The organism is Flavobacterium flabelliforme, assembly GCF_017948675.1.
GTDB classification, from domain to species: domain Bacteria; phylum Bacteroidota; class Bacteroidia; order Flavobacteriales; family Flavobacteriaceae; genus Flavobacterium; species Flavobacterium pygoscelis.
Window position 1 is genome coordinate 807400 of sequence record NZ_JAGFBU010000001.1, and the last position, 115343, is coordinate 922742.

General features: G+C 32.7%; 105 protein-coding genes, 2 tRNA genes and 1 pseudogene (2 of these 108 only partly in view). 51 read left to right on the forward strand and 57 right to left on the reverse strand.

What is annotated here, in order from left to right; translation table 11 throughout:
- Together J3S90_RS03550 and leuS are read right to left on the reverse strand one after the other, a co-directional pair.
- Positions 1–237, reverse strand: the start of a protein-coding gene (locus tag J3S90_RS03550) for a zinc metallopeptidase (protein ID WP_210644776.1). 453 nt of this gene lie to the left of the window's left edge; the window shows 237 of its 690 coding nt (coding positions 1–237); the start codon lies at positions 235–237; its stop codon lies beyond the left edge, outside the window.
- A gap of 385 nt (positions 238–622) precedes the next feature.
- Positions 623–3484, reverse strand: a complete 2862-nt coding sequence (leuS, locus tag J3S90_RS03555; protein WP_210644778.1) for a leucine--tRNA ligase — start codon at positions 3482–3484, stop codon at positions 623–625.
- 169 nt (positions 3485–3653) lie between these two features.
- Here leuS and J3S90_RS03560 point away from each other — a divergent pair, with 169 nt between their 5' ends.
- The 4 genes from J3S90_RS03560 to truB all read left to right on the forward strand — a co-directional run bounded on the left by J3S90_RS03560 (position 3654) and on the right by truB (position 6353).
- Entirely contained in the window at positions 3654–4529 is an 876-nt protein-coding gene (locus J3S90_RS03560; RefSeq protein ID WP_188048997.1) for a cell division protein FtsX, read from the forward strand.
- Positions 4530–4592: 63 nt separating this feature from the next.
- Positions 4593–4835, forward strand: a complete 243-nt coding sequence (locus J3S90_RS03565; RefSeq protein WP_210644780.1) for a DUF3098 domain-containing protein — start codon at positions 4593–4595, stop codon at positions 4833–4835.
- A complete protein-coding gene (locus tag J3S90_RS03570) occupies positions 4836–5645 on the forward strand; it encodes an undecaprenyl-diphosphate phosphatase (protein ID WP_210644782.1) in 810 nt (269 codons plus the stop codon).
- A 6-nt stretch (positions 5646–5651) separates the two neighbouring features.
- Positions 5652–6353, forward strand: coding sequence for a tRNA pseudouridine(55) synthase TruB (gene truB, locus J3S90_RS03575; RefSeq protein WP_210644784.1), 702 nt, complete (start codon positions 5652–5654; stop codon positions 6351–6353).
- Positions 6354–6860: 507 nt separating this feature from the next.
- Here the strand turns inward: truB and J3S90_RS03580 are convergent.
- Positions 6861–7466 (reverse strand): thioredoxin family protein, encoded by a 606-nt coding sequence (locus J3S90_RS03580; protein ID WP_188049001.1) that lies wholly within the window; start codon positions 7464–7466, stop codon positions 6861–6863.
- Positions 7467–7571: 105 nt separating this feature from the next.
- On the opposite strand from J3S90_RS03580, the gene J3S90_RS03585 reads away from it, so the two are divergent.
- The 3 genes from J3S90_RS03585 (at position 7572) to frr (ending at position 9738) form a co-directional block, all read left to right on the forward strand.
- Positions 7572–8351, forward strand: coding sequence for a patatin-like phospholipase family protein (locus J3S90_RS03585; protein ID WP_188049002.1), 780 nt, complete (start codon positions 7572–7574; stop codon positions 8349–8351).
- Positions 8352–8418: 67 nt separating this feature from the next.
- Positions 8419–9126: a UMP kinase gene (pyrH, locus tag J3S90_RS03590; protein WP_188049003.1), complete on the forward strand. Its 708-nt coding sequence runs from the start codon at positions 8419–8421 to the stop codon at positions 9124–9126.
- A 48-nt stretch (positions 9127–9174) separates the two neighbouring features.
- Positions 9175–9738, forward strand: coding sequence for a ribosome recycling factor (gene frr, locus J3S90_RS03595; protein ID WP_188049004.1), 564 nt, complete (start codon positions 9175–9177; stop codon positions 9736–9738).
- Between the two features lie 86 nt (positions 9739–9824).
- On the opposite strand, the gene J3S90_RS03600 is transcribed toward frr, so the two are convergent.
- Together J3S90_RS03600 and J3S90_RS03605 are read right to left on the reverse strand one after the other, a co-directional pair.
- Positions 9825–10154: a DMT family transporter gene (locus J3S90_RS03600; RefSeq protein ID WP_188049005.1), complete on the reverse strand. Its 330-nt coding sequence runs from the start codon at positions 10152–10154 to the stop codon at positions 9825–9827.
- A 1-nt stretch (position 10155) separates the two neighbouring features.
- Positions 10156–12426, reverse strand: a complete 2271-nt coding sequence (locus tag J3S90_RS03605) for a cation:proton antiporter domain-containing protein (RefSeq protein WP_210644785.1) — start codon at positions 12424–12426, stop codon at positions 10156–10158.
- A gap of 196 nt (positions 12427–12622) precedes the next feature.
- Between J3S90_RS03605 and J3S90_RS03610 the strand changes: the two genes are divergently transcribed.
- The 10 genes from J3S90_RS03610 to rpoN all read left to right on the forward strand — a co-directional run bounded on the left by J3S90_RS03610 (position 12623) and on the right by rpoN (position 23197).
- The gene (locus tag J3S90_RS03610; protein ID WP_210644787.1) at positions 12623–15028 is read left to right on the forward strand and encodes an efflux RND transporter permease subunit; all 2406 of its coding nucleotides are present in this window, start codon (positions 12623–12625) and stop codon (positions 15026–15028) included.
- A 393-nt stretch (positions 15029–15421) separates the two neighbouring features.
- Positions 15422–15919 carry a heme-binding protein gene (locus tag J3S90_RS03615; RefSeq protein WP_210644789.1) on the forward strand — a complete coding sequence of 166 codons (498 nt, stop codon included), beginning with the start codon at positions 15422–15424 and terminating at the stop codon, positions 15917–15919.
- Positions 15920–15937: 18 nt separating this feature from the next.
- Entirely contained in the window at positions 15938–16348 is a 411-nt protein-coding gene (gene uraH / locus J3S90_RS03620; protein WP_188049009.1) for a hydroxyisourate hydrolase, read from the forward strand.
- Positions 16349–16570: 222 nt separating this feature from the next.
- Positions 16571–17266 (forward strand): SMUG2 DNA glycosylase family protein, encoded by a 696-nt coding sequence (locus tag J3S90_RS03625; protein ID WP_210644791.1) that lies wholly within the window; start codon positions 16571–16573, stop codon positions 17264–17266.
- The gene (locus J3S90_RS03630; protein ID WP_210644793.1) at positions 17263–17799 is read left to right on the forward strand and encodes a DUF488 domain-containing protein; all 537 of its coding nucleotides are present in this window, start codon (positions 17263–17265) and stop codon (positions 17797–17799) included. The genes J3S90_RS03625 and J3S90_RS03630 overlap by 4 nt, the downstream gene beginning before the upstream one ends.
- A 46-nt stretch (positions 17800–17845) precedes the next feature.
- A complete protein-coding gene (locus tag J3S90_RS03635) occupies positions 17846–18058 on the forward strand; it encodes a hypervirulence associated TUDOR domain-containing protein (protein ID WP_210644795.1) in 213 nt (70 codons plus the stop codon).
- Between the two features lie 545 nt (positions 18059–18603).
- Positions 18604–18978: a GreA/GreB family elongation factor gene (locus tag J3S90_RS03640; protein ID WP_188049015.1), complete on the forward strand. Its 375-nt coding sequence runs from the start codon at positions 18604–18606 to the stop codon at positions 18976–18978.
- Positions 18979–19398: 420 nt separating this feature from the next.
- A complete protein-coding gene (gene asnS / locus J3S90_RS03645) occupies positions 19399–20835 on the forward strand; it encodes an asparagine--tRNA ligase (RefSeq protein WP_188049016.1) in 1437 nt (478 codons plus the stop codon).
- 203 nt (positions 20836–21038) lie between these two features.
- A complete protein-coding gene (locus tag J3S90_RS03650; protein WP_210644796.1) occupies positions 21039–21434 on the forward strand; it encodes a GxxExxY protein in 396 nt (131 codons plus the stop codon).
- A 296-nt stretch (positions 21435–21730) separates the two neighbouring features.
- Complete coding sequence (gene rpoN, locus J3S90_RS03655; protein WP_210644799.1) at positions 21731–23197, forward strand: RNA polymerase factor sigma-54; 1467 nt, start codon at positions 21731–21733, stop codon at positions 23195–23197.
- Positions 23198–23402: 205 nt separating this feature from the next.
- Here rpoN and J3S90_RS03660 read toward each other — a convergent pair whose 3' ends face one another.
- The gene (locus J3S90_RS03660) at positions 23403–23993 is read right to left on the reverse strand and encodes a thymidine kinase (protein ID WP_188049018.1); all 591 of its coding nucleotides are present in this window, start codon (positions 23991–23993) and stop codon (positions 23403–23405) included.
- A 197-nt stretch (positions 23994–24190) separates the two neighbouring features.
- Between J3S90_RS03660 and J3S90_RS03665 the strand changes: the two genes are divergently transcribed.
- From J3S90_RS03665 to J3S90_RS03695, 7 genes are all read left to right on the forward strand, one after another.
- The gene (locus tag J3S90_RS03665) at positions 24191–25270 is read left to right on the forward strand and encodes a hypothetical protein (protein WP_210644801.1); all 1080 of its coding nucleotides are present in this window, start codon (positions 24191–24193) and stop codon (positions 25268–25270) included.
- A gap of 74 nt (positions 25271–25344) precedes the next feature.
- Positions 25345–26064 (forward strand): 16S rRNA (cytidine(1402)-2'-O)-methyltransferase, encoded by a 720-nt coding sequence (gene rsmI / locus J3S90_RS03670; RefSeq protein WP_210644803.1) that lies wholly within the window; start codon positions 25345–25347, stop codon positions 26062–26064.
- Entirely contained in the window at positions 26061–27113 is a 1053-nt protein-coding gene (locus J3S90_RS03675) for a flavin monoamine oxidase family protein (RefSeq protein ID WP_210644805.1), read from the forward strand. The genes rsmI and J3S90_RS03675 overlap by 4 nt, the downstream gene beginning before the upstream one ends.
- Positions 27114–27124: 11 nt before the next feature.
- Positions 27125–27469, forward strand: coding sequence for a HopJ type III effector protein (locus J3S90_RS03680; protein WP_210644807.1), 345 nt, complete (start codon positions 27125–27127; stop codon positions 27467–27469).
- 72 nt (positions 27470–27541) lie between these two features.
- On the forward strand, positions 27542–29230 hold the full coding sequence (gene recJ / locus J3S90_RS03685; RefSeq protein WP_210644809.1) for a single-stranded-DNA-specific exonuclease RecJ: 1689 nt from the start codon (positions 27542–27544) through the stop codon (positions 29228–29230).
- A complete protein-coding gene (locus tag J3S90_RS03690) occupies positions 29230–30510 on the forward strand; it encodes an MFS transporter (protein ID WP_210644811.1) in 1281 nt (426 codons plus the stop codon). Before recJ ends, J3S90_RS03690 begins: the two co-directional genes overlap by 1 nt.
- Before the next feature lie 63 nt (positions 30511–30573).
- Positions 30574–30930: a hypothetical protein gene (locus J3S90_RS03695; protein WP_210644813.1), complete on the forward strand. Its 357-nt coding sequence runs from the start codon at positions 30574–30576 to the stop codon at positions 30928–30930.
- On the opposite strand, the gene J3S90_RS03700 is transcribed toward J3S90_RS03695, so the two are convergent.
- The 5 genes from J3S90_RS03700 to J3S90_RS03720 form a co-directional block, all read right to left on the reverse strand.
- Positions 30927–31685, reverse strand: a complete 759-nt coding sequence (locus tag J3S90_RS03700) for a UDP-2,3-diacylglucosamine diphosphatase (RefSeq protein ID WP_210644815.1) — start codon at positions 31683–31685, stop codon at positions 30927–30929. The genes J3S90_RS03695 and J3S90_RS03700 overlap by 4 nt on opposite strands.
- A gap of 4 nt (positions 31686–31689) precedes the next feature.
- Positions 31690–32154 (reverse strand): 6-pyruvoyl trahydropterin synthase family protein, encoded by a 465-nt coding sequence (locus J3S90_RS03705; protein WP_210644817.1) that lies wholly within the window; start codon positions 32152–32154, stop codon positions 31690–31692.
- Positions 32155–32188: 34 nt separating this feature from the next.
- Positions 32189–32365, reverse strand: a complete 177-nt coding sequence (locus J3S90_RS03710; protein ID WP_188049028.1) for a hypothetical protein — start codon at positions 32363–32365, stop codon at positions 32189–32191.
- Between the two features lie 3 nt (positions 32366–32368).
- Positions 32369–33136: an enoyl-CoA hydratase/isomerase family protein gene (locus J3S90_RS03715; RefSeq protein WP_210644819.1), complete on the reverse strand. Its 768-nt coding sequence runs from the start codon at positions 33134–33136 to the stop codon at positions 32369–32371.
- Between the two features lie 143 nt (positions 33137–33279).
- Positions 33280–33356, reverse strand: a tRNA-Ala gene (locus J3S90_RS03720).
- Positions 33357–33678: 322 nt separating this feature from the next.
- Here J3S90_RS03720 and J3S90_RS03725 point away from each other — a divergent pair.
- Entirely contained in the window at positions 33679–34854 is a 1176-nt protein-coding gene (locus J3S90_RS03725; protein WP_210644821.1) for a dicarboxylate/amino acid:cation symporter, read from the forward strand.
- Between the two features lie 191 nt (positions 34855–35045).
- Here the strand turns inward: J3S90_RS03725 and mtgA are convergent, their stop codons facing one another.
- Together mtgA and J3S90_RS03735 are read right to left on the reverse strand one after the other, a co-directional pair.
- On the reverse strand, positions 35046–35789 hold the full coding sequence (gene mtgA, locus J3S90_RS03730) for a monofunctional biosynthetic peptidoglycan transglycosylase (protein WP_210644823.1): 744 nt from the start codon (positions 35787–35789) through the stop codon (positions 35046–35048).
- Positions 35789–36901 (reverse strand): NAD(P)/FAD-dependent oxidoreductase, encoded by a 1113-nt coding sequence (locus J3S90_RS03735; protein WP_210644825.1) that lies wholly within the window; start codon positions 36899–36901, stop codon positions 35789–35791. Before J3S90_RS03735 ends, mtgA begins: the two co-directional genes overlap by 1 nt.
- Positions 36902–37090: 189 nt before the next feature.
- On the opposite strand from J3S90_RS03735, the gene J3S90_RS03740 reads away from it, so the two are divergent.
- Positions 37091–38992, forward strand: a complete 1902-nt coding sequence (locus J3S90_RS03740) for a S9 family peptidase (protein WP_210644827.1) — start codon at positions 37091–37093, stop codon at positions 38990–38992.
- 112 nt (positions 38993–39104) lie between these two features.
- Positions 39105–41537, forward strand: a complete 2433-nt coding sequence (locus tag J3S90_RS03745; protein WP_210644830.1) for a hybrid sensor histidine kinase/response regulator — start codon at positions 39105–39107, stop codon at positions 41535–41537.
- Here J3S90_RS03745 and J3S90_RS03750 read toward each other — a convergent pair.
- The 10 genes from J3S90_RS03750 to pdxA all read right to left on the reverse strand — a co-directional run bounded on the left by J3S90_RS03750 (position 41530) and on the right by pdxA (position 49179).
- A complete protein-coding gene (locus tag J3S90_RS03750) occupies positions 41530–42873 on the reverse strand; it encodes a sigma-54-dependent transcriptional regulator (RefSeq protein ID WP_210644832.1) in 1344 nt (447 codons plus the stop codon). The two genes, J3S90_RS03745 and J3S90_RS03750, sit on opposite strands and share 8 nt — an antisense overlap.
- A 114-nt stretch (positions 42874–42987) precedes the next feature.
- Entirely contained in the window at positions 42988–43278 is a 291-nt protein-coding gene (locus tag J3S90_RS03755) for a hypothetical protein (RefSeq protein ID WP_188049036.1), read from the reverse strand.
- Positions 43279–43310: 32 nt separating this feature from the next.
- Complete coding sequence (locus tag J3S90_RS03760; protein WP_210644834.1) at positions 43311–43607, reverse strand: hypothetical protein; 297 nt, start codon at positions 43605–43607, stop codon at positions 43311–43313.
- 30 nt (positions 43608–43637) lie between these two features.
- On the reverse strand, positions 43638–43934 hold the full coding sequence (locus J3S90_RS03765) for a hypothetical protein (RefSeq protein WP_188049038.1): 297 nt from the start codon (positions 43932–43934) through the stop codon (positions 43638–43640).
- Positions 43935–44197: 263 nt separating this feature from the next.
- Entirely contained in the window at positions 44198–45544 is a 1347-nt protein-coding gene (gene accC, locus J3S90_RS03770; protein WP_188049039.1) for an acetyl-CoA carboxylase biotin carboxylase subunit, read from the reverse strand.
- A 77-nt stretch (positions 45545–45621) separates the two neighbouring features.
- Positions 45622–46098 (reverse strand): acetyl-CoA carboxylase biotin carboxyl carrier protein, encoded by a 477-nt coding sequence (gene accB, locus J3S90_RS03775; protein ID WP_210644837.1) that lies wholly within the window; start codon positions 46096–46098, stop codon positions 45622–45624.
- Positions 46099–46121: 23 nt separating this feature from the next.
- Positions 46122–47120, reverse strand: a complete 999-nt coding sequence (locus tag J3S90_RS03780) for a beta-ketoacyl-ACP synthase III (RefSeq protein WP_210644838.1) — start codon at positions 47118–47120, stop codon at positions 46122–46124.
- Between the two features lie 171 nt (positions 47121–47291).
- Positions 47292–47486, reverse strand: coding sequence for a 50S ribosomal protein L32 (gene rpmF, locus J3S90_RS03785; RefSeq protein WP_007137315.1), 195 nt, complete (start codon positions 47484–47486; stop codon positions 47292–47294).
- A gap of 9 nt (positions 47487–47495) precedes the next feature.
- Positions 47496–48044: a YceD family protein gene (locus J3S90_RS03790; RefSeq protein ID WP_210644840.1), complete on the reverse strand. Its 549-nt coding sequence runs from the start codon at positions 48042–48044 to the stop codon at positions 47496–47498.
- A gap of 91 nt (positions 48045–48135) precedes the next feature.
- On the reverse strand, positions 48136–49179 hold the full coding sequence (pdxA, locus tag J3S90_RS03795; protein ID WP_188049043.1) for a 4-hydroxythreonine-4-phosphate dehydrogenase PdxA: 1044 nt from the start codon (positions 49177–49179) through the stop codon (positions 48136–48138).
- Between the two features lie 58 nt (positions 49180–49237).
- On the opposite strand from pdxA, the gene J3S90_RS03800 reads away from it, so the two are divergent.
- Positions 49238–49825, forward strand: a complete 588-nt coding sequence (locus J3S90_RS03800) for a riboflavin synthase (protein WP_210644843.1) — start codon at positions 49238–49240, stop codon at positions 49823–49825.
- A gap of 458 nt (positions 49826–50283) precedes the next feature.
- Here the strand turns inward: J3S90_RS03800 and J3S90_RS03805 are convergent.
- Both J3S90_RS03805 and mce read right to left on the reverse strand, forming a co-directional pair.
- Positions 50284–50357 (reverse strand) — tRNA-Ile (locus J3S90_RS03805).
- A 143-nt stretch (positions 50358–50500) separates the two neighbouring features.
- Complete coding sequence (gene mce / locus J3S90_RS03810) at positions 50501–50902, reverse strand: methylmalonyl-CoA epimerase (RefSeq protein WP_210644845.1); 402 nt, start codon at positions 50900–50902, stop codon at positions 50501–50503.
- 209 nt (positions 50903–51111) lie between these two features.
- Between mce and J3S90_RS03815 the strand changes: the two genes are divergently transcribed.
- A complete protein-coding gene (locus J3S90_RS03815; protein ID WP_210644847.1) occupies positions 51112–52767 on the forward strand; it encodes an Ig-like domain-containing protein in 1656 nt (551 codons plus the stop codon).
- Between the two features lie 5 nt (positions 52768–52772).
- Here J3S90_RS03815 and J3S90_RS03820 read toward each other — a convergent pair whose 3' ends face one another.
- On the reverse strand, positions 52773–53540 hold the full coding sequence (locus tag J3S90_RS03820; RefSeq protein WP_210644849.1) for an amidohydrolase: 768 nt from the start codon (positions 53538–53540) through the stop codon (positions 52773–52775).
- Positions 53541–53610: 70 nt separating this feature from the next.
- On the opposite strand from J3S90_RS03820, the gene J3S90_RS03825 reads away from it, so the two are divergent.
- Entirely contained in the window at positions 53611–54174 is a 564-nt protein-coding gene (locus J3S90_RS03825) for a hypothetical protein (protein ID WP_210644851.1), read from the forward strand.
- Between the two features lie 115 nt (positions 54175–54289).
- Here J3S90_RS03825 and J3S90_RS03830 read toward each other — a convergent pair whose 3' ends face one another.
- The 4 genes from J3S90_RS03830 to J3S90_RS03845 form a co-directional block, all read right to left on the reverse strand.
- Positions 54290–55036 (reverse strand): succinate dehydrogenase/fumarate reductase iron-sulfur subunit, encoded by a 747-nt coding sequence (locus J3S90_RS03830; RefSeq protein WP_188049050.1) that lies wholly within the window; start codon positions 55034–55036, stop codon positions 54290–54292.
- 84 nt (positions 55037–55120) lie between these two features.
- Positions 55121–57121, reverse strand: a complete 2001-nt coding sequence (locus J3S90_RS03835; protein ID WP_210644853.1) for a fumarate reductase/succinate dehydrogenase flavoprotein subunit — start codon at positions 57119–57121, stop codon at positions 55121–55123.
- 12 nt (positions 57122–57133) lie between these two features.
- A complete protein-coding gene (locus tag J3S90_RS03840) occupies positions 57134–57799 on the reverse strand; it encodes a succinate dehydrogenase cytochrome b subunit (protein ID WP_188049052.1) in 666 nt (221 codons plus the stop codon).
- 550 nt (positions 57800–58349) lie between these two features.
- Complete coding sequence (locus tag J3S90_RS03845; RefSeq protein WP_210644855.1) at positions 58350–59831, reverse strand: helix-turn-helix domain-containing protein; 1482 nt, start codon at positions 59829–59831, stop codon at positions 58350–58352.
- 161 nt (positions 59832–59992) lie between these two features.
- Here J3S90_RS03845 and aceB point away from each other — a divergent pair, with 161 nt between their 5' ends.
- From aceB to J3S90_RS03865, 4 genes are all read left to right on the forward strand, one after another.
- On the forward strand, positions 59993–61594 hold the full coding sequence (gene aceB, locus J3S90_RS03850; RefSeq protein WP_210644857.1) for a malate synthase A: 1602 nt from the start codon (positions 59993–59995) through the stop codon (positions 61592–61594).
- Between the two features lie 43 nt (positions 61595–61637).
- Positions 61638–62918, forward strand: a complete 1281-nt coding sequence (gene aceA / locus J3S90_RS03855; protein ID WP_188049055.1) for an isocitrate lyase — start codon at positions 61638–61640, stop codon at positions 62916–62918.
- A gap of 180 nt (positions 62919–63098) precedes the next feature.
- Entirely contained in the window at positions 63099–64391 is a 1293-nt protein-coding gene (locus J3S90_RS03860; protein ID WP_188049056.1) for an aminopeptidase P family protein, read from the forward strand.
- Positions 64392–64861: 470 nt separating this feature from the next.
- The gene (locus tag J3S90_RS03865; protein WP_210644859.1) at positions 64862–65662 is read left to right on the forward strand and encodes a TIGR00266 family protein; all 801 of its coding nucleotides are present in this window, start codon (positions 64862–64864) and stop codon (positions 65660–65662) included.
- A gap of 33 nt (positions 65663–65695) precedes the next feature.
- Here the strand turns inward: J3S90_RS03865 and J3S90_RS03870 are convergent, their stop codons facing one another.
- Positions 65696–66931 (reverse strand): AbiH family protein, encoded by a 1236-nt coding sequence (locus J3S90_RS03870; protein ID WP_210644861.1) that lies wholly within the window; start codon positions 66929–66931, stop codon positions 65696–65698.
- Positions 66932–67043: 112 nt separating this feature from the next.
- On the opposite strand from J3S90_RS03870, the gene J3S90_RS03875 reads away from it, so the two are divergent.
- Positions 67044–67826 carry an alpha/beta fold hydrolase gene (locus J3S90_RS03875; RefSeq protein WP_210644863.1) on the forward strand — a complete coding sequence of 261 codons (783 nt, stop codon included), beginning with the start codon at positions 67044–67046 and terminating at the stop codon, positions 67824–67826.
- Here J3S90_RS03875 and J3S90_RS03880 read toward each other — a convergent pair.
- The 5 genes from J3S90_RS03880 to J3S90_RS03900 all read right to left on the reverse strand — a co-directional run bounded on the left by J3S90_RS03880 (position 67823) and on the right by J3S90_RS03900 (position 78082).
- Positions 67823–68494 carry an ATP-binding cassette domain-containing protein gene (locus tag J3S90_RS03880; RefSeq protein ID WP_210644866.1) on the reverse strand — a complete coding sequence of 224 codons (672 nt, stop codon included), beginning with the start codon at positions 68492–68494 and terminating at the stop codon, positions 67823–67825. The genes J3S90_RS03875 and J3S90_RS03880 overlap by 4 nt on opposite strands.
- 301 nt (positions 68495–68795) lie before the next feature.
- Positions 68796–71570 (reverse strand): PD-(D/E)XK nuclease family protein, encoded by a 2775-nt coding sequence (locus J3S90_RS03885; RefSeq protein WP_210644869.1) that lies wholly within the window; start codon positions 71568–71570, stop codon positions 68796–68798.
- A gap of 64 nt (positions 71571–71634) precedes the next feature.
- Positions 71635–73068 carry an OmpA family protein gene (locus tag J3S90_RS03890; protein WP_188049061.1) on the reverse strand — a complete coding sequence of 478 codons (1434 nt, stop codon included), beginning with the start codon at positions 73066–73068 and terminating at the stop codon, positions 71635–71637.
- Between the two features lie 133 nt (positions 73069–73201).
- On the reverse strand, positions 73202–74395 hold the full coding sequence (kbl, locus tag J3S90_RS03895; protein ID WP_188049062.1) for a glycine C-acetyltransferase: 1194 nt from the start codon (positions 74393–74395) through the stop codon (positions 73202–73204).
- Between the two features lie 45 nt (positions 74396–74440).
- Positions 74441–78082 carry a UvrD-helicase domain-containing protein gene (locus tag J3S90_RS03900; RefSeq protein WP_210645506.1) on the reverse strand — a complete coding sequence of 1214 codons (3642 nt, stop codon included), beginning with the start codon at positions 78080–78082 and terminating at the stop codon, positions 74441–74443.
- A 276-nt stretch (positions 78083–78358) separates the two neighbouring features.
- Between J3S90_RS03900 and rbfA the strand changes: the two genes are divergently transcribed.
- On the forward strand, positions 78359–78751 hold the full coding sequence (rbfA, locus tag J3S90_RS03905; protein WP_188049063.1) for a 30S ribosome-binding factor RbfA: 393 nt from the start codon (positions 78359–78361) through the stop codon (positions 78749–78751).
- A 3-nt stretch (positions 78752–78754) separates the two neighbouring features.
- Complete coding sequence (locus J3S90_RS03910; protein ID WP_210644871.1) at positions 78755–79954, forward strand: ABC transporter permease; 1200 nt, start codon at positions 78755–78757, stop codon at positions 79952–79954.
- Positions 79955–80137: 183 nt separating this feature from the next.
- On the opposite strand, the gene dusB is transcribed toward J3S90_RS03910, so the two are convergent.
- From dusB to J3S90_RS03925, 3 genes are read right to left on the reverse strand one after another with little or no spacing between them, the layout of a single operon-like run.
- Positions 80138–81130, reverse strand: a complete 993-nt coding sequence (gene dusB / locus J3S90_RS03915) for a tRNA dihydrouridine synthase DusB (protein ID WP_210644873.1) — start codon at positions 81128–81130, stop codon at positions 80138–80140.
- A 41-nt stretch (positions 81131–81171) separates the two neighbouring features.
- Positions 81172–81939 (reverse strand): TIGR03915 family putative DNA repair protein, encoded by a 768-nt coding sequence (locus J3S90_RS03920; RefSeq protein ID WP_210644874.1) that lies wholly within the window; start codon positions 81937–81939, stop codon positions 81172–81174.
- A complete protein-coding gene (locus J3S90_RS03925; RefSeq protein ID WP_210644876.1) occupies positions 81917–83197 on the reverse strand; it encodes a putative DNA modification/repair radical SAM protein in 1281 nt (426 codons plus the stop codon). The genes J3S90_RS03920 and J3S90_RS03925 overlap by 23 nt, the downstream gene beginning before the upstream one ends.
- A 196-nt stretch (positions 83198–83393) precedes the next feature.
- On the opposite strand from J3S90_RS03925, the gene lepA reads away from it, so the two are divergent.
- From lepA to thiL, 4 genes and pseudogenes are all read left to right on the forward strand, one after another.
- Positions 83394–85190, forward strand: coding sequence for a translation elongation factor 4 (gene lepA, locus J3S90_RS03930; protein WP_188049068.1), 1797 nt, complete (start codon positions 83394–83396; stop codon positions 85188–85190).
- Between the two features lie 164 nt (positions 85191–85354).
- On the forward strand, positions 85355–85576 hold the full coding sequence (locus J3S90_RS03935) for an addiction module protein (RefSeq protein WP_210644878.1): 222 nt from the start codon (positions 85355–85357) through the stop codon (positions 85574–85576).
- Between the two features lie 99 nt (positions 85577–85675).
- Positions 85676–85885, forward strand: a pseudogene (locus J3S90_RS16180) (type II toxin-antitoxin system RelE/ParE family toxin); the annotation flags it as partial.
- A 112-nt stretch (positions 85886–85997) separates the two neighbouring features.
- Positions 85998–87044 carry a thiamine-phosphate kinase gene (gene thiL, locus J3S90_RS03945; RefSeq protein WP_188049071.1) on the forward strand — a complete coding sequence of 349 codons (1047 nt, stop codon included), beginning with the start codon at positions 85998–86000 and terminating at the stop codon, positions 87042–87044.
- Between the two features lie 60 nt (positions 87045–87104).
- Here thiL and J3S90_RS03950 read toward each other — a convergent pair whose 3' ends face one another.
- The 5 genes from J3S90_RS03950 to J3S90_RS03970 form a co-directional block, all read right to left on the reverse strand.
- Complete coding sequence (locus tag J3S90_RS03950) at positions 87105–87791, reverse strand: response regulator (RefSeq protein ID WP_210644880.1); 687 nt, start codon at positions 87789–87791, stop codon at positions 87105–87107.
- A 27-nt stretch (positions 87792–87818) separates the two neighbouring features.
- Complete coding sequence (locus J3S90_RS03955) at positions 87819–89840, reverse strand: ATP-binding protein (RefSeq protein ID WP_236023876.1); 2022 nt, start codon at positions 89838–89840, stop codon at positions 87819–87821.
- A 98-nt stretch (positions 89841–89938) separates the two neighbouring features.
- Positions 89939–90181, reverse strand: a complete 243-nt coding sequence (locus J3S90_RS03960) for a 3-oxoacyl-ACP reductase (RefSeq protein ID WP_210644882.1) — start codon at positions 90179–90181, stop codon at positions 89939–89941.
- A 173-nt stretch (positions 90182–90354) separates the two neighbouring features.
- On the reverse strand, positions 90355–91170 hold the full coding sequence (locus tag J3S90_RS03965) for a LytR/AlgR family response regulator transcription factor (RefSeq protein ID WP_210644884.1): 816 nt from the start codon (positions 91168–91170) through the stop codon (positions 90355–90357).
- Positions 91171–91448: 278 nt separating this feature from the next.
- Positions 91449–92990 carry a glycine--tRNA ligase gene (locus J3S90_RS03970; RefSeq protein ID WP_210644886.1) on the reverse strand — a complete coding sequence of 514 codons (1542 nt, stop codon included), beginning with the start codon at positions 92988–92990 and terminating at the stop codon, positions 91449–91451.
- Positions 92991–93088: 98 nt separating this feature from the next.
- On the opposite strand from J3S90_RS03970, the gene J3S90_RS03975 reads away from it, so the two are divergent.
- Positions 93089–93772 (forward strand): ComF family protein, encoded by a 684-nt coding sequence (locus J3S90_RS03975; protein ID WP_210644889.1) that lies wholly within the window; start codon positions 93089–93091, stop codon positions 93770–93772.
- A 10-nt stretch (positions 93773–93782) separates the two neighbouring features.
- On the opposite strand, the gene J3S90_RS03980 is transcribed toward J3S90_RS03975, so the two are convergent.
- Both J3S90_RS03980 and J3S90_RS03985 read right to left on the reverse strand, forming a co-directional pair.
- Positions 93783–96038 carry a hypothetical protein gene (locus J3S90_RS03980; protein ID WP_210644891.1) on the reverse strand — a complete coding sequence of 752 codons (2256 nt, stop codon included), beginning with the start codon at positions 96036–96038 and terminating at the stop codon, positions 93783–93785.
- The gene (locus J3S90_RS03985; RefSeq protein WP_236023877.1) at positions 95998–96969 is read right to left on the reverse strand and encodes a hypothetical protein; all 972 of its coding nucleotides are present in this window, start codon (positions 96967–96969) and stop codon (positions 95998–96000) included. The genes J3S90_RS03980 and J3S90_RS03985 overlap by 41 nt, the downstream gene beginning before the upstream one ends.
- 298 nt (positions 96970–97267) lie before the next feature.
- On the opposite strand from J3S90_RS03985, the gene J3S90_RS03990 reads away from it, so the two are divergent.
- A complete protein-coding gene (locus tag J3S90_RS03990) occupies positions 97268–97876 on the forward strand; it encodes a superoxide dismutase (protein ID WP_210645509.1) in 609 nt (202 codons plus the stop codon).
- Positions 97877–98156: 280 nt separating this feature from the next.
- Here J3S90_RS03990 and J3S90_RS03995 read toward each other — a convergent pair whose 3' ends face one another.
- The 4 genes from J3S90_RS03995 to J3S90_RS04010 form a co-directional block, all read right to left on the reverse strand.
- Complete coding sequence (locus tag J3S90_RS03995; protein ID WP_210644895.1) at positions 98157–100055, reverse strand: amidophosphoribosyltransferase; 1899 nt, start codon at positions 100053–100055, stop codon at positions 98157–98159.
- A 136-nt stretch (positions 100056–100191) separates the two neighbouring features.
- Positions 100192–101115 (reverse strand): PfkB family carbohydrate kinase, encoded by a 924-nt coding sequence (locus J3S90_RS04000; RefSeq protein ID WP_188049080.1) that lies wholly within the window; start codon positions 101113–101115, stop codon positions 100192–100194.
- A gap of 236 nt (positions 101116–101351) precedes the next feature.
- Entirely contained in the window at positions 101352–101747 is a 396-nt protein-coding gene (locus tag J3S90_RS04005; protein ID WP_210644897.1) for a hypothetical protein, read from the reverse strand.
- Positions 101734–102318: an RNA polymerase sigma factor gene (locus J3S90_RS04010; protein WP_210644899.1), complete on the reverse strand. Its 585-nt coding sequence runs from the start codon at positions 102316–102318 to the stop codon at positions 101734–101736. The genes J3S90_RS04005 and J3S90_RS04010 overlap by 14 nt, the downstream gene beginning before the upstream one ends.
- Before the next feature lie 311 nt (positions 102319–102629).
- On the opposite strand from J3S90_RS04010, the gene J3S90_RS04015 reads away from it, so the two are divergent.
- Positions 102630–102977 (forward strand): DUF6249 domain-containing protein, encoded by a 348-nt coding sequence (locus tag J3S90_RS04015; protein WP_188049082.1) that lies wholly within the window; start codon positions 102630–102632, stop codon positions 102975–102977.
- 55 nt (positions 102978–103032) lie between these two features.
- On the opposite strand, the gene rnhA is transcribed toward J3S90_RS04015, so the two are convergent.
- The gene (gene rnhA / locus J3S90_RS04020; RefSeq protein ID WP_210644902.1) at positions 103033–103509 is read right to left on the reverse strand and encodes a ribonuclease HI; all 477 of its coding nucleotides are present in this window, start codon (positions 103507–103509) and stop codon (positions 103033–103035) included.
- A 97-nt stretch (positions 103510–103606) separates the two neighbouring features.
- Complete coding sequence (purN, locus tag J3S90_RS04025) at positions 103607–104170, reverse strand: phosphoribosylglycinamide formyltransferase (protein WP_210644904.1); 564 nt, start codon at positions 104168–104170, stop codon at positions 103607–103609.
- A 177-nt stretch (positions 104171–104347) separates the two neighbouring features.
- Here purN and J3S90_RS04030 point away from each other — a divergent pair, with 177 nt between their 5' ends.
- From J3S90_RS04030 to J3S90_RS04055, 6 genes are all read left to right on the forward strand, one after another.
- On the forward strand, positions 104348–104584 hold the full coding sequence (locus J3S90_RS04030) for an acyl carrier protein (protein WP_007137004.1): 237 nt from the start codon (positions 104348–104350) through the stop codon (positions 104582–104584).
- A 191-nt stretch (positions 104585–104775) separates the two neighbouring features.
- Positions 104776–106029 (forward strand): beta-ketoacyl-ACP synthase II, encoded by a 1254-nt coding sequence (fabF, locus tag J3S90_RS04035; protein WP_210644906.1) that lies wholly within the window; start codon positions 104776–104778, stop codon positions 106027–106029.
- A 6-nt stretch (positions 106030–106035) separates the two neighbouring features.
- Positions 106036–106776 carry a ribonuclease III gene (gene rnc / locus J3S90_RS04040; RefSeq protein WP_210644908.1) on the forward strand — a complete coding sequence of 247 codons (741 nt, stop codon included), beginning with the start codon at positions 106036–106038 and terminating at the stop codon, positions 106774–106776.
- Between the two features lie 115 nt (positions 106777–106891).
- On the forward strand, positions 106892–107380 hold the full coding sequence (locus J3S90_RS04045; RefSeq protein ID WP_210644910.1) for an IPExxxVDY family protein: 489 nt from the start codon (positions 106892–106894) through the stop codon (positions 107378–107380).
- 4 nt (positions 107381–107384) lie between these two features.
- Complete coding sequence (pyk, locus tag J3S90_RS04050) at positions 107385–108815, forward strand: pyruvate kinase (RefSeq protein ID WP_188049088.1); 1431 nt, start codon at positions 107385–107387, stop codon at positions 108813–108815.
- Between the two features lie 160 nt (positions 108816–108975).
- Complete coding sequence (locus J3S90_RS04055) at positions 108976–109746, forward strand: Bax inhibitor-1/YccA family protein (protein ID WP_210644912.1); 771 nt, start codon at positions 108976–108978, stop codon at positions 109744–109746.
- Positions 109747–109802: 56 nt separating this feature from the next.
- On the opposite strand, the gene J3S90_RS04060 is transcribed toward J3S90_RS04055, so the two are convergent.
- From J3S90_RS04060 to J3S90_RS04070, 3 genes are all read right to left on the reverse strand, one after another.
- Entirely contained in the window at positions 109803–110318 is a 516-nt protein-coding gene (locus J3S90_RS04060) for a PAS domain-containing protein (RefSeq protein ID WP_188049090.1), read from the reverse strand.
- 83 nt (positions 110319–110401) lie between these two features.
- Complete coding sequence (gene dinB, locus J3S90_RS04065) at positions 110402–111484, reverse strand: DNA polymerase IV (RefSeq protein ID WP_188049091.1); 1083 nt, start codon at positions 111482–111484, stop codon at positions 110402–110404.
- Between the two features lie 51 nt (positions 111485–111535).
- Positions 111536–113605, reverse strand: a complete 2070-nt coding sequence (locus J3S90_RS04070) for a recombinase (protein WP_188049092.1) — start codon at positions 113603–113605, stop codon at positions 111536–111538.
- Positions 113606–113995: 390 nt separating this feature from the next.
- On the opposite strand from J3S90_RS04070, the gene J3S90_RS04075 reads away from it, so the two are divergent.
- The gene (locus tag J3S90_RS04075) at positions 113996–114469 is read left to right on the forward strand and encodes a CYTH domain-containing protein (RefSeq protein WP_210644913.1); all 474 of its coding nucleotides are present in this window, start codon (positions 113996–113998) and stop codon (positions 114467–114469) included.
- Here J3S90_RS04075 and J3S90_RS04080 read toward each other — a convergent pair.
- Both J3S90_RS04080 and J3S90_RS04085 read right to left on the reverse strand, forming a co-directional pair.
- A complete protein-coding gene (locus J3S90_RS04080) occupies positions 114466–114948 on the reverse strand; it encodes a septal ring lytic transglycosylase RlpA family protein (RefSeq protein WP_188049094.1) in 483 nt (160 codons plus the stop codon). The two genes, J3S90_RS04075 and J3S90_RS04080, sit on opposite strands and share 4 nt — an antisense overlap.
- Before the next feature lie 84 nt (positions 114949–115032).
- Positions 115033–115343 carry the 3' portion of a hypothetical protein gene (locus J3S90_RS04085; RefSeq protein WP_210644915.1) on the reverse strand. The gene runs 127 nt beyond the window's last position, so only the last 311 of its 438 coding nucleotides appear in the window; its start codon lies off the right edge, out of view; the stop codon is at positions 115033–115035.

Below are 115343 nucleotides of genomic sequence, written 5' to 3' on the forward strand. Positions count from 1 at the left end.
TAAATTTACTGTTTTATCAACAGGATTATAATGATCCGTTAATCTTCCCGGAGTAGAAATCACTCTTACATCACGTATCCCATTGTCAGCAAGCATTTTTTCAGCGATTTCTGCTCCCGACATTCCGTTTTGCAACTGCAGTTTAGAATAAAATTCGAATTTGCTTTTTAGTCTCGAACTCACCAACCAACTGAAAAGCATAATTGCTCCAGCAAGAATTAAATATCCCATTCCCATATCTTTGTATTTTAATTTTTTATAAACACTACTGAAACATCAAATTGTGAACCAATTATTAAAATTGACAAATTGACATTTGTTAAATAATTGATAATTCATATTAATTACTTAGTCTATTTTTCAAAATCTACTAACTATTAAACTTTTGTCCTACTGAAAGCATATTTATAAGCTTATAAAACATCACTAGAAATATTCTAGCATTAAAATCAGAAGGAATTATTCACATAAATAAAATTGAGCATTTGTTTATTAATCCAAGATTAACGACACTTCTCTATTATTTAAATAGAGATTAGAAGCACATAAAATCAATATCTAAAAAAAAATCCAAATCCCAGCAATTGGAATTTGGATTTTTTTAATTTAAAAAACCGTAGTTCTATCCTACCAAATTAATTATTTTACCTGGAACGATAATCACTTTATTTGGTGTTTTACCTTCTAACTGTTTAATAGTTCTATCATCTTTCATAACGATTTCCTCAATTTGCTCCTTGGTTAAATCCAAAGGTAATTTGATGGTGAAACGCATTTTCCCATTGAAAGAAACCGGATATTCTTTTTCACTTTCCACCAAATGAGCTGCTTCAAAAACTGGAAAAGCCACCGTTGCAATTGAACCTTCATGACCTAATAACGACCACAACTCCTCAGCAATGTGTGGCGCATAAGGTGAAATCACAATGGCTAAAGGTTCTAGAATAGCACGAGAATGACAATTTTGAGTTGACAATTCATTTACACAAATCATAAACTGAGATACTGACGTATTGAAAGAGAAATTCTCGATATCTTCTGCTACTTTTTTGATGGTTTTGTGCAAAGATTTTAAGTTGTCTTTTGATGGTGCTTCGTCTGTAACAATCATACCGTTATCATCAAAGTACAAACGACATAATTTTTTTAAGAAACCAAAAACTCCCGAAATTCCAGCAGTATTCCAAGGTTTAGCTTGCTCTAATGGTCCCAGAAACATTTCGTACAAACGCAACGTATCGGCTCCGTATTCGTTACAAATATCATCCGGCGTAACAACGTTATATTTTGATTTGGACATTTTTTCTACTTCGCGACCAACGATATACTTTCCATTGTCATCTGTAATAAACTCCGCATTTGCATAATCTTCTCTCCAAGCTTTGAATCTTTCAATGTCCAATTCATCAGAAGCATTTACCATAGAAACATCAACGTGGATTGGTTGCACATTTTGACCTTCTATCTTGTTTTTAGAAACATAGGTATTAGTTCCTTCCAATCGATACACAAAAGCACTCATTCCCAAAATCATTCCCTGATTAATCAGTTTTTTGAACGGTTCTTCGGTTGGTGCATAACCTTTATCTTTTAAGAATTTGTTCCAAAAACGAGAATACAACAAATGGCCTGTTGCATGTTCGTTTCCTCCAATATATAAATCTACACTTTCCCAATAAGCCAAAGCTTCTTGGCTAGCAAATTCGTTTTCATTTTGCGCATCCATATAACGCATCCAATAAAAAGAACTTCCCGCCCAACCCGGCATTGTGTTTAATTCTAGAGGAAAAATGGTTGTATTATTTACTAAATCTGTATTGACTACTTTATTTTTCTCGATATCCCAAGCCCAAACTAAAGCGTTTCCTAAAGGTGGCAAACCATCTTCTGTTGGCAAATACTTTTCTACTTCCGGCAATATAATAGGCAAATGTTTCGCATCAATCATTTGCGGCAAGCCATTTACATAATAAACTGGAAACGGTTCTCCCCAATATCTTTGACGAGAAAAAACAGCATCACGCAAACGGTAATTTGTTTTTCCTTTTCCTTGTTTTAATTTTTCTAGCGCTTCAATCGCCTTATAAGTTCCTTCTTTATATCCTAATCCGTTTAAAAAATCAGAATCTATTAATTGAAATCCATCCTTAGAACCAAAAGCGGCCTCAGTAATATCTTTATCAAAAATATTCTTGATTTCTTGCATTCCTTCTTGCCCTTTGAAGAAATTAGCAAAAGCAAAATCTCTTTCATCTCCGCAAGGAACCGCCATCACTGCTCCAGTTCCGTAGCCAGCTAATACATAATCCCCAATCCAAACCGGAATTGCTTCTTTAGTAAATGGGTGCTCAGCATACGCTCCTGTAAAAACGCCTGAAATTGTTTTAACATCCGCCATACGCTCTCTTTCAGATCTTTTTGACGTTTTTTCGATATAGGATTCAACAGCTGCTTTTTGTGCTGGAGTTGTAATTTTGGCAACCAAATCATGTTCTGGTGCCAATGTCATAAACGTCACTCCAAAAATAGTATCAGGACGTGTCGTGAAAACGTCAATAATCTCTTTATGACCTTTCACATTAAAGGAAACCATCGCTCCAACAGATTTTCCAATCCAGTTTCTTTGACTTTCTTTGATGCTTTCGCTCCAATCAATATCATTTAAACCTTGCAACAAGCGCTCTGCATAAGCAGAAATTCGCATGCTCCACTGTGTCATTTTTTTTCGAACTACAGTAAAACCACCGCGCTCAGAAACGCCATTTACAATTTCGTCGTTGGCTAAAACCGTACCTAATCCTGGACACCAGTTTACTTCCGTCTCCGCTAAATACGTTAATCTATATTGTAAAAGAATTTTTTCTTGCTGCTCTTTTGTGAAAGCGTTCCATTCAGTTGCTGAAAATTCTTGAATAGTATCATCACAAACAGCGTTGACATTTGCATTCCCTTCTGATGCAAAAACAGCAACCAAAGTCGAAATATCTTCTGCTTTGTCGCTCTTTTTATTGTACCAAGAGTTAAACAATTGGATAAAAATCCATTGTGTGTGCTTGTAATAATCAGGATTTGAAGTTCGCACTTCACGACTCCAATCAAATGAAAATCCAATAGTATCTAGTTGCTTTCTATAACCAGCAATTTTATTTCCTTCTTTATCAAAACCACCATCAATATTTACAGCCGTTGTATCTTCTGGACGTTGCCCAGTTTGAATGGCATACTGCTCCGCTGGCAATCCAAAACTATCATATCCCATTGGGTGCAACACATTAAAACCTTGATGTCTTTTATAACGAGAATACACATCCGATGCAATATATCCAAGTGGATGTCCTACATGCAAACCTGCTCCAGAAGGATAAGGAAACATATCAAGCACATAATATTTAGGTTTGTCTGAATTATTTTCGGCTTTAAAGGTTTGATTTTCTAACCAATATTTGCGCCATTTTGCTTCAATTTCGTTCGGATTGTATTTCATAATTTAAGATTCATAGCAACTGATCTACTCATTTGCTTCATTTTTTTCTGGAAATGATTGTTTTAAGGTGTCAAATTTACGTTTATTGTACGAAAGTTGAAACTTTGGTCGTTATTAACTTCAAATAAAGAAATTCTTTATTATTTTTACCCAATAATTTCAATAAACTATGAGTTCTTCCTTTGATAATTTTCAAAAACGCCGATTAATCTCTTCCTATTTTTCAGTAGTACTAAGTGTTTTCTTAGTTTTATTTCTACTTGGAATTTTGGGTCTTTTTATTATAAATTCTAAAAAACTAGCTAATGATTTTAGAGAAAATATCGCTATGACAGTTTTCTTCAAAAATGAAGCTAATGATAGTATTATAAAAAGTTTTGGAACCGAATTAAAATCAAAACGTTTTGTAAAATCATTCAATTTTGTTGATAAACAAGTTGCAGCAAAACAACATACCGACATTATCGGAGAAGACTTCATGACTTTTCTAGGAGAAAATCCATTACAAAACTCCTATGATATTCATCTAAAAGCAGATTATGTAATCAAAGATAGTATTGCAAAAATTGAAACTAGTTTACGTAAGAACATCATGGTGTCTGATATTGTTTATGACAAACAACTAGTAAATCTAGTAAACGACAACATCAAGAAAGTAAGTATGTGGATTTTGATAGTGAGCGGCTTCTTGACTGTGATCGCTGTTTTATTAATCAACAGTTCACTGCGATTATCGATTCATTCAAATCGTTTTATCATTAAAACCATGCAAATGGTAGGCGCTACAAAATCATTTATTAGAAAACCTTTTGTTATGCGTAGCATAAAGCTAGGAATGATTGGAGCAATATTAGCAGTCCTAACTTTGATTGGAGTTTTACTTTATGTTGAAAATAGTTTCCCAAACCTTGGAATTTTAGAAGACAAAGCTTCGATCGGAATGGTATTATTAGCTGTTTTAGGTATTGGAATTCTGATCACTTGGCTAAGTACCTATTTTGCTACACAACGTTTCTTAAATTTAAGAACAGATGATCTGTATTAATTTAAGATCTTAGATTAACGATTTTTTAGATTTAATAAAAAAAAGCCTGCTAATTTACCACAAATGAAAAACAACGAAAATAAATCAGATTTCCTTTTTGACAAAGTAAACTATAAAATTCTACTAATTGGTATCGGAGTTATTGCCTTGGGATTCATACTCATGTCCGGAGGAGGAAGTAAAGATCCAAATGTATTTAGTGATGCTATTTTTAATTTTAGAAGAATTAGATTGGCTCCAACTATGGTTTTAATTGGATTTGGAATCACCATTTACGCTATACTTAAAAATCCAAAGAAAGTATAAATGAATACAATTCAAGCTTTTTTAATTGCTATTATAGAAGGATTAACAGAATATCTTCCAATTTCCTCAACAGCTCACATGGTTTTTCTTAGTTCCTATTTTGGAATTCAAGAAGATGATTTTGTAAAACTTTTTCAGGTTTCCATTCAATTTGGAGCCATTTTAGCTGTAGTCGCTTTGTATTGGAAAAAGTTTTTTGACTTCTCAAAATTCAATTTTTACATCAAGCTTATATGTGCTGTAATTCCCGCTTTAGTATTAGGGAAATTATTTGATGACAAAATCGAAGCTGTATTAGGCGACCCCATTCCTATCGCTATTGTATTAATATTAGGTGGAGTAATTCTACTTTTTATTGACAAAAAATTTCAAAATCCAACGGTTTTAAAAGAAGAGGATATTACCGTAAAAAAAGCAGTAGTTGTTGGATTCTGGCAATGTTTAGCCATGATGCCTGGCACAAGTCGATCAGCAGCTTCTATTATTGGAGGAATGCAACAAGGACTTACAAGACATGTTGCTGCCGAATTTTCTTTTTTTCTGGCCGTACCTACCATGATGGCAGTTACTTGTTATTCGCTATTTTTAAAAACATACGAAACCTCACAAATGAAAGGTTACGAATTAATTTTAAAGTCAAACGAAAACATTCAATTATTCCTTATTGGTAATGTGGTAGCTTTTATAGTAGCAGTTATTGCTATTAAATTTTTTATCGAAATCATCAAGAAATACGGTTTTAAACCATGGGGTTGGTACCGAATCATTGTTGGTTTGTTTTTATTGGTTTACTTCTCATATTTTAAATAATTCACTTTGAAGACAGTCGAAGATTTTCTAGACGGACAAATTTTACTTATTGATAAACCTTTGAATTGGAGTTCTTTTCAGGCAGTAAATAAATTAAAATATGCGCTAATCAACAAACTTGGGCTTCCTAAAAAATTCAAGATTGGGCATGCTGGAACTTTAGATCCATTAGCAACTGGCCTATTATTAGTATGTACAGGGAAATTTACCAAAAGAATAACAGAACTTCAAGGTCAGGCCAAAGAGTACACTGGAACTTTTTATATTGGTGCTACAACTCCATCTTATGATTTAGAAACCGAAATTGACCAGACGTTCTCAATTACACATATTGACGAAACTTTGATTCACGAAACCGTGAAACAATTTCTTGGCGAAATCGATCAAAAACCACCCATTTATTCTGCTATAAAAAAAGATGGTGTACGTTTATACGAACATGCACGTGCCGGAGAAACTGTCGAAATTGCTTTCAGAAAAACGACGATTCACGAATTTGAAATCACCCGAATTGCGCTTCCAGAAATCGACTTTAGAGTAGTTTGCAGCAAAGGAACTTATATCCGATCACTAGCGTATGATTTTGGAAAGGCAATGAATTCAGGCTCACATTTAACTGCTTTACGCCGTACCAAAATTGGAGATTATAATGTGATCAACGCTGTAGACGTAACTGCTTTTGAAGAAAACTTAGGAAAAGAGATCTAATTTTTTCACCTTATCGAATAAATATTCTAGATTCATAACAGTACAGTTTTACCGTGGTGAAGTTTAAAGTAGATGAAAAGCCGAATTAACTTAAGATTCTGGGCATCTAATATTTATTTTTAAAACAAACCTATTTACTCTAAAAAGCAAAAACACATGACAAATCATTAAATGAATTTGCGATGTGTTTTCTCTAAAAAACAAAGCAGTTGTAAAAAATGCTTTATTTCTAACTGGCTTCAGCCACTCGTTAATAATTAGCAAGGCGCTTTCCTCCAAAAAGAAAATGCGATACATAATCATACACTTTTTCAAGTAATTTTTTCATAATAATGTTTTTTTAATTGTTAGACAATCTGATTAACACCTATAAAAAAAGCAAATCAAAATAATAGATTTGGTTAACAATCAGCAATTTACAATTATTTTTAGAATAAAAAAAATAATTTTTAGAACTTAAGAAAGCTTCTGTAAATTAATAAAATAGAACTACTGATTTTTTAAAATTTAAGAATCAAACTCTTGCATTAAATTGATAATTTCTTCTTGAGTACTTACTCCTTTGTCATGCAAGTACCAAAGTTGCAAATTAGTTTTTGCTGTTTCATCAACAACTCCAAATTCCTTTTTATAATTTTGAATTAATTCGATCGCACCTTTTGGTCTTGGTCCCCAATGTCCTAATAATTCTCCTGTTACTTTATCAACAACGATAACTATTGGGATTGATTTTGAATTGTTTGTTAAAAACAACTTCATCAGATCATCATTTTCATCACGCAAAACAATTTTTAATTCAATTTTACCTGATTCTAAAGCCATTTTATTAACAACTGGTAACAATTGGGCCGCATCACCACACCAACCTTCTGAAATAACCAACCAAATGTAATCTCCTTTTAATGATTTTAACTTTTGACTAATTTGTTCTGTTATTTGCACGGTTTTATCCAAACGATTCATTCTAGTCTCATTTAGAGTACTGTAATGCGTTAAATCTTCAGATTGTTCGTTTCCTGTAGCTTTACCTTGCAATAATAAATCAGAAACTAATTTTCTATATTCTAAATAAGGATGACTATTAAACAATCCTTTGGCTATCGAAGTTTTCATAATTGTTAATTTATAGTTACAAAGTTACCATAAAAAAGAGGTTAAAATGTGACATTTGTCACTTTCTAAAGTACAAAAAGAGTAATTTTATACCAAATAATGAAAATGGATTTAAAAACAAAATCAATTGGGCTCATTCTTTCAGGAGGAGGTTCTAAAGGTTTGGCACATGCTGGAGCAATAAAGTTTTTAGAAGAACAAAACATAATACCGGATCGCATTGCAGGAACAAGTGCCGGTTCTATTGTAGGAGCTTTGTACGCTTGGGGAAAAACACCCGAAGAAATACTAACTTTTTTTAAATCGATTTATCTTTTTCATTGGAAACACCTGACGTTCAAAAAAGCTGGATTAATAGATTCTGGTTCCTTCAAACAGTATTTTCATACGATATTTAAAGATGCATTAATAGGTGATTTAAAAATTCCAATACAAATTACCGCTACCGATATGGTGCGGGGAAAACTAAAGGTTTTTGGGCCCGATACAAAAATAATTGATGCTATATTGGCCTCTTCAGCCTTTCCAGGAATTATGTCTCCTTATGAAATTAACGGTCGTCTGTATAGCGACGGAGGCATTTTAAATCATTTTCCAACTGATATTTTACAAGGACATTGCGAAACGTTAATCGGAATTTACGTAAGTCCAATTCAGAAAATTGAAGCAAAAGACCTAAATTCAATCAAGGCCGTTACTACAAGAGCTTTTGACATTCTTTCGGCAAATTCAAATATGCACAAATTTAACTTTTGCGATTGGGTAATTGAACCTACCGATTTGACTTTGTACAGCACTTTTGAAACTAATAAAATAAAGATGGATACTGTTTTTAAAATTGGCTATGAAGCAGCCAAAGAATCCTACGAGAAACTTAATTTATAAAATATAGACAACACTTTTTTTAAAAATCAGAATATGTCTATATTTGCACGAATCAACACAACGCAAAATGAAATACAAAAGAATTCTTCTAAAATTAAGTGGTGAAGCTTTAATGGGTGATTTGCAATACGGAATTGATCCGAAAAGATTAGGTGAATATGCCGACGAAATCAAGCAGATCCATGAAAAAGGAATTGAAATCGCTATTGTAATAGGTGGTGGAAATATTTTTAGAGGAGTTGCTGGTGCAAGTGCAGGAATGGATAGAGTACAAGGAGATTATATGGGAATGCTTGCTACCGTAATAAACGGAATGGCTTTGCAAGGTGCCTTGGAAGAAAAAGGAATGAAAACTAGATTGCAAACAGCCTTAAAAATGGAGTCGATTGCGGAACCTTACATTAAAAGAAGAGCAGATCGTCACCTTGAAAAAGGGAGAATTGTAATTTTTGGAGCTGGAACAGGAAACCCTTATTTTACAACAGATACTGCCGCTGTTTTACGTGGAATAGAAATTAATGCCAACGTAATCCTAAAGGGAACACGTGTAGATGGTGTTTATGACTGTGATCCAGAGAAAAATGCTGCTGCCGTGAAGTTTGATTTTATTTCGTTTGATGATGTTCTTAAAAAAGGATTGAATGTAATGGATACTACTGCATTTACTTTAAGTCAAGAAAACAAATTACCAATCGTTGTTTTTGATATGAATACTGCAGGAAATCTATTAAAGATTTGCGAAGGAGAAAATATAGGAACAGTTGTAAATATATAAGCACAACAAAAGTAGATATAGAATACAAAGAGCTAAAATTTTAAAGAAATGACTGAAGAAATTGAATTTATATTAGATAGTACCAAAGAATCTATGATCGGTTCTATTGCGCATTTAGAAAAAGAATTTTTGAACATCCGCGCTGGAAAAGCCTCACCAGCGATGTTAGGAAGTGTCTTTGTAGATTATTACGGATCAGCGACACCGCTTTCTCAAGTTTCTAAAATCAGTGTTCCTGATGCAAGAACAATTACTTTGCAGCCATTTGAAAAAAATATGTTGCAACCTATTGAAAAAGCAATTATGATAGCCAACATTGGATTTAACCCAATGAATAATGGTGATGTAATTATCATAAGTGTACCGGCATTAACCGAAGAAAGAAGACGCGAATTGGCTAAACAAGCTAAAGTAGAATCTGAAGATGCTAAAGTAGGTATTAGAAATGCTCGTAAAGATGCTAACACTGATATTAAAAAACTAGAAAAAGACGGAACCTCTGAAGACATTTGTAAAAGTGCTGAAGAAGAAGTTCAAAACTTAACGAATAGTTTTATCAAAAAAATTGATGAGTTATTAGTTTACAAAGAAGCTGAAATCATGAAGGTTTAATCCTTATAGCATTTATATAAAAAACCGTGTTTCAAAAAAATATTTTTTTGAAACACGGTTTTTTTATTTTTACAAAAAAAATCGGACTAGGTACTAGAAACAAATTTAAGTCCAATTATAGAACTTATTAGTGTTGTTATAAAGAATATTCTCCAAAAATCAGCGGGTTCTTTAAAAATAAAAACACCAACCAAAACAGTTCCTACGGCACCAATTCCGGTCCAAACCGCATAAGCAGTTCCTATAGGCAATGTTTGTGTTGCTTTATAAAGCAATAGCATACTAACGGCCAAACAAGCTAAAAATCCTGCTAACCACAATGTAGCAGTCATTCCCGAACTTTCTTTGGCTTTGCCTAAACAAGTTGCAAAACCGACTTCGAAAAGACCACCAATAATCAATAAAATCCAATTCATATTACTGTTTTAAAATTAATACCGAAGGAACACCACTCAACCAAATACTTCTTGAATCTACTAATTCCTTCCAACTTCCTAAACTAATCAGCATTAAATCTTGCTGTCCTAAAAACTCACTTTCGATAGTTCGATTGTCAATTAGATCAATGTTATTAGGATATTTTTCTTGCAAAGAATCTACAGCGCTCTTGATGACAAAATTAGAATTAAAATACCCATTTACATCAAGTATCACCAATTTTGAATTGTTGTTATAAATTAATTTCTGAGCATATTCTATCAAAAAGGAATCTTCGGTACTAAAAATAGGGACAAATACACGATTGACTTCTTGTAAATCTTTATCGATCAAAATACCAATTGGCATTTTAGTTTTAGAAATAATCTGTCGGGTTCTTTCATCAAAAGGAGAATTTTCAAACAAACCTTCTTTTCCTGTAAACTTATCAATCAATCGATCTGGATTAATAATCCGAGTCGTAAAGCCAATTACTTTCCCTAAAATAGTGCCTTCAAAAATAGATTTACCCAAACCTATTAATAGCAAATCATAATCTCCTTGATTGGCTATATCTGCTATTTCAGTTTCAATATCCACAGTCGCCTTAAAGATAGTTTTAATATCTTGTTGTAACAATTGAGACTCCTCAACAATTGGATCAAAAGTGTTTTTTTCTTTATCCTCTAAATTAAAAGAATGCACCTCATCACTCAAAGACAAATGCATAGCGGTTATACAAGATTGTGCTTTTTGCTTCTTGGTCAAACTGTTTGCCAAACGCAGCAATGATTTTCCTTTTTCATTATTTCCAAAGGATATTAAAACACGGTATTTGTTAAAGTTAATTGGCTCAACAATTGCATCGCTGTCTTTTGTCTTAAAAATATAATTGATCAAGTCTAATGCGGGTCCAGTCATAAATGTTGTAACCAAAGCCATAATAACCATCATGGTAAAAACTTCTGGTGTCAGCACTTTAAGTTCTAAACCTATATTGAGCACGATTAATTCCATCAAACCTCTGGTGTTCATCAAAGCGCCAATAGTAAGACTATCGCGCCAACTTTGACCTACAAACTTGGCTGCTAATGCACTTCCTAAGAACTTTCCAACAACAGCAACTAGAATGATGAATCCTGTTACTTTCCAGAGATAAGGATCGTTTAATAATCCTATTTCAGTTTTTAAACCTGTAAAAACAAAAAACAAAGGAAGCAAAAGAATTAAAGCTACATCTTCGACTTTTTCTATAAAAATAGTTCTGAATTTTGGAACATCTGGCATAATTGCTCCAGCCATAAAAGCACCAAATAAAGCATGAATTCCGATAACTTCAGTAGCATAAGAAGACATAATCAACACGAGGAAAAAGATGGCAACTACTGGTTTTACAATACTATCCTTAGAACCGTATAAATCCCCAATTCGTTTTAGAAATGGTTTTACTATAAAAATCATAGCAAGAACATAAAGTACCGCAAGCATAATAATATATAAAGAACTAACAAAAGTTCCTGCTTTTACAATAGCGATTACAACTGCCAGAATACACCAAGCCGTAATATCATCGGCGGCAGCGCAAGTAATTACGATTGCACCTAATTTTGTTTTATGAATTCCTCTTTCCTGAACAATTCGTGCCAAAACAGGAAAAGCGGTAATACTCAATGCAATCCCCATAAAGAGACTAAAAGAAAGAAACTTAACGCCTTCTGGAGCAAACTGATCGTATACAAAATAGGAAAGACCAATACCTAGCGCAAAAGGAATTACAATACTGGCATGACTGATAACAATGGCTTCATTAGCCTTATTTTTTAGGACTTTCATGTCTAATTCCATTCCGATGACAAACATAAAAAGGATTAGACCTATCTGACTTAAAAATTTTAAGTTCCCTAAAGACTCTACGGGAAATAGCGCCGATGAAAATTCCGGAAAATACATCCCTAATAAAGAAGGACCCAGAACAATTCCGGCAATAATCTCTCCGATAACTGACGGCTGACCAATTTTTTTAAAAACCCAGCCAAAAAAACGAGCAACCAAAATTATAGTTATAATTTGTGCTAAAAGAATCGCTAATGGATCTTGAAAATTGTATTGCATAGAAGCTAAAAAATCTTTCCAAGAACCATTTCCGCTTGCGGGCGTAACAATAGTTTTACTCGCTTCTAAGAATTTACCTTTACTAATAATCCAATATATTAAGGCAGAGAATCCGCCAGTTACAGCGAAATAAAAAATAGTATTTTTATATTTTTTCATATCTAATTTTACGGCATTAAACTCGAATTCAAAAACGGGCTAAGAGTAGCCAAATGTATCATTATTATTCTAATATTTATATTGTAGTAAATAAAATATATAAGCTCAAACCAAAGTTAAAACCATCAAAAAAAAGAAGCTAAAATTAATGACTTAGAATCCATTTAATTACCTTTACATCCTTTAAATATTAAATATGGCGAAGTGGTTTAGCATAGGATTTTGGGAACTAGTAGCTCGAATTGTCCTCAAAAATAGAATTTTAATGTTATCGATTATTATTGCGATAACAGCTCTTTTAGCATTACAATGGAAAAATATACAGTTTTCATTTACAGAGGCTAATTTACTTCCTGACGATCACATCGTTAATAAAGAATACAATGCTTTTTTAGATAAATTTGGCGAAGAAGGAAACTTAATCGTCGTTGGCGTAAAAGATGATGCTTTTTTTACACCAAAAGCTTTCGCTGCTTGGAACAAATTAATGACCGAAATCAAAGCGCAAAAGGAAGTCGATTTAGTGGTCTCGATAAATGATTTAAAGCAATTAAAGAAAAATGAATCATTACAAACTTTTGAATTAGTCCCTTTTGTTGATTCTAAGAAAACAAATAGTGCAGCATATTTGAATTCAATCAAGAAGGATTTGTTTCAGAACATGCCTTTTTACGAAGGTTTACTTTTTAATAAAAAAAGCGGAAGCATTCGCTCAGCTATTTATCTAGACAAAAAAATTGTAAATACTGCACATCGTAAGGATTACATTGTAAAAGAATTTATTCCAAAAATAGATGCTTTCGAGAAAGAAACCGGAATTGACTTACGTGTTTCCGGAATGCCTTATATCCGTACGTTAAATGCTTTGAGTATTGTAAATGAAATCAGTCTGTTTATTGGTGCTTCGTTACTATTAACTTCCTTAATATTTTTCTTCTTTTTTCGTTCGTTTCGCGCTACATTGATTGCCATCATAATTGTAATTATTGGTGTCATGTGGACTTTTGGATTATTAGGATTGTTCAATTACCAAATCACGGTTCTTACTGCACTTGTTCCAACATTAGTTATCGTCATTGGAATTCCGAATTGTATTTTCCTAACCAATAAATACCAACAAGAATATAGCGCACACCACAACAAAGCAAGAGCTTTACAGCGCGTTATTACAAAAGTAGGAACAGCAACGCTGATGACTAATCTAACCACGGCGGCGGGGTTTGCCACTTTTATAATTACTAGTAGTCATCTTCTTAAGGAATTTGGTATTATTTCCTCTTTAAGCATTATTTCTCTTTTCTTTTTATGTTTGATTGTAATTCCTATTTATTACAGTTACCAACCCGTTCCTAAACAAAAGCATTTAGAACATTTAAATCGTAATTACACCCGTAAATTCATAAACTGGATTGCAAAAACAGTAAAATACAATAGAAAATATGTCTATATCGTTGCCTTAATTGTATTTTTAGTAAGCATTATGGGCGCTTTAAAAATCAAAACTTCAGGAAGCCTTATCGAAGATATGCCGAAAAATACTAGCTTTTATAAAGACATTTTATTTTTCGAAAAAGAATTTGAAGGAATTATGCCTCTTGAAATTACGGTTGACACCAAAAGAAAAAAAGGGGTTATGAGTTTGTCTACACTAAAAAAAATGGACGAATTACAGGAAACTATAGAAGAAATTCCAGAACTTTCTAAACCTATTTCGATATTAAACCTAGTTAAATATTCAAAGCAAGCGTATTATAATGGCAATCCTGATTATTATGATTTACCAACCTCACAGGAGCAAAGTTTTATTTTAGGTTATGCTAAAAATGCTACAAAAAACTCGAAAAACAATTTAATGAAAAGCTATGTAGATAGCTCAGGACAAGTGGCAAGAATCACCACTTTTATGAGAGACATTGGCACCGGAAATATGGCTAAAATCGAAGATAAACTTTGGGCAAAAGCCAATAAAATTTTTCCTAAAGATCGCTATCACGTCGTTATGACTGGTAAAGCATTGGTTTTTGAAAAAGGAACACAATATTTATTAGACAATCTTGTCACTTCACTATTATTTGCTGTATTTTTAATTTCATTATTAATGGTTTTCATGTTCCGTTCTTTTAAGATGGTGATCGTTTCGTTGATTCCAAATTTACTTCCGCTTGTAATTACTGCTGGATTGATGGGTTATTTTGGCATTCCATTAAAACCTTCAACCATTTTAGTTTTTAGTATTGCCTTTGGACTTTCAGTTGACGATACGATTCACTTTTTGGCACAATACCGTCAAGAACTAAAGCGCAATAATTGGAAGATAAAAAAATCAGTTTTTGCTACAATAAAGGAATCAGGAATAAGTATGTTTTATACTTCGGTAGTATTATTTGTTGGTTTCTCTGTATTCATGTTATCTGATTTTGGTGGCACTGTCGCTTTGGGCGGATTAATCGCTATTACCTTAGCCTTCGGGATGTTATCAAACTTAATGTTATTGCCTTGTCTGGTTTTAACATTAAACAAATCATTGACTAACAAGCAAGAATTTATTGAACCTAAAATTGTTATTTTAAATAATCCAAAGGATGCAGACAACGAAGTTTAGCATTAATTCCGATTTATTATTAAAAAATTACCTTACAATTTTACAATGAAATTATGAAAAGATTAATGATCGCTATTCATTAATAAAAAAATTATTGTGCCTCAACTTTTTTTAAAGTAAAATAGTAACCTTTTAAGGGTTAGTCCATTTTGTTAAATTAAGTTCAAATCTAAATATCTTAACAGCTGTTTGCGTAAGCTTTTTAATACTGAAGTGACAATTATTGATTGCATTTTGATATTAAAAATCCGTTAACAGCTGTTAACTTATTTATAATGGCTATTAATAAACCTCCCCAAACCTAATACATTTGCAAAGTATTAGAACAATACTATAAAAATTTATTCCTATATAACTACTTAAAGTAGCACATATAAATTAAAAAATTGCGTCATGAACATTAGAAAAAAAATTTTAACTAGTGCTTTATTCTTCGTTTTCATCTATTCTGCTTCTGCACAATATCTAGTAAAATCAAGTGATTTAAATCAAGAAGGAGCCTTAGAATTAGCAAAGCAAGCCAATTTAGAAGCTCAGAAAATTAACAAAAAAGTTTCTGTTGCTGTATTAAATTCCTCTGGTGTTACTATACTTTTACTAAAAGGCGATAATGTAGGACCTCATAATACAGAAGCATCAAGAAGAAAAGCATACACCTCTTTTTCTACGAAAACACCTAGTTTGCTGTTAATGAAAAATGCAGAAGAAAGCAAGGATGCTAAAAATCTAAATACCTTACCCGAATTACTTTTATTAGGTGGAGGTGCACCCATTTGGAAAGACGGAAATTTAGTAGGAAGCATTGGGGTATCCGGTGGTGGTGGCTCTGAAAACGATAACAATATTGCTATAAAAGCAATTGAAAATTTAGGTTTTAAAATCAGTCAATAATCTCTTAATTAAATTACAATGAAAATAAAAAGTCTATTACTAGTATTATTTCTTGCTACAGCAAGTATGTCATTTGCGCAAGAAGTAAAATACCAATTATCAAGTCATATTTTAGATATTACTCAAGGAAAACCGGCAGCTGATGTTAAAATAACTTTATCCAAACAAGATAAAGACGAGAAATGGGTGAAAATTGATGAAAAATACACAGACAAAAACGGACGCATAGCAGATTTTGTTAAAGCAGACGGAAAAGATCATACTGGCATTTACAAACTTACATTCCACACTGAACCTTATTTCAAAAAGGCGGGACAAAAATCATTTTATCCTTTTATCGAAATCGTTTTTGAATTGAAAGACAATGAACATTACCATGTACCAATTACACTTTCTCCTTTTGGGTATTCTACTTACAGAGGAAACTAAAATACATAGTTGGTTTTATTTAAGGTAAAACTAAATTTACAAAAATTGAAGAGGACTCGAATTCTGAAACTAATCAGAATTCTAGTCCTCTTTTTTATTTTAGAATTTACTTTTTTCTTAAATTTACAAAACATCATTTTTTTTTAGATGACACTCGTGAATTAAATGATTATTTCCTAGACTCTTAGTTTGACAAATTCTAAAAAAATAAATACGATTAGCATGACAGAAAGTTTTGGAGATAAAGTAATCAATTTTAATAGACAATTAAACTTTTCGGGATCGCTTCCTGATGGCTTTAAAGTCATTAATCCGTATATGGACAATCCTGAAACGATGCAAGTGATGCAGCAATTTTACCATAAATTTTATTCTGATACAGAACAACGAAAATTTATTGTCGGTATTAATCCAAGTCGTCATGGAGCTGGTGTAACAGGAGTACCTTTTACAGATACAAAGCGATTGGAAAGTGTTTGTGGCATCAAAATGGAATCTGCACATACACATGAAATATCGTCTGTATTTATGTATGACATGATTGCAGAATATGGCGGAGCAGCAACTTTCTATAAACAATTTTACATCAACTCCCCTTTTCCGTTAGCTATCGTAAGGAAAACGAAAGAAGGTAACTGGCTCAATGCTAATTATTACGATGATGCTGCTCTTTTTGAAATGGTAAAGGAATTTATGATTTTGACCTTAAAAAATAATATTGGCATCGGATTAGATACTTCTGAAGTATATGTATTAGGAAAGAAAAATGCATTATTCATTCAAAAATTAAATAAAGAAGCCCATTTATTTGAGCAAATAAAAGTATTAGAACATCCGCGTTACATCCAACAATATAAATCGAAAGAAAAGCAAATTTATATTGACAAATACATACTCACACTCAATAATGAATTATGAGCACTACAAAAACAGCTGTAATTTATACGATAGGTCACTCTACTCACAGCATTGAGGTGTTTTTGAGTATGCTTCAATCATTTGATATCAAAACAGTTGTTGACATCCGTCGTTTTCCGGGTTCACGTAAATATCCGCAATACGATCAGGAAAATTTAAAAAATTCATTAGAAAAAGCTGGAATACAATACATTCATTTAGTTGACTTAGGAGGAAGAAGAAAAGCAGATAAAGACTCGAAAAACACAGTCTGGAAAAATGAATCTTTTCGAGGCTATGCCGATTATATGGAAACCGAAGCTTTTGAAAAAGGGGTTGAACAACTCAAACAAATCGCCTTAAAACAAACCACTGCCTATATGTGTTCTGAAGCCGTTTGGTGGCGATGCCATCGCTCAATGGTTTCTGATTATCTTAAAGCAAAAGGATGGAATGTTTTACATATAATGAACATCGCAAAAATTCAAGAACATAAATATACCGCACCAGCAAGAATTGTTAATGAAAAGGTTTTTTATTCAGAGGAAACCTAGTGGATTATTTATCCATATGTTTTAAATTATAATTAGAAAGTCAATCATGAAAACAACATTCAAAATAGGCGACCAAGTAAGTTGGAACTCCGAAGCGGGAATAGTTTCAGGAACCATCATCAAAATACATACTGAGAATTTTGATTACAAAGGTTATACCCACCACGCAACCGAAGAAGATCCTCAATATGAAATAAAAAGTAGCAAAACAGATCATATTGCGGCCCATAAAGGAAGGACGCTTACCAAAATACAATAAAATTAACTCTAGAAACCGATTGCTATTAATACACAGATTATTTGTCATAAATACAAGTTTTTTTAGATAAAGGAATTATATTTATTTACTATTTAGATAACTACTAAATTGAAAAAACAAGTAAGTTTCTTAAATTTAACCTAATGAACTTGTAGAAAAACGCTAATGTAATGTTAATACACACAATACTACAGCGTATAGTTTTGAAATGACTGTTATATAATCTATCTTAGCATTTAGAAAAAAAACAAACAATGGACAAGCTATATTTTTTATATAAAAAACCTTATAAGTTAGGTCTTGTTTTGTCTTTGCAGTATAAACAAGACGATGCTTTTTTAAAAAGCTCTAAAGAGTTTATATCTTAAACCCTGTCGCAACCCAAGACAGGGACTCCTTTACTATTCAATTTATCTTTATAAAATAACGCATCAAAGCTTTGATGAAGTTTTTCATGGTCGAATCCCATCTTTTAATAGTGTGGGTATTTGATATTTGGGTATTAAAAAAACTTCTAAAAAGTAGTGCAACAAAAAACTAATAAAATGTCAAAAAGTTTAATTTTAACTACCGGAGTATACGATATGATTAAAGATCATGTCAAAAGAAAAAAAGCAACAGCAGTTCAAGAAGCTACCTTATTATTGCAACTTAAAAATGCAAAACAAGTCACAAGAAAAGAATTACCAGAAAATGTAATTAACATAGATACTCGTGCAACTATCAAATACCTAGATACTAACGAAGAGGAAGTTTTTACGTTTGTTGCTCCAGACAAAGCAAAAAGAAGAAACAATACGGAATCGATTATGTCTACAATGGGTCTAGCATTAGTAGGTTGTCAAGAAGGTGACATCATTAATTGGGTTTTTGAAGAAGGAGAAAAAGAAATTGAATTATTGAAAGTAGAAAGAATCTAAATTCAAATTCTTTTAGCTACTAATTAGCACCAAAAAAAACAGTTTCAAATTTAATTTTGTGACTGTTTTTTTTTGTTTAAATATATTCGATTATTTTACTTTATTTTTTAAAATTAAGATTACAACCATACAAAAGCCTGATTGTGGCGCACATTCTGCGTGAGAAATTTGGGTATTTTGTATTTAGAAAAACAAATAACCACTAAATAACAATTACCAACAAAACATCTAAATTTTGGCCACGTGTTAGCCCCGATAGTAGCGGCATCCTTTTACTTTTTTCTCAAAAAAGTAAAAGATATAGCGAATAGCGGGAAATAGCTCCTTATTACCTCATTTCCCATCATAAAAATAGAAACAAATCAATTATATTTGCATTTCGGTTGCGAGACAATTTTTAATATCAATTATATACCTAAAATGAGACATACAAGAGTTAAAGACTTACTAAACAGTACCACGACACTTCATGAAGTAAATGCAAAAGGATGGGTGAGAACTTTTAGAAACAATCAATTTATTGCTTTAAATGATGGTTCTACGATTGATAATATTCAATGTGTAGTCGATTTTGAAAACACGCCAGACGAAACCTTGAAGAGAATTACTACTGGAGCTGCTATATCGGTAACAGGAACTTTGATCGAAAGTAAAGGTGCTGGACAGAAATTTGAGATTCAAGTGGCAAAACTAGAAATTCTTGGAGATTCAGATGCGGAGAAATTCCCAATACAACCTAAAAACAAACCAAGTCTTGATTTCTTGCGTGAAAATGCGCATTTAAGAGTTAGAACAAATATGTTTGGAGCCATTATGAGAGTGCGTTCAGTATTGTCGTATGCGGTTCATAGTTACTTTCAACAAAAGGGTTTTGTATATGTAAATACACCAATCATTACAGGATCTGATGCTGAAGGCGCTGGAGAAATGTTTAAAGTAACGGCGCTACCATTTGACGGAACACCAAGAACCGAAGATGGGAAAGTAGATTATAAAGAAGATTTTTTTGGTAAAGAAACCAACTTGACGGTTTCTGGACAATTAGAAGGAGAAACTTTTGCAATGGCTTTGGGTCAGATTTATACTTTTGGACCAACTTTTAGAGCAGAGAATTCAAATACTTCTCGTCACCTTGCTGAATTTTGGATGATTGAGCCAGAAGTAGCTTTTAATGATTTGAATGACAATATGGATTTGGCTGAAGATTTTATTCAGTATGTTATTAAATATACGATGGATAAATGTCCTGAGGATTTAAAATTCTTAGAAGGTCGTTTATTAGATGAAGAAAAATCGAAACCAGCTGCTGAAAGAAGCGAAATGCCTCTTTTAGAAAAATTAAATTTTGTCCTTGAAAATAATTTCAAACGTGTTTCCTACACGGAAGCAATTGATATTTTAAGAGAATGTACGCCAAATAAAAAGAAAAAATTCAACTATATCATTAACGAATGGGGTGCTGACTTACAATCAGAACACGAGCGTTATTTAGTTGAAAAACACTTTAAATGTCCGGTAATCTTGTTTGATTATCCTGCAAACATAAAAGCATTTTACATGCGTTTGAATGAAGATGGAAAAACAGTTCGTGCAATGGATATCCTTTTCCCTGGAATTGGAGAAATCGTAGGTGGATCTCAAAGAGAAGAGCGTTTTGATGTTTTAGTTGAAAAAATGAAAGCTTTAGGAATTGACGAAGAAGAATTATGGTGGTATTTAGACACTAGACGTTTTGGATCTGCAGTTCACTCTGGCTTTGGTCTTGGATTCGAGAGATTGGTTCTTTTTGTTACGGGAATGACAAACATTAGAGATGTAATTCCTTTTCCTAGAACACCACAAAACGCTGAATTTTAATTTTCACAACTCAATTTGATCAGACACTAAGTCTTTCTTATTAATAAGTAAATTTGCCACAAAGGCTCTAAGACACTAAGCTTCTTTTAAATTTTGGAAAGAATGTATTAGATAAACGAAGCTTGCTTTTGAAACAATAAAAACATTTATTAGGATTAAAGAAAAGTAATCAATGAATTGGTGTACAATAATAACTAATGAATATGATTACAGAGAGAACAGAAGAAATAGCTAAAATAATAGTAAATTCAGCCTATAGAGTTCATAAAGAATTAGGACCTGGTTTACTAGAAAGAGTCTATGAAGTTTGTTTAGCTCATGAAATCAGTAAAGTTGGACTGAATGTAAAAAGACAAATAGATATACCGATCGTTTATGACGGTATTGAATTTAGCGAAGGTTTACGACTTGATTTATTAGTTGAAGATTGTATTATTGTAGAGATAAAAGCAGTTGAAACAATAAATCCTGTATGGCAAGCTCAAATTATTAGCCATTTAAAACTTCTAAACAAAGAAATTGGTTTTTTGATTAATTTCAATGTACCATTAATAAAAAGTGGTATTAAAAGATTCATTAACACAAAAAATAATTATTAGAAGGCGATAAAATTATTAAATAAAACTTTTCGCCTTAGTGGCCAAAAAAACAAACAAATTATTGCCTTTATAAATAGAAAAATTAGATAAAAACTTTGCGCCTTTGCGTCTTAGTGGCAAAAAAAACAAACAAATTAGTGCCTTTATAAATAGAAAAATTAAATAAAAACTTTGCGCCTTTGCGTCTTAGTGGCAAAAAAACAAACAAATTAGTGCCTTTATAAATAGAAAAATTAAATAAAAACTTTGCGCCTTTGCGTCTTAGTGGCAAAAAACAAATAAATTAGTGCCTTATTATGCTAAAGCAATTCTTAAATTTAAAATTATCACAGAAATTATCTCCTCAACAAATTCAGTTGATGAAGCTAATTCAATTGCCTACGCAAGCCTTTGAACAACGTTTGTTAGAAGAAATGAACGAAAATCCGGCTCTTGAAGCTGGAAAAGAAGAAGATGAGTTTGAAAATGACGAGTTTGAAAACGAAGATTACGATGATTATGATGACGCCGAATCAGAGCGAATCGATGCTGAAGACATTAACATCGATGAATATCTAAGTAACGACGAAACTCCAGATTATAAAACGCAAGCCAATAATTATAGTGACGACGATGAAGATCGCGAAACGCCATTTGCAGCGCCAGTAAGTTTTCACCAAGATTTAATTAATCAATTGAACACTTTCATATTGAACGATGAAGAACGTGAAATTGCAGAATTTTTAGTGGGAAGTATTGACGATATGGGATACATTCGTCGCAGTGTACCTGATATGGTAGATGATATGGCATTCACGCAAGGTATTTACACTGATGAGAAGATGGTTGAAAAAATGATGCAAGTCATTCATGAACTAGAACCTTCCGGTGTTGGAGCGCGCGATTTACAAGAATGTTTATTGTTGCAATTAAAACATAAAACGCCAACAGAATATGTAGAACTTGCCACTGATATCATCGAGAATCAGTTTGATGCCTTTACTAAGAAACATTACGATAAGTTAATTCAAAAATATAGCGTTTCGAACGAGCAACTTAAAAAAGCGGTTCATGAAATAGAAAAACTAAATCCAAAACCAGGTGGCGCATTTACTGGAAACAATAAAATTACCGAAAATGTTGTCCCTGATTTCGCTATTAGAATTGTTGATGGCGAATTAGAATTAACCTTAAATGGTAGAAATGCTCCTTCCCTACACGTTTCTAAAGATTACCAGGAAATGATGCAGACCTATAAGGATTCTCGCGATAAATCAGCACAGCAAAAAGATGCGGTTCAGTTTATCAAACAAAAATTAGACTCGGCCAAATGGTTTATTGATGCGATACGCCAACGTCAGGAAACACTTTTTGTTACGATGAATGCAATTATGCATTATCAAGAAGAATTTTTCTTAGATGGTGATGAAACCAAATTGAAACCGATGATTTTAAAGGACATCGCTGATATGGTAGGTCTTGATATTTCGACAATTTCACGAGTGGCTAACAGCAAATATGTAGAAACACCTTATGGTACGAAATTGATCAAAGAATTTTTCTCTGAAGCGATGAAAAATGATCAAGGTGAAGATGTCTCTACCTTAGAAATCAAGAAGATTCTTCAAAATACGATTGAGGAAGAAGATAAGAAAAAACCACTTCCGGATGATCAATTGGCTGAAATCCTAAAAGAAAAAGGGTATCCTATAGCCAGAAGAACCATTGCGAAATACAGAGAACAACTCGATATTCCTGTAGCGAGAATGAGAAAGAAAATGTAAGATTGCCTATTTGAGATTTAGTGTTGACAAATAAAATAATACTTATTATATATTTATTGTGCCGTTTTTCTCTAAAGCAATTCAAAAAAAAAAATGTTTCTATAAAATAAAAAACCCTTTCAGAATTTAAAATTCTGAAAGGGTTTTTTATTTTATACACTTTTATATTTCAATCTAGTTCCGCTTCGCTCTTCTTGGTTGAGTTTTACTTCTCCTGATCTTTTCGCATGGCATGATAATAAGCTGCACGACTTAGCGGTTCGTATTCTTCGGTTTCACCAAGCATTACCAATTTATCATTATCCGTTTTACGAAAACTATAATTAGCTAAATTTCCGGTGCGTGTACATACAGCGTGAACTTTAGTTACATATTCGGCAGTTGCCATAAGAGCGGGCATTGGACCAAAAGGGTTGCCTTTAAAATCCATGTCTAAACCAGCTACAATAACACGAATCCCTTGATTAGCCAAATCGTTGCAAATTTTCACGATTTCGTCATCAAAAAACTGAGCTTCATCTATACCAACTACATCGCAACCTTGTGCTAAAATAGCAATATTTGCAGCAGCAGGAACTGGTGTAGAGCGAATTTCATTGGCATCATGTGAAACCACCATTTCTTCATCATAGCGGGTGTCAATAGCAGGTTTAAAAATTTCAACTTTTTGTTTAGCAAATTGTGCTCTTTTGAGACGACGAATCAATTCTTCGGTTTTACCCGAAAACATAGATCCGCAAATGACTTCAATCCAGCCGAACTGCTCTTTATGATTTACTGTATTTTCGAGAAACATTTTGTATTTTTCTGACTTAAAAAATGAATAGTTTTTATTACTTTGTAATAGAGAAATCGACTTAAAAATTTTATACTTTTACGTCGTTTCAAAAGTATGACATTTTTATTAAAAGGTCGCTTCTTCCACTAGCTAAAATAAAACTCCGGAAGGAATATATCGAAAAGACCCGCCTAACACACTACAATTTCAAAGTTATGAAAAAAAAATTGGAAGCTGATCTCATCAGCATTGCTCACAGAGTATTACAGTTAAAAAATAAATCTGACATCAATCAATTATATTTAGAAACACAGAAATTATACGAAAAATTGGCTGTTCTAAGATTTGTAGAAGATCATTTTAGCGAAGCAAAACCCACCATTGGATATTCAGAGATTTCAAAAGAAATCGAATCTGTTTTTGAAAATCCCAGTTTAGAATCAGAGTCGATCCATGCAATAGAAGAAAATCCTATTGAAGAAAAGGAAGAACTTGAAATAGAAAAGGAAGAAGAAAACGCTATTCAAGAAAATAATGAAGTTGTATTAGAAAAGCAAGAGGAAAAAACTTCTTTATCTAGTGAAAATCCAACAGAAGAATTACCTTCAATTGAAGCAATAGAGGAAACTGAAAATATCACAGAAGAATCAGAAGAAAATACTTTTGAAACTACAGAAGAAGAAACTATTAACGAAGCCGTTGAAGAAACTAAAGAAGATACTAAAATAGAAGTTACACAAGAAAATGCAGCACCGATAATCACAGAATCGGAAAATACTCCTTTTGTTCCTGCTTTCGAAATATCACCTGTAGAAGAAGTCGAAACAGAACTAGAAACACCTAAGAAATCAGATGTTGTACAAATATCATTTGAAGAACTATTAGGAGGAAATTATCATGACACCTTATTTGTAAAAAAAGATCAAGTACAAAATACGGCTGCTGTGATTGAAACTCCAATACCCGCTGAGGAGAAAAAAACAGCCGTTTTAAAAACCAATATTATTGAAGTTGAAGTAGCTGAGCAATCAGAACCAAAAACAGTCTCTCTTAATGATAAGTTATCCAAAGGAATAAATATCGATTTAAACGATAGATTGGCTTTTATAAAACATCTTTTTGGTAATAGCAGTGAGGATTATAATCGCGTTTTAAGCCAATTAATCACCTTTAATACCTTTTACGAAACAAGAGATTTTGTTCAGGAAATGGTAAAACCAGATTACAACAATTGGGACGGAAAACAAGAATATGAAGACCGTTTTATGGACATTATTGAGAAAAAATTCTTGTAATTTATTATTAAATTCAATGAAAAGGAATTTTAACAAATTTAGAAGAACTGAAATTTGTAATTAATTATCTAACTATGTCAAAATTATATATCGTTCCTACGCCTATCGGCAATCTCGAAGACATGACTTTTCGAGCGATTCGAATTCTTAAAGAAGTCGATTTGATCCTTGCAGAAGATACGCGTACGAGCGGAAAGTTACTGAAGCATTTTGAAATTGGCACACACATGCACAGCCATCACATGCATAATGAACATAAAACAGTTGAGAATTTAATTTCTAGATTAAAAGCAGGAGAAACAATTGCATTAATTTCTGATGCTGGAACTCCAGCGATATCAGACCCTGGGTTTTTACTAACTCGTGCCTGTGTAGAAAACGGAATCACTGTAGAATGTTTGCCCGGCGCCACTGCTTTTGTACCTGCATTAGTAAATAGTGGCTTGCCGAATGATAAATTTATTTTCGAAGGTTTTTTACCCGAAAAGAAAGGACGCCAAACTCGTTACTTAGAATTAGCTGAAGAAACTAGAACGATGATTCTCTATGTTTCCCCTCATAAATTAGTAAAAACACTAGCTGAATTTGTTACTTACTTTGGTGAGGATCGCCAAATTTGTGTTTCTAGAGAACTATCAAAATTACACGAAGAAAACCGAAGAGGTACAGCAAAAGAAGTTTTGGCCCATTTTGAAAAAACGCCTCCAAGAGGAGAAATTGTAGTAGTGGTTGCCGGGAAAACCATCGTTAAAGAAGCTAAAAAATCTAAATTTTCACCAGAAGAAGAAATATGAATAAAGAGAAAATTATAATAATTGGTGCTGGATTATCGGGTTTAATGATTGCCTATTTGCTTCAAAAAAAAGGCTATAATATAACTATTTTAGAAGCAGACAAACGTATTGGTGGACGTATAGAAACTCTTACGGGTTCTAGCGGAGCAACAATGGAAATGGGAGCCACTTGGTTCAGTAAACCGCATCAAAATCTTATTGCATTATTAGAGGAATTCGAAATACCTTATTTTAAGCAACATACTAAAGGTATCTCCTTTTTTGAAACGATGTCGTTTGTTCCTCCACAAAGATTTGAAATTTCGGATGCCGAAGAACCTTCCTTTAGAATAGTGGGTGGAACAGCCAAATTAATTGAAAAATTAATTACTGAAGTTGGCTTAGAAAATATTAAAACCAAAGCTAAAGTAACAGCTGTAAAAGAAATTGAAAATTATATAGAAATTACAGATTCTAACGGAATTAAACACACAGCAACAAAGATTATCAGTACTTTGCCTCCGCATTTGTTAGTTCAAACTATACAATTCGAACCCCATTTGCCAGAAAAAATTCAGCGATTAGCCAAAAAAACACATACTTGGATGGGCGAATCGATAAAATTTGCGGTTGAATATGCCAATCCATTTTGGAAAGAAAATAATTATTCAGGCACACTTTTCAGTCAAGCCAGTATCATTCAAGAAATGTATGATCACAGCAACAATGACAATAAAGGATTCGCGCTTAAAGGATTTCTAAATGGCGGCACTTATACACTCACTAAAGAGCAACGAGAAGAAAAAGTACTACTTCAATTGACAAAAGTCTTTGGTAAAGAAGCTGCGAATTATGTTGCCTATCACGAAAAAGTATGGCGCGAAGAACCACTGACTTTCTTTCCTTATGAGCAACTCGTTTTGGGACATGAAAACAATGGAAATTCAGAGTATAACAAACCACTCTGGAACGATAAGTTATATGTTTCTGGTTCAGAAACTGCCTCCCAAAATCCAGGCTATATGGAAGGAGCAATCGTTGCTGCTAGAAACATAGCTACTCAATTTTAATACACTACAAGATGAATATAGCTTCTTTTTTAGAAAAATTAAATAAAAATCCAAAATCGATTTCTTTTACCGAAACGATTGCAGTAATAGAAGAAAACTACACTTTCGAGCCAACAGCATTCGAAAATGGAGTATTACACAATACGGCGGAGGAAAATACTGGTTCTTGCAAATTATTTGCTTTTGCAGAATTACAAAACTTATCTCAGTCAGACACATTATCTTGTTTTGGCGCATATTATTATGACGAGGTGTTAAAAAACCCTAATGGGAACAATCACCAAAACATCCGCAATTTCATGAAAACCGGTTGGGAAGGAATTGCATTTTATGGCAGTCCTTTAAAATTGAAGTAAACTATTTAAGACTTTTGATTTTCAGAATACAAATCTAAAATCAGAAATCGATAATCCTCAATCAAAAATTACATGCGTTGGACAATTCAACCTAAACCTTCCGAAGATAAAATCAAGCATCTGGCGCAGGCCTTAAATGTGGAAGATTTTGTAGCGCAATTATTAATTCAGCGAGGTATTGAAAATTTTGAAGAGGCTAAGGTTTTTTTTCGTCCCTCTCTAGAGCATTTGCACGATCCCTATTTAATGAAAGATATGGAAAAAGCGGTCGAGAGAATTGAAAAAGCAATTCAGAATCAAGAGCGTATTCTTGTTTTTGGCGATTATGATGTAGATGGTACTACTGCAGTTTCGCTTGTTTCTTCTTATCTAAAAAGCTATTATCCTGAAGTAGCTACTTATATTCCGGACCGTTATCAGGAAGGCTATGGCGTTTCCTTTATGGGAATTGACTATGCCGATGACAATGGATTTTCACTAATCATTGCTCTAGACTGTGGTATAAAATCGATTGATCATGTTGCTTACGCAAAAGAACGAAACATCGATTTCATCATTTGTGATCACCACCGTCCAGGAGAAACATTGCCCGATGCGGTTGCAGTTCTCGATCCAAAAAGAGAGGATTGCAACTATCCGTATGACGAATTATGCGGTTGCGGAATTGGTTTTAAACTGATTCAGGCTTTAGGAAACAACAGAAGTCAAACCATAGAAGATTTAGTTCCTTACTTAGATTTAGTTGCCGCTGCCATTGCCGCCGACATTGTTCCTATGACTGGTGAAAATCGAGTTTTAGCCCATTTTGGATTACAAGTAATCAATAGCAATCCGAGACCTGGAATTAAGGCTTTGGTGCATCAAATAAAAAAGAAAGTTTTAGATATAACCGATGTGGTTTTTATTATTGCACCGCGAATAAATGCTGCCGGTCGCATCAAACACGGAAATCATGCCGTAGAATTATTAACGGAATTTGATTTTGAACAAGCGCAGCAATTCGCTTCTGAAATTGAAGCTTACAACTCGGAACGCAAGGATTTAGATAAATTAATCACTAAAGAGGCACTAAAACAAATTGAAGAAAACAATGAAAAAGAGCGTTTTACATCAGTAGTTTTTCAGGAAGATTGGCACAAAGGAGTAATCGGAATTGTCGCTTCTCGATTAATTGAAACGCATTATCGTCCTACTTTAGTTTTCACAAAAAGTGGCGATAAATATGCTGCATCTGCTCGATCTGTAAAAGGATTTGATGTGTATAATGCACTCGAAGCTTGCTCAGAACATTTAGAACAATTTGGCGGACACATGTATGCTGCCGGAATGACTTTAAAAGAAGAGAACTATCTCTTATTTAAAGAAGCATTTGAAAGAGAGGTTGAAAAAACCATTCATCCTGATATGCTGGTTCCAGAAATTTCTATTGACGCTGAAATTGATTTTTCTGATATAACCCCAAAATTAATCCGAATTTTAAAACAATTCGAACCTTTTGGACCCAAGAATATGACTCCAACTTTTTTAACGAAAGATGTTAAAGACACTGGATACGGAAAACCAATGGGAAAAGACGAGGAGCATTTACGTCTTTTTTTAAAACAAAATGGAAGCGAAGGAATCGCAGCAATTGGTTTTGGTTTAGGAGATAAATTTGATTTAACAACAAACCAAAAACCTTTTCAAGTTGCCTACAATATTGACGAAAACGAATGGAACGGAAAAACATCAGTTCAATTAAGATTAAAAAGTATTAAGTAATGAGCACAGAAATAAAGCAAAAAAAAGATCCTTACGCCGCCTTACGTTTTAAAGAATTCAATACTTTTTTATTACTGCGATTTGCAATGGTATTTGCTTGGTCGATGCAATTCATTATCATAGAATGGCAAGTGTACAGTATTACCAAAGACCCTCTTTCGTTAGGAATTATAGGATTAATGGAAGTAATTCCAGCTATTTCCTTAGCTTTATTTGCCGGACATGTTGTAGATCAAAAAGAGAAAAAAGGACTACTTGTAAAATGCATTCTCGCTTTTTCAGTCATCAGTTTTGGTTTGTTTTTGCTTACTTGGCCAGTCGTGATTGGCGATATTTCTACACAAACTATTTTATATTCTATTTATTTCTTAGTTTTTTTGGGCGGATTAGTGAGAGCCTTTCTAGGACCAACTATCTTTTCTTTACTTTCCCTAATAGTTCCCAAAAAAGTATATCCTAATGCAGCAACTTGGAGTAGTTCTGTATGGCAAATTGCCTCAGTTGCTGGCCCAGCGCTAGCGGGATTCTCGATCACGCTTATTGGTGTACATTGGTCGATGTGCACTGTTTTTGCTTGTTCTCTTTTTGCATTATTGGCTTTATCTCAAATAAAGAAAAAACCTATTCTGAATCCTAAAATTGGAGAACCTGTAATGCAGAGTTTATCCGAAGGAATCAAATTTGTATTCAATAACAAAACAGTATTAGGAGCCATTACATTAGATATGGTTGCCGTTCTGTTTGGTGGCGCTATTGCTTTATTACCCATTTTTGCACAAGATATATTAAAAGTAGGCCCTGAAGGTTTCGGTTTTCTAAGAGCTGCTCCTGCAGTTGGTGCCTTTTTAACGATGATTATTACAGCTTATGTTCCATTGAGTAAAAATGCAGGACTAAAACTGCTAGCCGCCATATTTGCTTTTGGAATCTGTATTATTGTTTTTGGACTTTCTACTATTTTCTGGGTTTCACTAATCGCATTATTCTTTAGTGGTGTTTTCGATGGAATCTCAGTAGTGATACGTCAAACCATTTTGCAACTAAAAACTCCAGATCACATGCGTGGCCGAGTTTCAGCAGTAAACTCTATGTTCGTAGGCTCTTCAAACGAATTAGGTGCATTCGAAAGTGGATTAACAGCGCGATTAATGGGAACTGTAACTGCGGTTGTTTTTGGCGGAAGCATGACTCTTGTAGTCGTTTTGACTACTGGAATAATATCACCAACCTTTAGAAAACTAGATTTAAGAAAAGATTTAGAGGAACACGAAAACGGATAATAGTTGTTTTTTATTTAGAATAATTATAAATAATACTTATATTTGCTTCAAATATTTTTTGAAATGCAAACGATAAAACAGATTTATATAAATGATTTTGGAACTTCTTTCTACTGGAGAAAAGAAAACAAAGTCATCGTTGATAAAGTGCAATTGGTCTTTAAAGAAATGGGATTCTACTGTAATAAATTAGAAATCGAACAATTTAAAGAATGTATTAAAGAAAGCTATAGTGTAAATAGCGAATGTGCAGATTGCGAACTAAAAAGCAAATGCTACAAATTTTTATTGAAAACACCTTTTTCACAAATTGACTTAGCAGTTACTATGCAAGAATTAGACAAGCTTAAAGATCTTATTGAAGGTACTATATTTAAAATAAATCTTGATGATTATTTGTATGGCGTAGGAATGAATTAGTTATCGTATTTTTTGATTTCAAAATTCTCACCATCAAAAACACCGTAGGTAAAATAGCTAATCCAGTCACCAAGATTAACATATTCAGCATTTTCGCCTACCAAAAGTTTCATCGGTAAATGACGATGACCAAAAACAAGGTAATTATAATGTTTGGTTTCTAATTTTCGCTTTGAATACAAAATAAGCCATTCGTTCTCTTCACCAAGAAAAGTTACGTCTTCATCGCCAGAAATTAACTTATTTTTGACCGATAGATATTGCGCTAAACGAACACCTATATCGGGATGAACCCAACGAAAAAGCCATTTAAAAAAAGGATTTGTAAATACCTTTTTCATGCGTTTATATCCTAAATCTCCTGGACCTTTTCCGTCACCATGACCGATTAGGAATGTTTTATTTCCAAACGTATATTCTTGATTGTCATGAAAAACAGGGATATTCAATTCTTTCTGAAAATAATCTTCCATCCATAAATCATGATTCCCAACGAAGAAGTATATAGGAATTCCACTGTCTCTAATTTCGGCTAGTTTTCCCAAAACACGAATAAATCCCTTGGGAACAACCGTTTTATATTCAAACCAAAAATCGAACAAATCTCCCAAAATAAAAATAGCTTCTGCGTCTCGTTTTACTTCGTCAAGCCAAGCTACAAATTTTTGTTCTCGAGGAAAACTCAATTCTGGAGTTGGCGCACCAAAGTGTTGATCTGAAGCAAAATATATTTTTTTATTTGGAGGTAATTGCATGAATTTATAGTGTAGATTTCACATTATCAGAAGCATACCATTCAGCAAAAGAAGAATCTGTTTCTTGCAATTTTAAGGAAAAAAGAGCGATTCCTTCTGGCAATCTATTGATGATTCTTTTTGAAAAATCAACGACCATATTCTCGCTAGTTGGTTGGTAATCGACCAAAATAACATGATGACCACGAGTAATTAATTCGTTAGCTAATTCTACATGTGGCGTTGTTCCGTTAAAAACAGTTGCGTGATCAAATTGATCTACAATTTCTTCTTTCACAATTTTTTTTAAATCGGTAAAGTCAATGACCATTCCAAATTTAACATTAGAACGATCGGTAATTGGAGATCCTATTACAGTAACAGATAGCTTATAACTATGCCCGTGAACATTTTTACATTTCCCGTCATAACCATATAAGGCATGTCCGGTCTCAAAACTAAATTGTTTGGTAATTCTTATATTGCTCATCAGACTTTTATTTTAATGCAAATTTAGTGAATAATTAAAGTTCTTTGTCTCTTTTTTTTGCACTCGTATACATCCAATAGGCTAACAAAACTAAAACCACAAAAGGAATAAGAGAACCTATAACAACCCCTATTTGATAGCCGTTGTCTGTGGCATTTTTTAACTTTTCTTCTATGTTTACTTTTTGAACAAGTGTTAGAATTGTGATCATGAGTTATTTTTTGAATTGTAGTAAAGCTTTTATAGTAAAATCAGAAAGAACTAATCTACCCGAAATTGCAGCACGTTCTATAAGAAGTGTTGACCAATGTTGAGTTCCTTCCCACAAAACTTTTTTCATTTCTAGTAATGCATCAGGATTATAGCTTGATAATTTTGAACTAAAATCAACAACTGCAGCATCAAGCTCCAAATCATTTTCAAAAATCCCTGCATACAATCCTTTGCTAAAAGCCCATTGAGCCGATTTCCAGTCTTGTGCTGCCAAAGTCATTTCGGACATGGCATTTTTACCTATTTTTCTAGAAACAGCAGGTTCTATAACAAATGGACCAATTCCTATTGCCAACTCAGAAAGTTTTATAGAAGCATTATTTGTAGCCAAAGTATAGTCGCAAGCGCAAGCTATACCAACACCTCCACCAACTGCTTTACCATGGATGCGCCCAATTATAAGTTTAGAACACGATCGCATAGCATTGATTAAATGAGCAAATCCAGAAAAAAACTGAGTTCCTTCTACTTCATTAGAAACTGCTAAAAGTTCGTCAAAAGAAGCTCCTGCACAAAAAGCACCTTTACCCTCACTTTGTAAAACTATAACTGAAACTAAAGAATTATTACTTAAATTATTAAATTCAGACGTAAGTCTATCTAGCAATTCTCTTGGAAAAGAATTACTTGAAGGATGACCAAATGTGATGGTTGCTATTTTATTTTCGATGGTTGTATTAAGAGAACCAATAGGACTTTGTGACGACATATCAATTTTTTTTTGAATGTAAAAATACAATTATCAAGAGGAATATGTGTATTTGGAAAGAATTAAAAACAGTACAAAAAAAGGCTTCTAAAACACAAAATAAAAAAGGCTCTGCAAAACTGCAAAGCCTTTCATTCTCTTGGTGGTGGAGAATATCGGATTCGAACCGATCACCTCTTGCCTGCCAGGCAAGCACTCTAGCCAAATGAGCTAATCCCCCAATTTCCCACAAATATAGTATAATATTAGATTAAAACTAAAAAATATTTTAAAAGCTAGAGTATATTAATACTAAATAATTTTCTATGCATAAATTAATTATAACTATTAAAGTAACAAACAATAAATTAGCTTTTAACAGAAATAATTGATTTATTCTAAATATTAAAAATTTAAAAATCAGCTTTAAGTGCGCATTTATAATAGTACTCCTTGAAGAAAATGGATACTTAAGTGGCAAATTCGCAACATTGGCAGTATATTCGCAAACTTAAAAAATAAACCGCATAAGACTTTTATAGTTTTACAAATCTATCTATAGTATGAAAAATTTATTCTCTAATCTATTGTTTAAAGTTTTTATTGCCATTGTGCTGGGAATAGTTTTTGGTCTCTATCTTCCGGAATCTGTAAATAGAATTTTCACCACTTTTAATGCCTTTTTTGGACAGTTTTTAAATTTTGCTATTCCATTAATTATAATGGGATTGATAATGCCTTCCATCTCAGATTTAGGAAAAGGTGCTGGCAAACTGCTTTTACTTACTGCTGCTATTGCTTATGGCTCAACTTTATTTTCAGGTTTTATGACTTATTTTGTTGTATCTGATTTTTTTCCACAACTTTTAGAATCTCATGTTAATAATGTTGCTGTAATCGGAAATTCAACATTAGAATTAACTCCTTACTTTACAATTTCAATTCCACCTGCTTTAGATGTGATGACGGCTTTAGTTTTTGCCTTTGTAATCGGATTAGGACTTTCCTATCAAGAGAAGTCAAGCTTAAAATTAGTCGTAAAGGATTTCGAAAAAATCATCATGCAGCTAATAGAAAATGTAATTGTTCCTTTATTACCGTTATTTATATTAGGCATATTTGCAAGCATGTCCTTTAGCGGAAAAGTATTCTCAATTCTCTCTGTTTTTCTCAATATCATCGGTGTTATTTTTGCATTACACATTATCTTATTACTGCTACAATTCACCATTGCTGGGATAGTAACAAAAAAGAATCCTTTCAAATTATTATTAACAATGTTGCCTGCGTATTTTACAGCATTAGGAACACAATCCTCTGCAGCTACTATTCCTGTTACATTAGAGCAAACAATAAAAAATGGAGTTTCTGAAAAAATAGCAGGGTTTGTCATTCCTTTATGTGCAACCATACATTTGTCTGGAAGTACAATGAAAATCACAGCTTGTGCGATAGCACTAATGATTTTGCAGGGAATGCCGTTTGACTTCGCTCTCTTTACCGGTTTTATATTTATGCTAGGAATCGCTATGGTTGCTGCGCCTGGAGTTCCTGGAGGAGCAATTATGGCTGCTGTTGGAATATTACAATCTATGTTGGGTTTCAGCGAAGAGATGATTGGTTTAATGATCGCACTATATATTGCAATGGATAGTTTTGGTACCGCCTGTAATGTTACAGGAGATGGAGCAATTGCGCTAATTGTAGATAGAATTACTAAAGAAAAATTAGTAGCTTAAATTATTTAAAAAACAATACTGATTACTAATAGAATTATAACCAAAACACAAATAGATTAAACAAATAAAACCCCAATAATGGGGTTTTATTTGTTTAAAAGAGGCACTAGAAAAAAATAGAATACTATAATTGCACAACAATACTTTATTTTATTCTTACTAAAATTTTTTCATTGATTCTTTTCTAGATACTAATATTTAACTGTTCCAACTTGTCTCATGATACGAACAATCTTAGTTTTTCTATTATTAATATAAGAAGAGGAACTTGTAGCCTTAAACTTTCTAGGATTTGGCAAAATCGCAGCGATTCCAGCCGCTTGAATTGGAGTTAGATTAGCGGCATCTTTTCGATACCAATGTTCTGCAGCAGCTTGAGCTCCGTAAACACCATCGCCCATTTCGATACTATTTAAATATACCTCCATAATGCGTTCTTTACCCCAAATAATTTCTATTAAAACCGTAAAATAAGCTTCTAACCCTTTACGGAGATAACTACGTCCTTGCCATAAAAAAACATTTTTAGCGGTTTGTTGCGATATGGTACTTCCTCCTTTTATTCTGCGACCTCTTTCGTTACTTTTATAAGCTTTATGCATGGCACCAAAATCAAAACCATTATGCTTCAAAAAAGTTCCGTCTTCACTAGCGATAACCGCTTTTTGAAGATTATCTGAGATATTCTTAAGTGGTTCCCAATCATGACTAAAGTAAACTTCATTTCCTGCCGTTTTATTTTCTATTGCGCGAATAACCATTAATGGTGTAAACGGAACGGGAACAAACTTATAAAGTACCACGAAAAACAGGGAAATACCAAAAAACCATAAAAGTGCTTTAAATAAAAAACGAGAAATTTTACTCGTAAACGAAGTATCTTCCTTTTTTTTGACGGGTTGTTTTGTTTTTTTAGACGTTGTTTTTGTTGCCATTATATTAAATCTGCTAATTCTGTTCCTACTAAACTTCCTATTGCCACTCCCATTCCTCCTAATCGTACTCCGCAATATACGTTATCTGATAATTGAGAAACAATAGGATTCTTGCGTGCACCAATACCCATTATACCACTCCAGCGATGGGCGATTTTAAATTTTTGGTTCGGCAAAATTACTTCTTTTAATAACTGTTCCAATTTTTTTTGCACAATTTCTGTATGTCCAAATACTGTAGTGTTTTCTGCCTCAAAATCTAAGTTTCTTCCGCCACCAAGTAAAATACGATTACCAATATTTCTAAAATAATAATATCCTTTATCCAAATGAAAAGTACCTTTTATAACTAAATCGGCAATAGGTTCCGTTATTAAAACTTGCGCTCTAGCAGGAATTACTGCGGCATTGGTTAGCGCATTAGCAAAACCATTTGTAGCAAACAATAATTTCTGGGTTCTAAAAGAAAAGTCTCCCAAAGCAACCTCTACCTCATTTCCTTTATCTAAATACCCCGTTACTGTTTGTTGATTTAAAATCAAAATATTTGCTGAAACTGCATTTTTCAATAAGGCCTGCATCATATTACCAGTATCAATCTGTGCTTCATAAGGATTAAAAACTAAATGTTGCTGAATACCCGCAAATCCAAAACGATTCTCTTCTTTAGCAAAAACAGCTGCCTTAAAAAGCGGTTTTAAAACACCATTAATAAAAGGGAGCTTTTCAATACATTCTGCATATGTAGACTCCTCTTCCTTTAAAAAAAGCTCATAGCCTCCATAGGATTTAAAATCCAAAGCAGTGTCGCCGAGTCTTTTTCGTAACAATTGCAGACCTTCCCAACGTTTTTTAATAAGATCAATTACCTCTTGCTCCGAATGCGTCTCTAAATCATCAATAATTTCAGAAATACTACCAAAACAGGCAAAACCAGCATTTTTGGTACTCGCTCCTTGTGGCAAAACTCCTTTTTCTAAAACTAATATTTTACTCTCTGGAAATCTTTCGCGCAAGCGCAACGCAGCATGTAAGCCCACAATTCCACTGCCAACAACTGTATAATCAACGTTTGTAAACCAGTTTTTCAACTCCCAATAACTCAAATCCATGCCTAAATATTTTTATAAAAATAATAATTTTCAGGAGCTAATCCCGCTATCCGTTGCAATCTTTGTTTTTTTTTCAAACAAAAAACAAAGGATTTACACTACTATCGGGGCTAAAAAGCATTCGTATAAAGCGAGAAAGATCAAAATAAATTGGCTATTTTTATGGTTCGAAATAAAACAACTAATAAAATGAAAAAATTACTATTAATTCCCTTAATAATGATGAGCTTAAACGCAGTGGCGCAAAACGTAATGACGCCGGAATTACTTTGGAAACTAGGAAGGGTAAATCCTTTAGGACTTTCAAACGATGGTAAAAACATTGTTTATCAAGTCACTTTCCCCTCTGTTGCTGAAAACAAATCAGAAACTAAAATGTACACTTTACCAATAAACGGAGGAACTCCAACTGAAGTAAAGGAAACAAAAACACTTCTAAAAGATAAAAACATTTCTCCAGACGGAAAATATATTGTTTATAACGAAGAAGTAAAAATAGACAAAGTTCACGGAAAAGATTTTTATCCCGATTTACAAAAATCAGATGCTCAAATCTATGACGGATTAGATTATCGTCATTGGGATACTTGGAACGATGGAACATTTAATCATGTTTTTTACAAAGAGAATAAGGAAGGTGCAATTGGCATTGATCTTCTAAAAGGGGAAAATTTCAATAGTCCACAAAAACCATTTGGTGGCGACGAAGACTACATTTGGTCTCCAGACAGCAAAAACATTCTTTATGTTTCAAAGAAAAAAGCGGGAACGCAGTATGCAACTTCTACCAATACCGACATATATGAGTACAACCTAGAAACTGGAAAAACGACAAACAGAACCGAGGGAAATCTAGGTTATGATATGGCGCCACAATTCTCACCTACTGGAAATTTGACTTGGTTGCAAATGAAAAGAGATGGTTATGAAGCGGACAAAAATGATTTAATTGTTAGTTTTAAAGGCATGAAAATGAATCTAACTGCCAATTGGGACGGTACAGTAGATAGTTTTATGTGGAGTAAAGACGGAAGCAAAATCTATTTTGTAGCGCCAATCGATGGAACAAAACAATTATTTGAGGTTAACTTTCCTAGTGTAACGAAAATTGCAATCACAGTTCGCCAAATTACTAATGGTGATTTTGATGTGAATGCAATAGTTGGTTTTTCTGGTGATAACGTGGTTGTAACTAGAACAGATATGAATCATGCTGCAGAAATTTTTTCTTATGATTTAAAGAAAAAAAACTGGAAACAATTATCTAATGTCAACACGAGTACTTACAATTCTTTGGCGTTAAGCAAAACCGAAAGGAGATATGTGACTACAACTGATGGTAAAAAAATGTTAGTTTGGGTTATCCTTCCTCCTAATTTTGATGCTACCAAAAAATATCCTACACTTTTATATTGTCAAGGTGGACCGCAGTCTCCCTTAACACAAAGCTATTCTTTCCGCTGGAATTTTCAGTTGATGGCCGCAAACGGATATATAGTTGTGGCGCCAAATCGTCGCGGAATGCAAGGTCATGGTGTCGAGTGGAATGAGCAAATTAGTAAAGACTGGGGCGGACAAGTTATGCAGGACTATCTAGCCGCGATTGATGATGTTGCCAAAGAAAAATATGTAGATGCCAATCGTCTTGGATGTGTTGGTGCTAGTTATGGTGGTTATTCTGCTTTTTATTTAGCTGGAATTCACAACAATCGTTTTAAAACATTTATTGCTCATGATGGGGTTTTCAACACACAAAGTATGTTTGGAACTACCGAAGAAGTATTCTTTAATAATTGGGATTTTGGCGGAGCGTATTGGGAAAAAGACAATGCTATTGCTCAAAAAGCTTACAACGAATTCAACCCGATTAATCATGTAGATAAGTGGAACACTCCAATCTTAATCATACAAGGAGGAAAAGATTTCCGAGTAGCAATTGGACAATCTCAAGAGGCTTTTCAAGCAGCACAATTGCGCGGAATAAAAAGTAGATTTTTGTATTTCCCTGAGGAGAATCACTGGGTTTTAAAACCACAAAATGCTCAAGTTTGGCAAAAAGAGTTTTACAAATGGCTAAAAGAAACTTTGTAATAGCATTTTTTTTTAAATAAATAAAACCTCACTTTTTAGTGGGGTTTTTTATTGCCTTAAATATTTTGAATATCTTAACTTGAATGCTTATTCAAATTTTTATCTTTGAAAAATGGAGAACAAAAAAAGTTACATTCCGCTAAAAGTTTTTATTAGCTACCTTCTGTTGGTACTTCTTTTTGGAAGTGTAGGTTGGTTTCTGTACACGGAAAACCAAAATTTTTCTAAAAATGAAAAAAGATTTGGCAACAAAAATAGTTCTCTGTTAAAAGTCAGCACCATCTTGTCTGACTTATACAAAACGGAAAGCTTAGCCCGAATTGCCATTCAATCAGAATCAAATAAGGATTTTGATAAATATGTCTTAAAAACTAAGACTCTCCAAACAGATATTGATTCTCTAAAGACGATCGTCTCTACGGAATACCAGAAAACACTATTAGACAGTGTACAATTATTATTAACCAGAAAAATAAAAAACATACAAGAGTTAAAAACGATAAAGAGCAAAAGTGAAGATGAAAATGCAGTAAGCAATGCCATAACTGATTTAACCAAAATTCAGTCCTCGATGCGAAAATTACAAATGGAAGATTTTGTAAAATCTCCTGCATCTATGGCAAATTACGAGCGTAACGTTCTCAAAAAATACGTTGATTATCTGAATCAAAACATCCCTGATGACAGTACCAATACGCTAACAAAAAAAGAGTCAGACTCTATTGTAAGCGTGTCGAAAATGTTGCTGAATGAAGTGAAAAAAGAAACTGCCAACAAGAAAAAACGCTTAAACTCAGAAGAAACTAAACTGATCCAGAACGAAATTCTCATCTCGGATCAACTGCGAAAAGTATTTGGTATAATAGAACGAGAAATTATCTTAAACACTACTTCAAGTTACTTAGCACGTGAAAAATCATTAAAAAAAACCAATCAAATAGTGACTACTGCTGCCGCAATTGGTTTATTATTGACCTTATTCTTCCTAATTTTAATCATAAGCGATTTTTCTAAAACGCAGTCTTATAAAACGCAATTAGAAATGGCTAATCTAAAAGCTAAAAAACTACTGACTAGTAGAGAGCAACTTATATCGACGGTAAGTCATGATTTAAAAACACCTTTAAGTACGATTATAGGCTATACAGAATTGCTAGGAAATTCCGAATTAAACACCAAACAACAGCATTTTACTAAGAACATAAAAGGATCTTCTAGTTATATCTCAAAATTGGTTCAAGACTTATTAGATTTTACACAAATTGAAGCAGGCAAAATTACTATTGACACCGTTCCTTTTTCTTTAGCAGATGTAATAAATGAGGTAGCGAGCAGTATTCAAGCTGTTTATTCACAAAAACCCATTGATTTAAGTATCACGATTGACGAAAAATTACAGCAAAAAATTATTGGAGATCCGTTTCGACTAAGACAAATACTATCCAACATTATCGGAAATGCGTTTAAATTTACTGAAAAAGGATTCATTAAAATTGATGGAAAAGTAAATTTAGAGACTCAAACATTAACCCTATCAATTAAAGATTCTGGAATTGGAATAGATGAAAAGAGTCAACAATTAGTTTTTGAAGAGTTTACTCAAGCGGATGAAAAAATAGAAAAAAAATATGGCGGAACAGGATTAGGACTTACTATTTCTAAAAAAATGGCTGCTATATTAGGTGGAGCTTTAAGTTTAGAAAGCGAAATAGGCAAAGGAAGTACTTTTACAATCCAACTTCCTTTAGTGTTTGACAATACCGCTATAGAAGAAAACCTTTCCTCTATTGATAAAACACAATATAGAGCCGTTATTATTGATGATGATCAAAGCTTGTTGCAATTAACCACAGAAGTTTTGAGACAGAATGATTTTATAATATTCCCTTTCGATAAAGCCACAGAGGCACTTTTGTGGATAGAAAAAAATGCATTCGATTTTATAATTACAGATATTCAAATGCCAGTGATGGATGGTTTTTCATTTTTAAAAGAACTACAGATTAAGTCTTACCCAGAATATAAAAACCAACCCGTTTTTGCAGTTACAGGAAGAGGCGATTTAGATTTAGATTATTATAAACAAGCAGGATTCACGACTGTTATTCGCAAACCGTACACCCCAAAAACCATACTTACTACTATAAAAGCAATCCTAAATAATACGGTTATTCCGAAAGAATTTGCCACTACAAACTCCTCTAAAAACCACAATAAAGGGTATTCATTAAAGGCATTAAAAGCATTTCTATCGGATGATAAAAATGCTTTAGAAGAAATTTTACAATCTTTTATGATTGACGCTAAGGAAAATTTATTGTCATTAGAGGAAGCAATACTGGCTGTTAATTTTCAAGAAATTAAAAATATAGCGCACAAAATGAATCCAATGTTTAAGCAAATTAAAGCTTTTGAGATTAGTGCAATTTTAGATGAATTAGAATTAAAAGACGAAAACCTAGCTGAATTAAAAAGTAAAATTAGCACTTTAAAAAGTAAAATTGAAATTCTTTTTAAACTAATACAAAAAGATAAAACTAATTAATTCCGTAGAGCTTTAATTTATTATACAATGTTTTTCTATTAATTTTCAACAGCTTAGCAGCTTCAGTTTTATTGTGATTGGTTCGACTTAAGGCTTCTACTATCGCTTCTCTTTCGTTTTCTGATAAAGAAAAATCAGTTGTTTCAATTTTCTCTTGCTGAAAAAATTCAACAGGAAGTGCCTCTTTTTCGATAAAATCACCCGGAGAAAGTAAGGTTGCTCTCTTGATACAGTTTTGAAGTTCTCTTAAATTTCCAGGCCATCTGTAATTTTGAAAAATTGACATGACTTCTTCAGAAAAACCAATTACATTTTTGTTTAATTCCTGATTAGATTTTTCAAGGAAAAAATCGGAAAACAACATTAAATCCTCACTTCGTTCTAGAAGAGAAGGAGAATGAATCGAAAATTCATTTATTCTATGATACAAATCTTCTCTAAAATCACCATTCTTGACTGCTTCTCTTAAATCTTCATTTGTAGCAGTAATAATTCTAATGTCTACAGCTATTTCTTTATTGCTACCAACCGGTTTTATTTTGCGTTCTTGTAAAGCTCTCAAAAGCTGAATTTGATTTTCATAAGATAAATTACCAATCTCATCTAAAAAAATAGTCCCGCCATTTGCCGCTTCAAAAAAACCAATTTTATCTTGAATAGCCCCAGTAAATGATCCTTTTACATGACCAAAAAACTCACTTGCTGCCAATTCTTTAGGAATCGAACCACAATCGACTGCTATAAAATTGCTGTTTTTTCTAGCACTATTTTCATGAATACTTTTTGCAATTACCTCTTTACCGGTTCCGCTTTCACCAATAACAAGCACCGACATATTTGTTGGGCTAACTAGTTTAATATATTCAGCTAGCTTTAATGATGCAGCGGATATTCCTTGTATAAAACTACTTCCCTTTTGTAAAGTTGTTTTTTTAACGGTTTTTGAAACTATAGTTGGATCTTCAATAACAATTGCTTCCTGAGCAAGCGCATTTGTAATAACCAAAAGTACTTCTTCGGGATTAAATGGTTTAGAAATATAATCTGTTGCACCATTTTTGATCGCTTTGACTGCCGTGCTCACATCTGAATAGCCAGTCATAAGTAAAATAGGAACATTGGGATTAATAGTTTTAATCTCAGCCATAAGTTGAATTCCATCATAATCAGGAAGCCTCAAATCTGTCATAATAAGATCAAAATCAGTATCTTTTATTTTAATTTTCGCTTCTGATCCTGAAAAAGCCGTGACTACCTCAAAAGATTTTTTTATCAGAAACTTTTCTAATAATTTGCAAAAAGGCACATCATCCTCAATCAATAAAATTCTAGCCATTAGGTTTCACTTTTGATGCTAAAATAAAGTTATTTAAATTGTATTGTGCTAATTTTTTGCAAAAAAAAGAGAGACTATAAAAATAGTCTCTCTTTGCAATAAATAAATCTCCAATTACTTATTTATCCAGTTCCCATTAGCATCTGCGTAAACAGTAGCTTTCTGGTCTTTAACTGTGATTTCTAGTTTGTATTCTTGTTTTTCATTGATATAAGCTTTTCCAAGAACTGCACCTGGATGGGCAACTTCTAATGCTTTTTGCACTGCTTCTGGAACTTTTTCTACTTCAATATATCTTTCTTGAACTAATGAAGATTGATTTTTAGTGTCATTTAAAGGAACATTTATTGCATGAGCTGACAAACTTCCTAAAATAATTGCTGCTGATAAGATTAACTTTTTCATAGTATTTATCTTTAAATTATTATTTTGTGTGTTTATTTTTGAATCCATTTTCCAGTTTCATCAGCGAAAAGGTTTCCTGTTTTTTCACCAACTGTAACGTCTAATTTGTATTCCTTTTTTTCATTAATAAATGCTTTATTTAAAATGGCATCAGGAAAAGCAACCTTTAATGCTTCTTTGATCGCTACTGGAACCTCTTCTAATTTAACTTCCTTATATTCTTCCTGAATCATTACTGTTTTTACAATTTCTGTATTGTTTTGAATAGTTCCTGCATATGTAGATAAACTTCCTAAAACGATTGCTGCTGATAAGATTAATTTTTTCATGATATATATTTTAATTATTAATTTCTATGTTTATTTTTGAATCCATTTTCCAGTTTCATCAGCAAAAAGATTTCCTGTTTTTTCACCAACTGTAACGTCTAATTTGTATTCCTTTTTTTCATTAATGAATGCTTTATTTAAAATAGCATCAGGAAAAGCAACTTTTAATGCTTCTTTGATCGCTACCGGAACCTCTTCTAATTTTACTTCTTTATATTCTTCTTGGATCGTTACTGTTTTTACAATTTCTATCTCGTTTTGAACATTCCCTGCATAAGTTGATAAACTTCCTAAAACGATTGCTGCTGATAAGATTAATTTTTTCATGATATATGTTTTAAATTATTTACTAGTTATATTGTTTAGGTTAATAGAATAATCATACCAAATATAAATAGCTAAGCAACAACACCATAAAAACCTATAATACAGCATTTTAATAATTCCTAGTTTATAACTAAGATGTATAAATTGGGTAAAAGGATTAGGAACTTGGGTAAATTTTACACAAATCAAAACCATTTATCTAAAAAAAATCAAAAAAAAAGACCTTACATTGCTGTAAGGTCTTTATAAATAAAATATATTTTTTATTCTGGATCGTTCATTTTAAAAGTATCCATAAATGCAGTTGTGTAATCACCTGCGATATAGCGAGGATCATCCATTAACTGTCTATGAAAAGGAATAGTAGTTTTTATACCTTCTATTACGAATTCATCTAATGCTCTTCTCATTTTACTAATCGCTTCTTCACGAGTTTGCGCTGTTGTAATCAACTTGGCAATCATAGAATCATAATTTGGCGGAATAGTATATCCTGAATACACATGAGTATCTAAACGCACTCCGTGACCTCCTGGCATATGCAGTGTAGTAATTTTTCCTGGAGAGGGACGGAAATCATTATATGGATCTTCAGCATTTATTCTGCATTCGATTGCATGTAATTTAGGTAAATAATTCTTACCAGTAATTGGAACTCCAGCCGCAACCATAATTTGCTCACGGATCAAGTCATAATCTATAACTTGTTCTGTAATTGGATGCTCCACTTGAATACGCGTATTCATCTCCATGAAATAGAAGTTACGGTGTTTATCTACCAAAAATTCTACAGTACCAGCTCCTTCATATTTAATAAATTCTGCTGCTTTTACAGCCGCTGCACCCATTTTTTGACGTAATTCATCCGTCATAAATGGTGAAGGAGTTTCCTCAGTCAATTTTTGATGACGTCTCTGAACAGAACAATCTCTTTCAGAAAGGTGACAGGCTTTACCGTAAGAATCACCTACAACTTGAATTTCTATATGTCTAGGCTCTTCAATTAATTTTTCTAAATACATACCATCATTACCAAAAGCTGCAGCAGACTCTTGACGAGCACTTTCCCAAGCTTTTAATAACTCTTCTTCCTTCCAAACGGCACGCATCCCTTTTCCACCACCTCCAGCCGTAGCTTTTAGCATTACTGGAAAACCAAACTCTTTAGATAATTTTAAAGCTTCCTCGTACGATTCTAAAATCCCAACCGAACCAGGAACACAAGGTACACCTGCCTCAATCATAGTAGATTTAGCAGAAGCCTTATCTCCCATTCTATCAATCATTTCTGGAGAAGCTCCAATAAATTTGATGCCGTGTTCTTGACAAATTTTAGAAAACTTTGCATTTTCAGATAGAAAACCGTATCCTGGATGTATTGCATCAGCATTTGTAATTTCAGCAGCCGCAATTATATTTGACATCTTCAAGTAAGATAAATTACTTGGAGGTGGGCCAATACAAACTGCTTCGTCAGCAAACTTTACATGTAAACTTTCAGCATCAGCAGTAGAATAAACAGCTACTGTTTTAATACCCATTTCCTTGCAAGTTCTAATGATACGCAATGCAATCTCGCCTCTATTTGCAATTAATATTTTTTTAAACATCTTTTTTTAATTTAAAATTCAAATAATAAATTCCAAACCTCCAACATTGGGATTTGGAAATTTGGAATCTAAAAATGTTATGATGGATCTACTAAGAATAAAGGTTGGTCAAATTCAACTGGTGACATATCATCTACTAAAATTTTAACAATTTTACCAGAAATTTCAGATTCAATTTCGTTGAATAATTTCATTGCTTCAATAACACAAAGAACATCTCCTTGAGCGATTGTTTTACCTACTTCAACAAACATTGGTTTATCTGGAGATGGTTTTCTATAAAAAGTTCCAATAATTGGAGATTTTATAGTTATGTAATGAGAGTTTTCTGCTACTGGCGCTTCTGCTGCTGCTACTGGAGCAACTGCTTGAGGCGCTACTGCTTGCTGAAGTGTTGCTTGAGCTGCCATTTGCTGTACATAAGTAGTCTCTGTTACATTACCTTCTAAGGTTGTTCTAATAGTGATTTTTACATCATCCATCTCTAACTTAACCTCTGCAACTCCTGAATTTGCTACAAACTTAATTAGATTTTGAATTTCTTTTAAATCCATGATTATTTGTTTTTAGTTTAAATTTATTTTTTATCGTAAGCCCATTTTAGATAAATAGAACCCCAAGTGAAACCACCACCAAAGGCAGCAAAAATTAATGTATCTCCTTTTTTAAATACATGTTCGAAATCGCTCAGTACTAATGGTAATGTAGCTGAGGTTGTATTTCCGTATTTCTCAATATTCATTAGCACCTTTGAATCTTCTAGATTCATTCGGTTTGCTGTAGCATCGATAATACGTTTATTAGCTTGATGAGGAATTAACCAGTCAACATTTTCATTAGTTAAATTATTTCTTTTCAGAATCAATTCACTAGAATCTGCCATGTTTGTTACAGCATATTTAAAAACAGTTTTACCGTCTTGAATAATGTTGTGTCTGTTCTCTTTTATTGTTTCTAAAGAGGTTGGATTAAGCGAACCACCTGCGTCAATTTTCAAAAAATCTCTACCTATTCCATCACTTCGAAGGTATTCATCTTGCAGTCCTAATCCTTCGTAATTGGGCTCAAACAATACTGCTCCTGCTCCATCACCAAAAATGATACAAGTTGATCGATCGGTATAATCTACAATAGATGACATTTTATCCGCACCAATTAAAAGTACTTTTTTATATCTTCCAGACTCTATATACGCAGCAGCTGTTGACATACCGAATAAGAAACTAGAACAAGCTGCTTGTAAATCGTAAGCAAAAGCGTTTGTAGCTCCGATTTCAGTAGCGACATAAACTCCTGTTGCAGCAACGGGCATATCTGGTGTTGCAGTTGCCATTATTAGCAAGTCTATTTCAAGCGGATCAATATTAGCTTTGGCTAATAAATCTTGAGCTGCTTTTATAGCTAAAAATGAAGTTCCTTTACTATCATCCTTAAGAATTCTTCTTTCTTTTATTCCTGTACGAGAGGTAATCCATTCGTCATTGGTATCCACCATTACTTCGAGCGCTTTGTTAGTAAGTACAAAGTCAGGAACATAGGCTCCAACAGCGGTAATTGCGGCTGTGATTTTATTCATTGTGTGCAATTTATTTCTAGTCAAATGCTACCATTTGAAAATTTTTAAAAGACTTGAAAATTACAAAAAAAATTCCGTTTTCTATGAATTGAAACTTCATATTTAACAAAAATCATAAAGAACAAAAAAACTCTCACGATGTGAGAGTTCGAATATTATTTGCAAAATGTATTAAGCAACAGCTACAGATTTATCTATAACAACTTGCCCTCTGTAGTACATTTTACCTTCATGCCAGTAAGCTCTGTGATACAAATGCGCCTCTCCAGTGATAGGACATGTAGCGATTTGAGCTACAGTAGCTTTGTAATGTGTTCTTCTCTTATCTCTTCTTGTTTTGGAGATTTTTCTCTTAGGATGTGCCATTTTACTATATTATTTATCCGTTAATAGTTGCTTTAATTTGTCCCAACGTGGGTCTATATTTTCTTCTTCTTTATTCTCTTCTTCTATGCTTACTTCTTTTACGGCCAACTCATTGAGTTTCGTCAAGGCTTCGGTTTTCAAAGTTCCGTCTTTAACGCCAGGATGAACTCTTCTTAAAGGCACCGACAATACAATCATTTCATAAATATATTGCGCAACGTCTATCTCAAATTCTCCATGAGGCAAAATCAATAATTCTTCATTTTCATTGTTAAATTCTTCGCCAAAACGAACAATTAACTTCATCTTGCCTTTTATCGGCAAATCAAAATCTTCACTTGTTAGATCGCAAGGTACATTTACAACTCCTTTATGCTCAAAAGCCAATTCTAACAGCGTACTTTTTTTCTCTAAAACTACGTTTACTTTGATATCTGAATTTTGATATTCACTATAATCAAAGATTTCAAAGAACGCATTATTTATTTGATACTCAAAATGATGTTTTCCTGGCTTTAATCCTATAAAAGGAATTAAATATTCTTTAGTATTCTTCATTTCCACAACATTTTGACCCTAAACTTCGGGAGTGCAAAGATATAAAATTATTGCAAATCTAATAATCTTATTCACTTTTTTTTGTTCACAACTACTTTTCTTTTGTTTTTAGTGGTTTTTGACTGATTTCGGCATACTGATTTCTGGAATTATAAATATCCAATGCCAGATATACCGCTTCTTTAAAGGAGTTATAGTCTGCAATTCCTTTCCCAGCAATATCATAAGCAGTACCGTGATCTGGCGAAGTTCTAATTTTATTTAAACCAGCTGTGTAATTTACGCCATTACCAAACGACAATGTCTTAAAAGGAATCAATCCTTGATCATGATACGTCGCTATAACAGCATCGTATTTCTCATATTGATTGCTACCAAAAAAACCATCCGCTGCAAAAGGACCGAAAACCAAAGTTCCTTTATCAAATAATTTTTTCAAAGCAGGCTTTATAATTAAATCGTCTTCTGTTCCGATAACCCCGCCATCTCCACAATGAGGATTTAAACCTAAAACGGCAATTTTTGGTTTGTTGATACTAAAATCTTGTATTAATGACAACTTAACCGTTTCAATTTTTTTTCTAATTAATTCTTCTGTAAGATGCGAAGCCACCTCGTTTAAAGGAATGTGATCGGTTAATAAACCAACTCTTAGATTATCTTGAACCATCAACATCAGCGCATTTCCCTCTAGTTCTTGATCTAAATAATCAGTATGTCCTGGAAACTTAAACTCATCCGACTGCACATTATATTTATTTATTGGTGCTGTAACCAAAACGTCTACAAGTCCTTCTTTTAAAGCTTTGGTTGCTGCTACAAACGACTTTATAGCATATTCTCCTGCTTTTGGGTCATTTTCTCCTAGCTTTAAGTCTACGCCTTCTCTCCAAAGATTAAGGACATTAATTTTACCAACAACGATCTGATCTAATTTGTCAATTCCATGCAATAAAGAGGTCGATTGAAACCCTTTTTTAACAAACGACAATAGCTTTACATTCGCAAATATCACCGGAGTACACAACTCTAACATACGAGTATCCTCAAATGTTTTTAAAACAACCTCGCTTCCAATACCGTTTAAATCCCCGATAGAAATTCCTACGATTATATTTTCTGCTTTTTTCATCATGACATACCGTTATTTATTGCTAATTTTGAAGTGCAAATTTAGTAAAATAAAACAAGAAATGTTTACAGGAATTATAGAAACGCTTGGCACTATCCAAGAAATAAAAAAAGAGAACACCAACGTACACATCACAATGGATTCCTCAATTACAAGCGAACTTCAGATTGATCAAAGTGTTGCTCATAACGGAATTTGCCTTACTGTTGTAGCCATAAAAAACAACTCCTACACCGTAACTGCAATTGATGAGACAATAAAAAAAACAAACTTAGGTTCTTGGAAAGTTGGCGACAGCGTGAATCTTGAGAGAGCCATGAAACTAGGGGACCGACTTGACGGACATATAGTTCAAGGGCATGTGGACCAAACAGGCACCTGCATACTAGCAGAAGAAACTAATGGAAGTTGGCTTTATAGTTTTGAATACGACGAAACACTTAATAACATTACCATTGAGAAAGGCTCAATTACTGTAAATGGCGTCAGCTTAACAGTGGTAAATTCTAAGAAAAACGAATTTAGTGTCGCGATAATTCCTTACACACACGAGCACACAAACTTTAAATCATTCGAAGTAGGCACCAAAATAAATTTAGAATTCGATGTAATCGGAAAATATGTAAGTCGATTATACAGTAATAAGTAGAAACATAATATTTTTTTAAAACAAAAACTCCAAATTAAATTGGAGTTTTTGTTTTAAATTTACTTTCATATACAATATAAACTCCAAAGAGTAAAGCGATTATAAGTAATATATAAATATTATCATCAATAGGAAATCCACGAGGTGGGGGCGGCGGAGGTAAAGCCCTAGGTGATCTCATAGGTGGTGATGGCGGCGTCTCAGCAACCATAATCATAATCCCCATAAAGAATACCAGTAAACTTCCTGTGATTTTTTTAGTGATTTTCATGACTTGTAAATAACAAAATACTCTTTTTACAAGAAGATTTTAATTAAAATTAATTCACTACAAATTAAGCGTTTACTTTTAACAAAAAAAAACAATAATTACAAAAATACTGTTTACAACCATTTTCGACTCTAATGAGCGCAAATAAAAAAGCCCTTACATTGCTGTAAAGGCTTGATTTTACTAGTGGTCCCACCTGGGCTCGAACCAGGGACCACCTGATTATGAGTCAGGTGCTCTAACCAGCTGAGCTATAGGACCGGTTTAGAGTTTGCAATATTACTACTATTTTTGATTTGTTACAACTTTTTTTTAATTAGATTTTAATAAAATTCACTAATTAAAAACTTCTAAATTCAAACTAACTGAATGCTAGAAGAATACTCACAAATCTAAAAACAGATTTATTTTATTTCTTGACACAATTCAATTAGCACTCCATTTGTACTTTTAGGATGCATGAAGGCAACCAGCTTATTATCCGCTCCTTTTTTAGGAACTTCATTCAGTACAATAAATCCTTCTCCTTTCAACCGATTAATTTCTGAAACTATATCTTCAACATCGAAAGCGATGTGATGGATTCCCTCTCCTTTTTTCTCTAAAAACTTAGCAATGGGACTTTCTGGACTAGTAGCCGCCAAAAGCTCAATTTTATTGGGACCATTCATAAAGAAAGATGTAGTTACTCCCTCGCTTTGTACTTCTTCAAATTTATAGGCTGGAACGCCAAAAAGTTTTTCGAAAACTAAATTCGATACTTCTAAATCCTTAACAGCGATACCAATGTGTTCTATTTTTCTCATTTTTTATATATTGAATAGATTGTAGCGCAGTACGAAAGAAATTTACTTATTACTACTACGCCTATTTATTAATGTAAAAATAAACATTAAATACATAAAAACAGCGCTCTTAAAAAAGGAAGCTAAACTAAATCCTTCATAATAATTTTATAAAAACTGGAATCACATTAATTATAATTGTTATTTTGTAGATTCTAATTTGATTTGATATGTTGAAAAACAATTTAAAATACGTCTCTTTATTATTCCTTTTCATAGTTATTGGCTGTGCCAAAAGAGGCTCTATCACTGGAGGCTTAAAAGATACCATTGCTCCTGTCTTAAAAATGAGTTTTCCAGAAAACTTTAACACCAACTTCAAAGGAGATCAAATTAAGTTAGTATTTGATGAAAATATTAAATTAAAAAATTTAAACAAACAACTAATTATTTCACCTCCAATGAAAAACGAGCCGTTGATTCTTCCAACTACGGCAAGTAAATACATTACTATAAAAATAAAAGACACCTTACAACCCAATACGACTTATAGTTTTAATTTTGGACAAAGTATCGCTGATAACAACGAAGGGAATCCATTAAACCAATTCAAATATGTGTTCTCTACAGGCGCTTATGTTGATTCCTTAAGCCTTGGCGGAAAGATCAAAAGTGCCTATGACAAAGAAATAGAACCATTTGTATCGGTAATGCTTTACGAAGTTAACGATACTTTTAAAGATTCTGTTGTTTACAAAGAAACTCCAAGATATGTAACCAATACATTAGATAGCCTAAAAACCTTTCGCTTAGAAAATTTAAAGTCTGGAAAATACCTTCTTGTGGCAATGAAAGACGTAAACAACAATAATAAATACAATCCAAAAACAGATAAAATTGGTTTTTATAAGCAATACATCACAGTTCCAAATGATACCCTGTACGAATTAGAGTTATTCAAAGAAGCCTTACCTTTTAAAGCTTTTAAACCTACACAAGCATCTGGAAACAGACTTATAATGGGTTATGAAGGGAATATGATTTTAGCGAATACCAGACCAAAGTTAATTTTGAAAAACAACAACGAAATTCTAACAACAGTTGTTACTCAATTTCCTAAAAAAGATTCTCTTCAAATATGGTTTAAACCTCTAAAAGTAGATTCCTTAGCCTTATCGGTTAGCAAAGAAAAATATGCAACTGACTTTAAATTTAAAATTAAAGATCAAAAAAAAGATACCTTAAGCATTACACCTACCTATACCGGAACATTGCATTTTAGAAATCGATTTACGTTAGAAACCGCCACGCCAATAGTGAAATTTGACAAATCAAAAATAAAATTGATTAACAAAGACTCTGTTGCTGTTGCTTTTACAACTGAATATGACGAATTCAATCAAAAAATATTTTTTGACTTTAAAAAAGAACCATCAGAAAAATATACATTCTCAATTTTACCCGGTGGTTTAACTGATTTTTTTGACAAAACGAACGACACTTTATCCTATAAAGTAAATACTCAAAACGCTTCTGATTATGGGAATCTCAAAATAAAACTGGAGAATGTCAAACAATTCCCTTTAATCATAGAACTAACTAATGCTAAAGGAGAAGTTTTAGCCTCAGAATATACGGAAAGCAACACAACAATAGATTTTAATCTTTTAGAGCCTACTCAATTCACATTGAGAGCTATTTATGACGATAACAAAAATAGAATTTACGATTCAGGAAACTATCTAGAGAAACGTTATTCTGAAGAAGTAATTTATTTTTCAAAGGAAATTGACGTTAGAGCCAATTGGGATGTTGAGCAAGTTTTTGATTTGAGTATACCTTATTCACCAGAAGTAAAAAAGAAAACAGACAATAAGAAAAAGTAGAACTTTTAGTTTTTAAGTTCAAAAACATCTCTGTCATTTAGAAATGAAAACTTTTTACGCATTTCAATTAACTTTGTTTTATCCAATTTTACACTAAAAGCAACTTCCTCTTCTTGTGGAACTACTACGTAATCTCCTAAGTAATCCAACACTTGAGAATGACCAATATAATTATGTCCACTCGCATCTTCACCTGTTCTGTTGACTCCAACTACATAACTTACGTTTTCAATTGCTCGTGCTTTCAATAAAGCATCCCAAGCAGATATTCTAACTTTTGGCCAACTTGCTACATAAATCAGTAAATCATACTCTTCAATATTTCTAGAAAAAACAGGAAAACGCAAATCATAACAAACCAGAGGACATATTTTCCAACCTAGATATTCAACAATTAATTTTTGAGTTCCAGCGGTATACACCTTGTCTTCGCCAGCAAGCGTAAACAAATGTCTTTTATCATAATGCTGTATTTCACCCAAAGGAAATACAAATAGCATTCTATTATAAAAATTACCTTTTTCCTCGACAATAATACTTCCCGTTATAGCGCTATTTCTGGCTTTCGCCAAAGATTGCATCCACAAAACCGTTTCGCCTTGCATAGTCTCCGAAATAGCACTAGGATTCATTGTAAATCCGGTTGTAAACATTTCCGGAAGCACAATAAGATCGACATTTTCATAGATAGCATTAATTCTCTCTTCGAAATAATCGCGATTTAATTTTGGATTTTCCCAAACCAAAGGAGCTTGAATTAGTACAACTTGCATCTTTTTATTTTTTCATAAAATTAAGCATAATAACAGTACTTTATGTTCCTTATATTAGCAAAAAAAAGACATGAAAAAGACACTCGTTTTATGCACAATACTTTTCTCTATTTTTGCATTTAGCCAAGAGAAATCAGGAGCAAAACAATTTTGGAAAAATTTACAACAACAATGTGGAAAATCTTTTGAAGGCCAAGTAACAGAAGGAACTGACAACGATGCTTTTCGTAATAAAAAACTAGTGATGCACGTTCGTAATTGCGATAAAAACACAATTCGAATTCCATTTTTTGTAGCAGATGATAAAAGTAGAACTTGGGTGTTCACGTATAAAAACGACCGAATCGAACTCAAACATGATCACCGTCATGAAGATGGATCCGAAGATAAAATTACCCAATATGGCGGAACAACAACTAATTCTGGTTCATCAACACTCCAGTTTTTTCCGGCAGATCAAAAAACGTGTGATTTACTTCCAAATGCAGCTGCTAATGTTTGGTGGATTACTTTAGACGAAACTTCATTTACTTATAATTTAAGAAGAATTGGCTCCGACCGACTTTTTACAGTAAAATTCGATTTAACAAAAACAGTTCCAACTCCTTCGGCACCTTGGGGATGGAAAGACTAAGAACATCTGAATAAATTAAAAAAAAACGCATTCAAATAAATGAATGCGTTTTTTATAATGTAGATTCTCTGCATGTTCTCGACTACGCTCGAACTGACAAAGAATATATGGAAAATTATCCTTTCAAACTTGCTGATAAATATTCTCTGTTCATACGAGCAATATTTTCTAAAGAAATTCCTTTTGGACATTCTACTTCACAAGCTCCTGTATTAGTACAGTTACCAAAACCTTCAGTATCCATTTGTGCTACCATGTTTAACACACGATCTGTAGCTTCAAGTCTACCTTGTGGTAAAAGTGCATACTGAGAAACTTTAGCAGCAACAAATAACATTGCAGATGAGTTTTTACAAGTAGCGACACAAGCTCCGCAACCTATACAAGCAGCAGCATCAAATGCATTATCAGCATCTTCCTTTTTAATTGGAATTGCATTTGCATCGATCGTATTCCCTGAAGTGTTTACCGATATAAATCCACCAGCGTGCTGAATTCTATCAAAAGCACTTCTGTTGACTACTAAATCTTTGATTACTGGAAATGCAGCTGCACGGAAAGGCTCGATTGTAATCGTATCACCATCCTTAAACATACGCATGTGTAACTGACAAGTCGTTACTCCTCTATCTGGTCCGTGTGCTTCACCATTGATGTACAAAGAACACATTCCGCAAATTCCTTCGCGACAGTCATGATCAAATGCAACTGGTTCGCCACCTTTACTCATTAAATCTTGATTGAAAACATCAAGCATTTCAAGGAATGACATGTCTGGCTCAATTCCGTCGATTTGATAATCGACCATTGCTCCTTTATCTTGGGCGTTTTTTTGACGCCATATTTTTAATGTAAGTTTCATACTTTTATTAGTTTGAAAGTCAGAAAGCCGAATTTCAAAAGCGCTATATTTCAGGCCTTTGAACTTTAGACTTGGGACTAATTTCTATTTATAATTTCTCTGAACTAGTTTCACGTTATCAAACACTAATGGCTCTTTGTGTAAAACAGCATCACTAGGTTTTCCTGTATATTCCCAAGCTGCTACATACGCGAAATTTTCATCATCACGTTGCGCTTCACCCTCTGGAGTTTGATATTCTTCACGGAAGTGACCCCCACAAGATTCATTACGATGTAATGCATCCTTAGCGAACAATTCTCCTAATTCTAAGAAATCGGCAACACGAGTCGCTTTTTCTAATTCTTGATTAAAACCATTAGCAACACCAGGGATTTTTACGTCTTTGTAAAATTCTTCACGTAAAGCTGCAATTTCTGCGATCGCTTCATTTAATCCTTTTTCGTTACGTGCCATTCCAACTTTATCCCACATAATTTTTCCTAATTTTCTATGAAAATAGTCAACAGAATGTGTTCCGTTAGTGTTCATGAATCTTTCGATTTGGTCTTTCACATTTTTCTCTGCTGCTGCAAATTCAGGAGTATCAGTAGAGATTGGTCCCATTTTAATATCAGGAGATAAATAATCACCTATTGTGTAAGGCAATACAAAATAACCATCAGCTAAACCTTGCATCAAAGCAGAAGCTCCTAATCTGTTAGCTCCGTGATCAGAGAAGTTAGATTCTCCAATAGAGAAACAACCTGGAATTGTAGTTTGTAAATTATAATCAACCCAAGTACCACCCATAGTGTAGTGAACTGCTGGATATATCATCATTGGAGTTTTATACGGATCCTCATCAACGATTTTATAATACATTTGGAACAAGTTACCATATTTGTTAGAAACTACTTCAGTTCCTAATTTAATGATTAACTCTTTATCGTTAGCATCTAAATGGTGAATTAAAACTTGTTCTTTTCCGTAACGTTGAATTGCCGCAGCAAAATCAAGATAAACGGCTTCACCAGTTTTATTTACACCATAACCTGCATCACAACGCTCTTTTGCTGCACGAGATGCAACATCACGAGGCACTAAGTTTCCAAAAGCTGGATATCTTCTTTCCAAGTAATAATCTCTTTCTGCTTCCGTTAAATCTGTTGGTTTCTTTTTTCCTTCACGAATAGCTTGCGCATCTTCTAATTTTGCAGGAACCCAAATACGACCGTCATTACGCAATGATTCTGACATTAAAGTCAATTTCGATTGGTGATCTCCAGAAACTGGAATACAAGTTGGGTGAATTTGTGTGTAGCAAGGATTGGCGAAGAATGCTCCTTTTTTGTGAATTTTCCAAGCTGCAGTAGCATTAGATCCCATTGCATTTGTAGAAAGGAAAAATACATTTCCGTAACCACCAGATGCAATTACTACAGCGTGTGCTGAATGTCTTTCGATTTCACCAGTAATCAAGTTACGAGCAATAATACCTCTTGCTTTTCCGTTTACGATTACTAAATCTAGCATTTCGTGACGGTTGTACATTTTTATTTTTCCACGACCTATTTGACGGTTCATTGCAGAATAAGCACCTAATAAAAGTTGTTGACCTGTTTGACCTCTAGCATAAAAAGTTCTAGAAACCAACGCTCCACCAAAAGAACGGTTGTCTAACAATCCACCGTATTCACGTGCCAATGGAACCCCTTGAGCCACACATTGGTCGATAATATTAGTAGAAACTTCAGCTAAACGGTGTACGTTGGCTTCACGAGCGCGGTAATCTCCCCCTTTTACAGTATCGTAAAACAATCTAAAAGTTGAATCTCCGTCTCCTTGGTAATTTTTTGCAGCGTTGATACCACCTTGTGCAGCAATTGAGTGCGCACGACGAGGTGAATCCTGAAAACAAAACGCTTTTACGTTATATCCTAACTCTGCTAATGTTGCAGCCGCTGAACCTCCAGCTAATCCTGTACCAACAATAATAACATCTAGGTTACGTTTGTTAGCAGGGTTAACTAAATTAATATGATCTTTATAATTTGTCCATTTGTCCGCAATTGGACCATTTGGAATTTTTGAATCTAATGCCATTATAATTGAATATTAATGATTGAAATGATGAAATAATGCAATAAAAATAAATCCGAAAGGAACTACTATCGCGAAAACATATCCTAATTTATGTAATGAACGGGAATACTTATTGTTGAAACCCACTGATTGCATTGAAGAATTGAAACCGTGCCACAAGTGTAATGACAATAAAAGGAAAGATACACAGTACAAAGCAGTACGAACCGGACTTTCAAATTTCGCCACTAATTCGTGGAAATATCTTGTCTCGTTTAATGGATTAACATCAACATACTTGTAAACCATTTCCGGAAACCAAAAATCATAAAAGTGAACTCCTAAAAATGCAAAAATCACCAATCCAGTGATAATCATATTTCTTGAAGACCAAGAAGAATTAGCCGCTCCGTTGTTTTTAGCATACGCAATTGGTCTTGCACTTCTATTTTTAAGCTCTAGAACAATACCCATTATAAAGTGAAAAATCACTCCAAGAATTAATATTGGCTGAATAACATATTGAACCAACGGATTGTTTCCCATGAAATGAGAAATAGAATTAAAAGTAGACGAACTAAAAACCGACGTCATGTTAATGAAGAAATGCTGTGCTAGAAACAACATCAAAAAGATTCCTGAAAGCGCCATTGCTACTTTTTTAGCTATTGACGACTTCAATAATGCAGATTTTGCCATAATATTAGAATAATTTGTTTTAAAAAATATTACAAAAATAAACCAATTAGACAGTACCTACAACCTTTTAAATGTTATTTATAATGAATTTAAAGTGTTTTATCTAAAATTCCGAGAATTCCTTAAATAGCAAGGCTGTTTTGAAAAAATACTTCAAAATAGTTAAACAAAAAAGCTATGAAAATTCTTTCCAACTTTGAAAGTATATTTTAAAAAAAAGCAATAAAAACAACTTAAAAATAACAATTCTATAATTAAAATCATATAAAATTTTTAAAGTCATAAAAAAAATCTATAATGCCAGATTTTTAGTAACAAAGCAACGCGATTATTCTCTTTTTTATTTAATTTCAAAATCGATTATAGAATATAAAAAGAACAATGAAAAACTATTTTTTTTAAATTAAAACATACCAATTTTCACAATTAAAAAAACTTAAAAATTGATTATAAAAAATCCTTGTTAAAAAAACGAGTTGAATTTTTATGCTAATAATTAGCAAAAAAAGAGATGCATTGTCTTTAATTGAAATTTAAAAAATATTTTAAATTAACTATATTTTGCAACATATTGTTGCACAATAGAATCCGTATTTTCATTTCTTATTTTCTGCTCTAATTGAATGGGAGGAGAAGCTCTTTCTAAACAATTCTTAACTGCACAAGTTTCACAAGTAACTCCAACAACTTGCTTGGCTAAAGCATCGTCTTCCATGAATTTAAATTTTTTCTTAACCGCAGGAGTGATCAAAATTCCAACAGAAATACTTCGAATACAATCTTCTTTAAAAGGATCCGGCGTGGCAGATGAAAAAACTAAATATTCATTCTTACTATTATCATAACTAGATATTTGGGCATCAAAAAAATGACTCTTTTTCTGCGCTAAAGATTCTTCAATAGTACGAATAGAAACCCATCTTCGGCAATAATGCTCATTCATTTCATTTGCATGAGGCTCTTGCTGATTGGTAATGTGTAGTTCTTTTTTTATTTGATATGTATCGGTTCCAATTTTGTGAGACATCCTTAGAAAAAAGAGATTTTTTAATTGAAAATCCTTAGGCAAAATATTCGTTAATCTTTGATAAAAAGATTCTGGAGAAACATTAAAACTACTCATTAAAGCAATCATTTCCTGTGGCTTCGGATTCTTTTTGGCCAAAAATAAATTTAATTCATCGATCAGTTTTTGTCTTTGTATCAGCAATGCTCCCGCAAAATAAGAGGCATAAAAATTATTTAAAACCTGATCAAAATTATCAAATTTAATCCAGCTAAAAGTGTACAATCGCTCCGTAATTTCAAGAAAATTGTACGCAATTTCTTTGGCTAATATAAATGCTTTTTGAGGCTCATCGATACCTTCCGAAAGCAATAAAGTTTTACTCTTAGGCACAAATATTGATCTTAAATCTCCTAATTCATTTTGCTCAGAAAAAACCAATTCTTTTATAGTATACCCATATTCTTCTGTAAGTATGGCTGCTAGTTCATCAATAGAAATTGTAGTTTCGATATTTACATGAAAAGCTTTAGAAAAATCTAATACTTTTTGCTCTAAATCTTCAAAATAATTATTGTGTGCTTCTTGATACGATCGCAAAGCTGCCAAAAAAAAGCTTTCTCTTGTGAGGTTATAATGCTGTGCAATTTCGATAATCGTACTGATAAACGCATTCACTTTTGCAGGAGCATTTGCAATGATATCGATCAAATCATTTTCTTGAATACCAAAAACTTCTAATGGAATCTCTTTTAAAATACCCGATTTCAAAATTTCTCCAATAGGCGCAAGATTGTTATCTAATTTTAATGAAACCATGTGGTCATAGGAAACTTCTAATTTTTCAGCCAAAAGAACAATCTTATCTGTTTTAGGATACTTTTTGCCTTTTTCAATTTCGTTTAAATACGATTTTGACAAATCCGTAATCTTGGCTAAACCAAACAAAGATAAATTCTTATTGGTACGCGCTTGTTTTAGTTTTAACCCAAAAATCAGTTTAATATAATCCTTTTCAATGTTCATATTTCAAAGATAGAAAAATTAAATTCTTACGCAAAAAAAATATTTTTCAATTTTAGCGTACGTTCGCTTGTTTTATAAAAAACTTTTTGTAGTATTGCAATGTTCAAGAATGAAATATTCTCAAACAAAAATCATAAGTGTTAAATTAAAAACGTTTAAAAATGGATTTAAAAGAAGTATATTCTGAAAATTTGTTAAATTTCTCAAAAGAAACTACCGAATACTATCCGGAGATCTTAACTGGCGAAGCAATGACTTTTTTGTCTTTACTTCATGAAAAATTCAATAAAAAAAGACTTGAACTTTTATCGGAGAGAGAAAAGCAACAAGCCTTGTTTGATAAAGGTGCGTTACCTCAATTCCCTGTTGAAACGAAAAGTATTAGAGAAGGAAATTGGGAAGCAGCTCAGACTCCAAATGATTTAATGGATCGAAGAGTTGAAATAACAGGACCCGTAGACCGAAAAATGGTGATCAACGCCTTAAATTCTGGCGCTAGAACTTTTATGGCAGATTTTGAAGACAGCACTTCACCCACTTGGAGCAATCTGATGAATGGCCAACAAAACTTAAAAGACGCAGTCAATAAAACAATCACTTTAGAAGACAAGCTAAAAAATAAAAAATACACTTTAAACGAAAAAACTGCAGTTTTAATAGTGCGACCAAGAGGTTTACATTTATCTGAAAAGCATATTTTGATAAATCAAGAACAAACCTCAGGATCTTTGATCGATTTTGGACTTTACGCATTTCATAATCACAAACAACTTATAGAAAACGGAACGGCTCCTTATTTTTATATTCCAAAATTGGAACATTATTTAGAAGCAAGATGGTGGAACGAAGTCTTCGAATTTACGCAAGAGTATTTAGGTGTAAAAAAAGGGACTTTTAAAACTACCGTTTTAATAGAAACGATTACTGCCAGTTTTCAATTGGATGAAATCATCTACGAATTAAGAGATCATATTGTGGGATTGAATTGCGGACGTTGGGATTATATTTTTTCCTACATCAAGAAATTACGAAAAAAACCTGCATTTATAGTTCCAAATAGAGATCAGGTTACAATGGCAGCTCCTTTTATGAGTGCTTATTCGCAATTGGTAATTCAGAGATGCCACAAGCGCAACATCCATGCAATAGGCGGAATGGCAGCACAAATTCCGATTAAAAACAACGAAGATGCTAACAAAATTGCTTTTGATAAAGTAATTGCTGATAAAGAAAGAGAAGTGAAAAATGGTCATGATGGCACCTGGGTGGCTCATCCAGATTTAGTTCCGTTAGCCATGAAGGTTTTTGACAACTACATGCCAACAAAAAATCAAATTCACATCAAGAGAGCGGATTTAAACATTACAGAAAGCGATTTGCTTGAAACTCCAAAAGGAACCATTACTGAAGAAGGTGTTCGAAAAAACATTAGTATATCTGTTTTATATATGGCCTCTTGGCTTAACGGACAAGGCGCTGCTGCATTACACCATTTAATGGAAGATGCTGCTACTGCCGAAATATCGAGATCACAGTTGTGGCAATGGCTTCAAAACAAAGTAGTTTTGGACAATCAAAAAGTACTCTGCGAAAAATACTATCATCGTTTGGCGATGGAGGAATTTGAAAAAATTAGAGAATTAGTGGGTGACGAAAATCACGATAAACAAAAATACAGATTAGCAGAACAATTACTAGACATCTTAGTCGTAAACGATAAATTCATCGAGTTTCTGACTATTCCAGGATATAAATATCTATAAAACATATTAAAAACTATTAACACACAACCAAAAAAATACAAAAATGAAAACTACAGAAACAAGAATACAAGAATTAGTTACTGATTGGCTTACAAACCCAAGATGGGAAGGAATTCAGCGCCCTTACACTGCTGAAGAAGTAGTAAAATTACAAGGATCTTACCAAATAGAACATAGTGTAGCCAGAATTGGAGCAAACAATCTTTGGAATAAATTAAATGCCCAAGACTTTGTAGCTGGTCTTGGTGCGTTAACAGGAAACCAAGCCATTCAGGAAGTAGAAGCCGGACTTGACGCCATATACTTGAGTGGTTGGCAAGTTGCAGCTGATGCCAATGTAGCTGGGGAAATGTATCCTGATCAGTCCTTATATCCTGCTAATAGTGTTCCCTTAGTAGTAAAAAGAATAAACAATGCATTGTTGCGAGCTGACCAAATACAAGTGGTAAATGGAACTGCGGATAAAAAAGAATATTTAGTTCCAATAGTTGCAGATGCCGAAGCTGGTTTTGGTGGAAATTTAAATGCTTTTGAATTAATGAAAGCCATGATTGAGGCTGGTGCTGCTGGAGTTCATTTTGAAGATCAATTGAGTTCTGCAAAAAAATGCGGTCATTTAGGCGGAAAAGTATTAGTACCTACACAAGAAGCAATCAACAAACTCATAGCTGCCCGTTTAGCAGCAGATGTTATGGGAACACCAACCATTGTGGTAGCAAGAACAGATGCAGATGCAGCCAATTTACTTACGAGTGACATTGATCCTAGAGATGCAAAATTCATTACAGGAGAAAAAACTGGAGAAGGATTTTTCTATGTAAATTGTGGCGTAGAACAAGGCATTGACAGAGGATTAAGTTACGCACCTTATGCTGATTTAATTTGGATGGAAACTAGCAATCCTGATTTAGATTATGCTAGAAAATTTGCAGAAGGAATTCATGCTAAATTTCCAGGAAAAATGTTAGCATACAATTGTTCTCCTTCTTTCAACTGGGCTGCAAAATTATCAGTGGCTGAAATGGAAACTTTTAGGGAAGATCTTGCTGCAATGGGTTATAAATTTCAGTTTATTACATTAGCAGGTTTCCACGCCTTGAATACAAGTATGTTTGAACTATCAAAAGCGTATAAAGAAAGAGGAATGGCTGGTTATTCTGAATTGCAAGAGCGCGAATTTGCTTTGCAGCAACACGGTTTTAAAGCAGTTAAACACCAAGGGTTTGTAGGAACCTCTTATTTTGATGCCGTGCAAAACACTGTAACTATAGGAAAATCATCTACTACTGCGATGAAAGATTCAACTGAAGCCGCACAGTTTTAATATTATTCAAAAAAGACAGCACAGACTATAAATAATTATAGAATCTAGACAAAGCATATCATTTAAAATTTAATTTTAAATGATATGCTTTGTCTTTTGTATTAAATTTTACCAAATGCATAACTTAAAACGATATAAACTTAGTATTTTTGAGTAATTAAAAGTTTAAAACGAATTGTTATGAAATACCATCAAATTGATCGCAGTTTATTCATAAAAAATCGCGCAAAGTTCATGGCTCAAATGAAGCCAAAAAGTGTTGCGATTTTCAACTCAAACGATATATATCCCGTTTCTGCTGATAGTACTTTACCCTTTGCACAACACCGAGACATTTTTTATCTAAGTGGTGTAGATCAAGAAGAAAGCATCTTATTACTTTTTCCAGATGCTCCTTATGAGCACCAAAGAGAAATTTTATTCCTAAAAGAAACAAGCGAACTTATTGCGATTTGGGAAGGCGAAAAACTCACAAAAGAACGCGCCTTTGAAGTTTCTGGAATTAGAACCGTTTATTGGTTACAAGATTTCGAAAAGATTTTATTCGAAATGATGACACATTCTGATACTATTTATATCAATACCAATGAGCATTACCGTGCCACTGTAGAAACAGAAACTCGTGAAGCTCGTTTTGTAAAATGGTGGAAAGACAAATATCCAGCACATACAGTCGCAAAAAGTAACCCAATATTACAGCGTTTGCGTTCTGTAAAAGAAACAGAAGAGCTCGATTTAATTCAAAATGCATGTAATATTACCGAGCTAGGTTTTAGAAGATTACTTTCTTTTGTTAAACCTAACGTAACCGAATATGAAATTGAAGCCGAACTGATTCATGAATTTGTTCGAAATCGCTCTAAAGGATTTGCTTACACGCCAATTATTGCTTCCGGAAATAATGCAAACGTTTTGCATTATATTGAAAACAACCAACAATGTAAAGCGGGAGATTTAATATTACTGGATGTTGCGGCAGAATATGCTAATTATTCTAGTGACATGACCCGAACAATTCCAGTATCAGGAAAATATTCAAACAGACAAAAAGACGTTTACAACGCCGTTTTAAGGGTGAAAAATGAAGCTACAAAAATGCTTACTCCAGGAACATTATGGAAACAATACCATATTGAAGTAGGGAAAATCATGACTTCAGAATTACTTGGTTTGGGCTTAATTGACAAAGCTGATGTTCAGAACGAAAATCCAGACTGGCCAGCGTACAAGAAATATTTCATGCACGGAACTTCACACCACATGGGCTTAGACACGCACGATTACGGGATTCTAACAGAACCAATGCAAGCTAATATGGTTTTTACTGTTGAACCAGGAATATATATCCCTGCTGAAGGTTTCGGAATTAGATTAGAAGATAATTTAATCGTTCAAGAAAGTGGCGAACCCTTCAATATGATGCGTAACATTCCTATCGAAATCGAAGAAATTGAGGAATTAATGAATTCTTAATACCCTTTAATTATAGATCACAAATCGGTTTGCAGCAATGTAAACCGATTTTTTTTGGGCGCAACCCAACTTCCGTAAACTACAGTTGGGTCGGGCTATTCACTACAAGTCCTCGCAACGCATAAAAATGCGAAGCTGTGGGCTTTTCGTTGCTATCCCTTGCGCGGTTTGCGAGAAAAAATCAATTTCAATGTCGCCAATTCTAAAAAAATTTCTAAAAATGTAACTTTACCTATCTATTTTAGACCTATTTAACAAACCTATTGTTTTAGTTTTTTTGTAATAATTTTAAAAAAAATGAACTTTCACAAGGAATAATATTAGTCTAAGGATTTGTTAGTTATGGAGGTTACAAAGACTTTGTTTACTTTTAATTATCAAAACAATAACATTATGTCTGTGCGGTAAATGAATCACACAAAAATATTGTTAGAACTAAAAAAGAAATAATAAACTTAAAACATACAATCATGCAAGCACACGAAATAGATTATCACATATTTGGCGAGGAAATGCAATATGTAGAAATAGAATTAGATCCACAAGAAATAGTAATTGCCGAAGCGGGCAGTTTTATGATGATGGACAATAATATCCAGATGCAAACTATATTTGGCGATGGATCGGCACAACAAAATACTATATTTGACAAATTATTAAGTGCTGGAAAACGAGTATTAACTGGCGAAAGTCTGTTTATGACCGCCTTCATCAATCAGAATAACACAAAAAGCAAAGTTTCATTTGCTGCTCCTTATCCCGGAAAAATTATCCCAATAGACTTAACACATTTTGGAGGAAAATTTATTTGTCAGAAAGACTCTTTCCTTTGTGCTGCAAAAGGAGTTGCTATCGGAATCGAATTTTCTAAAAAATTAGGTCGTGGCTTATTTGGTGGCGAAGGTTTTATCATGCAAAAAATAGAAGGCGACGGAATGGCGTTTGTGCATTCTGGAGGAACATTAGCCAAAAAAGAATTAGCAGTTGGTGAAATCCTAAAAGTAGACACTGGTTGTATCGTAGGATTCACGAAAGATGTCGATTATGATATTGAATTTATAGGCGGAATCAAGAATTCTATTTTTGGTGGCGAAGGATTATTCTATGCCACACTTCGTGGGCCAGGAACAGTATATATCCAATCTTTACCTTTTAGCAGACTAGCTGATAGAATAATTGCATCGGCACCCAGAGCTGGCGGAAAAAGTCGTGAAGAAGGCAATTTATTAGGCGGATTGGGCAATTTATTAGATGGCGATAACCGATTTTAAAATTTTAAATGGCTTTCAGAAATGAGAGCCATATTATTTATATCGTAGCAGTTGAATTTGCGGTAATGGTTGGCATAGCGTTTTATTAACTATTTTTTCTCTCATCAACTTCTTTTTATTAAAATGTCTAGATATATTTTGAATAATCTCAGTATAATTATCTGTGCCGTCTTCTCTTTCATGATAAAATACCTTTATAGATCGACAATTATCATGCTCAAAAACTGTATTCAGTAAAGTTCTGTCAGACAAGCCACAAGAATGACCCATGATATAAATTTGAAATTTATCATTTTCAATAAAATCTAATAGACTTTTATAATTAGAATTTTGAAGATATAAAAATGATTTAAAATTCCTCAAATATTCATTATCATTTATATTTTCAATTATTTTATAATCCTCATCCATTTCGTCTCCAAAACCGAAATTAATTTTATTTTCATCTTTATTACCTATTATTCCATGAATAAAATTAACTTCTATTTCATCCGCCGTATTATTACTATATCTAATTGGAGTACGAGAATAATTGAAATTTAATATTTGAACACGACTTTGATTTTTACCAATTCCCTTCGATTCGTTAAGCTGACCCTCAATTTCTTTATGATCTTTTTCATGAAACTCATTTAATAAATCTAGTTTATTTGAAAACATGCCTACTGGAGTAATTAATTTTTGAAATTTAGAAGATTCAGTTCTTGAGAACGACGACATTTGTAAATCGAAAACATTCAATACTCTATCGTTCAAATACTTTTCCAACAGAATTTTTACTTGTTCAAATTCATTATTTAATTTTTTAGTTTGACTTTTTTGTTCATTTATTAAAATTTCTTTTGATACATAATTTTTGATATGTTCTGATTTAATGATCTTTTTCAATAATATGAAATACTCGTTTTCTATATCAACCCAATTTTCAACATTTTTCTGATTAATTAGCTTAAAAAAATCATTTTTATAAACTAAAATATCTTCTCGTAGATATTTCCCGGTCATTAAATTATTACCATATTCACGGTATATCTCTGCATTTTCAAATTTAATTTTTTCATCATATTTCATAATTAGTTTAGATAATCTTGATAAATTTGAAATTTCATCAAATTTTACATCTTTAGCAATATTTTGAAAGGAAATAAATTCATCTTCATGACTTGAAGATTTTATATTCTTCCAATAATCATCAATAAAATCCTTATAAGAAGTAGGCAATCCATGCTCTAAATCAAATCCATTTCCGATAATAATAAGTCTATTCATCTTTAAAAAGTGCTTTTCTCAAATATAGTACTTTCTCTTATATTAACTTATAACTCTAATAGGGTTTAAAAAAATTAAAATCTTAGTTTTGCAAAAAACTTAATTTTCCATTTTGAAAAAAACCCAATTCAAAAACACACAAATCTCTTACACCGATGTTGGCAAAGGAACTGCTATTGTTTTACTTCATGGTTTTTTAGAAAATAAAACTATGTGGGATTTTTATGTCCCAGAATTTGCCAAAAAAAATCGCGTAATTACTATAGATTTGTTAGGCCATGGCGAATCAGAATGTTTGGGTTATGTACATTCGATGGAAGATCACGCAGATGCCGTTTATGCTGTTTTATCAGAACTTCGCATTCGCAAAGCTTTTTTTGTAGGGCATTCTATGGGTGGTTATGTAGTTTTGGCTTTTGCCGAATTATATCCTGAATATATAAAAGGAATCGCTTTATTAAACTCAACCGCAAAAGCAGACAATGAGGAACGAAAAATAAATCGAGATCGAGCAGTAAAAGCAGTAAAACAGTCTTTCGTAAATTTCATATCTTTATCTATTTCCAATTTATTTAGCGAAAACAATAGAGAGAGACTTGCAGTAAAGATTGATAAAGTAAAAAAAGAAGCCCTTAAAACACCATTACAAGGAATTGTTGCTTCGTTGGAAGGAATGAAAATCAGAACGGATCGCGAACTTATTTTACACTTATCGACATTTCCTATCTTAATGGTTTTAGGAGAAAAGGATCCTGTACTTCCTTATCACGAAACTAGTAAACAAATAGAACAAACAAAAGTAGAGCTCATAACTTATGCAGACGGCCACATGAGCTATATTGAAAACCAAGAAAACTTACTGAAAGTTTTAATAGCCTTTTTTAAGAAAATTTAAATCATTCCAGCTCTCAAATAACCGCGTTCCACCAATTCCTCTTTATTTTTTAGATGAAACATTTTGCCTTCTTTCATCAAGGCTAATTTAGTAGATACTTTGATCACATTTTCATAATTGTGATCAGTGATTATAATTCCTTTTACTGATGCTTTTTCTATAATTAGATTATTAATTTTATCGATCATGATTGGCGACAAGCCATTATAAGGCTCATCCAATAAAACAAACTTAGAATCATTGTACAGAATTAATTTAATTTCTAAATACCGTAATTCTCCTCCCGATAAATGCTTTATCTTCTTAGTTAGCATGGATTGGATCATATCATCGGCAGAAAAATGCACTATTTTATCTTTAGCAATAGATAATGCAATAACCTTTTTGATGGAAAGAGAATTTGGAATAAAATTATACTGCGGCAAGTAACTAATTTGGTTAATTAAAGCGCTAGTATTCGCTTTGACAATACCGTCCACACGAACAAACTTAAAATCGGCAGCTTCGATACCAAAAATAATTTTTAATAATGTCGATTTCCCAGAACCATTTCTACCTAAAATTCCAACAACTTCATTCGTCTCACATTTCAAATAAACATCTGAAATTATAATTTTCCCATTATATTGTTTTTGAACGCTATCCACTTCTAAAACGCTTTTAGTCATAACAATTTAATAATTAAATTAAGGACCAAAATTAAGAACACTGAAAAAATAAAATTCATCATAAAACCATAAATCAAAAGATATAATTTTGAAATTCCGTTATTATAATAAAACAGATACTCGTTCTTAGAGTTCACTTCTTTAAGCAATACACTAATAAAAAATCCAAAAATCAAAAGAACATATTTAAAGGTTTCAAACCCTACAAAGAACCACACAACACTACTTAATGATAGATTTATTATCAAAGTACTTTTGTAAAACTCGAATATATTAGCGACTTTTCTAATAGCTTTATAATTTAAATTTTTTCTTCAAATGGTATATTCTTGTCTAAAATTTCACTTAACAAAAACACAATTTGTTCGATATAATTACTCAAAACGAATTCATTTATAATGGAATTTAATTCTTTTTCTTCTTTAAAAATAAAAGGTAAAAATCCAGATTTTAAATTTTTAAAAGAGATAATTCCTGCTTCAATTGGTTTTCCTTTTGCTTCCTGCTCATACATATAAGCATAGGCCAAAACTTGAATAATTTTATCGCTTTTAATGTCTTCTGTCAAACCATTCCAAGTTTTTAGCATAACATTAGCCTTATCAACTTTTCCTGTTTTATAATCAATAATACGAATTATTCCGTTGCGCTCTTCAATTCGATCCACATTTCCTTTTATTAATACCGGAAAAGGCAAACTAGGATGATGTAAAGACCTTTCATAAGTTTGTTCTAAAGCAATGATCTTAATGGCATCTCCATTTTTCACACTTTCTAATTCGACTTTTAAGAAATTAGAAACATTTCGTTTAGCAACTTCAAAGGCCAATAAATTACGACCTTTTTTAATCTCTCCCTCTTTATAAACAAGTTTAAATTGTTTGAGAACCTCAACATCTATTTGCTTAAAACAATTGATTAGATCACTTTCTGATATGAATTTCCCGATGAAAGGTTCATACAAAACTTTCAAGGTTTCATGAATAATCGTTCCTAAAGTATTCAGGGCAATATTCTCCTCTACTTCTTCCACTTCACTGATGCGCAATATTTTTTGGAAATAAAACTGAATTGGATTCCGAATATAACTCGTCAAAGCAGATGGAGAAAATCCTTTATCAGCAATTTCTTTTAGACGAATCATTACAGATTCCGATTTTGGAATCACCATGGGTTGATAAGCAGTTTCGGGAAGATCAGCATTATAAATCTCATGTGTTAAATTATGATTGATCTGTTTTTCGACTTCGATTTGGGTTATAAAACGGCTTTTTTCACCAGCATCTAACCCTTCACTTTCTGTGTTATAAAGCAAATAAATATTTTTAGCGCGCTGCAACAAATGATAAAAGTGATACGTATAAATAGCATCTTTCTCTTTGAAAGTAGGCAGGCCTAATTCGCGTTTTACATCATAAGGAATAAATGAATTTTGTGATTTTCCTGCTGGAAATTTTCCTTCATTCATCGAAGTAACAATAACGGTATCAAAATCTAAAACCCGACTTTCTAAAACTCCCATAATCTGCAAACCGTTCAAAGGTTCTCCTTCAAATGAAACTTCGGCAAGATCTATTACTTGTTTGTAAATTGCATAAAGTGTTTCTATTTTATCAATATGTTGGTGTTTGGAATAATAATTATTTAGTTTATTTATAACTTTAAAAATGGCAAATACAAAAGCTTTAGTGATTTTCTCTTCTTCATTATCATTGCTCAAATTATTTTTTATCGTTAGCAATAATTCAGAAATACTTTCAAGCACCGGAATAGAGCCACTTTCCCATTTTTTAAATAATAAAACAAATAACTCCGACGGAATCTCATTCAATTCCACTAATTTTTGATGCGTAATAAATGTGTAATTGTTCTTATTAATAATACTGACTAATGCCGTAGTTTTAGCATAGGGTTCTACCAATGGATGAGTCAGTATATCCAGAACATCCTTGTAATAAAAAACATAACTGCTATTATTTCTAGACAGAGCGTTGGTATGCATTTTAAATAATTTGGCAATCAATATCTGTGCGGGATTATTTTTACTTGAATAACCCATAGTGATATTCAACGCACCAACAGTTGATGGTAAGGAATACAAAAGTGGTACTAAAAGATTTTCTTCCCCAAGGACAACAGCAACTTTATCTAATTTTCCATTATTACCGAGGTTTTGAGATTTATGGATTACGTTTTCAATAATACTCCCTGCTATTTTGGCTTGACCAATTGTTTTAGGTGTACCAATAACATGGATGTTTTTTGATTGCGAAAAATCATCTACAATCCATTCAAAAGGATTAGACTTATAATGTTTCCAACTTTCTTTAAAACGTCTTACAAATAAACCTGCATCGTGATAAGGATCGTTTAAAAAGGTTTGATCAACATCCCAAAATATTTTAGCTTGATCAGAGGCTATTAAATGTTGTATGATTTTCTCCTCGGCAGTATTTAATGCATTAAAACCTGCAAATACAAATTGCTTCTCGACAACAGAATCTGTAAAGTGATTCAGATTGTTAACTGCTTCTCTATAAATCAAACCTTGGTAGCCAATTCCTTTATTTAAAAGATGCGTATAAAGTGATTGATAATAATTAGGCAACAATTTCCAAAAATCAATATACTTCTCTAACAATTCTGTTTTATTCTCGACTTCAATTCCCCATTTCTTAATATCTTCTATATCCTTGAGATAAGAAAGAACGTGAGAAGGATCTAATAAATAGCGATCTATCTCGTTAAAATCTTGCAAAAGTGTTTTCGCCCAATTGGCAAAGAGCTCAAAAGTTTGCTGATTTGTTTTATCCGTTATAGAAAGGTAAACTTCATAAAATTCAAATAAAAGTTCGATTGGATCTACAGTTCGAATACCGGCAATATTTTGGACAAAATCTTCAATACTTATAATTTCTGGAGAAAGAATATTGCTATCTACTTGATTTTTTAAGGCTTCAATCAAAAACACTTTTGCACGTTTATTGGGTAGAACCACAATTGTATTAGAAAGGGTGTTAGAGTAATCTTCAATTAAAACAGTAGCAATTTTATCTAAAAAGGAGGTATTTGTCATTGTATAAAAATAAAAAAAACGCCCCGATAAATCGAGGCGTTTTCTATAAATATTTAGAAAGAAATTATTCTTTGATCAAAGAAATCTCTACTCTTCTGTTTTCAGCTTTTCCTTTTGCAGTCTTGTTAGAAGCAATTGGTTTAGTTTCACCAAAACCTGTAGATCTTAATCTATCAGTTTCAATACCATTTTCGATTAAGTAATTTTTAACTGCTGCAGCTCTGTTTTCAGATAATGCTTGGTTAAGTTCATTACTACCATCGCTATCAGTATGTCCTTCGATCATGAATTTTGAGTAAGGATATTCTTTAAGGATTGAAGTGATTGATTGTAAAACTGTATAAGTTCCTTTTTGGAAAGTAGATTTACCAGAATCAAACAAGATTACTTTACCATAGTTATTTAAAGTTTTCATAACTTCTTCTGAAACTTCTGGACAACCTTGATTAGCAACAGTACCTCTTACAGTAGGACATTTGTCATCTTTGTCTAAAACACCATCTCCGTCAGTATCTGGCCAAGGACAACCTGCGTTTTCTCTTGGACCTGCAACAGTAGGACATTTGTCATCTTTATCAGCTACACCATCTCCGTCAGCATCTGGACAACCTTTTAAAGCAGCTAAACCAGCAACATCTGGACAAGCATCATCTTTATCAGCAATTCCATCTCCATCAGTATCAGGACAACCTTTTAAAGCAGCTAAACCAGCAACATCTGGACAAGCATCTTCACTATCTTGAATACCATCTCCGTCTGTATCAGGACATCCGTTGAATTGTTTTAAACCAGCAACATCTGGACAAGCATCATCTCTATCATAGATTCCATCACCGTCAGTATCTTTTCCACCAAATTTGAAGATTAGACCTGCAGTATGTTGAAAGTGAGATGGAGCATCAGGAACTCCTGCTGCATCTTCTCTATCTCCGAAAGATTTTTTGTATTTTGTAGCAAGTTCTAAACCGATATTATCAGTAAACCAAAAAGTTAAACCTGCACCTGGGTTAACAGTACCATAGCTACTATCTCCGAAGAAAGTATAACCTCCACCAACAGATAAAGACGGATCGATAACTTTAGATTTAACTAAACTCATGAAACTATATTTGATAGTTGCATCAATACCGTAATACATTAAATCACCAGGATTAGAAACTACATAACCACGAGAATCGTGACCTGGAGCTGTTGGATTAAATTTCACATATTTGTCGATCTTGTTAACAGATCCAGAAATACCGAATGAGAAATTATCTCCTACATATTTAGACACACTTAAATAAGATACAGATGGAAGAATATTCCAATTGTCTTTAACTGCGAATGGTTGAGAAAAATGACGATCTAAAAAGTTTTTTCCTCCACCAGCACTTGTTTTTGTATCCACGGCGTTAACCCCAAAAGAGATAGCCCATGGATTGTTACTGTCTTGTGCATGAGAGCTAAGTCCCATCACCATCATTACAGTAAGTAATAGTTTGTTAAGATGTTTCATACTTTAATTTTTTAATTAAAATTTAGTTAATTATAAGCAAAAGTAATGCGTAATTATCTAAATACAAAATCAAATGTTAAAAAAAACCTACAAAAATCCTTAAATGTAGGAATTATGCAATTTGACATTGAAATTATATAACATTTAGCTTTACTCCAACTTCAATAAATGCGTTAATAGCCTTGTCTAAGTGCGCTGTTGTATGTGCTGCAGATAGTTGTACTCTAATTCTTGCTTTATCTTTAGGAACTACTGGAAAGAAGAAACCAATAACGTAAATTCCTTTTTTCAATAACTCGTCCGCCATTGTTTGTGATAATTTAGCATCATACAGCATTACGGGTACGATTGCAGAATCACCTTCAACAATATCGAAACCGGCTTTTTTCATGCCTTCTTTAAAATAATTTGTATTCCATTCTAATTTATCACGTAGAACAGTATCTCTTTCTAAAATTTCGAAAACTTTTATAGAAGCTCCAACGATGGCTGGCGCTAGTGAATTAGAAAACAAATAAGGTCTTGATCGTTGTCTCAGTAATTCGATTATTTCTTTTTTTGCTGTAGTATATCCACCCATCGCTCCACCTAAAGCTTTACCTAAGGTTCCTGTGATAATATCAACACGTCCCATAACTCCTTTTGCCTCAAGGGTTCCTTTTCCTGTTGCGCCGATAAATCCTGCTGCATGACATTCATCAACCATAACCATTGCATCATATTTATCTGCTAAATCACATATTTTATCTAATGGAGCCACAACTCCATCCATAGAGAAGACACCATCGGTAACAATTAATTTAAAACGAGTTCCTGCTTCTGTAGCTTTAATCAATTGCTGTTCTAAATCCTCCATGTTGCTGTTTTCATAACGATACCGAGCCGCTTTACACAAACGCACCCCATCAATAATCGAAGCATGATTTAAACTATCTGAAATAATACAATCTTCTGCACCTAATAATGGCTCAAAAACACCACCATTTGCATCAAAAGCAGCTGCATAAAGAATGGTGTCTTCTGTTCCGTAAAATTCAGCTATCTTTTTTTCTAAAGTTTTATGAATATCCTGAGTTCCACAAATAAAACGTACGGAAGACATTCCGAAACCATGGGTGTCTAAAGCGTCTTTTGCAGCCTGAACTACTTCTGGATGAGAGGACAAACCAAGATAATTATTAGCACAAAAATTTAAAACTGTTTCGCCCGTAGAAATGGTAATTTCAGCTCCTTGAGGCGATGTAATTATTCTTTCTGATTTAAATATACCGTTATCTACAATAGTTTGAAGTTCTGTTTCTAGATGTTGTTTTATTTTTCCGTACATAATTATTTTATTTATAAATTTATTTTTGCGAACAATTCATTTAATCTACAAATTTACTACTTCGATTCCTTTTCCGATGTAAATAAGCGCTTTTTTTATCACTTTATAACCCATTGATTCTATTGCACTTTGATAATCTTCTAATTGCTTCTGGTATTTAACATGGTGCATTCCTGTTTTATAATCCAGCAGTAACACCTCTTTATTCTTAGTAAAAACCATTCTGTCAGGCTTAACAGTTGTTCCTTCTTTTTGAATAATAGTTTGTTCATTCAAAATTTCATTCCCTTCGGCAAAAAAGTTCTCTAACTCACTGTGATCGATAATCTCCTGAATGGTATTACGCACTATTTCTTTTTGATTAAAGGTAATTAATCCACTCTCAATAGATTTCGTTAGTGCCAATTCGACATCTGACTTCGTTTTTACAAAAGATAAAATCTCATGAACAAGATTACCATATTCTATAGCTTCTTGTTGCAATGTTCCCCACATCAAAGCTTCTCGTTGAGCTATTTTAATATTCTTTGGATTTAAAATTTCAAGAACCACCGGAATTGTTTTAGAGGTATCCACATGTTTCTTTTGTGCAGAAAGCTTCGTCGGATTCCCAAATTCATATTCTGATTTTTCGGGATCAAAAACGTGTTTATTTTCTAAGTAATTAATAAAAAAAGCACACATATTATTTTTAGGAATTTCTCCTTTTCGAGACAAATTCATATTCGAAATAACATACAATTGTTCTTCTGCCCTCGTTAAAGCCACGTATAATACATTGATGTTGTCTAGCAATTCCTCTTGTTTCTTCTGATTATAAACTTCCGCAGCTGCTACACCAAAACCTTCTACCGCACTGCTATTATCAATCAATACTTTAGGCAAACCAAATTCTTCTTCTTCGGCGTTAAGCCACAATTTGTCTTTTGGTTTTCTATTATAATCTTCTTCTGCAAAAGGAAAAATAACAACCGGAAATTCTAATCCTTTTGATTTATGAATGGTCATAATCCGCACTGCATTATTCCCTTCTGGTGACGGAATACTAAATTTTTCTGCATTTTTATCCCAGAAATTCAAGAAATCTGAAATCCCTGCTTGATTACGAACGTCACGCTCTAAAACAATGTCTAGGAAATATTGGATGTAGGCATTCCCCACCCCAACCCTCCCCGAAGGGAAGGGAGCTGAAACCGGTATAATAGAATCTACAAAACTTTGTTGGGCAAATAACTCTTTAGCTATTTTATCTAAAACAAACGGAATGTTTTTTAAAACCTCATCGTTTGTAAATCGAATTACTTTATAACCTAACCCATTTAAAAACAATGTTCTTTCTTGATCTAATAAAACTTGCTCCTTCGTAAAATGATATTCACCGTCAACTTCAATAATTAACTTCGACTTTAAACATACAAAATCAACAATATAATCAGCTATCAAATGCTGCTGCCTAAATTTATAATCTTCAAGTGATTTGGACTTAAGTTCCATCCACAGAACTTTTTCAGCATTCGTTGGATTTTTTCTATTCTCTTGTGCTTTTTCTATCAGAAGATGAGAATGATTCCCTCCTGTCAAGTATCCAAAACCATCTGAATTACCACCTATTTCTTCGCCCTTTGCTTCGGAAAGGGACATGGAGAGGAATTTGCTAATAATAACCTCAACAGCTTCATACAATGATTTTTTTCGAATGTTCTGAAATGACAATTCTACATTAAAACTCATCAGCCACTTTTCGAAATCAGCTTCTTGTTTTTGTTCCATTCCTTGCGCAATGAAATCATGAACTGGAAATTGGTCTTGAATATTTCGAGCTAAATATTGCAGAAAATTAGCTTTTGCTTCTAAATCAGAATTATTTTTTAAATATTTCAAGATATGAATAATCAATCGGACTTCGGTGGCGTTTTGAATCATCAACGTTTCTGAGGACAAAAGCGGAATTTTTTGTTCGGTTAAATAATTAGCGATCGCAATACCTTGACTTCTCTTCCTTGTCAAAATCACAATATCTTTATACTCAAAACCTTGGGAAATTACTTTTTGAATGGTATTTAAAGTAGCCAAAACAAACAATTCAACTTTATCCAAACCTTCCTCTTCTCCTGAAACTTCGGAAGCATCATCTGCTTTCTCCACTTTTGGAATGAAAGAGATGTTTACGTAACCACCCGTTTTATCATTTGTCTTTTGGTGACTATGATTCGCATATAAATCTTTGTAATCTGGATGTTCAAATTCATTAGACAACATCTGAAAAAAATCATTATTGAATTCAATTACCTCAGAATACGAACGGTAATTTTTATCTAAATGCTCCAGAACTTTTTCAGGATTATTAAAAGGATTTTGATCCTTACTCAAATCTATAAACTGTTCTGCTTTTCCGCCACGCCATCTGTAAATAGATTGTTTTGGATCGCCCACAATCATCAAAGTTCCTTTTTCGCCGTCTATTTCACTTGAAGTAGCATTATCGATTAGCGGAATTAAATTTTGCCATTGCATCTCAGAAGTATCCTGAAATTCATCAATAAAAAAATGTCGGTAACGCTCTCCCAATCTTTCATATATAAAAGGCGCGGGTTGGTTTTGAATTTCTCTATGAATTAACGCATTAAATTCAGTGATTGAAAGTACGTTTTGCTCGCTTTGAATTTTCTTCAATTCATTACTAACGGTATTCAATAAGGAAAGCGGTGTAATATTTTTTAAAAAAGCTTTATAAAAATCTCTTTTCTCAAAGGCTTTATAAATCGTCTTTAACGTTTCAAGCAATTCAGGAATTATGTTTTCAATAATCACTCGATCTTTGGCGGTTTTATTAATTTTTACATCGTCAAATTCGTGATAGGTTTTATTTTTCGGATTAAACTTGCCTTCTTGAATACTCACCAAATGTTTTGGAAAATAAGCTCCAGAAAACGATTTAACATCAATTCCGTTTTTGTCTATCAAAGAAAGTGCTTCTTCAGCAAGAACTACGCTTTCTTTTTCTAAAAGTTTACAAGCCTCAGTTAGTTTCTGTTTAATTTCTACAAATTCGGTGATGGATTTATCTTGAAAATGAGTAATTTCATTTCGATTATTCTCATTAAGAACTAAACGACCTATATCCAGAATTTCGCGTGAAATATCCCAAGATTTATCATCATCGGTTTTTTCCATGGTAAAATCGATGAGTAACTTGGTCAGCGTTTCATCTTCTCCCGCTTGCGCAATAATAGCATCTACAGCTTCGACTAATAAATTTTCGGTATCTAAAGTAACTTCAAAAGTCATTGGTAAACCCAAATCATGTGCAAAAGCACGAATAACTTTATGGGTAAATTTATCGATAGTCGAAATATCAAAAGCAGCATAATTATGAATAATATGCTTGATAATCTGCTGGGATTTAGTTTTGATTTGAAGCAGAGAAAGCTCGGTATCCTTAGCTAAGTCTTGCATTAAATCTAAAGCTTTTTGGCTGGGTTCCTCTTTTGCAAATTCTGACAAACTGCCTACAATACGGCTTTTCATTTCGTGAACCGCTTTATTGGTAAACGTAATGGCGAGAATATTGCGATAAGCATCATTTTTCTTTGCTACAAGAATAATTTTAAGGTATTCTTTGACTAAAGCATATGTTTTTCCGGAACCAGCTGAGGCGTCATATATGGAAAAAGAGGGTCTCCCCACCCCAACCCTCCCCGAAGGATAGGAAGCCGAAACTGGATTTAAATTATTTTTCAAATTACTTTGATTTATGATTAACAATTTCTGATGGAATCGCAACGTGTTAATTTCTCGAATATCTTAGCCCTGATGGAAACGACATCCTTTCTTGCCGGAGTTCGGCGAGAAAGATATAGTGTACAGCAGGAAACAGCTCCAAAAAAAACAACTATTACTAGCGTAATTTTAAAATTTGGCTCTAAACTTCGGGATAAACCTTAAAAGTAGTATTTTTGCAGCATGGAAACAAATAGACAGAAAAAAATAGGTGGGGTAATCCAAAAAGATTTGGTTGATATCCTACAAGGTGAAGTGAGAAAAAACGGAGTTAGTAATTTAGTGATTTCGGTATCCAAGGTTGTTGTAACTTCAGATTTATCTGTGGCTACAGTGCATTTAAGCGTTTTTCCTCAAGATAAAGCCAAAGAGATTTTAGAGGCGGTTAAGTCAAATTCTAAAACTATAAAACACGATTTGTCGCAACGTGTGCGTATGCAATTGCGTAAAGTTCCTAATTTGGTTTTCTTTATAGATGACTCTTTAGACTATATTGAAAAAATAGACAATGCATTAGCAAACAGAGACAATCCAATAGAAAATAGGGATTTGTTAGACAAACGTAGATTTCAATAAAATTTGAATTTTCCACTTTACATAGCCAAACGCTACATTAGAAGTAATAGCAAAAATTCTGCTATAAATATTATCAATCGTATTGCCAGCATGGGAATTATTGTTGGTGCGATGGCTTTGTTTGTGGTTTTGTCTGTTTTTAGCGGATTAAAAGTTTTTAGTCTTTCGTTTACAAACGAAATTGATCCTGATTTGAAAATTAGCAGTACGCTAGGGAAATCATTTTTTGTTTCTAAAGATCAAGAAAGCGAGATCAAGAAAATAGCAGGAGTTGCTTGCTATTCTAAAATTATTGAAGAACGGGTTTTGTTTACCTTTAACGGAAAACAAGATGTTACTTATTTAAAAGGGGTTGATTCTACGTTTACCAAAGTAAATGCAATCGAGAAAAAGCTTTTTAACGGGCAATGGTTTAAACCAAATACCTATCAAGTTGTGGTTGGTTACGGAATTTCTCAAAAATTCTCAATGGGCTTACTCGATTTCAGTAATCAGCTTGAAGTTCTAGTTCCTAAACCTGGAAAAGGCGCTATAGAAAATCCAGAACAAGCTTTTAATAAAACAGATCTTATTCCAGTTGGTATTTATGCGATTAGCGAAGATTTAGATTCTAAATATGTGTTTGCCGATTTAGGTTTAGCACAAGAGTTATTGGAATATAAAACCAATCAAGTTTCTGGAATTGAAATTAAAGTAAAACCTGGAGCTGATGAAAATGCTATTATCCAAAAAGTAAAAGCCATTTTTAATAATACAATCACTGTAAAAAACAGAGCACAACTGAATGAATCACTTTATAAAATGTTAAATACCGAAAATATTGCGGTTTATTTGATCTTTACTTTGGTGATTGTAGTAGCACTATTTAACTTAATAGGTGCGTTGATTATGATGATTCTAGATAAAAAGGGAAACCTAAAAACCTTGTTTAATCTTGGAACAGAAATAAAAGATTTGCGCAAGATCTTTTTACTTCAAGGAACGCTACTAAGTCTTTTTGGTGGAATTATTGGACTTACTTTAGGAATTATAATTGTATTGTTGCAACAACAATTTCAGTTGATTATGATTACGCCTACATTGGCATATCCAGTAATTTTTTCTATAGAAAATGTTTTGATTGTGATGGGAACAATAGTAACGCTTGGCTTCATCGCTTCGTTGATTGCGAGTAGTCGAGTGAGTAAGAAGTTATTGGAATAGGATTTCAGATTGAAGATTAACGATTTTTGATTTCAGATTTTTGACACATAAAAAACCAATACATAGAGCATTGCAGATTTAAAAAAAACTACACCAATTTCACTAATTCTAATCAATTAATTCGATAAAATTAGCGAAACTCGTGTTTTAAATCATTTTAGTGCTTAATCTTAAATCGATTTACTATACCAATTCATAACCGTGATAAGCTTCTTCAATTTCATTTAAAGCAGCAAACAATTCTTCTGGTCGATCTAAGGTTACTAATTTTTGTTTGTGAGGTTTAAAAGAATGAATTCCTTTAAAATAATTAGTGTAATGCGGACGTGTTTCTACAATTCCTAGACGCTCTCCTTTCCATTCCATAGCCCAGGTAAGATGGTTGCGAACAGCCTCTACTCTATCAATAACGGTAGGTTTTGCTAAATGCTCGCCCGTTTTCATGAAATGTTTGATTTCATTGAAAATCCAAGGATAACCTATTGCAGCACGACCAATCATAATTCCGTCAACACCGTATTTGTTTTTATATTCCAATGCTTTTTCTGGGGAATCGATATCTCCGTTTCCAAAAATTGGCATCGTAATTCTAGGATTATTTTTTACTCTGGCAATATGCGACCAATCCGAATGGCCTTTATACATTTGCGCTCTTGTTCTGGCATGAATACTTAAAGCAGCAACACCGATATCTTGCAACCTTTCTGCAACTTCATCAATATTGATCGAACTATCGTCCCAACCCAATCGAGTTTTTACCGTAACTGGCAGATGCGTACTATCGATAACGGCTTTTGTGAGTCGAATCATCAAATCGACATCTTTTAAAACCCCGGCACCTGCGCCTTTGCAAACCACTTTTTTTACAGGACAACCATAATTAATGTCTATTAAATCAGGATTTACAGCAGAAACAATTTTAGACGACATGGCCATCGCTTCCTCATCTCCACCAAATATTTGAATGCCAACGGGACGTTCATAATCGAAAATATCTAACTTCATTCGGCTTTTGATCGCATCACGAATTAATCCTTCTGAGGAAATAAATTCCGAATACATCATATCAGCACCGTGCATTTTACACAATCTGCGATAAGGCGGATCGCTCACGTCTTCCATAGGTGCGAGTAGTAAAGGGAAATCAGTTAATTCTATGTTGCCAATCTTGACCATCTGCTTAATTTTTTTGCAAAATTACAACTTTCAACTCAAGTCTAGAAAATTTTCTTTTCGGTTAAATATTTCCAGTATCGCTTTGGGACGTGTTGTAAATGTAATTTTGTGTTTTTTCTTTCTTTTATATTGGTGTGATCAAAATATTCCCACCATAATTTTTGGTATTCAATTTCAGAATCGGAGAAAACGGAACTACTTTTATCATCAATCAGTTTGAGATCTAAATCTAAAGATACTATTTCAATATTTTTTAAATCGTAAAAAACGCCATATTTTCTGCGAAGGTCATATATAAGCCATTTTTGATCTTGATATCTATTTTTAAAATGATTCATTATCAAAGTTAATACATCAAAATCCGGATCAATTTTAGCAAAGTAAATTCCATCTTTCAATAATTCAAATCTGATAAAAGCTTCCATTCGATGCTTTTCTCTACCGACGCTTTTTGTTAATTGTGAAACCTGCAAAACAGCATAGTTAGAAAAATCTTTCATCACATTCTGATTTTTATTGGCCACAGCGTAATTAATCACTTTAAACAAAAGATCTTCCACACCCACTTTCTCTGACAAAAAAGCATAAATCAAAGTCCGAACTCCATCATTTTGCAACTGATCTGTAAGCTTTTTAATCACACGATCAGACTTTGTAACATCTGTTACAATTTCTATAGGAGTAGCGAAAATATTTTGCTGTGAATCGCCTTTTTTTATGATTTTCGGTTGTTGATATTTAAATTCGAAAATCTCAAAAACAGCAGTCAAAAAACCTTCAAAAGTACTATCGTAAGAAAGAATCGTCATTGAGTAATGATAATTGGTTGCTAAAAGGATTTTCGAATTTTGATTTGGTGTCAGACAAAATTATTTCTTTTAAATTCAAGGCATTTAAAAACTTAAGATGTGAATTTTCATTGCTAACTGAAATAAAATATCGGGCACGATTAACAGCCACGCCAATTCTTTTGAGATGTTCTAAAGTAAGATTTTGAAAACGCCTTGCTTGAACAATCTTATGCGCTGATTTTACTCCGATGCCAGGAACACGCAAAATCATTTCTAAAGATGCATTTTGAATAATTACTGGAAATTGAGTAATATTCCGCAAAGCCCAACTCATTTTTGGATCTACTTCTAAATCTAGGAATGGATTATTTTTGTCTAAAATCTCATTGGCTTTAAAACCATAAAAACGCATCAACCAATCCGCTTGATACAATCGATTTTCTCGAACCAATGGTACTTGAGATCCTATCGCAGGCAATCTCACATCATTAGAAATAGGCACATAACCGGAATAATACACCCGTTTCATGTTGTAATTTTTATAAAAATGATCGGCAACTTGGATAATTTGAAAATCATTTTCCTGAGTTGCACCAACAATCATTTGAGTGCTCTGACCTGCAGGAGCAAATTTTGGCGTGCTTTTAAATTTTTTCTTTTCTTCTTTATATTGAATCAATTCATTTTTGACAAAACCCATCGGTTTAATCATGTCTTGATGATTTTTATCTGGCGCTAAAAGTTTAAGTCCAGATTCTGTAGGGATTTCTAAATTCATACTCAATCTGTCAGCATACAATCCTGCTTCCCGCATCAACTCATCCGATGCGCCTGGAATACTTTTGAGATGAATGTATCCATTAAAATTATGTTCGAGACGTAATTTTTTAGCCACTCGAACAAGGCGTTCCATCGTATAATCGGCGTTTTTAAAAATTCCTGAACTCAAAAACAAACCTTCGATATAATTTCTTCGGTAAAAATTTATGGTTAAATCTACGACTTCTTCCACCGTAAATGCAGCCCGCTGAATGTCATTACTTTTGCGAGTAACACAATAAGCACAGTCATAAATACAGAAATTAGTGAGTAGTATTTTAAGTAATGAAACACAACGACCATCCTCAGTATAGGTATGGCAAATTCCCGTTGCGGATGAATCTCCCAGTCCTTTGTTTTTATTTTTACGATTTCCACCGCTAGAAGAACAGGACACATCATACTTAGCTGCATCTGCAAGAATCTCCAGTTTTTCTTTTACTTTTTCGTAATTCAATAGCAAGTATTTAAAGATTTAATACTGCAAAATTAAGTATAAAGTTTCGTGTAACTAGGTAACAATTAGTTAATTTAGAGCGTAGAAGTTGTTAAAATTGAATGCGAATTAAATAGGCAAAATTGTTAAAAACTTTACCTTATATTTGCACATTAAATGCAGTAGCATTTGGATTTTAAATTGACAGACACAGAAGATGAAGCATATTAGAAATTTTTGCATTATTGCACATATTGACCACGGTAAAAGCACACTTGCCGACCGTTTATTAGGAGCAACCCAAACCGTAACGGCTCGTGAGGAAAAAGCACAGCTTTTAGACAATATGGATTTAGAGCGTGAACGTGGGATTACGATTAAGAGTCATGCGATTCAGATGGAATACACGTATAAAGGAGAAGAATACATCTTAAACTTGATTGACACTCCTGGACACGTGGATTTTTCATATGAAGTTTCCCGTTCTATTGCCGCTTGTGAAGGCGCGCTTTTGATTGTGGATGCGGCACAAAGCATACAGGCACAAACGATTTCGAATTTATACTTAGCTTTAGAAAACGACTTAGAAATTATTCCCGTTTTAAATAAAGTAGATTTACCATCTGCGAATCCTGAAGAGGTTTCTGATGATATTATTGATTTACTAGGATGTGATCTGGAAGATATTATTCATGCTTCTGGGAAAACAGGTTTTGGTGTCGAAAATATTTTGGCAGCAATTATCGAAAAAATTCCACCACCAAAAGGAAACAAAGACGAACCATTACAAGCTTTGATTTTTGACTCTCACTACAATCCGTTTCGTGGAATTGAAGTTATTTTCCGCGTGAAAAATGGAGAAATAAAAAAAGGGCAAAAAATTAAATTCATGGCTACAGGCAATGAATATTTTGCGGATGAGATTGGTACTTTAAAATTGAATCAAGTTCCTAAACAAGTAATTTCAGCAGGTGATGTTGGTTATTTAATTTCTGGAATAAAAGAGGCAAAAGAAGTAAAAGTGGGAGACACTTTGACGGATGCAAAAACGCCAACAACTAATATAATTACTGGTTTTGAAGATGTAAAACCAATGGTTTTTGCTGGAATTTATCCTGTAGACACTGAAGATTACGAAGAGTTGAGAAACTCTATGGAAAAGCTACAATTGAACGATGCTTCATTGGTGTTTTTACCAGAAAGTTCTGCGGCATTAGGATTTGGTTTCCGTTGTGGATTTTTAGGAATGTTACACATGGAGATTATTCAAGAGCGTTTGGAGAGAGAGTTTAACATGACCGTTATTACTACAGTTCCCAACGTTTCGTATCATGCGTTTACTAAAAAAGATCCGGAAACAATTCTGATTGTAAATAACCCTTCTGACTTGCCTGAGCCTTCTCGTTTAGATCATGTTGAAGAACCTTTTATAAAAGCCACTATCATTACAAAAGCTGATTACGTAGGAAACGTGATGAGTTTGTGTATTGAAAAACGTGGTTTGATTACCAACCAAACGTATTTGACTACAGAACGTGTAGAGTTGACTTTTGATATGCCATTGGCAGAGATTGTATTTGACTTTTATGATCGTTTGAAAACCGTTTCTAAAGGATATGCCTCATTTGACTATACACCAATAGGAATGAGAACCTCTAATTTAGTAAAAGTAGATATCTTATTGAATGCAACAATCGTAGATGCTTTATCTTCCTTAATGCATGTTGACAATGCTTACTCGATTGGTAAAAAAATGTGTGAAAAGTTGCGAGAATTAATTCCGAGACAACAATTTGATATTCCTATTCAAGCTGCAATTGGAGTAAAAGTAATTTCTCGTGAAACGATCAAAGCCTTGCGTAAAGATGTAACTGCAAAATGTTACGGTGGAGATATCTCACGTAAACGTAAACTTTTGGAAAAACAGAAAAAAGGTAAAAAACGTATGAGATTAGTTGGTAATGTTGAGATTCCGCAAGAAGCGTTTATGGCGGTTTTGAAATTGAATGATTAAATCCCCCTAGCCCCCCGAAGGGGGAACTACAATATTGAGAAGCCTGATGATGTAAAAATTGTCAGGCTTTTTTGTTTGAAAAATTATATTTTTTTTTAAAATTATATTCTTTCCGAAAATTCAAAGCTTAAAATCTTATTCCTTTTTTTACTAACTTTGTTTTTATGGAAACTATCAAACTAAATATCGACCTCAATGTCAATCAATTGATTGACGCCGCAAAACAACTTTCTCCCAAAGACCGCTTAAAACTCAATGATGCCATTTGGAATCATGATATGGTTATTCCTATTGAACATCAAAAAATAGTTTTAGAACGAATGGCAAAAGCTAAAACTAATCCTGAACGCTTGTTGGATTGGGACGAAGTTTCTAAAGCGCTTTAATTGAGTTATATTTAAAAAATAGATAGTGATGCTTTCAAAAACATTCAAGAAACCTATGAATGGCATGAGGTATAATCAAAAGGTTTAGGACAACGCTATAAAACTCAGACCAAAAAACAAATTAATTCTTTAAAAAAAGACCCTTATTTATTTTCTATCAAATATGGCGAAATACGTTGTAGAAAAATCGAAAAATTCCCTTTCTTAATTCATTATTTGATAAACGAAAATACAAAAACCATAATTGTTTTTGCAGTTTTTCATACTTCGAGAAACCCTGAAATATGGAAAATAAATTTAAATAAATAACATTTTTGAAGATGTAAAAATCCTTACCATCATTGGCTACAAAACTTTGTACCTTTGCACCTCAAAACAATTTAAATATAGAATCAAGTTCGCTTTGTTCATCGCAATAACTATGATAGAAGATAAAAACCAACAACGTACTAGTATCGCTCAATTAGGAGAATTCGGACTAATAGATCATTTAACAAAAAACTTTAAAATTAACCAAGCTTCCACACTAAAAGGGATTGGTGATGATGCTGCCGTATTGGATTTTAAAGACAAAAAAGTAGTAGTTTCTACTGATTTATTAATTGAAGGGGTACATTTTGATTTGGCGTATATGCCATTAAAACATTTGGGATATAAAGCAGTTGTTGTAAATGTCTCTGACATTTGCGCTATGAATGCCAAAGCGACACAAATTACGGTTTCTGTAGCCGTTTCAAATCGTTTTCCTTTGGAAGCATTAGACGAATTATTTGCTGGAATTACACATGCAGCTACTGAATATAATATTGATGTAATTGGTGGCGACACCACCTCATCACAAAAAGGATTAATCATTAGCATTACAGCTATTGGCGAAGCAGATGAAGAGGAAATAGTATATAGAAATGGCGCGAAACAAACCGATTTATTGGTGGTCACTGGTGATATTGGAGCCGCTTATATGGGATTACAAGTTTTAGAACGAGAGAAACAAGTATTTCAAGTTAACCCAAATTCACAACCTGATTTAGATGCATACACGTACTTAATAGAACGACAATTAAGACCTGAAGCTCGCAAAGATGTTCGCACTTTGTTACATGCTTTAGAAATAAAACCCACCTCAATGATCGATATTTCAGATGGTTTATCATCAGAAATCATGCATTTATGCAAGCAGTCTAATGTTGGCTGTAATCTTTATGAAGATAAACTTCCTATAGACCCTCAGTTTATAAATGTATGTGAAGAATTTAATATTGATAGCACAACTGTGGCCATTAATGGCGGAGAAGACTATGAATTACTTTTCACAATTGCGATGGAGGATTTTGAAAAAATAAAAGGAAATCCAAACTTTACAATTATAGGACACATGACCCAAGAAAGTGAAGGAATTCATTTAGTAACGAGAGCCAATACTAAAATTGCTTTAAAAGCGAGAGGTTGGAACGCTTTAGCAGAATAATTCATGACAACTACCCTAAAAAAAACGACACCTTAAAAGTGTCGTTTTTGCTTTAAGGATCTAAAATAAAAGTCCTTTATTTTTAGCTTCACGTACTAAATCACCATCACTACCTTGCTCTACTGATAGTAATTTCTTTAAGTTTATTTTTCGTTGCTTTATTGCGGCTAAAGTTAGCGGTATGTACTGATTCATATCATTCAGTTTAGTTCCTTTGGACAAATGAAATAAAATTTGCTTGTCTAATGGATCAATTTCAATTGTATCTGCTTCAGCTTGACTTATCATTTTAAGAACCGATTCACTGTAATATTTTTTATTTTTTATAACTGTATCAAAAGCAAAAAGTAATTCATCAAAAGTTAAGTCATTTTTTATAACCAAACCATCAGGATTAATTGTCTTTATAATTGTCTTTATTTTTAGCAATTCACTAAACATGGTTAATAATATGATTTTGCAATTTGGCATGTATTCTAAAAGCAATTTAGCTAAATCTTCTCCAGAAAAAATGTTTTTTTCTTCATAAGAAGGCATACTAATATCCAAAAAAGCAATGTCAAAGTGATCAATACTCCCATCGGTGATTATATTGTATGCTTTCTCACAATCATTGGCTTGAGTGATTACAAATTCAAATTCTTCAGGCTTGTATCGAGTAATTGCATTTTTATACCCTTGTATAATAAAAGGATGATCATCAACAATCAATATATTACTTTGTTTCTTTTTTATTGTTGAATCCATTATCAAATGTTCTTAGTTAATTATTTTTTATTCAATAGGAATCGTAATAATTATAGTTGTTCCCTGTCCTTTATTCGATTTTATTTCTACTTGACCATTACATTCCTGAACTCTAAAAAGGATGTTTTGAATACCAATTCCTTTTTTAGCTGTTTTAAGATTAAAACCTATTCCATCATCGCTAATTTCAAGTTTAAGATTATTTTCTGCTTGAGAAAATGATACTTTTATGGTATTAGAATCTGCGTATTTATTACTGTTTTGAAGTGACTCTTGAATAATTCTATACAAACTGATTTTAACAGCATTATCAATAGATTCCCATCTAATAGTAGCATCTATAACTGAAATAAATTTTGACTTATAGGTCTTACGCTGTTCTTCAAATAACCTATCTAGTATAACAACGAAATTATTGATTAATTCTGATTTTTCTTTACTTAAATCATGAGAAATTTCACGAATATCTTGTTCGATATTTTTTAATTCTGACAAATAGGCTGTTCGTTGTTTTATTGCTATTTGATCCTGAAAGCCATTTAAACTGTCTAAATTCATTCGAACACCAAACATTCGCCCTAACACACCATCATGTAATTCGCGAGCAACTCTATTCTTCTCTTTGATCCTATTCTCTTCAATTGTACTTTGCTGTGATAACATTAAATTATAAATTTCTGCATTGGCTTTTTGTTGCTCTTGTTTGAACAACAATTCTCTATTTTTTGTCTTCTGCGTTTTAATGATTAAAATAAGAATTCCCAAAACGGCAAAAGCACTAAAAAAATAAACCATATTTCTATTCCTAATCATCAAATCAGAGTTCTCACTTTTTATCTGATCTGTTTCATATTCGATACGAGTAAATTTCTCTCCTATTTTTCTCTCTGAACTCTGCAAGCTATCATTAATACGAATGTATTGTTTAGCATAGAAAGCCGCTTTTTTCGGCTGTAATGTTGAAAGTCGCTTAAGGGCTAATAAAACACTTTTATAATTTTTGACTTCTTTTGCTAAAATAAGTGATTCCTCGGCATATTTTAAAGCTTTGATAGAATCATTTTTGAAAGCAAAATACTCTGATAATCTCATTTTGCTTACAAGAATTCCAGAAGTCAATTTTAAACTATCACGAAGTTGCAAAGACTGATAAAACTCTTCTGGCAAACCTGTAAAATCACCTGTTTTAAATTTCGAATAAGCTAAATTATCTATAAGCATAGCATACAGGGAGGCCTTATCTGTTTTTAAGTTTTTTTGTTCAAGCCCTTCAATAAAAAATCCAATAGCCTTTCTATGTTTATTCGTATTTTGATAAATATACCCGATATTGTTTAAGGAAGTAGCTTTGGATTGAAAAATTGAAGGCGTAGTATAATCAATAGCATTCAAAGCTTTCAAATTATATTCGATAGCTCTTTCATAGTTTCCTAATTCATTATGAATTAATCCTAATAAATTATATGAATCATATGTAATTACACTGTTTTTTTCATCTTTCACAGCACGTAAGGCATTAAAAACAGTTATCTCACTCCCCAAAAAATCACCAACATTAAACTGCAACAGCGCCTTATTCAACCTTGTTTTGGCTAAATCAAGCATGTTATTTCGATGCAAGTACATCTTCTCTGCTTTTGAATAATACATAAAAGCACTATCAGAGACTGATTTCTCTAGATAGAAATCTCCTAAATAAGTATATGCTTTTATTCTACTTATAGTATCTTGATTGGAAATAGTCTTTTCTAAAATGATGTCTACTGTTGCTTTAAAATCCCGCAATCTGTCCATATTATAATAGCGGTTTGCTACTTTAAATAGGTTAACCGTATTTAACGAATCACTAGGCTGATCAATAATAATAGAAAAAGCTTTTTGATTGAACTGCTTTCTTTTTTCTGGCGGTAAATTAAAATCATTTGCCAATGAAAGATAAGAGGAAAGACTATCTTCAGAAGAATCTATGGTTGCGCTAAATTTATTTTTTTGATTACAACTTAGAAAAATAAATAAAACAAGAAGCAATAATGGATAAATACTTTTCAATAGAATTTTTATATTTCTCCAAAAATAGCAAAACAATTGCTATAAAAAAAGGCTGTCAAATAATTGACAGCCTTAACTATATTGAAGATAAATAGTAATTAATCTACCTTTTTGTTTCCTCCTGCTGAACCAGCACCTACAATATCAAGTTTTTTATTCCCTCCTGCTGAACCAGCTCCTACAATATCCACTTTTTTATTCCCACCTGCTGAACCAGCTCCCACAATTTCTACATTTCCGTTATTATCTGTAAGTGATATTGTATTGGCTTGAGTTGAAGTAAAAGAAGTTAATACCATTACTAAAGAGAATAATCCGATTGTTAAGATTGATTTTTTCATAATTTGAGAGTTTGAATTTGTTATTTATCGTACCGTATAAAATCACGTTTTCGTTGATTTCTTTTGTAAAACTACATAGGATATTCCTAGATTTGCTTGCTACAAAAGCGGATATGGTAAAACACGTCCATCTGATAGTGAACGACCTTCAAATTATGACAATTGACTGCTTTTTAAACTTTTAAGTAATTTCCGGTAGAAAAATCAGAAATTATGAGATCAATATTAGACTTATAAGTTTTAGAAAATGGAAGTTTTACAGCACTATTTTTTATGTAACACAATGAATTCCCGCTGTGTATTCTGGAAATATAATTGCGATTTACAATATAACTATTATGAATTCTAATAAATGGGTGCGATAAAACTCCTTCAAAATGCTTTAATGTTTTAAAGGCGGTAATCATTTCACCATTGTATAAATAAATATCTGTAGAATTATTATCTGCTCTTAGATAGCAAATATCATCTGCTTCGATATAACGATAATCACCATAGGATTTAATACATAAAGTCAGAGATTTCATAGAAGAAAAACCTTGGTCTGGTGTCATAAACATTGGTTTTTCACTGCGTGATACTGCTAAACTAAGATTAACCTCCTCAGCAATAGCACTCTTATTTAGTTTTAAAATTAATTTTACAAAATCAATTTGTTGAACTGGTTTTAAAAAATAATCAAAAACACCATATTGTATTGCTTCAAAAGCCAATCTTTTTTTTCTAGTAGTAATGATAAATCTAGGAGGAGTTTTCAAATATCTATTTACTTCATTAATCATTAATAAAGACAGATTGCTAGTTGTATTAGTTGGGTCAATTTCTAAGAAAACCAATTCTGGCGTGTGTTCTAAAATGAGATTAAGACCCTCAGAATAATTATTGGCAGCAGCAAGAAATATAAGCTCTGAGAATCCATCAGCAATTTCTTTTGTTATTAAAGCGCTGACAGCGTTATCGTCATCAATAATAATATAGGAGTAATTCATCACTTCTTTTGGGTTGAATTTACGATCATCAATACAATTCAGACAGTTGAAACACACTACTTTTCTAGAAATAGTATACGTAAAAGTATTAATTATTAAGCAGAAAGATTTTTTTTAAAACCTAAATCAACTTTAGAATATTTGTTTTGATAACAACACCTAAAATGCATGCCAATTAAGACAATGATTTAAGCTGAATTTCGAAGCACTTATATTGTCTTATAAACAAGAAAGGCTTCCCTTTACGGAAAGCCTTTCTATTATAAAATAAGGTTTAATTACATTTTCATCAACCAATTTTTCATTGCAACTTCGTCTTCAATGATTGATTTCAAGTCAGAAATACTAACGCGATCTTGTTTCATCGTATCTCTATGACGAATCGTTACCGTTTGATCCTCGATCGTTTGATGGTCTACAGTAATACAAAAAGGTGTTCCTAAAGCATCTTGTCTTCTATAGCGTCTTCCTACAGCATCTTTTTCATCGTAAGCCACATTGAAATCCCATTTTAAATCTTCAATAATTTTATGAGCGATTTCTGGTAAACCGTCTTTTTTTACTAAAGGCAAAACGGCTGCTTTTGTAGGAGCCAAAACTGATGGAAGTTTCAATACTGTACGAGTTGAACCGTCTTCTAATGTTTCTTCTTTTAAAGAAGTCGCAAAAACAGCCAAGAACATTCTATCTAATCCTACTGAAGTTTCTACTACATAAGGAACATAATTCTGGTTCAATTCAGCATCAAAATACTGTAATTTTCTGCCTGAAAATTGCTCATGTGCTTTTAAATCAAAATCAGTACGAGAGTGAATACCTTCTAATTCTTTAAATCCAAATGGGAAATTAAATTCGATATCTGCTGCTGCATTTGCATAATGCGCTAATTTTTCATGATCGTGAAAACGGTAATTCTCTCTTCCTAAACCAAGAGACAAATGCCATTTTAAACGGGCTTCTTTCCAGAATTCGTAATGCTTCATTTCTTCACCTGGACGTACAAAAAATTGCATTTCCATTTGTTCAAACTCCCGCATACGGAAAATAAACTGCCTTGCAACAATTTCATTTCTAAACGCTTTTCCAGTTTGTGCAATACCAAAAGGAACTTTCATTCGTCCTGATTTTTGAACATTTAAGAAATTTACAAAAATACCTTGTGCCGTTTCTGGACGCAAATATAAATCCATTGCAGTATCAGATGATGCACCAAGTTTTGTACCGAACATCAAATTAAATTGTCTTACCTCAGTCCAGTTTCTTGATCCTGACTCTGGGCAAGCTATTTCAAGTTCTTCTATTAATGCTTTTACATCTTCTAGATCTTCATTACCAAGCGAACGTCCCATTCTTTCCAGAATTTCTCTTTCTCTCGATTTATATTCGATTACTCTTGCATTAGTAGAAATAAATTCAGCTTCATTAAAAGCTTCTCCAAAACGTATACGCGCTTTTTCGATTTCTTTGATTGCTTTTTGATTTAGCTTTTCGGCATAATCTTCAATCAAAACATCCGCTCTATAACGTCTTTTTGAATCTTTGTTATCTATCAATGGATCGTTGAACGCATCTACGTGACCAGAAGCTTTCCAAGTTGTAGGATGCATCAAAATTGAAGAGTCAAGCCCTACAATGTTGTCGTTCATTTGAACCATCGCTTTCCACCAGTATTCGCGTATGTTCTTTTTTAACTCCACTCCGTTTTGTGCATAATCATAGACTGCACTTAAACCATCGTAGATTTCGCTTGACGGAAAAATAAATCCGTACTCTTTTGCGTGCGAAACTACATTCTTAAATAAATCTTCTTGTTTTGCCATAGTACTGCAAAAATATAAAAAGTACACTACTAAAAAAAGGAATTAGTTGAAGTTTGAACCACTGATTTGTTTATTTTTACAATTAAATCTCTGATTATATGTTTAAAAGCATCATTAATCTCTTTTTTCCAAAAGTGTGTTCGGGTTGTAACGCTATTTTGATCAGCAATGAAATTGTAATTTGCACGAGTTGCAGACACAATCTTCCTTTGACAAACCACCATTTGAATCCCGAAAACGATGCTTTCAAGAAGTTTTATGGCAGGATTCCAGTTATTTATACTTCTACACTGTTTTATTTTCATAAAAAAGGGATCGTACAACAACTCATTCATAATTTAAAATACAAAGGACATGAGGAAATAGGAACTATTCTTGGCGAATGGTACGCTGAAGATTTAAAAGACATAAAATCCTTAGCAACAGTAGATGTTATTATTCCGGTTCCTTTGCATCGAAAAAAACTAAAAGAAAGAGGTTACAATCAAGTAACTACTTTTGGAAAAGCACTCTCTTTTAGTTTAAACCGAAATTATGAGGAACATATATTATTTAGAAATACGTATTCTAAAACACAATCTAAGAAAACACTTTTAGGCAGAACAGAGGGAATAGAAACTGTTTTTGATGTCTCATTTTCAGAAAAAGATCACAACAAACACTTCCTATTGATTGATGATGTATTAACCACAGGCTCTACCCTCGAGGCCTGTTCTAGAGCCTTACTAAAAATTCCGGGTGCTAAAATTAGTATTGTTTGTATGGCAATGGCTCATTCCTAGTTTTAATTATTTACTGATTTATATAAGTGTTAAAATAGCCACATTCGGCTATCACATCTTGATAATATTTGGTGTTAGAATAGTTGTTTTTTAAATTTTGAAATCCATTCCAAGCTAAAAAATTAATTCCATCGTCTTTGATATCCCACCAATTATTAGCTGTGTAATATTTTTTATTATAAAATTCGTTGCGCTCACATTTGGCTAATAAGTAAAAACATTTAGCTTTTTGCTCGTCATTTTTAGCAGCTTGTAATGCTTTTTGATAATACATTTTTGCCAGCGAGCAATCTGTAATTATTTGTTTTATTTTATCTTTAAATTCATAAGGACTCGAACCGTAACCTAGAATACTACCTTCGTAAAATATTCTAGCGTTACCAAAATGAGTAATATTATAAAAGGCGTTCCCTAATAATAAGGCGTTTTCATACACCTCTTCTTTCTTCTCTATTTTGTCCTGCATAAGTTGCATTGCGGTAAGAAACTCTATTTGATTGTATTTCTTTTTTTGACGCTCTACATGTTCACAATCGTGACAATCCCTAATTTTTCCGTTGAAAGGATTGCCATAAAAAACTAAATATTGCAAGTCTCTTGCTTCCTTCATAAAACCAATTGCTTCGGGAATTTTATTTTTAAAAGTGGCCGTAACTGCCTGGTATTTATTAATTTTAGATAAATTTAAATCGTAAATTTTCTCTGCTATAGTTTCAATGGCAATCTTATTTCCTTTAGACAAAAAGGACTTCATTTCCTCAATATTTTTTTCATTATCATAAAAATCGGCTTCTTTAGAAAACAACTCTGACATAACTTTGTTTTTCTGCGCTTTATACAAAGCAGCAATATAACTCTTACTCCAAGCAGTTGCATTTTCGTAACGAAAATTCTCTAAATTCAGTTTAGGCAATTCAAAATACAACCAATTCAAATCGGAAATAATTATTTTTTCTGAGGCTGCATTAATCTTATCCATTTTACTCAAATTATTCACGAATCGAAGCAATCTTAATTGGCTCACAGCCAAAGGAGTTTTAGGCATTTTAGCTTCTGCAGCACCAAATTTTTTATCTGCTTGAGCAAAATTGCCATTCAAGGTTTCTAAATATCCTGCAGCAATATTCCATAAATAAGGTTTTAAAGTGGCATCGGTAGCAGCAATAGTTGTCACTAAATTCAGTGCTGTTTTATTGATACTATCTTTAACAATTTGCTTGTTTTGAGAAACTGTTCTGTCTTTGAATGACTTGTCAATTTTGTTTTCTTGATTGTTTATCAATCGAGTCAATAAATACTCAAGATGTTCACTTTTGGGATTTAAATCAACTATATTTTGAATGGCTTTTATTTCGTCTCCATAATATCCTTGTACCGACCATAGCGCCACTTTTTCGTCATTATTCTTAGCCATTGCTAAAGATTGATTCCAATCCTTTTGATCATAAGGATGAAAACTATACGCAGCAACTACTCGTAATCGTGGACATTTATCAAAAACTTGGGCATATTGATAATTCGATTTGGCGTAATTATGATTTCTATATTCTAATCCTGCCAAATAAGAAAGTGCTCTATAATACAGCGTGTTTTTAGGAACGGTGCTTTCTGTTTTCTGAAAAAAAGAATCAGTAATTTGCTTATTGTTACTATAAAAATTTGCTTTAATTGTTAGCAACCAATACCTATTTTTTAAAAAGGGATCTTTAGTTTCATTGTACAAACGCTCAATATTCTTCACACGTCTTGCGTCATTATAAAACACTACTTTTTGAGGTTCATAACTCCAATAATCCTTATTTATAGATACGGTTTCTATAGCCTGAGCATTGTAGAGAAACTCCATAAAATGATAAATCTTTTTATCTTTTAAATTGATCATTTTAGACCATTTTGTGACGCTGGAATTCGATTTTTTTGTGCTTAAAAACGAATAAATATTGGCTACAGTTGTTACGCTCGAATCTACCAAAAAGAATTTAACTTCTTTTTCGGATAGACTTCCTTTTAGATAAGCGCTCCAATCACTAACGATGTCATCGTTAAATCTGGTGTTGTGTTCTTGATCGAAACCAATACCGTAAAACACATCAGAGGATAAAAAAAGTGGTGAATAGGATTTATCTACAAATGTCTCTGGAGTAAAATTAGAATCAAAAGCCCAACCCCAATCTCCATTGTCACTGCAGGCATAAATAATCGAATATACAAATAAGCCAATCGCACTAAAAACGAGTAATAACTTGCTGGAAGATATCTTTTTCATAATTTTTTATATTAATTTCATCTAAATCGTAAAATATAATTTCTTTAGGTATTTGTTTTAGATTAGAATTTAAATCCTTTGCCATTTCTAACAAATTTTCCTGAGAAATTGACTCTAATTTTAGCACATCATTCTCTTTGTAAAATGTACCTTTTTTATAATTAGACTGTTTTACAGTAAAATAGTTTTTATTTTTAAAATCAAAATTTGGATCCTTTTTAAAGTTCGAAACCTCAATTTTATTTCGCAATCCAATGACACGATGATCGCGAATATGCACTGCCCAAGAATAAATTGGTAGAGCAACATCTATTTCTAAAGGATACTTTTTTAAACTTTCAAGATACTTATTCGCGATACTTCTATCATAAATAGAATTTAAAGAATCTGGTGCAATCACTCCCATGTTATAGTACATTAAAACTCCTTTATCTACATTAGGAATTTTAGTTTTTGCAAAATATTTTATTTGATGCAAACGAATTGTTGCTGAAAGCGTTTTACCAGAAATAGCCTTAAAATGCTCTATAAAACTTAAATAAGTATCTCGGCTTTTCAGCGTCCAATCACAATCGATTTGAATTTCTTGAATCTTAATTTTATTTTTAATATTTATCTGATTAACAAAGTCATATGTTTTTTGAGCTAAAACTTTAACGTCAAGTTTATCATTAAGCATCACTTTATTTTTAATGTAAAGAACTGGTACGATCTCAAAACCGTTTGTTACTGTTTCAAAGCGAACAGCCGTAACAGGAAAAGGCTGTCGTTTATTATCTAAATCGATGTCAAAATAACGAACATATATTTTTTTTACATGATTATCACTTAAGCATTGCTTTTCTATTTTAGACAATTTGAAAATCGTTTTCCAATAATAAAAAGCAGCCGATGGCACCTCTCTTTTGGTACAAGAAATTAATAAAGACAAAAAAGTTAATATGATTAAATATTTCTTCAAAAAAATTATAGGGTTATTTTAGCTACAAAAATAGTGATTTAAATTGCTTTAATGAATCCAGAAATAGAATGATTTTTATCCTAAATATAAACGAATAAAAATGCTGTTAAAAATTAAAAACGGACTGATTATCAATTATTATCCTGATAAAACGAAGCAACTATCAATTAATTTAATGAAATTATAACAAAATAGAATTTCCGATTCCAAACTTAAATGTCTAAATTTGAATAAAATAATACTTTACATTAATTTAAACAATCATATTATGGCTTTTGAATTACCACAATTACCTTATGCTTACGATGCATTAGAACCAAATATTGATGCTCGCACAATGGAAATCCACCATACGAAACATCATAATGCTTATACCACTAATTTGAATGCTGCTATTGCAGGAACAGATATGGAAGGCAAAACTATAGAAAACATCTTGATTAATCTTGACATGAAAAACATGGCTGTTCGTAACAACGGTGGTGGTTTTTATAATCATAATTTATTCTGGACAGTTATGGCTCCAAACGGTGGCGGATTACCAACTGGTGATTTATTAGCTGCAATCGAAGCTGCTTTTGGAACTTTCGAAGAATTCAAAGCTAGTTTTAGTAAAGCTGGAGCTACTCAATTTGGTTCTGGATGGGCTTGGCTTTGTGTTCACAAAGGTGGAAAAGTTGAAGTTTGCGGAACTCCAAATCAAGACAATCCATTAATGCCTGGAATTGGTTGTGGCGGAACTCCAATTTTAGCAATGGATGTTTGGGAACATGCTTACTACTTGAATTATCAAAACAGAAGACCCGATTATATCGAAGCATTTTTCAATGTAATTAACTGGACTGAAGTAGCAAAAAGATTTGCTTTAGAAAAATAATTAAGACAAAAGCTTCGTTTTAGATATAAAACTATAGCTACTTTAACATAAAAAAGTCGAATGAACAGATTAGTTCATTCGACTTTTTTTATACCTTAAATTTTACTTGAGTTTATTGCATAAAAAAGGTGGAATTACTTCCACCTTTTTTGCCCCAAATCTACCATAAACTTAACCTACTAATATTATGGTGACCTAAATTTATAGCAGTTCTTGTTTGTTACCAAATATATCAGACAAACAACTTGTATATCCGATTAAAAACAATTAGCGCTAATTTTTAGTAAGCTCGTGCGTCTTTTCCTTCATAAAAATTCATAAAAGCTCGGTTTACAACTCTGTTTCCTCCAGGAGTTGGATAATCGCCTGTAAAATACCAGTCTCCTAAATTCTTAGGACAAGCTATGTGTAAATCTTCAACTGTTTGAAAAATAATTTTAACCTCCGCTTTTATCTCAGGAGAACTAAGCATTTCAGCAATTTTATCTGATACTTCTTGTGGCTCAAATGGAGCATATATAGCTGTAACATAATTTATGACTTCAGTATCTGCAAAATTCTCTTGCGCTTTACATTTAGCATAAACCTCATCAACTATATGGTATAAGTTTCTCTCTTTTAAAAGCGCTAATGCAGCTCTAAAAGCGACCAATCCTTCCATCTTTGCCATGTCAATTCCGTAACAGTCTGGATAACGAATTTGTGGAGCCGATGAAACAACTATTATACGCTTTGGATTAAGACGATCCATCATCTTTATGATACTCATTTTTAACGTAGTTCCACGAACAATACTATCATCGATGATCACTAAATTATCAGTCGGTTTTATCACACCATAAGTAACATCATATACGTGTGCTACTAAGTCATCTCGACTGCTATCCTCTGTAATAAAAGTTCTCAATTTAGCATCTTTAATAGCGACTTTTTCAGTACGAATTTTTACCGCTAATAATTCCTGCAAAGATTCTTTAGTTAATGTATTTCTATTTTTAAGAATATAGTTGTTCTTTCTTTGATTTAAAAAATCCTGTGCTGCCTCTACTAATCCGTAAAATGAAGTTTCGGCAGTATTGGGAATGTAAGAGAAAACTGTATTGTCAGTATCTTGATCTATTGCTTTTAAAACTGCTGGAAGAATAAGTCTTCCTAATGTTTTTCTTTCTTGATAAATTTCTGCATCACTTCCTCTAGAGAAATAAATACGCTCAAAAGAACACGATTTTCTAACGGTTGGTGTTAGAATTTCTTCCATAGTAATGGTTCCGTTCTTCTTAATTATCAATGCACTTCCTGGCTCAATTTCTTGCACTTTGTCAAAAGGAACATTAAATGCGGTTTGGATTACAGGCCTTTCTGAAGCGACAACTACGATTTCATCATCTTGATAAAAATAAGCAGGACGAATCCCAGCAGGATCTCTAAAAACAAAAGCATCACCATGTCCCAAAAGTCCAGCCATAGCATAACCACCATCTAAATTTTTAGAAGCACGTCTTAAAATTTTCCCTACATCCAATCGTTCCGCAATAACAGGCGAAGCTTCTCTTTTATTTAACCCTTCATTTTTACACTCTTGGTATAAATCTGTAACTTCGTCGTCTAGAAAATGACCGATTTTTTCCATTACAGTTACGGTATCTGCCATTTCTTTTGGATGCTGACCCAATTCGATTAAGCTTTGAAAAAGTTCTTGGACATTGGTCATATTAAAATTTCCTGCCAAAATCAGATTGCGATGCATCCAGTTATTCTGACGTAAAAAGGGATGAACACTTTCGATACTGTTTTTACCAAAAGTTCCGTAACGAACATGTCCTAAAAACAATTCTCCTAAATACGGGATCTTTTGTTTTTGAAGCGCTACATCGTCAGCATATTCTGGATGAGCGGTTAATTCTTCGTTTATTCTATCATTAATTTGCGTAAATACATCTTGAATAGGTTGCGAATCATTAGATCTAACACGACTAATATAACGTTCCCCAGGTTCTACGTCTAATTTTATACTTGCAAAACCAGCACCATCTTGTCCTCGATTGTGTTGCTTTTCCATAAGAAGATACATTTTTTGGATTCCGTAAAATGCAGTTCCGTATTTCTCTTTGTAAAATTCAAGCGGTTTGAGTAGTCTTACTAGGGCTATACCACATTCGTGTTTTAAAGCGTCGCTCATTGTTTGTGTTTTGTAATTGTTGTGTTATTCTAAAAATAAATTTGTAATAATTAGCATTGATCACTCTTGCTAAAAAGGGCGCAGTTAGTTGCTTTTTTATTAAACGAAAAAACCTCGTTTCCGAGGCTTTTCTATATTATAATTCTATATCAAATTGTGTCAATGATTTGAACTGTTGCAATCTTGACAAAACATCACTCTTTTGAAGAGTAACCATTTTTTCAGTTCCAAATTTCTCTACGCAAAAGGAAGCCAAATTAGAACCTTGAATAATTGCATTTTTCATATTGTCGAATGAAATATTTTCACTCTGTGTAATATAACCCGCAAATCCTCCTGCAAAAGTATCTCCTGCTCCAGTTGGATCAAAGACCTCTTCTAATGGTAAAGCAGGCGCGAAGAAAACTTCTTTATTGTGAAACAATAATGCTCCGTGTTCTCCTTTTTTGATCACCACGTACTTAGGTCCCATAGTGTGTATTTTAGCTGCAGCCTTAACTAAAGAATATTCTCCAGAAAGCTGACGCGCCTCTTCATCATTGATTGTAATTACATCAACACGTTTTATTACCTCTAATAATTCTGGCAAAGCACAATCCATCCAGAAATTCATAGTGTCTAATACTACTAGTTTTGGCTGAGTTTCCATCTGATCCAGAACACTGCTTTGAACTAACGGATGTAAGTTTCCTAACATCACAATATCTGAATTTTTATAATCCTGAGGTACTTTTGGCTGAAAATCTGCTAAAACGTTTAATTGTGTATCTAAAGTATCTCTTGAATTTAAATCGTTATGATAACGACCACTCCAGAAGAAAGTTTTTCCTCCTTTTACTACTTCTAGACCAGAAATATCAATATTTTTTGAAGTTAATAAGTCTAGATATTCTTGTGGAAAATCGTCTCCAACTACAGAAACTATAGCCGATTGCAGATTAAAAAAAGAGGCAGATAGTCCTATATAAGTTGCCGCACCACCTAAAATTTTATCCGTTTTTCCAAAAGGAGTTTCAATTGCGTCGAAAGCTACAGTTCCAACAATCAATAATTTATTCATTATATACGTTTCGAATTAAGGCGCAAAGATAGTTTATAAGTAATAAAATTGCAAAGGTTTATATTCTCAAAATTATCATAAAAAAATAAACCTAATATAAGAATCAACACTACTGAAAATGAACATATTGATATGATTTAATTCATATGCTCAAAATATATTTAATTGATTTAAAAAACAAGTTTTTTTTATAAAATTACACTTAAAAAATTTTATAAAATATTCATGAAAACAGACTACAAATCGTACTTCTTATCGAAATAATTTTTTAATATTCCGATTTGAATTAAAACCATAAAAGGAACTATTAAAAGCGCATATAAAATATTCTTAGAGAAATGTAATCCAGAAAATAGAGCAGAACACTTATCCGAATAGATTTTAGGTGTCCCTAAAGAAACAATATCGCTTGAATCAAAAATAGAATAAATCGATAAAGCTATCAAACCTAAACCTATGAAAACCCAAGTAGATTTGGAAATTAAAGGTTTATAAACTTTAATTTTACTTTTTTCAGCAACTAAAACCTGATTCATTATTCGTGAAGTAAAGTCAACAGATGGGGAAACTAAAAAACTTTCGCTCATCATTTTATCAACAAGATCTTCTGTATATTTATCAATCTCTTTCATAGTATTCTAATCTTTCTAATTGCAATTTATCTTTAAGAATAATTGTTAACTTTTGCCGACTTCTAAATAATTTTACTTTAGCATTATTAGCCGTAATATTCATTATTTTCGCTATTTCTTCTAAATTTTGATCATCAAAATAAAAGAGAGTTAACAGAAAGTTATCTTCTTTTGGCAATAAATTCAAACAATCTTGAATGGTTTGTTTTCGCTCTTTATCCTCTAAAACACTCAAAGCATTACTCATTGTTTTAATTAAATCTATCGAAAATTCATCTATTGAAATATTATTTTCCTCTTTTTTACTTTTCTTCAAACGGTCTAAACAAGTATTGTATGCAATTTTATAAATCCATGTAGAAAACTTAGAATCTCCCTTAAACTTTTTCAAAGAAGTATAAATTTTGATAAAGGTATCTTGAGCTACTTCTTCAGCTTCTTCGTTGTTTTTAACCATTTTTAATGCCAATGAAAAAACCATGTCTTTATAACGATCGACCAAAACAGCAAATTCATTTGCTTGCCCTTTTAGAATTAAATCGATATAATGCTGATCATTAAAAGTACCCATATCCCAATAAGACGACAATTAGATCATCAAGGTTACAATTAATTCAAAATTTCAACCCAAAAAGTAAAATCCTTGTATTTTTCTAATAAAACATTAAACCAAACTTTTATTTATATAAAGAATAAAAATCCTATTATTAAGGAAGATTGCAATTCAACAATAATGCAAAATATTGCTTGTGTGATTTATGTGTTGTTTTTTTTTATAATTGTAGTAACTTGAATTTCAAAATTACATTTTTTTTTAAAAGTTGTAACCCAAGTTAAGATAGTGTCGTCATATGGAATATCAATCATTTAAAACATATTATTATGATAGCAGAAATTTTAGTACCCATAAGTTTTTTTCTAATGATATTCGGGATTATATATCTCTTATATTCTACTAGAAACAGAGAACGTTTAGCTCTTATAGAAAAAGGAATAGACGCCAGTATTTTTTTTAAAGGACAACAAAATAGCCTCTCGACTTGGAAGATTTTTACAATAAACCTAGCCTTCTTATTAATAGGAAGTGGCATCGGAATTTTTATTGCTTTACTAATTACAACTTACACCTCGTTAAATGACAATGCCGTTTATCCTTCAATTATTTTTATCATGGCTGGAGCGGGTTTACTTGCAGGATTTCATAACGCCAAAAATTTAGACAAAGAATAAATTTAGCAAGAATTGACAAAAAAAACGTATCAAAACATCTTTTTGATACGTTTTTTTATTCCTTAGAAGCGGTGTTTTCATAAAAAGAATCAACAGAAAGTTTCGCCTGCATAGAAGCCATTACCGCCAACTCATCACATCTTTCATTTTGCGGATGGTTGTTATGACCTTTTATCCATTTAAAATCAACTATATGCTTTCGGTAAATTATTAGAAAACGTTTCCACAAATCTGAATTTTTCCGATCTGCAAACTTTTTTTTCTCCCAACCTAAAACCCATTTTTTAACTACAGAATCGACCACATATTTAGAATCTGAAATCACCAATACTCTTGTATTAGGATTTTTAAGTTTTTCAAGACCTACAATAACGGCCAACAATTCCATTCTATTATTAGTAGTCAAACGGAATCCTTCATAGAATTCTTTTTTATAAGGCTTACCAACCCATTCCATTACCACACCGTAACCGCCATTGCCAGGATTGCCTTTTGCAGCGCCATCAGTATATATATGTACGTCGTATTCCATATCATTTATTAGACTTTAAAGCCTTTGAATTACTATTGCTTTTTTTGACGATCTATTAAAATGAATATACTTTAAAATTCAATCAAAATTCTTTAAATTATTCATTTAACAAACCCAAAATAACCTCAGGAAAATATTTTTGCTCCAGTACATGAATTTTAGAAGCCACGTCCTCAGCTGTATCTTCTTCTGTTACAAGCACTTTTTGTTGAAAAACAATAGCACCTTCATCATAATTTTCATTAACGTAATGAATCGTGATACCCGTTTCTTTTTCCTTATTTTCTACTATTGCTTTATGTATGTGCATTCCATACATTCCTTTCCCACCATACTTAGGTAATAAAGCTGGATGAATATTTACAACCTTATTAGGATAGACTTTAATTATATTTTCAGGGAATTTCAATAAAAAACCAGCCAAAACGATCCAATCCGGTTTAATTACATTTATTTTTTGTAGTACTTCACCGTCATTTAGGTCTTCTTTTGAGAAAATCTGAACAGCCACTTCGTAGTTTTTTGCTCTTTGAATTACACCCGCATTTGGATTATTTGTAAAAACAGCAACAACATTTGCAATTTCTCTTTTTGCAAAATATTGAATGATATTCTCAGCATTAGTCCCCGATCCAGAGGCAAAAACAACAATTTTTTTCATATAAATAGTCTCTTTTAAAAGCACAAAAAAACGCATAAAATTTCAAAAAAAATAGCAATGCCTCTGCTTTGTTAAAATAAATTTTATACATTAGTAGTCACATTTATTAACTTAATGGTTGTTTTCAAATAAAGTTTTTTATTTTTGCCAACAAATTAAATTCTAAAATTAAAGATTATGTCAGACATTGCATCAAGAGTAAAAGCGATTATCGTAGACAAATTAGGTGTTGACGAAAACGAAGTTGTAACAGAAGCAAGCTTCACTAATGATTTAGGAGCTGACTCATTAGACACTGTAGAGCTTATTATGGAATTCGAAAAAGAATTTGATATTCAAATTCCAGACGATCAAGCAGAAAACATTGCTACTGTAGGTCAAGCAATCTCTTACATCGAGGAAGCTAAAAAATAATAAGTTCACACCCGGTCCTTAGAAATTCTGTTTCTAAATCCGGGTGTTATTATTTTTTTTAAAAAATTAAATTGGAGATTGAAGTTCAATCAAAAATATATTTATTGTAATACCCATGGCTCTTTTGTAATTTAGTACAGTAAAGAATGCATGGGTTTTATTTTTTTAAAGATAACAAAAATAAAGAATTTATGGTATTAAGACGAGTTGTAGTAACAGGTTTAGGCGCTCTTACACCTATAGGAAATAACATTGAAGAATATTGGAATGGGCTTATTACAGGCGTAAGCGGAGCTGCACCTATAACTTATTTTGACGCTTCAAAGTTTAAAACTCAGTTTGCTTGTGAATTGAAAAATTTCAATGCTGAAGATTTTTTAGATAGAAAAGAAGCAAGGAAGATGGACCGATATGCACAATATGCAATGGTAACATCCGAAGAAGCTGTGGCTGATGCTAATTTCAATTTTGAAAAACTAGACAAAGACAGAGTTGGAGTTATTTGGGGTTCAGGAATTGGCGGATTAGAGACCTTTCAAATCGAAATGCTTAACTATGCTGCTGGCGATGGAACACCAAAATTTAATCCTTTCTTTATACCAAAAATGATTTCGGATATTGCAGGTGGTCACATTTCTATAAAATACGGGTTTAGAGGTCCAAACTTCACAACTGTTTCAGCTTGTGCTTCTTCAACTAATGCCATTATTGATGCTTTTAATTATATTAGATTAGGACACGCTGACGTTATGGTTACCGGTGGATCTGAAGCTGCAGTTACCATTGCAGGAATGGGTGGTTTTAATGCCATGCATGCCTTATCAACACGAAATGATGATCCAAAAACTGCTTCAAGACCAATGGATAAAGACCGTGACGGCTTTATTTTAGGAGAAGGTGCTGGAGCATTAATACTGGAAGAATACGAACATGCTATCGCTCGTGGCGCAAAAATTTATTGCGAAATAGGTGGTGGCGGAATGTCTGCAGATGCCTATCACATTACTGCACCACATCCAGAAGGACTTGGCGCTAAAAATGTAATGCTAAACTGTTTGAGAGATGCTGGATTACAACCAAGCGATGTTGATGGTGTAAATATGCACGGAACATCAACTCCACTTGGTGATTTAGCCGAATCAAAAGCGATATTACACGTTTTTGGAGAACATGCTTATACAATGAACTTGAATTCGACAAAATCTATGACTGGCCATTTACTTGGAGCAGCAGGAGCTGTCGAAACTATATCATCAATTCTATCATTAAAGCACGGAATTGTCCCTCCTACTATCAATCATTTCACTGATGATGAAAACATAGATTCTAAACTTAACTTTACATTCAACAAAGCTCAAAAAAGAGACATGAAGGTTGTAATGAGTAATACTTTTGGTTTTGGAGGTCATAATGCTTGTGTATTAGTAAAAAAATTAGAAATCTAATTATATATGCGTATAATCAGAAAAATATTTTCAAAATCCCGTTCTCTTGAAGACGGGATTTTTTTTGATTCTATTCAGAAAATTCTCGGTTTTGCACCATTAAATCTTGACAATTACAAAAAAGCATTTACACATCGTTCAGCTAATAGACTTGACAGCGCAGGAAATCCTATAAATTATGAAAGATTAGAATTTCTAGGAGACGCAATGCTTAGTTCTGTTATTGCTGCCTATTTATTCGATAAATCACCTTTGGGCGATGAAGGATATCTCACCAAAATGCGTTCAAAAATTGTAAGTAGAGAACACCTCAATGAACTAGGTAAGGATTTAAATTTAGTACATTATATAGAGAGCAAAGTTCCTATACAGCATTTTGGAGAAAACGTGCATGGAAATATTTTTGAATCTCTCGTAGGTGCAATTTATTTAGATAGAGGATATGAATACTGTGAAAAATTTATACAAAAAAGAGTTGTTGCACCTTATGTAGACATCACTCGATTAGAAGGAAAAGTGATTAGCTACAAAAGCTTAGTTATAGAATGGTGTCAAAAAGAAAAAAAAATATTTCATTATGATATTTTTGAAGATAATGGCATTGACGGACAACGACTATTTGGAGTAAAACTTAGCATTGACGATAAAGTAATTGCAAAAGCAAGAGCAACTTCTAAAAAGAAAGCAGAAGAGAAAGCATCGCAACGCGCCTATTTTGCATTTCAAGAAAAAATGGATCGAAAATAATCTTAAAATTACTAAAACTACAACGTTATCGTTCATAAATTAACGAAAACATCTTATTGCAAGACCTAAACTCATCATTAGAAATGGTATATTTACATCATTATATTTTAATGCAATGGGGATTCAAAAACTAGATCTTGGAGAATTTGATGAAATTGATTATTATTTAATTGCTATACACACTTTATTAGAAGACTATCGTTTAGCATATTTTATTAATCAAAAACTACCTATCAATTTAAGTAAAAGTGAAGAAGACATTCAAATTAATATAAAGGAAGGAGAAATAAATTTTTCTAGATTTTATTATAATGACGATGACAGTAACTTTACTTGGAATTTAATTCAAAATAAAAATGAGGTTATCCAACACAAAGAAGGAAATACTCAAAATTTATTTTCAAATGTAACCATGGAAGTGGCTACAAAAGCCTATTTACTTCCGGAATTAAAAAAGGTAGATTATTTTTTAAAAATAGAAAATAATGAAGGACCTCTTGACCTCTCTAACATACAACTTTTGTTAAATACCATAGACAATGTATCTACTATTTTCATTGTCGACAAGAAACAAATAAAATCTAAAAACAATTTAATTTTTTAATAAAATGCTCACAAACAAAAAAACTAAGATTGTAGCCACATTAGGACCTGCATGTAGCACAAGAGAAATCATAAAAGATATGATCGACTCTGGTGTAAATGTATTCCGAGTGAATTTTTCGCATGCTGACTACAATGATGTAAAGGAAAAAATAAGCCTTATACGAGGTCTAAATGAAGAGTTTGGATACACAACAGCTATCCTTGGTGACTTGCAAGGCCCAAAACTTCGCGTTGGAGTTATGGAAGAAGGTGTTGTAGTGCATGATGGCGATTTAATTACATTTACAACTGCTGAAGACATACTGGGAACTGCCAAAAAAGTTTTCATGAAATATAAAAACTTTCCAAACGATGTAAATCCTGGCGAAAGAATACTACTTGACGATGGTAAACTTATCTTTGAAATTGTAGAAACAGATAAAATATCTGAAGTCGTAGCCCGAGTAATTCAAGGCGGAGAGTTAAAATCTAAAAAAGGAGTAAACTTACCAAATACAAAAATATCACTTCCGGCAATGACCGAAAAAGATATTGCTGATGCTATTTTTGCAATTGAACAACACGTAGACTGGATTGCATTATCATTCGTAAAAACTCCGGAAGATTTACAAGATTTGCAGGAATTAATCGCTAAACATTCAGATTACAAAATTCCAATTATTGCAAAAATTGAAATGCCAGAAGCATTAGAAAACATTGATAAAATTGTTGCCTACTGTGATGGTTTAATGGTAGCGCGTGGTGATCTAGGTGTTGAACTGCCTGCACACGAAGTTCCTTTGGTACAAAAAGAATTAATACGCAGAGCAAAAACCGCTAGAATACCTGTAATTGTTGCAACTCAGATGATGGAAACAATGATTACAAGCCTAACACCTACACGTGCTGAGGTAAATGACGTAGCCAACTCGGTTATGGATGGTGCTGATGCTGTAATGTTATCAGGAGAAACTGCAACAGGAAACTATCCCGTTCAGGTAATTCAAAAAATGACACAAATCATTCAAGCAGTAGAAGATTCTCCCTTAATTCACGTACCGCAAAACACACCACAAATTAAAACAAAACGTTTCATTACAAAAACAATTTGTCATCACGCTGCAACTATGGCTAATGCAATTCAGGCAAAAGCGATTTGTACGCTTACTAATAGTGGTTACACTGCATTTCAAATTTCGGCTTGGCGACCTAATGCTCACATCTTAGTTTTTACCTCTAATAAACGCATTCTAACTCAACTTAATTTATTGTGGGGAGTACGTTCGTTCTTATATGAAAAAACAGTAAGTACTGATGATACCGTAACTGACATTAATGAAATCGTAAAAGCAAAAGGATTTGTAGAAAAAGGAGATTTTCTTATTAATCTAGCAGCGATGCCTATTAAAGATAAAGGAATGGTAAATACCTTAAGAGTTTCTGAAATAGAATAATAGGCTTTCCTATAAAAGAATATTAAGACCGTTTTGTAGCAATTACAAAACGGTTTTTTATTTATACAAAATGGTATTTCTTTCTAAAAATATTAAGAATAATTATAGAGTCTTAAACAAAATAAAATTTATATTTGACCAACAATAAATAAAAGCAATTATGAGTTTCAATTCTAAAAATCCATTTTTAAATAACAAAACTTTTTCAACTGCCGTTTCAAGAAAAGAGGAAGTGCATCAAGCAACAATTATTGACTACAACCAGGAGATGACTCTTTCGGGAACAATTAATAAAAGTATAATTTTATTTTTACTACTCACAGCAGCTGCCATGATTACGTGGTGGATGGCTTTTAACGGAATGAATCCTATGGCGCCAACAATAGGAGGAGCAATAATTGGATTAATCTTAGTGGTAATCGCTGCCTTTAAACCACAATACTCTGCTTACCTAGCACCCGGTTATGCCGTATTTGAAGGATTATTTATAGGTGGGATTTCGGCAATATTTGAAGCAAAATATTCAGGAATTGTAGCGCAAGCAGTTGGAGCAACATTTGTCACTTTTATGGTTTGCTTAGTATTATACAAATACAAAATTGTAAAAGTTACAGAGCAATTTAAATCTGTTGTTATTGCAGCTACTTTGGCAATAGCAACCTATTATTTAATATCATGGCTATTTTCTATGTTTACTAGCTTTATACCGGCACATTATGGAAGTTCAATGATGAGCATTGGAATTAGCGTTTTTGTAATCATAATTGCTGCTTTAAATCTATTTTTAGATTTTGACAGAATAGAAAAAGGAGCCGAACAAAAAATGCCTAAGTACATGGAGTGGTATGGAGCAATGGGACTAATGATAACTTTGGTTTGGTTATATATAGAGTTTTTAAGATTGTTATCTAAACTTAATAGCAGAAACTAATCATATCTATAAGGCTTAAAAAAGAAAACCTTTCCAAATCGGAAAGGTTTTCTTTTTTAAGCTGCTTTCTCAAAAGCAATATAATGACTAAGTTCTCCCTTAGTATTAAACACTGGAAAACCTTTTATCAAACAAACATAAGTTTCACCATTTTTCTTATAGTTAATTAATGTTTTCTCAAAAGGCTCCAATTGCAATACTGCGTTTCTAATTTCATTTGAGGTAATTGCATTAGTGGCCTCACCTTGAAACATTCTAGGGCTATTACCAATAACTTCTTCTGGATTGTATCCATTCATGGCCTTAATTCCATGAGAGGCAAAAACAATTTTTAATGTAGCATCCGTAACAATAACGACTTCTTCTTTAAGACTATTTTTTAAATCCCATTTATTTTCAGCCCATTTATTTTGAGAAGCCATCAAAGTCAATTTATTAAAATCTACAAAGAAATTTTTAACTTCATCCAAAAAATTATTATGAAAATCCCAACAATAAATTGGAGTGGATTTGTTTTTTAAAGTACCGTGATACAATGCAACTGCCTCTTCATAATGTCTAAAATCATTCATAATATGTGTATTTATAAATCAAATGTAATTTTATTTATAAACATAAAATAGTAATTTAATAATTTTAACCCTTGTTGAAGGATCTAAAAATCAAATTTCAACTGAACAACGACAAACTGTTTTTGCTCTGTATTCAAATTACTAATAGATATACCTAATAAACGAACAGAGTTTTTCATTCTTTCTTGATATAAAAGTTCACTCACAATTTCAAGAATTAAAGCTTTATCTGAAACAAAATAGGGCAAAGTTTTACTTCTGGTTTGTTGTGTAAAATCACTATATTTTATTTTAAGGGTAATTGTTTTGCCTGCAACCTGGTGTTTTTTTAATCTTTTTTCTAATGTCTGTGCAATACTTTCCAGCTTCTCTATCATAAAAATTTCGGAAGAAAGATTGATATCAAAAGTATTTTCGGCAGCAACTGATTTAGTAATCCGATTAGACTTTACTTCACTGTTATGAATACCTCTTACTACATTGTAGTAGAAACTTCCAGATTTACCAAAGTTTTTTTCAAGAAATTCTAAAGACTTATCCTTTAAATCTAAACCAGTAAAAATTCCAAGTTGATACATTTTCTCAGTAGTAACTTTACCAACACCATGAAATTTTCGAATAGGAAGTACTTCTAAAAACGAAACTACTTCGTCAGGATTTACTGTTTTTTGACCATTCGGTTTATTGTAATCACTAGCAATTTTAGCAACAAACTTATTAACAGAAACTCCCGCAGATGCTGTTAAGCCAACGGTATCAAAAATGCGTTTTCTAATTTCTTGAGCTAATAAAGTTGCACTAGGATTTCCTTTTTTATTTACAGTTACATCAAGATACGCTTCATCTAGTGACAAAGGCTCTACTAAATCTGTAAACTCATGAAAAATTTTTTGAATCTGACTTGAAATCTCTTTATAACGTTCAAAACGTGGAGTAACAAAAATTAGATCGGGACAATTCTTCTTTGCCAACGCACCGCTTATAGCACTACGTACGCCAAACTTCCTTGCTTCATAACTTGCCGCAGCAACAACACCTCGATTTTCTGATCCACCTACAGCAATGGGTTTACCACGTAATAAAGGATTGTCCATTTGCTCTACCGAAGCATAAAACGCATCCATATCAACATGTATAATTTTTCTATTTGGGATTAAATCCTGCATTATAAACCAATTCAGTAATCATCATTAATTTATTATAAGTCTCTCAATAAATTATAAATTTATGTGCTTATCCACTTTTAATTTATGAGCTTTCTTTTCTGTTGGAAAAAAGAAACTTAATGGTTTTGATTTGAAATGATTCCAAATAGAAATCGTTACAAATCGAAGTTCAAACAAGGATATGGCTCGAGAACGAAAAGCAAGTCCTAAAGAAAGACTAAAGCTTACTATAAAATTGACTAAACCAATAATTCCTATTCCAAAAATACCCCAAAACAACATCGAAGTGCTTACTTTATAATTAGCACCATACAAAGCCAACGCCAAATTACCACTACCGAAAGTAATGTGGCGAACATCTAAATTCAATCCTAAAAATAAACCAATAGATGCTGTACTTCCCATGAATACGCCAAACCAAAAATTAGAGATTATACCCGCCCATCTTTTTTCATAGAGTTTAGCAAGTTTAACGGTTCTTATTTTTCCAAAATTTCTTTTCAAAAAAGGATGTTCTGTAATCCTAAAATATACTTGATTGTGTTTGTCTCTATTAGCAACACTTCCTGATATAATACCCGATAAAAATAAAAACATACCTGCTATTGCAGCATGAAAAATTGCCAAAGAATGAATTGGGCTCAAATCAATAAGTAAGGATTCCCATTTTGTTGCCGCTATATTATAATGCAAAAAATAATCGATTAACCAAATTCCCAATAGCGAAACTGGAAAAGCCATAATAACATTCCCAACAAAAGCAATGAATTGTGATCGAAACACTCGAGCAAAAAGAACAGCAAACGCTTTGTGTTTCTGTGCTCCTTTCCCTTCTTGACCAACACCTTCTTCTAACGCTCTAATCAAAGCAGAAGCAGTCATAGCGGGCTGTTTTGTTGCCAATGTATAACCTAATAAATAGATGGTAATAAAACCAAACGCGTAGTTCATGCTATATAAAAAGGCATGACCAAAAAAACTAGTATCTACCTTAGATAGAAGTACTTTTATCACACATAAAATACCTACTATAAAACCACCTCCTAAAGCCGTTTTGAACATCTTAAAATATTCAGCACGGTTTTCTGTTATGTAATGTTCTCCTGTTTTTGCGGTATGTTGCGTAATCTCGTAAGAAATCAATTGAGTACTTTCTGCTATAAACTTACGGACATTATTTTTGTAACAATTGTATTTGACTAACTGTAAGGCTAATGCTATACCATTATTCTTTTTATCCTTCTCAGTATCGACTGTCAATAAAGAAATTAAAAAATTAAGACGAACCAATTGCTGTCTAATTTTTAATAAATTTTGATTTACTCGAAGGGAAATTCCGTACTTAGAACTGTTATGAAAAGCTTTTTCAACAAAGCCTTCACACTGTTTTTGAAGCACTAATAATTGAGAAAAAGACAAGTCATCTGAGGTTATATAATGTTTATCCGAAGTTCTAATTCGTTCCTCAATTAAATACAACTCCTTTTCAAATGCAGAAAAAGGACTTTCTAAATCATCAAATTCAGGAACCATCTTAATAACATCAGTCTCCATGGCACGACCACTTATTCGTTGTATGAGTAAGTGTTCCGCAATTAATAGTTCTGACAACGCAGAGTTAGATTCCATACTATCATAGATAGAATTGAACTTTAAAAGATCATAAAGTTCTGCCAATTGGTTTAGTGGAATTCTATTGATCCAGATACCATCATTAGCTAAATAAAAAACCTGATTTAGAACATATTCTAACGTATCTTTTTGAGGTTGATAGGGCAAAAACTTAGCGAAAATTCTCTTCTTTACTTCAAAAATAAAATCTACATCTTGCAGTATAGCTGCATCTGAAAGGATTTTATTAAATTTTCTGTCTTTTAAAATTTCCTTTAAATATATAGAAAGTTGTTTTCGACAAGAATAATTTTGTTTTAAAAAAGAAATTATCTCTTGCAAATCGACCGACTGTACTTTTTTTATTTTCAATGGTCTAATTAATCGAATAAGTTCGACTAATGGCTCTAATACATCATTTGTATCGCGCCAAGATTGTGCTTCACCGAAAAATTCAGTTAGGAGACCTGCGGCAGTTGATTTTGGTTTTTCTTTGAAAAATAACTTCATTATTGGAATTCAATTTTTGTAAAAATACAAATCAGCGAAAGAATTTACGATAAGTTATTCATAAAAAATTGATAAGTAAAGGTGAATTAATTCTGGAATCAAGAATATTAATGTAATAAAGCACTTTTTACTTCAACTTCTAAACAGATTCAAAAAAAACTACACCTAAAAGTTTTTATAAATTCTATTTTCAAATAATTTCAATTAAAACCTACCATAATGAAACTTTAAAATATTTAATACCTTTGCTAAGTGATTATAAATACCAAAAAACAAATATTCTAATAAATTGAGAAGAATACTTGATTAAAAGAAATAACAAAAAATCCCTCTTCTTTTAACAGTTTTGCAAAAAATTAAAACATAGGAGAAGAAATAACACCGATAAAAATGATTGAAATAGAAAGAAAGTTTTTAGTCAAAAATAATTCTTTTAAAGAGGTTTCTTTTAAACAAAATCATATTGCCCAAGGCTATCTAAGTTCAGTTCCTGATCGTACAGTTCGAGTTAGAATAAAAGGCAACAAAGGTTTCTTAACAATTAAAGGCGCTTCTAATGAATCTGGGTTGTCACGATTTGAATGGGAGAAAGAAATCCCCATTCAGGAAGCCACAAAACTTTTAGATCTATGCGAGAAAGGTGTAATTGACAAAACTCGTTATGAAGTAAAAATGGGAGAACATCTATATGAAATTGATGTATTTCACGGGAACAATGAAGGCTTAATTATAGCTGAAATTGAACTTCAATCAGAGAATGATGTTTTTGAAAAACCAAATTGGCTTGGCGCTGAAGTTACGGGTGATATTAAGTATTATAATGCTTATCTAAGTAAAAATCCCTTTTCAGAATGGAATCATTAGTCTACCATCACTTCAATCGTAACAAGCATTCCTCCGCTGCCTTTATTAGAAGCAATTTCCATAAAAGCCCGTTTTGACAAATCGATCTCTCTTGATTTTACAAACGGACCTCTATCGGTAACTTCTACAACAACTGATTTTCCATTAACTTCGTTGGTTACTCTTACTTTTGTACCAAAAGGAAGTTTTTTATGTGCTGCGGTGTATTTATTGTTATCAAATCTACTCCCGCTAGATGTTTTTTTTCCAGTAAACTTATCCGCATAATAAGAAGCGTGAGCTTGCTTCTTATAAGGTTTAAAAACTTCTAAAACAGCAACTAAAGAATCAATTTTTTTTTCTTGAATTTCTATAACAACTTTAGCCTTCTTAATAGAATCTTTTGTAACTGGTACTTTTTGTTTATTAATAACAGAGCTTTGCCCGCTAACCAAGGTAATTGTTGCCAACAAAAAAAATAAAGTAATTGATTTTTTCATGTATATTTTATTAGTTAAACCTATCAAACAAAAACTATACCTAGATAAAAAAGCTCTATTTCTAGAGCTTTTTTAATAGTTTTATTAGAACCACATAGACCAAGGAATTCTACTTAAAATAAGCAACAAACCTAAAGTATAAAAAATAGAAAAAGTTTTAAATTTTGATTCAGAAGTTGCCAGTTTTTTATGTTTAGACCAACCTATTGTAATTAGAGTAATCGCAATTATATTAATTAACGGATGTTCTACTGCGGTCAATCTATAATCTGCGTTTTTCATTACTTCACCAACGCCCATTTCAAAAAGTTTAAATCCTCTTTGAGATACAAAATACAAGATTAAACCCACTAATAATTGTGTATGCGTTCCTATCAATGCAAAAATAGCAATCT

Bases quoted from the DNA above. Each gene is read 5' to 3' on its own strand.
- leuS (WP_210644778.1), bottom strand. From the start codon at position 3,484: ATGAAATACAATCCGAACGAAATTGAAGCAAAATGGCGCAAATATTGG.
- J3S90_RS03560 (WP_188048997.1), top strand. From the start codon at position 3,654: ATGAGTTCTTCCTTTGATAATTTTCAAAAACGCCGATTAATCTCTTCC.
- J3S90_RS03565 (WP_210644780.1), top strand. From the start codon at position 4,593: ATGAAAAACAACGAAAATAAATCAGATTTCCTTTTTGACAAAGTAAAC.
- J3S90_RS03570 (WP_210644782.1), top strand. From the start codon at position 4,836: ATGAATACAATTCAAGCTTTTTTAATTGCTATTATAGAAGGATTAACA.
- J3S90_RS03580 (WP_188049001.1), bottom strand. From the start codon at position 7,466: ATGAAAACTTCGATAGCCAAAGGATTGTTTAATAGTCATCCTTATTTA.
- J3S90_RS03585 (WP_188049002.1), top strand. From the start codon at position 7,572: ATGGATTTAAAAACAAAATCAATTGGGCTCATTCTTTCAGGAGGAGGT.
- pyrH (WP_188049003.1), top strand. From the start codon at position 8,419: ATGAAATACAAAAGAATTCTTCTAAAATTAAGTGGTGAAGCTTTAATG.
- frr (WP_188049004.1), top strand. From the start codon at position 9,175: ATGACTGAAGAAATTGAATTTATATTAGATAGTACCAAAGAATCTATG.
- J3S90_RS03600 (WP_188049005.1), bottom strand. From the start codon at position 10,154: ATGAATTGGATTTTATTGATTATTGGTGGTCTTTTCGAAGTCGGTTTT.
- J3S90_RS03605 (WP_210644785.1), bottom strand. From the start codon at position 12,426: ATGAAAAAATATAAAAATACTATTTTTTATTTCGCTGTAACTGGCGGA.
- J3S90_RS03610 (WP_210644787.1), top strand. From the start codon at position 12,623: ATGGCGAAGTGGTTTAGCATAGGATTTTGGGAACTAGTAGCTCGAATT.
- J3S90_RS03615 (WP_210644789.1), top strand. From the start codon at position 15,422: ATGAACATTAGAAAAAAAATTTTAACTAGTGCTTTATTCTTCGTTTTC.
- uraH (WP_188049009.1), top strand. From the start codon at position 15,938: ATGAAAATAAAAAGTCTATTACTAGTATTATTTCTTGCTACAGCAAGT.
- J3S90_RS03625 (WP_210644791.1), top strand. From the start codon at position 16,571: ATGACAGAAAGTTTTGGAGATAAAGTAATCAATTTTAATAGACAATTA.
- J3S90_RS03630 (WP_210644793.1), top strand. From the start codon at position 17,263: ATGAGCACTACAAAAACAGCTGTAATTTATACGATAGGTCACTCTACT.
- J3S90_RS03635 (WP_210644795.1), top strand. From the start codon at position 17,846: ATGAAAACAACATTCAAAATAGGCGACCAAGTAAGTTGGAACTCCGAA.
- J3S90_RS03640 (WP_188049015.1), top strand. From the start codon at position 18,604: ATGTCAAAAAGTTTAATTTTAACTACCGGAGTATACGATATGATTAAA.
- asnS (WP_188049016.1), top strand. From the start codon at position 19,399: ATGAGACATACAAGAGTTAAAGACTTACTAAACAGTACCACGACACTT.
- J3S90_RS03650 (WP_210644796.1), top strand. From the start codon at position 21,039: ATGATTACAGAGAGAACAGAAGAAATAGCTAAAATAATAGTAAATTCA.
- rpoN (WP_210644799.1), top strand. From the start codon at position 21,731: ATGCTAAAGCAATTCTTAAATTTAAAATTATCACAGAAATTATCTCCT.
- J3S90_RS03660 (WP_188049018.1), bottom strand. From the start codon at position 23,993: ATGTTTCTCGAAAATACAGTAAATCATAAAGAGCAGTTCGGCTGGATT.
- J3S90_RS03665 (WP_210644801.1), top strand. From the start codon at position 24,191: ATGAAAAAAAAATTGGAAGCTGATCTCATCAGCATTGCTCACAGAGTA.
- rsmI (WP_210644803.1), top strand. From the start codon at position 25,345: ATGTCAAAATTATATATCGTTCCTACGCCTATCGGCAATCTCGAAGAC.
- J3S90_RS03675 (WP_210644805.1), top strand. From the start codon at position 26,061: ATGAATAAAGAGAAAATTATAATAATTGGTGCTGGATTATCGGGTTTA.
- J3S90_RS03680 (WP_210644807.1), top strand. From the start codon at position 27,125: ATGAATATAGCTTCTTTTTTAGAAAAATTAAATAAAAATCCAAAATCG.
- recJ (WP_210644809.1), top strand. From the start codon at position 27,542: ATGCGTTGGACAATTCAACCTAAACCTTCCGAAGATAAAATCAAGCAT.
- J3S90_RS03690 (WP_210644811.1), top strand. From the start codon at position 29,230: ATGAGCACAGAAATAAAGCAAAAAAAAGATCCTTACGCCGCCTTACGT.
- J3S90_RS03695 (WP_210644813.1), top strand. From the start codon at position 30,574: ATGCAAACGATAAAACAGATTTATATAAATGATTTTGGAACTTCTTTC.
- J3S90_RS03700 (WP_210644815.1), bottom strand. From the start codon at position 31,685: ATGCAATTACCTCCAAATAAAAAAATATATTTTGCTTCAGATCAACAC.
- J3S90_RS03705 (WP_210644817.1), bottom strand. From the start codon at position 32,154: ATGAGCAATATAAGAATTACCAAACAATTTAGTTTTGAGACCGGACAT.
- J3S90_RS03710 (WP_188049028.1), bottom strand. From the start codon at position 32,365: ATGATCACAATTCTAACACTTGTTCAAAAAGTAAACATAGAAGAAAAG.
- J3S90_RS03715 (WP_210644819.1), bottom strand. From the start codon at position 33,136: ATGTCGTCACAAAGTCCTATTGGTTCTCTTAATACAACCATCGAAAAT.
- J3S90_RS03725 (WP_210644821.1), top strand. From the start codon at position 33,679: ATGAAAAATTTATTCTCTAATCTATTGTTTAAAGTTTTTATTGCCATT.
- mtgA (WP_210644823.1), bottom strand. From the start codon at position 35,789: ATGGCAACAAAAACAACGTCTAAAAAAACAAAACAACCCGTCAAAAAA.
- J3S90_RS03735 (WP_210644825.1), bottom strand. From the start codon at position 36,901: ATGGATTTGAGTTATTGGGAGTTGAAAAACTGGTTTACAAACGTTGAT.
- J3S90_RS03740 (WP_210644827.1), top strand. From the start codon at position 37,091: ATGAAAAAATTACTATTAATTCCCTTAATAATGATGAGCTTAAACGCA.
- J3S90_RS03745 (WP_210644830.1), top strand. From the start codon at position 39,105: ATGGAGAACAAAAAAAGTTACATTCCGCTAAAAGTTTTTATTAGCTAC.
- J3S90_RS03750 (WP_210644832.1), bottom strand. From the start codon at position 42,873: ATGGCTAGAATTTTATTGATTGAGGATGATGTGCCTTTTTGCAAATTA.
- J3S90_RS03755 (WP_188049036.1), bottom strand. From the start codon at position 43,278: ATGAAAAAGTTAATCTTATCAGCAGCAATTATTTTAGGAAGTTTGTCA.
- J3S90_RS03760 (WP_210644834.1), bottom strand. From the start codon at position 43,607: ATGAAAAAATTAATCTTATCAGCAGCAATCGTTTTAGGAAGTTTATCT.
- J3S90_RS03765 (WP_188049038.1), bottom strand. From the start codon at position 43,934: ATGAAAAAATTAATCTTATCAGCAGCAATCGTTTTAGGAAGTTTATCA.
- accC (WP_188049039.1), bottom strand. From the start codon at position 45,544: ATGTTTAAAAAAATATTAATTGCAAATAGAGGCGAGATTGCATTGCGT.
- accB (WP_210644837.1), bottom strand. From the start codon at position 46,098: ATGGATTTAAAAGAAATTCAAAATCTAATTAAGTTTGTAGCAAATTCA.
- J3S90_RS03780 (WP_210644838.1), bottom strand. From the start codon at position 47,120: ATGAATAAAATCACAGCCGCAATTACCGCTGTTGGAGCCTATGTTCCT.
- rpmF (WP_007137315.1), bottom strand. From the start codon at position 47,486: ATGGCACATCCTAAGAGAAAAATCTCCAAAACAAGAAGAGATAAGAGA.
- J3S90_RS03790 (WP_210644840.1), bottom strand. From the start codon at position 48,044: ATGAAGAATACTAAAGAATATTTAATTCCTTTTATAGGATTAAAGCCA.
- pdxA (WP_188049043.1), bottom strand. From the start codon at position 49,179: ATGATGAAAAAAGCAGAAAATATAATCGTAGGAATTTCTATCGGGGAT.
- J3S90_RS03800 (WP_210644843.1), top strand. From the start codon at position 49,238: ATGTTTACAGGAATTATAGAAACGCTTGGCACTATCCAAGAAATAAAA.
- mce (WP_210644845.1), bottom strand. From the start codon at position 50,902: ATGAGAAAAATAGAACACATTGGTATCGCTGTTAAGGATTTAGAAGTA.
- J3S90_RS03815 (WP_210644847.1), top strand. From the start codon at position 51,112: ATGTTGAAAAACAATTTAAAATACGTCTCTTTATTATTCCTTTTCATA.
- J3S90_RS03820 (WP_210644849.1), bottom strand. From the start codon at position 53,540: ATGCAAGTTGTACTAATTCAAGCTCCTTTGGTTTGGGAAAATCCAAAA.
- J3S90_RS03825 (WP_210644851.1), top strand. From the start codon at position 53,611: ATGAAAAAGACACTCGTTTTATGCACAATACTTTTCTCTATTTTTGCA.
- J3S90_RS03830 (WP_188049050.1), bottom strand. From the start codon at position 55,036: ATGAAACTTACATTAAAAATATGGCGTCAAAAAAACGCCCAAGATAAA.
- J3S90_RS03835 (WP_210644853.1), bottom strand. From the start codon at position 57,121: ATGGCATTAGATTCAAAAATTCCAAATGGTCCAATTGCGGACAAATGG.
- J3S90_RS03840 (WP_188049052.1), bottom strand. From the start codon at position 57,799: ATGGCAAAATCTGCATTATTGAAGTCGTCAATAGCTAAAAAAGTAGCA.
- J3S90_RS03845 (WP_210644855.1), bottom strand. From the start codon at position 59,831: ATGAACATTGAAAAGGATTATATTAAACTGATTTTTGGGTTAAAACTA.
- aceB (WP_210644857.1), top strand. From the start codon at position 59,993: ATGGATTTAAAAGAAGTATATTCTGAAAATTTGTTAAATTTCTCAAAA.
- aceA (WP_188049055.1), top strand. From the start codon at position 61,638: ATGAAAACTACAGAAACAAGAATACAAGAATTAGTTACTGATTGGCTT.
- J3S90_RS03860 (WP_188049056.1), top strand. From the start codon at position 63,099: ATGAAATACCATCAAATTGATCGCAGTTTATTCATAAAAAATCGCGCA.
- J3S90_RS03865 (WP_210644859.1), top strand. From the start codon at position 64,862: ATGCAAGCACACGAAATAGATTATCACATATTTGGCGAGGAAATGCAA.
- J3S90_RS03870 (WP_210644861.1), bottom strand. From the start codon at position 66,931: ATGAATAGACTTATTATTATCGGAAATGGATTTGATTTAGAGCATGGA.
- J3S90_RS03880 (WP_210644866.1), bottom strand. From the start codon at position 68,494: ATGACTAAAAGCGTTTTAGAAGTGGATAGCGTTCAAAAACAATATAAT.
- J3S90_RS03885 (WP_210644869.1), bottom strand. From the start codon at position 71,570: ATGACAAATACCTCCTTTTTAGATAAAATTGCTACTGTTTTAATTGAA.
- J3S90_RS03890 (WP_188049061.1), bottom strand. From the start codon at position 73,068: ATGAAACATCTTAACAAACTATTACTTACTGTAATGATGGTGATGGGA.
- kbl (WP_188049062.1), bottom strand. From the start codon at position 74,395: ATGTACGGAAAAATAAAACAACATCTAGAAACAGAACTTCAAACTATT.
- rbfA (WP_188049063.1), top strand. From the start codon at position 78,359: ATGGAAACAAATAGACAGAAAAAAATAGGTGGGGTAATCCAAAAAGAT.
- dusB (WP_210644873.1), bottom strand. From the start codon at position 81,130: ATGGTCAAGATTGGCAACATAGAATTAACTGATTTCCCTTTACTACTC.
- J3S90_RS03920 (WP_210644874.1), bottom strand. From the start codon at position 81,939: ATGACGATTCTTTCTTACGATAGTACTTTTGAAGGTTTTTTGACTGCT.
- lepA (WP_188049068.1), top strand. From the start codon at position 83,394: ATGAAGCATATTAGAAATTTTTGCATTATTGCACATATTGACCACGGT.
- J3S90_RS03935 (WP_210644878.1), top strand. From the start codon at position 85,355: ATGGAAACTATCAAACTAAATATCGACCTCAATGTCAATCAATTGATT.
- thiL (WP_188049071.1), top strand. From the start codon at position 85,998: ATGATAGAAGATAAAAACCAACAACGTACTAGTATCGCTCAATTAGGA.
- J3S90_RS03950 (WP_210644880.1), bottom strand. From the start codon at position 87,791: ATGGATTCAACAATAAAAAAGAAACAAAGTAATATATTGATTGTTGAT.
- J3S90_RS03960 (WP_210644882.1), bottom strand. From the start codon at position 90,181: ATGAAAAAATCAATCTTAACAATCGGATTATTCTCTTTAGTAATGGTA.
- J3S90_RS03965 (WP_210644884.1), bottom strand. From the start codon at position 91,170: ATGAATTACTCCTATATTATTATTGATGACGATAACGCTGTCAGCGCT.
- J3S90_RS03970 (WP_210644886.1), bottom strand. From the start codon at position 92,990: ATGGCAAAACAAGAAGATTTATTTAAGAATGTAGTTTCGCACGCAAAA.
- J3S90_RS03975 (WP_210644889.1), top strand. From the start codon at position 93,089: ATGTTTAAAAGCATCATTAATCTCTTTTTTCCAAAAGTGTGTTCGGGT.
- J3S90_RS03980 (WP_210644891.1), bottom strand. From the start codon at position 96,038: ATGAAAAAGATATCTTCCAGCAAGTTATTACTCGTTTTTAGTGCGATT.
- J3S90_RS03990 (WP_210645509.1), top strand. From the start codon at position 97,268: ATGGCTTTTGAATTACCACAATTACCTTATGCTTACGATGCATTAGAA.
- J3S90_RS03995 (WP_210644895.1), bottom strand. From the start codon at position 100,055: ATGAGCGACGCTTTAAAACACGAATGTGGTATAGCCCTAGTAAGACTA.
- J3S90_RS04000 (WP_188049080.1), bottom strand. From the start codon at position 101,115: ATGAATAAATTATTGATTGTTGGAACTGTAGCTTTCGACGCAATTGAA.
- J3S90_RS04005 (WP_210644897.1), bottom strand. From the start codon at position 101,747: ATGAAAGAGATTGATAAATATACAGAAGATCTTGTTGATAAAATGATG.
- J3S90_RS04010 (WP_210644899.1), bottom strand. From the start codon at position 102,318: ATGGGTACTTTTAATGATCAGCATTATATCGATTTAATTCTAAAAGGG.
- J3S90_RS04015 (WP_188049082.1), top strand. From the start codon at position 102,630: ATGATAGCAGAAATTTTAGTACCCATAAGTTTTTTTCTAATGATATTC.
- rnhA (WP_210644902.1), bottom strand. From the start codon at position 103,509: ATGGAATACGACGTACATATATATACTGATGGCGCTGCAAAAGGCAAT.
- purN (WP_210644904.1), bottom strand. From the start codon at position 104,170: ATGAAAAAAATTGTTGTTTTTGCCTCTGGATCGGGGACTAATGCTGAG.
- J3S90_RS04030 (WP_007137004.1), top strand. From the start codon at position 104,348: ATGTCAGACATTGCATCAAGAGTAAAAGCGATTATCGTAGACAAATTA.
- fabF (WP_210644906.1), top strand. From the start codon at position 104,776: ATGGTATTAAGACGAGTTGTAGTAACAGGTTTAGGCGCTCTTACACCT.
- rnc (WP_210644908.1), top strand. From the start codon at position 106,036: ATGCGTATAATCAGAAAAATATTTTCAAAATCCCGTTCTCTTGAAGAC.
- J3S90_RS04045 (WP_210644910.1), top strand. From the start codon at position 106,892: ATGGGGATTCAAAAACTAGATCTTGGAGAATTTGATGAAATTGATTAT.
- pyk (WP_188049088.1), top strand. From the start codon at position 107,385: ATGCTCACAAACAAAAAAACTAAGATTGTAGCCACATTAGGACCTGCA.
- J3S90_RS04055 (WP_210644912.1), top strand. From the start codon at position 108,976: ATGAGTTTCAATTCTAAAAATCCATTTTTAAATAACAAAACTTTTTCA.
- J3S90_RS04060 (WP_188049090.1), bottom strand. From the start codon at position 110,318: ATGAATGATTTTAGACATTATGAAGAGGCAGTTGCATTGTATCACGGT.
- dinB (WP_188049091.1), bottom strand. From the start codon at position 111,484: ATGCAGGATTTAATCCCAAATAGAAAAATTATACATGTTGATATGGAT.
- J3S90_RS04070 (WP_188049092.1), bottom strand. From the start codon at position 113,605: ATGAAGTTATTTTTCAAAGAAAAACCAAAATCAACTGCCGCAGGTCTC.
- J3S90_RS04075 (WP_210644913.1), top strand. From the start codon at position 113,996: ATGATTGAAATAGAAAGAAAGTTTTTAGTCAAAAATAATTCTTTTAAA.
- J3S90_RS04080 (WP_188049094.1), bottom strand. From the start codon at position 114,948: ATGAAAAAATCAATTACTTTATTTTTTTTGTTGGCAACAATTACCTTG.